Source organism: Neobacillus sedimentimangrovi, from assembly GCF_010614825.1.
Lineage (GTDB): Bacteria > Bacillota > Bacilli > Bacillales > Cytobacillaceae > Neobacillus > Neobacillus thermocopriae.
On the sequence record NZ_JAAFZF010000001.1, the window covers coordinates 115,343 to 230,685 of the forward strand.

A 115,343-nucleotide genomic window follows, 5' to 3' on the forward strand; every position below is an offset into this window, starting at 1 on the left:
ATTAGAAGGCTTGCCAAAATTTGTCGTAAACTTTTTACCATTCGTATTAATGGTTGTTGGTGGCATTGGCTCAGATAGTTTGAAAAATAAATATAAAGATTGACAGTAAAAACCGTCGGGATTTTTATAGTACGAGAAATGATATGTAAGACAGGTAAGGGAAGTGGTATATACCACTCCCTTTTCCACTTTCTAAGAATGAAATGGTTTTATGAGGATCATCCTTTGTTGCCCTGGAAATGATTCACCATGCTCGTGTTTACGTGAGATAATTCTTGGTTGGGGTTCAATCCCAATAGTTAAAAATGATTTGTCCTATTGTTTCGGGTTTCCAGTTGGAGATTTGAACCAATTCTGCACTATTCAACTCTTTGGATGCTACAAAACTTTGGTAAACCGGAGCATTTAGCACATCTGATTTTAATACTTGAAAATAAAGAGAAATTTGCTCATCAATAAAAGGTTGGTCGATAAATGTAATGTTTCCATTTTCAACTACCGATGCAACTGCAAGATAAGGAAAATGTATTTATATAGAATTGATTATCAAAAATTCTCAACTTGTGTAGGCTATTAAATTCAATGACCTTTCAACCGCTACGTAATGCAACATCACAACATAATTGCTTAAATTGTCTCCCGTCTACTTGAGGTGGAGGGGTGTTGACTTTTGGTTCATAAAATCCAGTTATACCATTAGGAAGTTTCACTATTGGTCACCACCTACTAAATTTAGAAAAAAGCAACCTATCAAATTATATCGGTCATTTTATATAAAAAGTGTTATTTACAATAATATAAAGAATTTGATAAGGTTTCAAATTTCAAGATTTAATTTTACAGAGCCATAAATAAAAAGAATTGAGGGGGAAGTAAAACATGATTCGAAAGTTGGACATTCGTGTGAAGGAAACCGCGGAGAAGGTTTTAAACATTCAAATCCCAGCCTATCAAGTAGAGGCTGAGATGATTGGTTCTTTTGAGATCCCCCCATTAAAAGACACAGTGGAAACCTTGCAAACATGTGGAGAAACTTTCTATGGCTATTATTCTGACGAACAACTTTGTGGAGTAATTTCCATTAAAGTGGTCAATGAGGAAGTAGATATACATCGATTAATCGTCCACCCGAATCATTTTCGAAAGGGAATTGCTCAAGCACTATTAGATTTTATAGAAGCCAATTTTAAGATGAATCGAATGATCGTGTCCACCGCTTCCAAAAATGTCCCAGCCGTCCGTTTTTATAAAAAGAATGGATTTCAAGTGATAAAGGAAGTCATGGTTAATGGAAACCTCTCCTTAACCTATTTTGAAAAGAAACGGTAATGAAGATACAATGGGGGTACTACATGACTGGAATAGTTAAAACTCCACAATCACCATATTATGCTTCAGCATTCCGGTTGGAGGGTTAGAGTTTAAAAATCTCACAAACCTATAAATTCTGACTAAATGCCACCGAAAATCCCCTGAAAAAAGTGAATGTTTCATAAAATAATTACTATAAATATCCCGGTTTGACCCAAAATCTTTTGTTTACACCTAAAACTTTTTTCTTTTTTCCAAAGTTTTAATAGTATTTTTCTGAATATTTAAACTTTATAATACATTTATTAATAGGGATTTAGGAGTGAAGGACAGAACAGTCTAGGATGCTATCCATTGATCTAGGTATGACTTCATGACTAGGAAGATTTAGACAGTAGCAGCACTCCGGATATGGTTTCACTGTTATCATCAGGAAGAGGCGGAAAGACCGGAGAATTGGGTAGGCGGTCCGAATCTAGGAATCTTTTACATTATTTTGAAAGCGTTTTTATTTTTAGGGCAATTACATTTTAAAGGGGGAAAGTGTATGACAAATTTTCCAGTGGAACAAGAAAAAACGGTGAAGCCGGAATTGCGGGCAAATAACTTGGGGAATATGGCAAAGTTTTTTGTCTATAGTGCGATTGGCATTTTCGTCTTTTTTATTCCGGTCACTTTGAATGGAAAATCTTCCATCATGCTCGACCATATTGTTTCCTATATTCAAACGGCTGTACCAGGTGTCTTGCCTTATTACGCTCTCCTTGTGATCTTATTAGGAGCCATTTACCCATTTGTAAAGGGAACATGGAAAAAAGATACCGTTTCACTCATTTTTTCAATTTTAAAAGTAATTGGTTTGGTTGCTGGAGTAATGCTTGTCTTCAATTTTGGACCAAAGTGGTTTTTTGATCCTAATATGGGGCCGTTTTTGTTTAACAAACTGGTCGTGTCCGTAGGTTTACTCGTCCCTATCGGCTCGGTGTTTCTTGCTTTATTGGTGGGGTATGGGCTATTGGAGTTTGTCGGGATTTTCATGCAGCCAGTCATGAGGCCGGTATGGAAGACACCTGGACGTTCGGCTATTGATGCGGTGGCCTCCTTTGTTGGAAGTTACTCCATTGGCTTATTAATTACCAACCGGGTGTTTAAGGAAGGAAAATATACGATCAAGGAAGCTGCGATTATTGCCACTGGCTTCTCCACTGTTTCGGCCACCTTTATGATTGTCGTAGCTAAAACCCTGAACTTAATGGAAATTTGGAACACCTATTTCTGGGTCACCTTTGTCGTCACATTTTTGGTAACGGCGATTACGGTTCGGATATGGCCATTGTCCAAAATGAGTGATGCCTATTATCAAGATATGGAAGGCGATGAAGAGGTCATTATAAAAAAAGACCGAGTAAAAACGGCATGGAATGAGGCCATGAAGACCGCCAATCAGTCTCCGAGTCTTGGTAGAAATATTTGGGACAACTTGAAAGACGGATTCGTCATGACCATGGGAATTTTGCCGTCGATCATGTCGGTAGGCTTATTAGGTCTTGTCTTGGCAGAATATACGCCGGTATTTGATTGGCTCGGCTATATTTTCTACCCGTTCGTAAAACTCGTTCAACTGCCGGATGCGATGCTTGCTTCAAAAGCAAGTGCTGTCAGTATAGCCGAGATGTTCTTGCCTGCACTCTTGGTGACAAAAGCTGCCCTTGTGACGAAGTTTGTCATCGCCGTCGTGTCTGTATCATCCATCATCTTCTTCTCGGCCGTAGTTCCATGTATTCTTTCTACAGAAATTCCGCTCACTGTCGGCAAACTGATCGTCATCTGGTTTGAACGGGTGGTATTAACCATCCTTCTTACGGCTCCGATTGCTTATTTACTTTTATAACAGGAAAAAGCATTGAAAAAAACCTCGTCCAAGTGGCGAGGTTTTTTCATGAGTGGATGTAAGCTAATAGACAAAATAAATCAAAATGGAACTGACGATTCCGATCCAAATGGCGAGCAAGATACAATATCCCATGATATGACGTATATGGAGGCCGACAATACTTAAGATGGGTAATGCCCAGAATGGTTGGATGAGATTCGTCCAAGCATCTCCCCAGCCTACGACCATGGCAATCACACCAGGATCGACTCCTAGCTCCATTCCAGCGGGGACGGAGAGAGGCCCTTGTAGTGCCCATTGGCCACCACCAGATGGGGCGAGTAGGTTGACAAGTCCGGCTGTCCAATAAGTAATAACCCCAAATGACTCCGTACTTGAAATGGAGATCATTCCTTTAATAATGATATCGGCAAGCCCTGAGCTCCCTAAAAGTGCAATAATTCCTGCATAAAATGGAAATTGAAGAATAATCGGTGAAATAGAACCTGCTGCTTCCTGAAAGGCTTTACCGTACTGATTCAGTGAACGGTGAAACATTAGACCTAATGATAAAAACAAAATATTAATGAGATTTAAATTAAGGTCCGTTCCTTTTCCCAACTGTAATATCGTATAAATGAGACCCACCAATCCAATTAAAATTCCAAGGATAGGGGTGTTTTCTAACGAAGTGGCAAAAGTTTTTTCTTCTTCTTTTTCCGTTTTAATCGGTTGTTGCTCTTTTTCTTTTGGTGTATAAGGAATGATATTTTTCTTGGGCGCCATGAATAGAATGAAAATCGGCATGGTGATGACGAGAGTGATAAGGATGAGAATGGTACCAGGATGAAAAATCGTTTCTGAGGTAGGAATGACGCCCATGACATCTGCTAGAAAATGGCCTTTCGTTGCAACGGTTAAACCAATGGAGCTTGATAACCCTGCTGAGTAGAGTGCGGTAGGGGCGTAGGCACACGCTACTAATAATGGAAAATGAGCATTTTGATTTCGTTTTCCAACCTCACGTGCGACAATCGCACCAACAATGACAGCCAACCCCCAGTTAATATAATAAGCGGCGGATGTAATGAGAAAGGTATAAAGATAGGCTTTGTTTGCGGTATTGGCCTTTGCTGAAAGGGCCTCTAAACCTTTACGGATAAATGGAACCGAGGCAAGGACCATCCCTGTCATGAGTAAGAGCACCATTTGCATCGTAAAAGCTAAATAAGTCCAAAACCCATCCCCATACGACTGAAATAATTCTAATGGATCTGTAGGAGTCACAAAAATAGCCAACACAAATACAAGCAAGGTCATCAACACTGCAATCACAAACGCATCTGGCAAATATCGTTGTACCACCCGAGAAAAGCGTTCTGAAACTCTGTTTAACATTGTTTCTCCCCCCTTTTTACTACTCAAAGTATGACAAAAGAGATAGTGTTATAACCTAGTTCGTTTTGGTGGGAGGAGAGGACCTTGTTCATTTTTTGTACCAAGAGTCTTGATGAAGATAGATTGAAAAATTGCTAAAATAGTATATAATCATATAGTCAAGTAAATAAAATCCGCATGAAGCGGGAGAGGTTCTAGCTACCCTCTATAAAAAACTAAGGAAAACAGGACTAATTTCTTTAGTAGTCCTGTTTTTCTGTTAAAAGGAGAGATTTTCATGTTGAAGAAAGAGAAAGCTGTTGTCGTTTTTAGCGGAGGGCAGGATAGTACAACCTGTCTGTTCTGGGCAATGGAACGATTTGAAGAAGTCATCGCCGTTACGTTCAATTATAACCAAAGACATAAGCTTGAAATTGAATGTGCTCAGAACATCGCGAAAGAACTTGGAATACAACATCATATTTTAGATATGTCCTTATTAAACCAACTGGCACCTAATGCTTTAACTCGAAATGATATTGAGGTGAAAGAAGGGGAGGATGGAGCACTTCCATCTACCTTTGTACCGGGCAGAAACCTTGTATTTATCTCATTCGCAGGTATATTTGCTAGTCAAATTGGTGCGAAGCATATTGTCACTGGTGTATGTGAAACAGACTTTAGTGGATATCCAGATTGTCGGGATGTTTTTATTAAATCATTAAATGTAACGTTAAATTTATCCATGGACCAGCAATTTGTCATCCACACACCATTAATGTGGTTGAATAAAGCAGAAACTTGGGAATTAGCTGACCAATTAAATGCCTTGGAATTTGTCCGGGAAAAAACATTGACTTGTTATAACGGAATCATGGCTGATGGGTGTGGGGAATGCCCGGCATGTCTATTGCGTATACGGGGATTGGACCAATATTTAAGCACTAGAAAGGAGTTATAAGCATATGTATGGATTTCGCATCGTAGATAAACTCCAAAAAATGGATGAAGATATTCAGCGTAATCAGCTAAAATACCATTCAAAAAGAGTATTGGTAAGTAAAGAATTTACTTTTGATGCCGCCCATCATTTACACTGTTATGAGGGAAAATGTAAAAATCTTCACGGTCATACGTACAAAGTTATTTTTGGTATTAGTGGGTATGTGGATGATCGTGGGTTGATGATGGATTTTGGAGATATAAAAGAGATTTGGAAAAAAGAAATTGAAATCTATCTCGACCACCGCTATTTAAATGAAACCTTGCCTCCGATGAATACGACGGCAGAAAATATGGTGGTTTGGATTTTTGAAAAAATGGCGGAGGCTTTAAAGAAAAACGATCAATTAATCGGTGCAAGAGTAGAATTTGTCCGTTTATATGAAACACCAACCAGCTACGCCGAAGCGAGACGGGAGTGGATGGAAGATGAGTAAAATACCTGTCATGGAGATTTTCGGCCCCACCATTCAGGGAGAAGGGATGGTCATCGGTCAAAAAACGATGTTTGTGAGAACGGCAGGCTGTGATTATTCCTGTAGCTGGTGCGATTCTTCTTTTACTTGGGATGGTTCAGGAAAAAAGGATATTCGAATGATGGAACCTATGGAGATTTGGCAAGAACTAGAGAGAATTGGTGGGAACAATTTCTCCTTTGTCACGATTTCTGGTGGGAATCCAGCCTTATTAACAAATTTAAGTGAATTGATTCAGCTGCTTAAAGAGAAGCAGATAAAAACAGGTTTGGAAACGCAAGGGAGTAAGTGGCAGGATTGGTTTTATGAAATTGATGAACTAACCATTTCCCCCAAACCGCCAAGCTCCAAAATGGATACCAACTTTGAAATATTAGATGAAATCATTTCGAAATTAAAACAAAATGAACAATCAAAATTTAGTTTAAAGGTTGTTGTCTTTGATGAGGAAGATTATCGATATGCCCAAAAAGTGCATTCACGTTATCCAGACATCCCGTTCTTCTTACAAGTGGGTAATGATGATCTAACCACGATGGATAATAAGGAATTACTTCTTCATTTGCTGGATAAATATGAAAGACTAATAGAAAAAGTCATCCAAGATCCAACATTAAATAACGTGAAAGTATTACCGCAAATGCATACATTATTATGGGGAAATAAACGAGGAGTGTAGTTGATAAAAAAAGTCACTCAGCTTGCTCCATTCATGAGGGAGGCGTCTCGGTTCATGTTCCGAGACGCTTTTTATATTGGTTAGTCATGGATGTTTAGTACGGATAGGGGTACGGATATCCCGTTTGGTATGGATAGGCATAATAGGGATAAGGATATGGGTATGGTGCTGGATAAGGGCCAGGTGTTGCTGCTGCGCCTAATGCTAATCCTGTTAGTGCCCCAGCCGTAAATCCTGGATAGAACCCGCCATGAGGATGAAATCCATGTCCTCCATGTCCTCCGTGTCCTCCATGCCCCCAATGACCATGACTGCCTCCATGTCCCCAACCATGGCCTCCACCATGTTGATGTGGTCTTACGTTGTTTGGATGAATATTCATTACATGTCACACCTCCACCTATGAGCTTCTATATCCTATGCCTATTAGGCTACAATTGCTATATGTATTTCAAATTGTTACTCATTTTTTGGTACTTTAGTTAAATTTTTACAACAAATATAAAAACATCTGTTCCTATTTTCTGGTGGACATGGTATACTAAAAATGCAATAGAAAGGAATTTCTCAAGGGTGGTCGGCACACTCCCAACTAGAAAGGGGGTGATGCTGAGTGACAGTTTTCGAATCATTAATGCTGGCAATTTCATTTGCTAGTTTGATCATAACGGTACTGTCATTTCATAACCATAATAAATAATCCACCCTTGAGTTAGCGGCTCCGGGTGGATTATTTTCGCCTATTGGCCGATTCCCTTTGAGGGAACCTTCTATTGCTGACCGGACATGTGCCAGCATGTTCGGTCTTTTTTACTTTTTGTATTATTTACTATTATTATAACGCATTCTCTGAAAAAAGAAACTAGAAACTTTACACAAATCAAGCGGTGATCAAGAAAATTTGAATCAAAATGGAACATAAAATCAGCAACCATTTGTATGGTCCTTGTTAGTCGAAAAAAGGAAAATCATCTTTTATACAAAAAATGGTTGACAATATTGGAAAATGCTGATACATTTAATTCAAAGTTAACCAATCGGAATAGTTAAGGTTCGATCAGACCACTGAAGGCCTTGTAATGAGATATCATAGGATTATGCATTACAGGGCTTTCTTGCATTTAGATGAAATAGAGGAGGGAATCAAATGGGGAACATCCTTAGAAAAGCCGTGGAACAAAAGCGGCAAAAATTAATCGACTTATTGATTGCACATAATGTTTATAAGAAAGTGGATAAACATCTGTTTGAATTATCACTAACCGAATTAGAGCACGAATATAAGCGATTTAAACAGACATGTCATCCCCATCAAAATGTTGGTTCCATTAAATAATAATGAAAATGACCGATCAGACAACTGAAGGTCCTTAACTGTATGGAATATATAGTTAAGGACCTTTTTATTTTTTCATAAAGGAGAGGAATTATGTCTAAAATTTTAATCATATCCGGGAGCCCGTCGAGTGTTTCACGATCTGGAGCCATTTCCACTTACATTCGGAACATCCTGAAAGAAGGTGGAAATCAGGTAGAGAAGCTTGTTTTACGTGAATTGCCAGCGGAAGCAATGGTTCATGCCCAATTTAACCATCCTGAGATTAAGAAAGCCAAAAAATTAGTGGAAGAGTCGGACGCTCTTGTGGTGGTGAGTCCGATTTATAAGGCCAGTTATCCTCTGGGCAGGCGTCGGTCTGGTGCGAGGGGGTGCCGGTACGGCTCTAGTTGGAGATCCAGAAACCGTGGCAAAACGAATGAAAGAATATGAAGAAATCGGAATAGAGACTTTTATTTTATCAGGATATCCTCATTTAGAAGAGGCCTATCGTGTATCTGAGCTTCTATTCCCACATTTGAATTTAACAAATTCAGCGAATAATCCATCTTCTTCGATTGTCAGTCCATTTGGTGAAATTGTCGCTAACAGTTTTTTACCAACCATCGGGGGAGTGAAGTAAATGAAATGGAAGACAAAATTATTACCTTGGGTCATTCCAATCGGATTAATGATTACTTGGCAAGTATCTTCTTCCATTGGAATTATTTCCACAAGGGTTTTACCGAATCCGCTTGATATTGTTTCTGCCGCAACGAATCTAACAAAAAGTGGTCAGTTGCCAGCAGATGTATGGACAAGTACAAAAAGGGCATTTGTAGGATTTCTAATAGGTGGAGGTCTTGGTTTTCTATTAGGGTTGGTGAATGGGATCTCGAAAATCTCGGAAAAATTGCTCGATTCTTCTATACAAATGATTCTGAATATTCCGCATTTGGCCTTATTACCCATCGTCATTCTTTGGTTTGGTATTGGGGAAGAGGCGAAATTGTTTCTGGTTGCTTTAGGGACATTTTTCCCTATTTACCTCAACACCTATCATGGCATCCGTTCGGTGGATCCATCCTTCATTGAAATGACCTATGTCTATGAACTAAAAGGATTCTCCCTTTTTTGGCATGTTATTTTCCCAGCAGCTTTACCTTCGATCCTTGTAGGGGTAAGGTTTGCCCTTGGGATCACTTGGGTAACATTGATTGTTGCTGAAACGATTGCTGCTGATTCGGGAATCGGCTATATGGCGATGAACGCTAGGGAATTTATGCAATTAGATGTTGTCGTTCTCAGTATTCTACTTTATGCACTTTTAGGAAAATTATCTGATGTGATAGCAAAAATAGCGGAAAAAAGATTTATAAAATGGCATCCAAGCCATCAGAAATGAGTAAGGGGTGTAGAGTGATGGCGATAGAACAACCGATCGCGAAACTGTTGAATATCCGAAAAGATTTTGGAGAAAAAGAAGTATTAAGAAAAATAGATTTACAGATTAATCAAGGGGATTTCATTGCTATTGTAGGTAAAAGTGGCTGCGGTAAAAGCACGCTACTACGGATACTAGCAGGTTTGGAAGCTCCAACTTCAGGTAGGCTGCTAGTAAATGGGCAGGAATTGAGAGAAAGAAATCGATTGGCCAAAATCATGTTCCAGGATGGTCGACTCCTTCCGTGGAAAAAAGTTTACGATAACGTGGCACTTGGCTTAAAGGAGGAATCTCAAAAACAACAAATTGAACATATCTTGCAACAGGTTGGGCTAGGGGATCGTTTACATTCATGGCCATCTGAACTTTCAGGGGGGCAAAAGCAACGAGTTGCTCTTGCTAGAGCCCTCATTCATGAGCCGAAGTTATTGCTGCTAGATGAGCCTCTTGGGGCTTTGGATGCCTTAACTCGTATTGAAATGCATGAATTAATAGAAAAGTTATGGAAAGAAAAGCAACTCACAGCCATTCTCGTCACCCATGATGTAGAGGAAGCAGTAGCATTAGCCAACCGGGTGGTCATTATAGAAGAAGGTCGGATTGTATTAGAAGTACCTGTCCGATTACCTTATCCAAGGCACCGTGATCATCCACTATTTATGAAACTAGTGAATCAAATCTTAAATAAAATTTTAGGAAATAAAAGGATGACAGTTGAGTCAAATAGTAATTTGCCTGCCGTAGAATCGCAATGAAATAGATCACCCACGGTAGTGTTTGGTACCACAGGTGGATAACCTAAAAACAATGGGGGCGGCCCTAATTCATACTTCTTATAAAAGAAAGTATGGTAGGGAACCGCCCCCTTCATTTTGGGGTTACCCTCTATAAACACTATCACATGTTCCTGCTTTTGGTTCATAATAACAATGCTGCTTAAATTGTCCAGAATGAGGTTGACCATACCATGTGGGAGGACAAGGACCATATGGATTAAAATACCAAAGAGCAAATTTGGATGGATGTTGTCTCCAATATTCCAAATTCTGTCTGGCTAATCTCTTTTCAGAAGTTCTTGCTCTTTGATAAAAGACGTTTCCCTTTTGAACCGCCTCAAAGGAATAGTTCCCACCTTGCACTTGAAAAATAACCTGGGGAACGGTTCTTACTTGTTTAAAATCTAAACAATCGGCTACCACTCGATTGACAATCACATTTCCGACCATTAGCATTCCCAGTTTTCCTTCACCTTCGGCTTCTGCCCTCATCATCCGAGCCATTAAAGAAACGTCCGAATCTCGGTAGCTTATTCGTGGCATTTTTCCACCCCCACATTTATAGTATGAAAAAATGTTCGAATACATGAAGAAATTTCTGTTAATTTTTAGAAAGGAGGAAGATTAAGTTTAAAACTGAAGGTAAAAGGGGAAAAAGTGTTTCTCGTGCACACGATGATTCCGTTTAAAAAAAAGAAAGGGGACGGATTGGTTGGCCCCATTGGCCTTCCAGCTCCGTCCCTTCTCATATATGTTAAGCAACTTCTTCAAAACATGGGTCATTGTAATAAACGACTTCGGATAGGATATTGCATCCTTTCATGTTTTTAAGTGCTTCTCGCGCTTGTTCTTCTGTTTCGAATTCATATTGTGTAAAAGATGAATTTGAAAAATGAGTGATTACCCACATTTAATAGGACCTCCTAAAATTAACCATATATATATAAATGATTGGTTGCTATGAGTTAATGGTAATGCAATAATGGAAATAAATAAAATTGTTAATTGTTATGGTGAAATATAAAAATTTTTTATATGGAAAATTTAGGGTGATGTTTGTGGATTATCGTGATTGGGAAATATTAAGGGTTCTTTATAGTCAGAAAAACCTGACGAAAGCAGCGCGTATTTTATATATTACCCAGCCTGCATTAACCAATCGTTTAAAGCACATGGAGGAAGAATTGGGAGTCAAAATTGTAACTCGTGAAAGCAGAGGGGTTCATTTTACCGCTGAGGGAGAATATCTTGTTCGATGTGCGGATGAAATCCTTGAACAATTTAATAAAATAAAAGAGCATGTAAGGAATATGAGCAATCATGCCGGCAATGCAGTCGCAGGAACGTTAAAATTGGGAGTATCCAATTTTTTTGCCAATTATGAATTGCCGTCAATGTTAAAATTATTTAAAGAACAGTACCCGCATGTGGATTTTAAAGTGGTGACAGGGTGGAGTAAAGATGTTACGAAACTGATTCATAATAAGGACGTTCATATCGGCTTTGTGAGAGGCGACTATAATTCTCGAGGACTGAAAAAGCATTTATTATTAGAAGAAACGGTTTCGATTGCTTCTAAGGAACCAATCGATATTTCAGATTTGCCACATCTTCCTAGAATTGATTATAGTGGGGATGTTTTATTAAAAACCTTAATAGACAATTGGTGGGCAGAGAACTATATACAGCCACCTTTCATTAGTATTGAAGTGGATCAGGTGGATACATGTATGAAAATGGTGATGAATGGGTTGGGTTACGGCATTTTGCCTAGCCGCATGCTCAAAGATACAGAAAATATTTACAAAGTGGATTTAACGCACCAAAATGGAAAACCAATCCTACGTAGAACTTGGATGTATTATCATAAAGAATCATTAGAATGGAACGTCACGAAAGCATTTATTCAGTTTGTTGAATCATTGGCTGGTCGTTCAAAATGAAAGAAGGATGGATTCGGAAAAGGATAAAAGTTGAGGAATAGCACGCAGAAATTCTTCCATTCGATAACGATCTATTCTACTAAATAATGAAAAAATCATCAAATATAAAGGAATAACAAATTTGTAACTAGAATGTTAACTTACCTTAAAAAAAGAAATACAATGCTTGTGTATACTAAATATTAATCCTATTATATTTGATGTAATTACATAAACTATTTTCTATTATCCTATAAATAGATTCGAATTATATATTTATGAAAGTTGTTGCAGGAAGAGGGATGCGTATGTTTGATTATAATACACCAATCGATCAATTTGCCTCGATTAAAGTGATTGGAGTAGGCGGCGGGGGAAATAATGCTGTGAACAGGATGATCGAGGCAGGTGTAGAAGGAGTAGAATTTATCGCCGTTAATACAGATGCACAAGCACTTCAGCAATCAAGAGCTGAGATTAAGATGCAAATAGGTGCGGCTTTAACAAGAGGATTAGGAGCAGGAGCCAATCCTGATATTGGAAAAAGAGCTGTAGAAGAAAGCAAACAGCAGATTGAAGAAGTATTGGCTGGAGCAGATATGGTTTTCGTTACCGCTGGAATGGGTGGAGGTACGGGTACTGGTGCCGCTCCTGAAATTGCTAAAATTGCTCGAAAAATTGGTGCCTTAACGGTTGGAGTGGTTACACGCCCATTTAAATTTGAAGGCCATAAGCGTGCGGTAAACGCTGAACGTGGCATTAAAGAAATGAGAGAATCGGTAGACACCTTAATCATTATTCCAAATGATCGTTTATTAGAAATCATTGATAAAAAGACGCCTATGTTGGAAGCTTTTCGTGAAGCGGATAATGTGTTGCGTCAAGGTGTTCAAGGGATATCCGATTTAATAGCTGTACCTGGTTTAATCAACCTTGATTTTGCAGATATCAAAACCGTCATGTCTCATAAAGGAACGGCATTAATGGGAATCGGTGTGGCCAAAGGTAGCAACCGAGCGGCCGAAGCTGCTAAAAAAGCATTAAATAGCCCGCTGCTTGAAACATCTATTAATGGGGCACAAGGGGTTATTATGAACATAACCGGTGGCCATAATTTAAGTCTTTATGAGGTTCAGGAGGCCGCGGAAATCGTTTCTTCTGCTTCTCACGATGAATTAAATATGATTTTTGGATCCGTTATTAATGAAAATTTAAAAGATGAAATCATTGTTACGGTTATTGCGACAGGCTTTAACGAGGAGGAGCAACCAAGCGTTAAAAAGCCATCCCCTCGTTCGATTTCCAACTTCTATCGAACAGAACAACCTCGTACCATTTCTGTAGAAGGTACTAGCACGGCAAATGAAACGGATGTTGACTATAATCGAAAGGTTTATATGTCAGAAAATACGAATATGGATGATCATCGAAATCATTATAATCGAGAAGAAACGGATTTTTATTATAACCGAAACGTCTACAAGCAGGAGGATACCTCATTGCAAAATGACCGATATTCTTACAAGTATGTAGAATCGGAGCATGAACAAGACTGCTCTTCAGAAGATGAATTAGAATTACCAGCATTCTTCCGAAGAAGAAGTCGTTTTAGATAAGATGGAATAATCTGTAGACAGTCCCATTTGTCTACAGATTTTTATTTGGTTTACCAATTGAAAATACATTTGTTCTATTAGATAATAAAAAAGTTGAAAATTAGAAGGATGATATAGACACGATTTTTTTCCGAGGTGAACAACATGAGTAGAAATAGCGAAAAAGAAGCGGTTCAACAATTACTCGGATCTTCACAGGATAAGAATGAAATGTCGAGAAAATCTCAGCAAAAACGGGACTTAAAGATGTGGAGTGATATTTCATTACCAATATCCTTAAAGGATAGTCTTGCTAGACTGACGAAAGATGATCTGAGCCAAATTAGGAGACATTATCAAATTACCGGTGTAAGCCAATTAAAAAAGGGAGATTTAATTGAAGTATTACAATCAAAAATTCCCGATTTAGTAGATACCTTGTTTTTGACGATCGATCAGGAACGATACGAAATGATTCAAAAAGCTCTTCGCCATGAAGGCGTTGTTGTTGAACCAAATTTAACGAACAACCAAATGGAGTATTTTCGTAATTGCGGAATTCTCTTTCCTGGAATGAACAATGGCAAAAAAGTTTTGGCCATGCCAGAAGAATGGGTGAAAATACTTGGTTCGCAAACGGATCAATCGAAATGGAAACCAATCATTCGTCGAAACACGGAATGGATCAAACTGACTCACGGACTTCTCTATTATTATGGTTCTCTAACCTTGAGAGAATTATTGGCTATGCTGAAAAAATATACGAAAAAAGAAGTTCCCGTTTCTGATTATCTTTCTGTGATTGATCATGCTCATTTCTATTACGAGCAAATCATGATCAACGACGAGTTTTTTTCAAATATTAGAGTATTGGACCCGAATCGAGTAAAAATTGAACACCAAAAGAGAAAAAGTCTCGATTTTTATCCTTTTTCAAAAGAGCAGCTGATCAAAGCAGGAGAACCAAACTTTGTAGATCGGAATGAAAGTTATCAGCGCTTTGTTCAGTTTTTAAGACAAAACTATGAAATTAGCAGGGAGGATGCAGATTCCATTGCTGAAGAATGTCAGTTTGCGATAAGAATTGGTGAAGGACCAGGAGATATTCTTCGATATCTACATACCATGTTAGAATTTGAAGGTTTCGATACGATCAATGCCTGCATGGAAAAAATTGTCCATCTTATGAACCATACGAGAGAATGGTTCCTAAAAGGATATACACCAAATGAGTTAGTGCAGGTTGAGAAAAGATATTTACAACCATCGCCAATTCAAAAAAATAATGTCGTTGATATCCAATCAAGGAGAAAAATTGGTCGTAATGAACCATGCCCTTGTGGAAGTGGAAAAAAATATAAAAAATGTTGCGGAAAATAACGGTCCAATTCACCTAAATATCCCTCTCAAAAGTAACCATACTAGTTTGTAGCAATGGTAGGAGAAAAGTTATACTCCTATCATTGCTTTTTTCATAATGAGCACGAAAATGGTGACCATCGATACTAAATATATTTCAGTTTTTTATGTCTTTTCCGTTAATAAAATTTTACCATTTATGGATTTGTATATATAATTAGTGTGGAATATCATCCTACAAAAAAGAGTATGAATTATCTATTAACTGGGGGTATAAAAATGAGGAGTTTTGCCTATTTCTTTATGGCTGCATTTGTTTTCCTTCTTGCTTCTTGTTCTTCAAATAGTCAACCTACTTCGAAGCTAACGGTGAAACAAAATGAACAGCCAGTTGAAGTAGAAAAGGGACCAAAGAATGTAGAGATAAAAATCCCTGCATCTATGTTCGAAGGCCAAGATATTGATGCGGTAATTGCAGAAGCAAAAAAACAGGGTGTAAAAGAAGTGATTAAAAACGAAGATGGTTCATTGACTTACAAAATGTCTAAGGAAACATATAATACTATGATGGAAAAAATAAAAGAAGGGATCTTGCAAACAATTGACGATTTGAAAAATAACAAAGAATATGTTTCCATTATCGATATTTCCTATAATGATACCTTTTCAGAGTTTACTTGGATGGTGGATAAAAAGGCCTATCAAAATAGTATGGACAAGTATGCGGCTATGGGACTTGCCATGTCAAGCATGATGTACCAGCAATATAAGGGAATAGCTGATGTTGACCAAAAAGTAACGATTTATGTGAAAGATCAAGCAAATCAAGAGTTAATCGATACGATCACTTATCCGGATAATTTAAAGAAACAAGAATAAAAAGCCGTTAGTAATAGAAAAAAGGCGCATCAAATAGGTTGTTTCTATTTGGCGCGCCAATTTTTTCATCCTTGAATTATTTGGCAAAAACATGGTTTCCGATCGTTTTTACCGTTTGACGGGTACGGATCCAATTATCAGTGGCAATTTCTGGGTTATAGAAATAAATGGAATTATTTAACGTATCTTCTCGTTTTAAAGCTTCTTCGACGGCTTTTATTGCCTCTTCTGAAGCAGGTTTGTTAATTTCACCGTTTTGTACGGGTGTAAAGGCGTAAGCATCTCCCACCTTTTCATGAATGACTTCTGTTACTGTATCCGGAAACTCTGGAGATTCTACCCGATTTAATACAACCGTTGCAACCGCCACTTTTCCTTCATACGGTTCTCCTTTTGCTTCAGCTTCCACCAGTCGGGCAAATAAGTCTTTTTCTTTTTCAGAAAGAGAAATCTTAGGTGCCTCAGCTTTTTCCTCCTCAGCTTTTACTTCCGGTTCGGTTTGAGCCATTGTTTGAACAGGTTTTTCTTCTTGGTTCGAAGGTTCAGATGGAGCCACTTCTGCCTTTGTCACCGTTTCAGATTCAGTTGGTTTCGTCATCTTTTCTTCTACCTTTGAATCATCCTGTTTATTGGATTCTTCTGAATCAGTTAGCAGCTCGGGATCTTTCAAGATTTCATCCATTGATACTTGAACTTCATCTTGATTTTTTTCTTTATTTATATCTATATTCTTAACAGTAGAATCTTTTTCCTGATTGATTTTAGTAAGTAGATCTTCCTTTTTCGCGATATATTCATCAATCGCTCTTGCTGTAGAATTGTGTATCACAAATCCGACTGTAGCTACACAAGCTACAACGAATACTTTCATCGAATTCTTCATGTTGTGTGCTACCTCCAATAAAATTTCATGATACTACCCTAACATGTTCCGTTACCTTTTTAACAGAACAATAGCATTACATTTCTTTATAATTGGATGAACAACTTTACGATTTAAGCAGTAATATGACAAACTTCCTATAAAATTGTCATAAACCAGGAAAAATTACGAAGCGGAGGTAATTATGTTAAAGCTACGGAAAATATTGTCGTTCCAAAATTTAGAAGGTAATAATATCATTTTGGATTCTTTCAAGAAAAGTATGTAAAATATAGTAATTATTGTTTGGAATTCTTTTGTTCGGCCATATTTTTTATTGAAAAATGCAGGCTATATCTTCGTTTTTTTAGTCGTATTTTGCCATTCACATTATTTTTAGGCTCCATTAATATAAGTAGTAAGAATCCATTTCGACAAATTCATGATCGATCAGCAAACATTTGGATGTGAAAAGCATGGTAGGGGGATTTAGGTGAATACTGATCAAGCATTTGAATTATTAAGGAGCGCGGGGGTTCCTGACGAAAAAATTATTCAAATAGTTAGGCGCTGGTTACGAGAACATAAAATTAAATATGCAGGGAATTCATCGAAAGCAAATAGAAAATTTGAAGATACGGATCAAGTAATTGAATTACTAAAAGATGCGGGTGTAGAGGCAAGTACAGGGCTTCAAATTGTTCAACAGTGGTTCCATGAAGGGAAGATTCGAAAGATTGGAAATCGGGAGCACATCAATGATTATCTGTCCGGTAATACAACGGCTCATCTCATTGTGTCCGACCAAGAAAAGACGGTTCGTGAACTAAGGGTTAAATTAAAAGCCCAGGATGAACATATTAAAGGAATGGAAGAGTTTTATAAACATACCATTAAGGAATTAAAACAACAAAGAGAAAAATTACATAAAGAAATTGCCGAATTACAGAATGAAAAAAGTTTATTACAAAAGGAAACAAGAAGAGTTTTAAAAGAAAATATTGAATTACGGAATGAATTGTTGAGGTTAAAAGAAAATTACTCTCGCCAAGGCAAAGAAGAGGACGAAAAGAAGAGTCAAACCGTATCTCCTTCAACAACACCTGATTATCGTCGTAAATTAGGGCTTTCAAAAACAGCAGGGGAGAAAGAAATATTAGCCAAGTTTAAGAAATTATTATTACTCACTCACCCGGATCATGGTGGAAATGCAGCAGCCTTTCATTATGTGAAAACGGACTATGACCAATATAAGAATAGTTTAAAAGGGAAATAGCATTGAGGGATGTTTGATAAAAGTTTGAGTTGTCAGATCGTAAATGGCGAGTAGGAACGATCGCACCTTCAACGATAGATAGTTTTGCAGCATTATGCATCAGCGGTGGGAAGGCATTAACTTTTTCCGATGTTTATGGAACTCCTAACAAGGAAACATTGAAGAATATATATGAAATTTTTTTAGGAGTGAAAAAGTGGACAGAGAACAAAGTCAAATGGTTCATGGAGGACTTTTATTGTTTGTATTGGCCGTTTTTATTTGGTCCATAATCAAGCCCGCCATTTTCTCATTATGGATCTTGGAAGTCCTTCCTGCCGTTGTGTTATTGATCGTCGTAATTGCCGTTTATAATCGTTTTCGATTCACGACACTTTCCTATTTCATCATCGCAATGCTTTCCATTCTGATGTTTATTGGAGGCCATTACACCTATTCAAAAGTCCCGCTCTTTAATTGGATAAAAGATGTATTGGAATTACATCGAAATCATTATGATCGATTTGGGCATTTTCTGAAAGGGTTGCTGGTCATTGTGATCAGAGAATTATTATTGCGAAAAACTCCATTGAAAAAAGGGAAGTGGTTATTTTTTATTTCCGTAAGTATCATTTTAGCCATTAGTGCACTCTATGAGATCATTGAATGGCTTGCATTTGTGATCGGAAAAAAAGGAATAACAACTGAAAACTTTTTAGGTGCTCAAGGGGATCGCTGGGATGCACAATGGGATATGTTGTTAGCCTTTCTTGGCTCCATTCTCGGACTCATGGTCCTATCGAGATGGCAAAACGATCAGTTAAACAAACTGTTGAATAAGAAATAAAGAGCCATCTACCTTACTATGTTGCATTTAACACACTTAAGATTAAGAAAACATACCGTTTACGAAGGGTGTTAACCATCAAAAATAAATGTAAAAACGAATGGGGCTGTCTAAAAAGTCCATTTAAGAGAAAAATGAACCCAAATTAAAAACCCAAGAATGTTGATTTAACAGCATTCTTGGGTTATGCTTTTATAAAGATTTCGGCTGAAATACCACTTTCCGGACAGTCCCATTGAATTTAGAAGCTATAACTTAATGATGTCCTAAACTTTTGTGATATTGTTGAATTCGGATAAGTTTTTTGTCTTTTCGACCATGTAGGACAATGTATAGTGCTAGCGAGAGTATGGTAATGAAGCTCAGGGCAATAAATAACTTACCATAACCAATGGCAGGTTGGATGGCACCTAAAATGGAAGGGCCGAAGCCAAGACCAGCGTCTAATGCGATAAAGAAGGTAGAGGTGGCTAACCCTGATCGCTCAGGTGACGTAAGCTTTATAGCAATTGCTTGAGCACCAGATTGTAAGTTACCATAGCCAACACCAACAATCGCAGCAGCGATTAATAAAAGACCGCCTGAATGGGCTACACTGACCAAAAATAATCCAATAGCGAATAAGATAAAACAAGGTATCATGACAAAGTTTGAACCTTTTGTATCCATGAAACGACCGCTAAATGGTCGTGTTAGTAAAATGGCAATCGCATATACAAGGAAGAAAAAGCTTGCGGCGGTCATTAAATGACGTTCCTCTGCAAAGAAGGTAAGGAATGCTAATAAGGCTGCATATCCAAATGACATAAAGAAAGTTACGATGGCGATCCCCATCGCATTTGGTTCGATATAGTTTTTAATATTAAAAGCTTGTTTTGATTGTTGTTTTGCTTTTGTTATTTTTTTCATGGCTGGTTGTTTTAGTGTAGAGCCGATCATTAGAGCAAATGCTCCTAAAATCAAGCAAAGGAAGAAAATCATATTGTAAGAGGTAAAACGTGTTAAGAAAATACCTAGGAAAGGTCCAATGGCCGTACCAAGTGTTGCACTCATGCTGAAGTAGCCAATTCCTTCTCCTTTACGACTCATTGGAACAATTTGGGCAACCATGGTTCCTGTTGCCGTTGAAGTGATCCCTGCAGTCATCCCGTTAATGAGCCGACTAATGAGCAAAAATATAATTCCCGCATAAATATAATAAAGACCAGTCGTACAGATAAAGGCGACTAACCCTAGAATCAGGATTTTTTTAACCCCAACTGCGCCGATCACTCGTCCTGTAAATAAACGACCGATTAATACCCCGACAATGTAAATCCCTGTTGCTAAACCTGCTTGACTCGCTGTGGCATGATATTCATTAACAGCAAAGGATGATGTGGTCACCATTAATAAGTAGAAAATTAATGTGACAATTAAGTTTATAATGGATACGATGATAAAATCCTTCGTCCATAACTTTTCTTTTGTGTTACTCATGTTTTATTATCCAACTCTCCTATTTAAATTTGTGCGTATTTTCTCAAGAATACGAAGTAAATGGATCCGCTCCTCTTCCGTTACACCCTCTAAAATTTCCATTTCAAAAGCGTCAATTGTAACGCGTGCCTCTAAATATTTTTCTTTTCCTAAAGGTGTAATGCGTAGATGTTTTCTTCGTTTGTCTTCTGCTGATGTTTCGACATTGATATAACCTGCGTTGGTTAAATCTTTAATAATTCTTGTCATATTTGGTTTTTCAAAGGTTAAGCGTTTGGCAAGTTCTGCTGCCGTAATATCAGGTTCATGAAAAATGGTATAAAGCACAGACCATTCCGAACGTTGAATCCCATGATTCCGCAAAATCTCGCTTAACTGTGTATCAAATGGTCGAATCGTAAAGGACAGGTCATGAAAGATTTGTTGATGTTGCTTCACAGGTAACTCCTTTCTAAAAATAGTTATATTTGATAATTATTTTTGATAACTGTTATAGTATAAAATTGTGAATATTGTATGTCAATAGGATTGTACTCATAAAATTCAGGTTGATAATTCTGCCTACAAGCAATCAATGCATCCATTTTAAAACGTATTTTTTTCCAATACCCAAATCTACATCCTAAACCGTCCCTTAAAAAAGACACCTGAAATCAGTTGACCATAAAGTATAAATACAAAAGGCATTTAAATAAGGTTTGGAATCACATTAGAGATGATAGAAATGGTTAACCCTTTACCTCTTTCTAAGTTCACAAATAGTAGTTGATGGAAATTTTATGTAATTATTTTATAATAAATGTAAGTAAAACTAATAGGAGAGATAAAAATGTTTGGAGAGGAACCGAAGTGTACAAAATGTGGGAAGGAAATCAAGGGGGATGAGGTTGCTTATATTAAAATGCGTTATCCAAAGCGTAAAGGTTTTACTGAAATAAAAGCGTTTCTAAAACATGAAGGAAGTTTCATATGTGAAGATTGCTTCCATCAAAAAACAAACTAATTGGAAGGAACGGCTTTGATTGAAAGCTGAATGGGAAACTTGATCAAATTGAGTTTCCCATTTTTATATTGAATGTGAATCTATGTTAAGTTTTTTTCTTGACGAATTTTCTCTAGTAATGCCTTACATCCTTCTGAAACAAGTTGGTAGGTTTCTTGAAAATCTCCTGTGTAATATGGATCAGGAACATCTTTCTTATGTTCCGTCAAATCAAGTAGGCGAATAATTTGTGGACGTTTTGCTTTATTGGTTATCGCAGTAATATTTTTAATATTGCTTTCATCCATCCCAACGATATAATCAAATTTTTCAAAGTCTTCTTTTGTTAATTGGCGACCGATTAATCCATCAGATGAGATGTTGTATTTATTCAAAATCTCAAGTGTTCCCTTATGCGGGGGTGATCCAATGTGCCAAGAACTCGTAGCAGCGGAATCAACAAAGATTTTGTCCGATAAATTTTCTTTTTTCACTAAGTCGCGAAACAATGCTTCCGCCATCGGTGAGCGACAAATATTACCGAGGCAAACAAATAATACATTGATCAAATCCATCACTCCTTTTTGTCCAATCTCACGAATGGTTAAAAGACAGGGAGGACCAATACATGGTCCTCACCATTTCTTTCATGCACTTATACGAACAAATTCTAATTTAAATCCAAATATTTGTCCATGATAAACAAACCTATTTTTGGTGTTAGGCAGCTTTTTGATCAATTGTTTACCGCCATGCGTCCGAGGGGGCCGTTTTCGTTAATGATGTCTTGAATACTGTAAACGGAGATTGGGAACATGGGGAAGCCATAGACATAGGGTGTAATTTCATATAGTTGGAAATAGATAACAATGGTTTTGTCAGCGATGTAAAAGTCTTGATTTGGTTTTATGCTAGTGAAGGTATCAAGAAGTGGAACGTTTCGTTCGTTGATTTGTTGTTGGATCAAGGTGGATAGCCTTTCAACATAATCGCTCCCCTGTTTAAATAGGTCTTTCAATTCGCATTGTTGTCCTTTTTGAAGGTCAAAAGTTAAAGATTTTATATAAGTCATTCCATGTGCGGCGTGATAATGATAAGTGTAATTAGAAAGTGTTAGGCTTAATACTTCACGCTGGTTATTTTTGATTTCATACGAACCTAGCATTTCAACCACACTTGTTGGCATATTTCCCGCTTGTTTGTCGATCATCCATTGTGTTTGTTGAACAATTGCTTGGTTGATCATACTTTCGAATTCTTTGTTTCGGAGGTTGTATACTTGGGGATATAATACCTTTTTATCCGTTCCCAGGCTGATCATTAATGGCCTGATACAGACAGGTAGCGTGATAGACATTGTTATCCATCCTTTTTCACTTAGTCTATTCTTGAAAATTTTAAGGTGTGAATGGGAAAAATCGTTGGTTTGAAGGAAAGCTAGAGATTGTAGCGGGGGAAAGAATTTGTTTACAAAAGATGTCATTATGTGTGAACATACTGTTTTTAGTAGGACGCTCGCCTCCTTAAAGCACTGGGACTTTTAACATGCCCTCGGGTGCTTTAAGGAAGGCTTTTATTTTAGACAGGTATAATAATCTTGGGAATGGTAAGTTCTGAATCCAACTGATTCATAAAGCCTTAGTGCATGGGCATTTTTGGCTTCTACTTCTAAAAAAACAGGCAGTCCTTTTTCGTGTTCCATTGCGACGACTTTTGAAAGGGCTTTTCTTCCAATTCCTTTTCCTTGGAGTTCTGGAAATACAGCAAACCCATAAATCCAAGCTTCACCATTCACCTCGGAAACACGAATTTTTCCTGCTATTTTTCCTTCCACTTCGATGATGAGTTTTTGTTCGGTGCTGTTTTCTGTCAGTTCTTGATTATATTTTCTTGCCTCTTCTTCAGCAAAACCAAAGCACAATACTTCGAGTTGAATTTCTGCTTCACGGTCATTATTTGTTAAAGATGGCCTAATTGTTACGGACGAATCTATGAATAAATCCGTTTTCTGCCATTTCATTTGATATTCCGTAATGGTATAGGAGCAAGGAATGGTTTTTAAAAACTCCTTGGCTGAAACAGACGAGGTAGGCGCATTTAACAAGATTCTTTTAAATCCTCGCTTTTTGGATTCTGCTAATCCCTTTTCTAGTAATGTAGAAAAAATCGCTCTTCTTCGATAATCCGGATGCACCATTCCACAAATCTCAACTTTATTGCCGAATCCATAACAGCCGAGAAAACCGACAAGCTGGCCGTCTTCATAATGGAAGAAATCTTCTTTCACGTTTTCCGTTCGATTTTGTAACATGACATCATTTAATTTTAACTGAAATCCGCCATGTTTCTCACAAAGTAATTGTAATGCTTTAATTTCTTTTAATTCTTTTTCGGTCAGCATGGAATTCCTCCCGCAAGAATAATCCCTTACAATCATTCTATTCTTGCTGAGGTAATTCCTGCTTGTTCTAAAAATATTAATGAACGGAACATACGAAAATCTGGCTCTATCCCTTTTAATTTATTCGAAATCATTACAAAATGGTTATTTCAGATACCCAATATACTGCTTCAACTATTACAGAACTGCCGGTATAATGAATTTTATTAGTAAATGTTAAACATTTTACTATATTTTGGTTATACATAATTTTGATGGTCAAGGAATAGAAAACTTACATACTTTGCAAAAAAAAGGTACACCTATCTTTAACAAATAAGTACGATTTTCGCATTTTTTATGTTTTTATGTCAAAATAGAAACAGTCATCACCATGTTGAGCAAACGAATCCAGTCAATCCATCAATTCACATATAGGGGGAAAAATAGTGACTTATTTTCTTAAACAAGATTTTAAAATGTTTACTTTGAATTCTAATCCAGAACTTGCTAAGGAAATGGCGGACTATTTAGGATGTGAGCTCGGGAAAAGCTCTGTTACACGATTTAGTGACGGAGAAATTCAAATTCATATCGATGATAGTGTGCGGGGCAGTGATGTATTTCTTGTTCAGTCTACCTCTGAACCCATTAATGAGCATATCATGGAGCTCCTCATTATGATTGATGCTTTAAAAAGGGCCTCGGCGAAAAACATCAATGTTGTCATGCCTTATTTTAGCTACGCTCGCCAAGACCGAAAAGCTCGTTCCCGTGAACCGATTACCGCTAAATTAATAGCCAATCTTTTGGAAACGGCTGGGGCTTCTAGAGTAATTACACTGGACTTTCATGCGCCACAAGCTCAAGGATTTTTTGATATTCCAGTGGAACATTTAACAGGCATTCCTATTTTATCTTCCTATTTTAAAGATAAAGAGTTAGAAGATATCGTCATTGTCGCTCCACATAATGGTGGAGTCGTGAGAGCAAGGAAGATGGCTAGTCTATTAAATGCTCCGATTGCCTTAATTGATCGACGCCGGCCGGAACATGATGAGTCTGACATTATGAACATCATTGGTAATATTGAGGGGAAAACCGCGATTATCATTGATGATTTGATCGATACGGCTACTACGATCACATCAGGTGCCAATGCCTTAATGGAGAGAGGGGCAAAAGCCGTGTATGCTTGCTGTACCCATCCTGTTTTTTCAGGGGATGCGATTTCGAAAATTGAATCTTCTGCTATTAAGGAGTTAGTAGTGACGAACACTATTTTGCATCCTAAAGACAAGCTAATAGAAAAAATCACGACCTTATCAGTGGCTCCATTATTAGTGGAAGCAATCGATCGTGTACATAATCAAAAAGCGGTAAGTCCATTGTTCGAGTAATCCATTTTTCCGCCCTTCCTGAATGAACGTCTCATCAGGAGGGCGTTTTTTTATCCAATTAAGATCATCATCCTATTTCTCTTCCTTCACATTTTGTTTCTTCTCAAAGCTTTTTCCGAAAAGGTCATTTCAAGCGTAAAATCTTGTTTTTTTCTATATATCTTAAAAAATAGCGTTTATATTTTGCTCGGTGGAAACATTAAATAGGTAAAATAGTCATTAGGCTTCATCCGAATCATATATTGGTTTTAAGGGTACATGCTTTGTACTACATTTCAAATGAAAAAGGTGAGGTCAAATGTTTGCTGTCCATTTTCTTGAAAACAAAAATGTCTTGCTTTGTCAGTTATTAAGACAAGTCCCGAAAGAAGGGGAAGAATTAAAAATTAAAGGGCGAAAAGCCAAAGTCACTAGTTTAGAACCAATTGATGAAAAAACATTTCATGTACAAGTCACCTTAGAGCCAGTCAAAAAAACAAAAACCGTTGTAGCCGATACGTCCAAAAAGAAAAAGAAATAAAACCAGTTCTTCTCTTTCATGTTTCATCAAGTAGGGACAAGCAATTGATTTACTTGTAGCCGGGGTTTACTATATTGTCTTCCAAGATCCGAGTAAGTAAAGAGGGGATAAATTTTATTTTTAACTTAACATTCCTAATGTCACGTGCTTCTAGCGCCTGACATTTTTTGTTTTCGTGCTTCTACTTTAACATTAAAAACATTCATGAATAGACTAATTAACGAATTTTTCAACTGGGGGGAGTAGGGTGAAAATGGATTACCACCATACCATTCATTTACCGAGGAAAGTGGTATGGAAATGGATAAAAGATGAAAAAGTACTTCAAAACGCCATTAATGGATGTAAAATTTTTACGAAAACGTCAGAAGATGTTTACTATTGTGAATGGGATCTCCAATTTGGTCCTATCAAAGATGTATTTAGATTAGAAATAGAAATTATTCAGGAAAAAATGCCATCTTTTTATCGACTTCAAGTTAATGGAAAAGGCAATCTAGGTGATATTCAGGCGGTCATTGATGTATTTTTGCGGGACCAACAAGGGACAACGAAAATCCATCTTCAAGCAGATCCAGTTTTAACAGGGACGCTTGCTATAGTTGGCCAAAGAGTAGTAAATGGAGGGGCAGACAAAGCGATAACCAATTTTGTTGAAAGGCTAGAAAAGGAAATCAAAAAGGTGATTTTCCAGGCAAGAAGAGGGATCAATAAACGTTCGTAAAAAATTCTCTATCCACATTCATTCATGTTTCAAAAAGGGGCTGTCTAAAAAGTCCATTTAAGAGAAAAATGAACCCAAATTAAAAACCCAAGAATGTTGATTTAACAGCATTCTTGGGTTTTGCTTTTATAAAGATTTCGGCTGAAATACCACTTTCCGGACAGCCCCATATGAGAAATCACAGGTTACTGACCTTGTTGATTTCTTAATGCTTGTTCAGCATAGGCAACAAGACGTTTTGTCATCTCGCCACCAACTGAACCGTTGGCTCGTGCGGTCGTATCTGCACCAAGCTTCACTCCAAACTCATTGGCGATTTCCTCTTTCATTTGGTTCAGAACATTGCCTGCACCAGGAACCAAAAGTTTGTTTCTAGCCATGATACATCACTCCCGACGATTTTTTGAGCAATGAAAAAAATTGCTCGTATATAATGTAACCAATTAGAAAAAACTAATGCATACGCTGGAGTTCTTAGTTGGCATAATAATTTTGTGTATAGTAGGGGTGTGATTCCTCATTAAAGGCGACTCCTACTCCTAAATATTCAAAATCCTTCTGCAAAATATTTTTTCGGTGCCCATAGGAGTTCATTAACCCTTCATGGGCAAAAATGCTGCTAAACTGCCCATATGCCAAGTTTTCACCAGCTAAACGAAAGTTTACATGATCTTCTTTCATTCGGTCGAAAGGCGACTCTTCTTCGAGATTGGTATGATCAAAATACTGCTTTTCCGCCATATCCAAGCTATGTTTTCGTGCTGTTTTACTCACATGATCATCCCATATAAGAATGGGCAATTGATGTTGGACACGAGTAGCATTGGTTAAATCGAACATTTGGTATTCAAAACCGATTGATAACTCTTGGCTGGCTTTGGTGTAAAAATCGCGTTTTTTCTGTTCTACACTCTTACTTATGATTTGCATGGCAGTAACTGTATTTCCCTCATACTTATCATAAAAAACCGTTACATAAGCACCATCTAGCTCAAATACATCATAATTTCTATCTTCTTGAAATTGATAAATCGTCATTCCTTTTTGAATCCCTGTCATGGGATTTCCAAGTACCTCTAATACCATCTCTTTCGAGGTTCCTATGCGAATACCATTTTTCGAAGCAATAAGATCCTGATTGGTATATAAACCAACCACCTTATTGTTACTATCATACATTGCCATAAAGAAGTTATGAAAATCTTTATGATAAGCGTGCCATTTCAATCCATATTCATTTCGTGTTTCTCGTTTTGCAGGACCGGTTTGCTGCTCAACTACGGATTTATCGTAACCAAGTTCCACATTATGAATGGAGAAGGTTTGCTCAGCAGGGACTTGTAATTCCGGCTTTTGTACGAGAGGTGATTCTTTCTGTGAATCTTTTGGCCAGTCAACATGAATGTTTAACTGAGCTAGGAAGGATTGAATCGATTCAATAACTGGATCAATGGCTCTCAAAACAGTTGGGTTTTCGTCCCATTGATCAATTTGCGACTGAATACGATCCATTGTCTTGGCAAATTTATCATTATCAATCTTATTTTCAATAACAGGCCATAATGTAGTTAATAGGAATATGAAAGCAATCAATTTGAGAGTCCGAATCATCTTCTCACCTCCAAAATCTAAAACCATTGTATCCCATTTAAGGCCATTATATAAAATATTTCTACAAACCCTCATACGGATTACCCTAACCAAAATCATATAGAGATTGTATACTGGTGATTCAATTATAAAATAATATTATTATGTAAACTCAAAATCAAGCAATGTAATAAATTGAACTCCATTACACATGCTAAAAAATGGAGGTGAAGCACATGGAACATACGAATAAACAAAAAAATAAAAACGAAGTAAAGCAATCAGACAATGAAGCAGTTATGGATAGGGTAAACCAAAGCTATCATAAAATTACTCAAGATGTGAAGGATATGCTAAATGAAAGCAACAACCAATTGTCATAAAAAAGGCATGTTTCATTTGTTTTAATTTTTAAATGAAAAATGAAGGCTATTAAAAGTACACTGGGAGATCAGTGTGCTTTTTTTGTGAGGTTGAATAATGACTCATTTTTTCATTAATAGAGAGGGAAATGATGAGTGGTAGTGGAATATTATGAAAGGAAGCCAATTTTGAAAGGTGGTTTACAAATGGCAGTGATTCCAAAACCTGCTTCCACAGTCGTTTTAATGGATGATTCCTCAAGAATCTATTTGACGAGAAGACCACAGTCCATGAAATTTATGGGCGGTTATTATGTATTCCCTGGAGGGGGAGTAGAAAAGGAAGATGCGATTTATGATACTGAATTTATTACCGATGAAAATATCGACCGCTCTTTTGATCGAGCCTATTATATCGCAGCGGCAAGAGAGTTATTTGAAGAGGCTGGTGTCCTACTTTGCAAGCGGAAAGACGGGACGACAGTTGTATTAAGTGAAGATTCCATACAGGAGTACCGCCGCCGTCTCCTAAATGGTGAAATTTCTTTTTTACATATCTTAATGAAGGAAGAAATTTATCTTCATCTTGAAAGTTTAACGTATATTGGGCAAATTATTACACCGAGCCTCTATAAAATTCGTTTTGATACACGTTTCTTTTTGGCAAGGCTACCCAAAGGCCAAACCCCAAAACCGGATACCCATGAAATTAGCGACACAATATGGCTCTCACCAGAAGAAGCATTATCCGCCTATGAATCTGACAAAATTTTGTTAGCACCGCCAACTATTCATACATTAAAAACGATGGTTAATTACTTTAAGGGTAGCCCTTTGAAAATGCCAGAATTTGATGTAAGGGATTATAAGATCATTCTGTAAGCGATAACCAGGGATCGTTTAAGTAATCGTCATCTTCTTATGAATAAATTCATCCTTCGTTCGGCCATTTGTTTAATAAGGCATTGATAAAGGTTTTCACATTTCGCTTATCCGTCATCATCGGGGCATAAATATAGGATAGAGTTCTGATAAATGATTGATTTTTTACCTTTATGATAGAAAGATTCCCATGCTGGACATCCCGTTCAATAACACTGTAGGACAAGAGCGACAGTCCCATCCCATTGATCAGCATTTCTTTAATTCCTTGGTTACTACTGATTGTCAGCAGTGACTTTACTTTAAGACCATTTGAACGAATGACATGATTGAGGTACCCTCCAGTACCTGATCCAGCTTCCCTACTTACCCATGACTGATTTTGCAGGTCAGCCATGGTCACTTCCTCTTTTTTAGCAAGTTCATGATGAGGGGATGATACAATAAACAATTCATCTTTCATAAAAGTATGAACGCAGATCTCCTTATCATTTGTTTGTCCCTCAATTAAACCAACATCTACTTGATATAACCGAACAGCTTTGACGATTTCCTCTGTATTCCCAATCATCACTTCGAGTTTCAATTCAGGATAGTGTTGCTGAAGGTCATATAGGAGTGGAGGAAGGATGTATTCACCGATCGTAAAGCTTGCTCCAATCTTTAATTCTCCTTTAATGATGTGGTGGTGTTCCAAAATATCCTGTTTCGTTTGCTCGTAGATAGTCAGCATTTTTTTCGCACGCTCATACAAAAGTTCACCTGTTGGAGTAATCTGGAGAAATTTTGGTGAGCGCAAAAATAATTTTGTTTGAAATTCTGCCTCAAGATTTTTTATATGTAGGCTCACACTTGGCTGTGACATAAGAAGCATTTCCGCTGTTTTTGTAAAATTTTTTACTTCTGCAAGAGTGACAAAAGTCTTTAATTCGTCGTAATTCAATGAATTCACGCCTTTTATTAGTTTTATTAATAGTTCCAATTATTAATATTTATTTTACTAATGAAAGAACTTTCGGTAAAGTTCAATTAGTAATAAATAATTAAGTTTTGCAAGAAATAAAACAAATAAAACCGACTTGACTTATAGGAATAGTAAAACTATGATGATAGTAATCTATTTTTTGTGAAAATTTTTAAAGATAAACAATAACAACTTTGTGAGGTGGATGGATTTGGTGCAGCTTCAAGTGATCAACAGTCCGTTTAGTCAGGAACAAACAGAGCTCCTTAACCGTCTGATGCCAACCTTAACAGAAACTCAAAAAGTTTGGTTAAGTGGTTATTTAGCCGCATCAGCGACTACTCTCGTTCCTGGAACAAACGCAGTACAAAATGCTTCAAATAGCGGATCAATTCAATCAAAAGAAGTGACGATTTTATATGGGTCACAAACTGGTAATTCAAAAGGACTTGCCCAAAAAGCAGCTTCCACTCTAGAAGGAAACGGATTTCAAGTTACTGTTTCTGCCATGAGTGATTTTAAACCAAACAATTTGAAAAAAGTAAAAAACCTACTGATCATTGCAAGTACCCATGGGGAAGGTGAGCCACCAGATAATGCACGCTCTTTCTATGAATTTTTGCACAGTAGACGTGCTCCAAAGCTGGATCACTTACAATTCTCTGTACTGGCTCTTGGTGATAGTTCATACGAATTTTTCTGCCAGACGGGTAAAGACTTTGATAAACGTCTAGAAGACTTAGGAGGCACACGCCTTTATCCACGGTTTGACTGTGATGTTGATTATGATGTACCAGCCGCTGAATGGCTTCAAGGGGTACTAAGCAGTTTAAATGAATCACAAGGGGAAAGTGCTGCTCCTATTCCAATCGCAGCAGCAACCGCAGTTGAATCCACGTACTCGAGAAGCAACCCGTTTCGAGCAGAAGTTCTTGAAAATTTAAATTTAAACGGACGTGGTTCCAATAAAGAAACACGACACTTGGAATTATCGCTTGAAGGCTCTGGCTTACACTATGAACCAGGAGATAGCCTTGGTATATATCCGGAAAATGATCCTGTATTAGTCGAAGAACTGCTCCAAGTTCTTCCGTGGGAGGCAGAAGAAACCGTAACCGTGAAAGATGGAGACTCCCGTACCCTTCAAGGGGCCTTAACGAGTTATTATGAAATTACCGTATTAACGAAAGGCCTTATCGAAAAAATTTCAAAGCTTTCTCACAATGAAGCATTGAAGGATCTCGTATCACCAGGCAATGAGGAAAAATTAAAGGCCTATATGAATGGTCGTGATCTTCTCGACTTGATTCGTGACTTTGGTTCATGGGGAGATTCTGCTCAAGAATTCGTTTCTGTCCTTCGAAAAATCCCACCGCGGCTTTATTCGATAGCAAGCAGTTTGACAGCCAATCCAGATGAGGTTCATTTGACCATTGGTGCCGTTCGATATCATGCGCATGGACGTGAACGCAAAGGAGTTTGCTCCATATTCGCGGCAGAGCGTTTAAAACCTGGGGATACAGTGCCTATATTTATTCAGCATAATGAAAACTTTAAACTTCCAGCAGATCCAGAGGCGCCTATAATTATGATTGGCCCAGGTACTGGTGTTGCACCATTTCGTTCATTTATGCAAGAGCGTGAAGAACAGGGAGCGGAAGGAAAGGCTTGGATGTTCTTTGGTGATCAGCATTTTGTGACAGATTTTCTTTACCAGACCGAATGGCAAAATTGGTTGAAAAACGGTGTGTTGACGAAAATGGATGTTGCTTTTTCTCGAGATCAGGAAGAAAAAGTCTACGTGCAGCATCGCATGCTTGAGCATAGTAAAGAACTATTTACATGGCTTGAAGAAGGCGCATATGTATACATCTGTGGGGATGAGAAACATATGGCTCACGATGTTCATCAAACACTACTTGAGATTATTGAAAATGAAGGGAATTTGAGCCGTGAGCAGGCAGAAGAATATCTTTCCACTATGCAACAGCAAAAACGTTATCAGCGCGATGTATACTGATTTGGATAGAGAGGAGTTTTTTCAACATGACGACAAAGCAAATTCTGAAGGCACCAGATGGCAAGCCAAGTGATGTCGAACGTATAAAAATAGAAAGTGACTACTTGCGTGGTACCCTGAAGGAAGCCATGGAAGACCGTTTAAGTGCTGGGATCCCTGATGATGACAACCGTCTCATGAAGCATCATGGTAGTTATTTGCAAGATGACCGCGATTTGCGGAATGAACGACAAAAGCAAAAATTAGAACCTGCCTACCAGTTTATGTTGCGTGTTCGAGCTCCAGGTGGAGTAGTGACTCCTGAACAATGGCTTGTTTTAGATGAACTTGCAACAAAAAACGCGAATGGCACAATCAAGTTAACAACACGCCAGTCGTTTCAATTTCATGGTATTTTAAAATGGAATATGAAACAAACGATTCAAGAAATCCATAAAACCTTGTTAACGACGCTTGCGGCTTGTGGAGATGTCAACAGAAATGTGATGTGCAACCCGAATCCATATCAATCCTATATACATGGTGAGGTTTATGAATGGGCGAAGTTGTTGAGTGAACATTTATTACCACGCACAAGGGCCTATCATGAAATTTGGCTCGATGAAGAAAGAGTGGCAGGTACTCCAGAGGTAGAAGAAGAGCCATTGTACGGACCAACTTATTTGCCACGAAAATTTAAAATTGGAATTGCTGTACCACCATCGAACGATATAGATGTTTTCTCGCAAGACTTAGGTTTTATCGCAATCGTTGAAAACGATCAATTAATAGGATTTAATGTAGCGATTGGCGGTGGTATGGGAAGCACCCATGGTGATAAAGCGACTTATCCTCAAGTAGCAAAAGTCATTGGTTTTTGTGCACCAGAAAAAATCGTGCAAGTCGCTGAAAAAACCATTGAAATTCAACGCGACTATGGAAATCGCTCAGTGCGTAAAAATGCACGATTCAAGTATACCGTTGACCGGCTGGGACTTGAAAACGTGAAGGAAGAGTTGGAATCTCGTCTTGGATGGAAATTAGAAGAAGCCAAACCATATCATTTTGACCATAATGGCGATCGATATGGCTGGGTGGAAGGAACTGGCGGCAAATGGCATTATACATTGTTTATTGAAAATGGCCGTGTAAAGGATTTTCCAGATTATAAACTTAAAACAGCATTAAGGGAGCTTGCAAAAGTTCATACGGGTGATTTTCGTTTAACACCTAATCAAAACCTAATCATTGCAAATGTTTCAAGCGAGAAAAAGGATCAAATCGATGAACTAATGAAACAATACGGTTTATCCGACGGAGCACACCATACTGCCCTTCGTAGAAATTCAATGGCCTGTGTGGCTCTTCCAACCTGTGGTTTGGCATTTGCAGAAAGTGAACGATATCTCCCTACACTTATTGATAAAATTGAAGAAATAATTAATGAAAATGGCTTGCGTGACCAGGAAATTACGATTCGAATGACAGGATGTCCGAATGGTTGCGCCCGTCCGGCCCTTGCGGAGATTGCCTTAATCGGGAAAGCGGTAGGCAGATACAATTTGTACCTTGGTGGTGCTTTCAACGGCTCCCGTCTGAATAAATTGTACCGAGAAAACATCGGGGAAGGAGAAATCTTAAACGAACTTCGTGTTTTACTAAGCCGTTATGCAAAAGAACGGAACGATGGTGAGCATTTTGGTGACTTTGTCATTCGTGCTGGAATCGTTAAGGCTGTAACGGACGGAACAAATTTTCATGACTAAAGGAAAAAGGCATCGGTATTCTAATTAGAAACCGATGCTTTTTTTTATTTGTTGTTAAAATCCTACTACTGAAATAGTTGTTCCTGGTAGGAAGTTAAAGTGTCTCTTTCCCAAATTTTTTTGGTAGATTTTTGGATTCCTAATAATTATAAGAATTTTAACTTCAAAAATTTCGAAACACTTGAATTCATTTAAATTTAACATGAAAATAGGTACATAGTGAGATGGTATTTAACCATCAAGGAGGGATCTAATTGTGGAAATAGGGATAAGTACATTTGTTGAAACAACGCCAGATGTTCAGACCGGAAAAGTGATTAGTCACGCCCAGCGCTTGCGTGAGGTAGTTGAGGAAATTATATTGGCGGATCAGGTGGGTCTGGATGTTTTTGGTGTCGGTGAGCACCATCGAGAAGATTTCGCTGCATCATCACCTGCTGTTGTTTTAGCGGCTGCTGCACCTCAAACAAAAAAGATACGCTTAACAAGTGCTGTGACCGTCCTGTCATCTGCAGATCCTGTCAGGGTGTTTCAGGATTTTGCTACCCTGGATGGAATTTCAAATGGTAGGGCTGAGATTATGGCAGGACGGGGCTCGTTTATCGAATCATTTCCACTGTTTGGGTTTGATTTAAAGGATTATGATCAACTTTTTGAAGAGAAACTGGATCTGTTGTTACAACTCACTCAGTCGGAAAAAGTGAATTGGAAAGGAAAATTCCGTCCGGCTATTCACAATTTAGGGGTGTATCCACGACCGGTTCAAAATCCTTTACCAGTATGGATTGGAAGTGGTGGTAATGCTCAATCTGTCGTCCGAGCTGGCCTACTTGGACTGCCGCTTGTTCTTGCGATCATTGGAGGAAGCCCTAGACACTTTGCTCCACTTGTTAAACTTTATAAAAAAACGGCCGCAAAAGCCGGTCATGATCCATCCAAGCTTCCTGTAGCTTCTCATTCTCATGGTTTCATAGCAGAGGACACACAAACAGCTGCGGAAAAATTTTTCCCTCCTACTCAGTATGTCATGAACGTCTTGGGTCGAGAACGGGGCTGGGGGTATTATGACCGTTCAACATTTGATCAGGCAAGAAGTTTGGAAGGCGCCCTTTATGTAGGGGATCCTGACACAGTCGCTGAAAAAATCATTCACCTTCGAAAACATGTTGGCATCACACGTTTTATGCTGCATGTACCTGTTGGCACCATGCCTCATGAAGATGTCATGAATGCCATAAGATTATTGGGAACAGAAGTAGCACCAAGGGTTCGCGAAGAAGTATCTAAGTGGGAGACAGAAGAAAATTCATTTATGGAATAGGGAGGAATCTCAACATTTCCTCCTTTCTTTTTTACATCAAATTTTATCCAATTAATAAACTAAAGGTAGAATACATAGTGAAACGGTATTGGAGAAAAATATAATTTATAGGGTTGTAATAGAAAAATCTTTTTATTTCATTTAGAAAATTCCAAAAAAAATATTTTTTGAAAGCGTATGCTATAATGTAATTATTGTTACTATTTCAACAGTAAGGAGCAATCAAGATGCTGAAAGATTTCTTTATGGCTTTATCTCAAAATCAACTTCTTAATAGTGCTGCTAAAAAATATGGGCTAAAATTAGGAGCACAAAGTGTTGTAGCTGGAACCAATATTGATGAGGCAATTAAAAGTATTAAAGAACTTAATGCCCATGGAATTTCATGTACAGTTGATAATTTAGGTGAGTTTGTTTATAAAGAAGAAGAGGCAAATGAGGCCAAAGAGCAAATACTGAAAGTAATCGAGGCGATTCATGCCAATAATGCAGATGCACATATCTCATTAAAACCTACACAATTAGGCCTTGATATCGATTATTCATTTTGCTTGAATAATATCCGAGAAATTGTTCATAAAGCTAGCCAATATAATATGTTTGTCAATATAGACATGGAAGATTTCAAACATTTACAGCCAACGTTTGATCTTCTTGATGAATTATCTATGGAATACGATAATGTTGGTACGGTTATTCAAGCCTATTTCCACAAAGCTCAAGAATGGCTTGAAAAATATCAAAATTATCGCATTCGTCTAGTAAAAGGAGCTTATAAAGAACCAGCTGAAATCGCTTATCAAGACAAAAAAGATATTGATGCCAATTACATTAAGCTTATCGAATGGCATTTACTAAATGGGAAATTTACTTCTATAGCTACACATGATCATCGAATTATTAACCATGTTAAGCAATTCGTGAAAAAGCATAATATACCTAATGATAAGTTTGAATTCCAAATGCTTTACGGTTTTAGAAAAGATATGCAATTACAATTAGCCAAAGAAGGTTATAACTTCTGTACGTATGTACCATTTGGAAATGACTGGTATGGCTATTTCATGCGTCGTCTTGCAGAAAGACCACAAAACTTGAATCTTGTAGTTAAGCAAGTATTTAACAAAAAAACAAATACGATCCTAGGCGTAGCAGCAGGCGCATTTATCCTAGGACGCTTAACAAAAGATCAAAAGAAAAAACGAAAATAATATCATTTAGCGCATAATCCCCCATATAAATATCGGGGATTTTTCTTTTTCCCTTTCCATAAAATTGGTAAAATTTCAATAGATTCATAATTGTTGTAACAATTTCCATTTCAAAACAGTCTTTATTAAAAGAATGAAGAATCATCCTTCATTGTAAGTGATATGGTTATGCTTCCACGAATAAGATAGTTGGTGGAGTTATTCATAACCATTTCAAGAAATACTCATGTATATGAGTTAGAGGAGAAGTTGAGGAATGGGAAAAAGAAAATGTGTATTCGCAATTTTATTAATGGCAAGTTTAGTTGTTATGGCAGGATGTACTGGAATAACGGCAAATGATCCAATAGCTAAAAAGACTGAACCAACCCATCATCAAAAGCAAACAACGGAAGAATCCTCAAAAAAAGAAGATCATAAGCAGATTGAGGTAAAAGTCATTGATCCTAGGACAAAAAGTATTGTTAGAACGATTAATCCTTCAGAAATGGGATTTCATACGGACAAAGAAAAATATAGAAAGGAATTAGAAAGATGGGCGAAGGAACTGGCCAGAGGTACAGAAACTACTCCGGGTATTGACCAGAGAATGGTTCTGGATCGAATTGATGAAAATGGCCAAATTATGAAAGGAAAGCCACAAGTAATTCTAAAGGAATCTGAATTAGTGGAGAAAGTAATGGAGGCATCCGTAAATGGTGGAGAGGTGGAACTTCCTATTTATGTAACGGAAAGTGGATATAAGCCTGAAGACATTCCTAATTTGGATGACGTCGTCCTTTCTTCTTTTTCGACTTATTTTAATAGCGGGGTCGTGGGACGCTCAAAAAATATTGAACTATCTGCTCAGGCAATCAATAACGTTATTGTTGGGGTAAATGATATTTTTTCCTTTAATACAATGGTAGGGCCGGGAACAGCCGAAAATGGATATCAGCCTGCGAAGGAAATTATTAATAAGAAATTGGTTGATGGTATTGGTGGAGGAATTTGTCAAACTTCATCCACATTATTTAATTCCATTGATCAATTAGGGGTGAAATATATTGAATGGCATAATCATTCACTATCAATTGGATATGTCCCAGCAGGACGTGATGCCACTGTAGCATATGGCGTAAAAGATTTCCGTTTCCAAAATACGACAGGTGTTCCACTATTAATAAAAACCATATATGGAAAAGGCAAACTCACCGTAGAAATTAGAACATCAGCAGAATACCAAGCACTTTACGCGCAAGGGCATTGACATAAAGACTATTAACTTCACGATAATAGTCTTTTTTCATTAGTAATTGGTGTAATAGAAGAGTTTTTGAAAAAATATGAAATAAATTGGCTATCTTTTCCGTCTTATAGTTAGGACCAGTTTGAAGGAGGCGGGCCTATGGAGCAAATAAGGAAAACGTTTTTTATTTTAATGATTTTAATGGTAATGGGATCTTGTTTATACCTTAATCACATTGGGCCTGTACTCCATCAACAAGGAAATCCAATTGCTTTCATTGTTTCTGCATTTAAACTGAAATTATCCAGCTCTGAATACGTCCTATTAGCTAAAACTGAAAAACGTAGACGCTATTTATCTCAAATTAAAGGAAACCGTGAATATGAAGTAGTGAAAGACTTCATGATTTCAAAAGGCTGGGAATATAAAGAGCAAATAGGATCAGGGTTAATATTTTCAAATAACGGAGAAGACGCAGTAGTAGAAGTAAGACAATATTCCAACGATTATTTCATATGGGAAATCCAAAAAGCATTTTTTAATTAAGTACATAGAAAAGCGGAAGCACCCTGGTCAGCGGCGTATGGCTTGGAGGTCTCCAACTGAGATAAAGGAAACACGAAGAGCCGAAAGCGATTCGATGTTGACTTATCGTAGGGCGGAGACCGAAAGACACTAGACGCTAGGGTGCTGGAGCTAGACAGTTATCAAAGTCAAAAGATAATTTCTTATGATTTTAGAAAAGCGGAAGCACCCTGGTCAGCGGCGTATGGCTTCCTCCCAAAAGCTAACGCTTTCGGTCGTGCGATGTTGATGCTGCCGAAGCATTCCTTGTGGTGCTCACCAACTGAGATAAAGGAAACACGAAGAGCCGAAAGCGATTCGATGTTGACTTATCGTAGGGCGGAGACCGAAGGATACTAGCCGCTAGGGGGCTGGAGCTAGACAATTCTCGAAAACTATACTATACTTTCTCATCTAAATAAAGAAACCCCATTTAGGGGTTTTAGTCTTTGATCAGCTTAAAATATTCTTCTAATAATTGTTCTAATTGGGAGAGATCCTTCCCCCATTCATCTTCATGTTCGGTTTTTAAAGAAAGAATCGCACTTCCAATTAAAAATTTCCGTGGACTTTTCGTACCAAATAACTCTTCTTCAATAAATTCCAAAAGTTCTTTCGCTTTCATATGGTTTTTATCTGAGCCAATATTATTTTTTAGTAAAAAAATGATGTTGTGTATCTTTTTGTTCAAATCATGGTGTTGTTTTTTACAATTGGGAAACCAGCTTTCTACAAGCTCCGGCTGAAGTAATTGTTCTTTATTTTCTGATAGGTCAGCAACCATATTTACTAACCGATTTACTGAATAACGAACAATTCGACTAATATTGGCACTTGATTCATTGTATAGACGATTAAATTTTATGTTTTCACGAAGAATTCCCATGAACATAATCGCACAGTCTAATAAATAAGGTTTCTTACTCTCACCAAATATATCAATTAAACGATGATAAATCCATTGAATATTTCTTAACTTGCCTTGTTCAAGAAATTTTTTTAGTTCCGTATCTTTTGAAACCATGACTTCTTCAAAGAGGGGAATTAATCTGTTTTTTCGATTCGTCATTAATTGCATTTCAATTTGTTTAATAAAAATTTCGATATCAGACCGATCTTGACCAATAAGAAGTTCATTCCTCTTTTTTTCTAAATCTTTATAAATGGTTTTGAAAATGGCCATTAATAGTTCATTTTTGGAAGAAAAATAATTATAAAAGGTCCCTTTTGAAATACCACTATAATCCAAGATATCTTGAATGGATGTTGCCTGAAATCCTTTATTAATAAATAATTCATGAGCCATCTTGACTACATGCTGCTTGCGATCATTCATTTAATCACCTTGTTTTTCATTTGTACTATCAGTATAAAAATATAGTATCTTAAATTTTCTGGCAAGACAAACCTTTATTTATTGAAGATTTTTCTATTGCAAATATTGAACAGCGGGTATATTATAGGAAAGTATGTAACAGGGGTATAAAAAATTGAACAATAAGTTTAAGGAGGAATTTAAATGGGGAATTCTATAAAAGAAACGAATCGCCCGCCTTATGGAATTATTGCTGTACTAATGGTCGGTGCTTTTATTGCGTTTTTAAATAATACGTTACTAAATATTGCTTTACCTTCAATTATGAAGGACCTGGATATTGATGCTTCCACAGTCCAATGGATGACGACCGGTTTTATGTTGGTAAACGGAATTTTAATCCCTGCGACCGCTTATTTAATTCAAAAATATTCTGTTCGTCATATATTTTTGGCCGCTATGGGTTTATTTACATTTGGTACGATCTTAGCAGGATTTGCTCATGCTTTTCCGCTTCTATTAACAGGCAGGATGATTCAGGCGGCGGGTTCTGCGATCATGATGCCGCTATTAATGAATGTCATGCTTGTTAGTTTCCCTGTTGAACGAAGAGGAGCAGCTATGGGGGTTTTCGGTCTTATCTTAATGGCTGCACCTGCCATTGGTCCTACTTTGTCAGGTTGGATTATTGAACATTACGACTGGAGAATGTTGTTCCATTTCGTTACGCCAATTGCCGCGGCTGTGGTAATCATTGGCTTTTTCTTATTAAAGGATAAAAAAGAAAAGGTAGACATCCGTTTGGATGTATTATCACTACTATTATCAAGTGTCGGTTTTGGTGGCATTCTTTATGGTTTTAGTTCTGCGGGTAATAAAGGATGGGATAGTCCTTATGTTTACGGAACCATTATCATCGGTACTATATCCTTAATCGTATTTATTTTAAGACAGCTAAATCAAGAACAACCATTGCTAAACTTTCGCATTTATAAATACCCTATGTTTGCTTTATCATCAGCCATTGCGATGGTCGTAAATATGGCTATGTTTTCAGGTATGCTTTTGCTCCCAATTTATGTTCAAACGATCCGTGGTATTACCCCTATGGATGCAGGGTTAATGCTATTGCCAGGGGCATTAGTTATGGCCTTTATGTCACCTATTACTGGTAAAATCTTTGATAAAATTGGTGCCCGTCCATTAGCGCTTACTGGCTTAACCATAATGACAGTGACGACGTACTATTTTAGTAAATTATCAATGGATACTAGTTATGCGTACTTGGTTACCCTTCATGCGATCCGCATGTTTGGAATGTCTATGGTCATGATGCCAGTTTCGACTAACGGGTTAAACCAATTACCGGCCCGCTTTTATCCACACGGTACTGCCATGAACAATACTTTAAACCAAGTTGCAGGTGCAATTGGAACAGCGCTATTAGTGACAATTATGTCCAATCGGACAGAATCAGAAGCAAAGGCACTTGGTGAAGAAGCAATGAGACACATGACAGAACAACCGACACCGGAAGTAATTGCTCAAATGAAGCAACAAATTGCCATGAAAGCCATGTTAGAAGGTATTAACTATTCATTCTTAATTTCAACCTTTATCGCTGCTGTTGCCATTGTTTTAGCAATCTTTATTAAACGGGCAAAACAAGCTGAAGACCCTGGTGAAATGAAACCAGCTACGAAAAATGTAACAACAGCAAAGTTAGCAGAAAATTAGAGAAGTAGAGGCGGATTGGAACGCCTCTATTTTTTATGAAAAAATAATGGGGAAGGGGCTTTCAAATCGTAAAGGAAATGGTAGGATTAGGACTAAAGTATTTATAAAGTGAGGTATGACGAATGCATAAAAGGTTAGCTGGAAGAAAAATAGCTTTTTGCGGTTCACGTAAAATAGAGGAAATTAGCCAATTGATAGAAAGACAGGGAGGAATCCCTCTCCACCGTCCTTTGCAAGGTACAGTGTTTTTTGCAGAGAAGGAAGTGGAGCCGGACTTAGTTCAATTTGTTGAACAAGGGGCAGATTGGGTAGTATTCACAACCGGAATGGGCACGGAAGCACTTGTAGAAATAGCAGAGAAACTGGGTCTAAAGGATTCGTTTTTAAAAAGAGTATTCGAAGCGAAGACAGCAGCAAGGGGATATAAAACGTTAGCTATCTTAAAGAAATTAGGGATTGTGCCTGCTGCAGTTTCTGAAGATGGAACGACTAAAGGATTCTCTCAATCACTTGGAAATGTTGATTTTACGAATGGTAAAGTCATGATCCAGCTACATGGGGAAGAAGCTGCTGCACTTACTCAATTTTTCAAAAGTAGAGGAGCAAAGGTTCATAAAATTCTTCCATATCGCCATATTGAACCGAAAGAGGAAATAGTGGAGTCATTGTTGAAAGAGTTATTGCAAAACAACTGTGATGCAGTTTGTTTTACAACAGCGACTCAAGTTCATTCCCTATTTAACTATGCACGAAAAAAAGGGATTCATCAGGAGATTAGTGAAATTTTTAATCGTCAAACGGTAGTGGCAGCGGCTGTAGGAAAAGTAACGGCAGAGGCGTTAAAAGAAGAAGGTGTAGAGAATATCATTGTTCCTGACCTTGAAAGAATGGGAGCGATGATTATTGAACTATCGAAGTATTATCAAAATGAAAACCAAGAATAGTAGTATTCAGATTTACCATTTTATTAGTCAAACTGTCATCAAACAATAAATTTCAAGGAATCTGTCGAAAACTTTTTTTGCTTACTTATCTGCTAAATAAAACAACACTTTCATTCATATAAAGATATTCATAGAATTACAGACTAAGTATAAAAAAATAGTGAGATCATGAAAGATCTCGCTATTTTTTTACAAATTTTTTTAAAAGTTTATGGTAAATTTATAAATAATTCAGAAAATAAAATCCCGAATAGACTATTTTTTTTACTTTTTACATAATGGTTAATTTATTGGTTCGATGATTTTACAGGTTGTCAGGTGTTCAACTACCTATTACACTGTAAAATAGATTTAAATGCAGAATTTTCTGTTAATATTTCCGAAAAAGGGGGTTGTATTTAAGTATTAAATAAATGAAGCGCTTTCAATTATATAAATCTAATTGACTATTACTATAAAAGGAGGGTTTTTATTGGCTAATGAAAAAAACCTACGAATCTCATTAACCGACCTTAAAAGGAACTTTCAAGAGGTCGAGCCTGGTCTAACAAACCGGGAAGCATTAGAAGAAGCGAATCGTTGCCTCTATTGTTATGATGCCCCCTGTATCAAAGCCTGTCCAACAGGCATCGATATTCCTACTTTTATTAAAAAAATTGCCTCAGGAAACTTGCTAGGATCTGCTAAAACCATTCTGTCATCTAACCCCGTCGGTGCAAGCTGTGCAAGAGTTTGTCCGACAGAAGAGCTTTGCGAAGGAGCTTGTGTCCTTAACCATTCTACCAAACCAATCATGATTGGCCATTTGCAAAGATATGCCACAGATTGGGCAATCCAACATGAAAAAACACTTTTTGAACCAGGACCATCTAATGGTAAAACTGTAGCGGTAATCGGCGGTGGGCCGGCAGGGTTATCTGCTGCGAGAGAGCTTGCCAGATTAGGCTATGATGTCACCATTTTCGAAGCAGCCGAAAAGGCTGGAGGATTAAATACTTATGGAATCGTCTCTTTCAGGTTGCCACAACAAATTGCCTTATGGGAAGTGGAACAAGTGAAGAAACTAAATGTAAAAATTCGAACAAATACAGCTGTCGGAAAGGACATACCAGTTCAAGAATTGTTAGATCGTTTTGACCGAATCGTTTTGGCTGCCGGTATGGGGCATGTTCCTAACCTCGGCATTGATGGAGAGGAACTTGAAGGGGTTTATGATGCCATTGATTTTGTAAAGTCCACTAAAGAACGCCCATTATCGTTTGATTTTATCGGCAAGCGAGTGGCTGTGATCGGTGCCGGTAATACCGCGATTGACGGTGCAACGTGTTCGGTTCGATTGGGTGCGGAAAACGTAAAAATTTTATACCGGCGAACTGCCGAAGAAATGACGGCATATGACTTTGAATATGAATTTGCTAAACAAGATGGAGTAGAATTCCGTTGGTTAACGGCACCAAAAAGAATTATCGGTGATGAAAATGGCAAAGTTACCGGAATTGAGTGTTTAAAAATGAAGTTAGGTGATCCTGATGCAGATGGTCGCCGTCGTCCAGTTCCAGTAAAAGGTTCAGAGCATATTATTCCAGTTGATGTGGTGATTAAAGCCATCGGTCAAACAAGACATTTGCCACTAATTGAACAGCTTGGTCTTGAACATGATGGAGGGGTGGTAAAGGTAGATAAGGAAACGATGCAAACTTCCAATCCAAAAGTGTTTGCCTGTGGAGACATTATTTTTGGCAAAGGTAAAGGGGAAGCGATGGTTGTAACAGCAGCACAGCAAGGAAAAGAGGTTGCTTATGCCATTCATAAGCAATATTCAGCTGTTGGAACGGTGAACTAAAATGATGAAACGTAAAGAATTAAAGAGATTGGAAAAGGGGGAAATGGAATGGCTGATTTACGAATTAATCTAGCAGGTATCAAATCACCTAACCCATTTTGGCTTGCATCCGCACCACCGACAAACTCTGGTTACCAGGTACAGCGTGCTTTTGAAGCAGGCTGGGGAGGAGCTGTGTGGAAAACACTAGGGGACCCAATTTTGAATGTAAGTTCCCGTTTTGCAGCCTTAAGTTTTAACGGTCAAAGAGTCGCTGGTTTTAACAACATTGAACTGATTACTGACCGCCCATTGGACGTGAACTTAAAAGAAATTTATGAAACGAAAAAGAAATTTCCTAACCATGCCATCATTGCTTCACTTATGGTCGAACCAAAGCAGGAAAAATGGCATGAAATTGTTAAGCGAGTCGAGGACGTAGGAGTAGACGGACTTGAATTAAACTTTGGTTGCCCACATGGAATGGCTGAACGGGGAATGGGAGCAGCGTCCGGTCAAGTACCTGCATTAGTAGAGAAACAAACATATTGGGTGAAAGAGGTGGCCAAAACCCCTGTTATTGTCAAATTAACCCCCAATATTACCGATATTACAGCAACTGCGGAAGCGGCTTGTAATGGCGGTGCAGATGCGATCAGTTTGATTAATACGATCAACTCGCTGATGGGTGTCGACTTGGACACTTGGAACACGATCCCACATGTGGCTGGAAAAGGGGCTCACGGTGGTTACTGCGGTCCGGCAGTCAAACCGATTGCTCTAAATATGGTGGCCGAATGTGCAAGACATCCGAATGTCAATGTTCCAATATCTGGAATTGGCGGAATTTCCAATTGGAAGGATGCGGTTGAATTCATGCTGATGGGTGCTACGGGTGTTCAAGTGTGCACCGCAGCTATGCATCATGGTTTCCGCATCGTCGAGGATATGATTGAAGGGCTAAGCAATTATTTGGACAGTAAAGGCATTGCTTCCGTTTCAGACATTGTTGGCAAATCCGTTCCAAAATATTCAGATTGGGGCGATTTGGACCTTAATTATAATATTGTCGCTAGGATTAATACAGATGTCTGTATTAACTGTAATAAATGTCATATTGCCTGTGAAGATACCTCCCATCAGTGTATTGACATGCTGACAGACGCAAATGGAAAAAGCTATCTGAAAGTCCGGGAAGAAGATTGTGTTGGATGTAATTTATGTTCGATTGTTTGTCCTGTGGATGGTGCGATTGACATGATTGAAGTGCCGAGGGAACTACCTCCAATGACATGGAATGAGCGGCAAGCTGCCCTAAACGGTTCATTGACATGCAATGTAGACGTAACAAATTAATGGTTAGGAGGGAATAAGGAATGAAAAAAATTATTAAAAATGGAACAATCGTTACCGCAACAGATACATTTGAAGCTGAACTATTAATCGAGGACGGAAAAATCACCCAAATTGGTTCAAACCTGTTAGCTGTCGGCGCTGAAATCATTGATGCAAAAGGATGTCTCGTTTTTCCAGGTGGAATTGACCCCCACACTCATTTAGATATGCCATTTGGTGGTACCGTGACAAAAGATGACTTTGAATCTGGAACCATTGCAGCAGCTTTTGGCGGAACCACAACCGTAATTGATTTTTGTTTAACGAACAAAGGAGAACCGTTAAAAAAAGCTATCCAAACTTGGCATGAGAAGGCGAAGGATAAAGCTGTAATTGATTACGGATTCCACTTAATGATTAGTGAAATCAATGATAATGTCCTTAAAGAGCTTCCACAAGTGATTGAGGAAGAAGGGATTACTTCATTTAAAGTTTTTATGGCGTACAAAAATGTATTCCAAGCGGATGATGAAACATTATTCAAAACCCTAGTAACGGCAAAAGAATTAGGTGCATTAGTTATGGTTCATGCGGAAAATGGCGATGTCATTGATTACTTAACGAAAAAAGCACTGGAAGAAGGGAAAACAGACCCGATCTACCATGCTTTAACAAGACCGCCGGAGTTGGAGGGTGAAGCCACGGGGAGGGCAGCCCATTTTACTGGTTTAGCCAATTCTCAGCTCTATGTTGTTCATGTTTCCTGCGCAGAAGCCGCTGAAAAGATTGCCGAAGCCCGTAAAAAAGGATACGACGTCTGGGGTGAAACGTGTCCACAATATTTGGTGCTTGATCAAAGTTATTTGGAAAAACCAAATTTTGAAGGAGCCAAATATGTTTGGTCACCGCCACTTAGAGAAAAATGGAATCAGGATGTCCTTTGGAATGCCTTAAAAACTGGGCAGTTACAGACTCTTGGCTCTGACCAATGCTCTTTTGATTTTAAAGGACAAAAGGAACTGGGCCGGGGTGACTTCACAAAAATTCCTAATGGCGGCCCAATTATTGAAGACCGTCTAACCATTTTATTCTCAGAGGGTGTGAAAAAGGGAAGAATTAGTCTCAATCAATTTGTCGACATTACTTCAACTCGTATTGCGAAACTGTTTGGTCTTTTCCCTAAAAAAGGAACAATTGCAGTAGGTGCCGATGCAGACCTTGTCATCTTTGATCCAAATATTGAGCGAGTCATTTCTGCTGAAACTCATCATATGGCTGTCGATTACAATGCTTTCGAAGGCATGAAGGTGACTGGAGAGCCGGTATCTGTTCTGGTTCGTGGCGAATTTGTTGTTCGTGACAAACAATTTGTCGGAAAACCAGGTTCCGGACAATATTTAAAGAGAGCGAAATACAATGTGAATTCACAGCTAACTCAAAATCAAACCCTATCTATCTAATTTCATTCAGGCAGCTCCACACTTAATATTGAACCACTCCTAAACTGTCTCAAACGCGAAGGGCACTAAAAGATACATTCTTAAATTCATGTCAAATCAGTCCTTTTTATGAGACAGTCTACACTTATGAAATAAAAGTTATTGTCGGTTGTTTGAATTTTGGATTTTAATCTAAAAAATTTAACCGAAATGGAGTGTTCACATGAAAAAAAACCATTTAAAATCCCCTGATTTACTACCCATTGCTCAAAAAGATAGGAAAATTACAAAACTAGGATATTCCTTTATGTGGGTTGGAATGGTTGTCGTTCTTGCAACCTTTGCCATTGGTGGATCAGGGGTAATGACTTTATCCTTACCTTGGGTGATATTGGCAACAATTATTGGAAGTTTGGCTATCGGGTTTTTCATTTCATTAATTGCTGATATTGGAATTGAACACGGACTATCTTTCCCCGTATACATGAGAGCCCCATTTGGGACGATTGGGACACATATTCCTTCCATCACCCGTGGCGTAACGGCATCCATGTGGTTTGGAATTAACACCTATTTCGGTGCAACCGCAATGAATGGCATTTTAGATTTATTATTTGGATTTAACAATTGGTTCATTTGTTTCCTCATTTTCGCCATCGTCCAGTTAGTTAATACAGCACTTGGGATTAAATCCATTGAACGTTTTGCTGATTTAGCTGCTCCAATCATCTTGCTTATTTCGTTGTGGATGTATGTATCCCTTTCAGATCAAGCGGCTGCTGAAGGAAGACAAGTGTGGAGTTGGGTAGAAAACCCTGTATCAGGGATGGAGGCCTTTACTGCATTTTTGGTTGTTATATTTGCAAATATGGGATTTTGGGCGACTCTAAGTGCCGATATACCATCCATATCCCGATTTATTAAAGCACCGGCAAATGAAAAGAATTGGTTTAAACGGAACAAGAGTTCATTAATTGGAAATTTAGTTGCTATGCCATTAACCCAGACTTTTATGATCATCATCGGGGCAGTTTCTTATATTGCGGTATTAAACTATGACCCAGTTGTTGCATTGCAGGAGTCTGCGGGAGGATTTATTCTAGTAATCTTATTATTAATGGTTGTATTAGCTCAGTGGTCGACCAATACGGCAGCGAATGTTGTGCCGGCTGCCACCATATTTTCCAATGTGGGTGGTCCGAAATTTCCGTTCTGGGCCGGAGTAATCACTGCAGGCATTATTGGAACGGTGGTTCAACCATGGCGATTATTTGATATCATCATTCCATTTCTCCTTTTTGTTGGTGGCATCTTATCAGCCATCGTTGGAATTTTATTTGCTGATTATTATTTAATTCGCAAAAGAAGAGTGAACGTGCCAGAGTTGTATGAGTTACATGGACAGTTTAAATATTTCCATGGAGTGAATGTGGCTGGGTTTACTGCCTGGGCGATCGGGGCAATTGCTTCTTATTTCGTACCAGAATACGGATTCGTTGTTGGTTTTATAGTTGGTGGTGCCGTCTATTACTTCCTTGGGAAGTATTGGTGGTTTAAAAAATACCGGCAAGCAGAACTGGAAGATCCAAGTGACGAGAAATATTTAGGTATTTCTGTAGGACGTGACTGGATGATTGAAGAAAATAACGTCGTAGAAGAAGTGGTCGAAGATATCCCCAATAATCTGGATTTATATTAATGGAGAGGAGGAGTTTGATGTCTGAATATCAACAATACTTAGAAGAAAGGGATAAAATTGATTATTTTATCCAAAAAGGTTATTTAATCTCAAACGTAAAGGAACATTTGAATGGAGCTACGGTAGATTTTGTCCATCCGAATGGGAAAGTGACGGAAACGTTATTGATTGGAAATGCCAATGCTAGAAAATATTTTTCCAGTCTTTTAATCCAACAGAAGCAACGGACATAAAAAGTTGAAAAAGGATTGGTAGAAAGCCAATCCTTTTTCGTAAGGCTGACTAAATTCGATTTATTAGTAGCAAAAAGCCATGATACATAAAGTCAAAAGGGGAAATAGGTGAATGAAAGAACAATTTCAGCTAAAAATTGTTGATATATTAAAGCGAAATCATTTTGAAAATGCTAGTGTGATTGCTGGTCATCATGGAATGGAGCGGATCGTGAAATGGGTCCACGTCGTTGAAGTGACAAGTATTCGAAACTTATTAAAGGGGCAGGAGTTAATTCTCTCTACCGGTGTTGCCTGGAAAGATAATCCGGATTTATTTGTTTCCATGGTGAAAGAGTTTATCGAACACCATGCAGCTGGCCTTTGTATTGAATTAGGAACCTATTTAACGACCATTCCTGATGAGGTAATTCATATAGCCAACGAACATCAATTTCCTATTATTATTTTTCAGCACCAAGTCCCGTTTGTTGAAATTACCCAAGACATACATTCCGTCATTATTAATCAACAGTATCAAAAGATATCAGATTTAGAAAATTATTCCCAACGACTTAATAAAAGGTTGCTGACCATAGAATCGTATGAAGATATTCTTCAATTTATATTTTCAGCATTAGACGTTCAAATCATATTCCGACTTAAAAATCAGGCTTATGAATTCGTTCCGGAATTACCATTGCACGAACAAGCTTCAATCATCGAGCAATTAGAAAGAGCGAAAAAACAACCTAATCATCATTTTGCTATTGCGCCCATTGATCTATTTGGTCAAGATTACGGGGAATTAGCCATCTATTCTAAGGACATTCCCATTAGTGAATATGATTTACTCATTCTAGACCGTACGGCAACGGCATTAGCTCAGCATTTATTAAGAGAATTGTATACCGAAGAAAAAAAGCGAGTTAATGAGTTTGAGTGGCTTCACGGCTGGTTGGCAGGTGAACATACGCTCGAAGAAATTTCCGACTATTTAATAGAACACGGCTGTAAATCCAAATCGAACCAGGCAACAGTCCTCATCACGAAGCTATTTCCTGTCAATGAAAAGTCCTTTCCTGATGTCACCTATTTAAAGTTAGTATTGCGCTCCGTTTTTGAACAAAATGGTTTTATCGTGTTCTTTGTCGAGAAAAGGTATGAATTAACTTTTATTCTACTAAACCAGCGCGGAAAAAAGAATATGAAAGATCGAATAAAAAAAGCAATCGTTTCAATAGAAGATTCTGAGTTCATCCGTAAACAATTTCCGAATAAATTTTTTATCGCTGCTGGAAAATTTACTGATTCACTTAACGATCTGCATAAAAGTTTTCAGACGGCAAAGGAAACATTACGGATTCAGCAAAAAATGACGAATATGCAAACATATTATTTTTATGAAGATCTTCATTTATATCGACTCATTTCACAACTTAGCAAGCAAACCGATCTGCAGGAATTAGCATCTGAATATCTCCAGCCAGTAATCCAATATGATTTAAAGTATAATGCAAAACTTTTAGAAACATTAAAAGCCTATTTAGAATGTAATGGCTCAAAACAAGAAACCGCCAACAAGCTTTATATTGTCAGACAAACCCTCTATCATCGTCTACAAAAACTAGAAAATCTTCTTGGTGCCGATTTTATGGAACGGGAAAAACGGGTAGCTATTGAATTTATGTTGTTGGTCCATGATTATTTAGCTGCTTCGAATCTAGACAGAATGAATCAGGCTCAATAATAAGATATAATTTTTAAATTTCTGAACCTATATTCAGAATGTGTAAGAATTAATGAGAGACTTTTTACATTGTGTCTAATGAATGCGAAAGGTGATTAATAGATAATGGTATTAAACCTATCAATATATGAATGAAAATAGGAGGATGAAACATGAGCGTGACAAAAAGCGAAACGGCAGTATTAAAGAATTTTATTAATGGAGAATGGGTAAGCGCACACAGCAGTCAGACATTAAATGTTCCAAATCCTGCAACTAATGAAGTATTAACCAAGGTTCCTGTTTCATCTAAGGAAGATGTGGATCTCGCCGTAGCCGCTGCAAAAGAAGCTTTTCAAACTTGGAAAAATGTGCCTGTTCCAAAAAGAGCAAGAATCCTTTATAAATTCCATCACCTGTTAACAGAAAATCACGAGGAATTGGCAAGGTTGATCGTTCAGGAGAATGGAAAGGCTTACAAAGAAGCGTATGGCGAAGTGCAACGCGGTATTGAATGTGTGGAATTTGCGTGCGGAGCGCCAACATTAATGATGGGTGAATCATTAAGTGGTATTGCAGAAGGAATTGATTCTGAAATGTTTCGCTATCCATTAGGGGTTGTTGGTGGGATTACACCTTTCAATTTCCCGATGATGGTCCCATTATGGATGTTCCCACTTGCCATTGCGTGTGGAAACACATTTGTGTTAAAGCCATCCGAGCGTACTCCTATTTTAGCCAATCGTCTAGCAGAGTTGTTCACACAATCAGGTGCACCTAAGGGAGTTTTAAATATTGTTCATGGTGCTCATGATGTCGTGAATGGTTTGATTGAGCACAAAGATATTGCCGCGATTTCCTTTGTTGGATCACAACCAGTTGCTAAGTATGTATACGAGCGTGCAGCTAAGGAAGGTAAGCGAGTGCAAGCACTGTCTGGCGCGAAAAATCACCATATCGTTATGCCAGATGCTGATATGGATAAAGCTGTTCAACATATTATTAGTTCTACTTTCGGTAGTGCTGGCCAGCGTTGTATGGCCTGCAGCGCAGTCGTTATTATTGGTGATAATGAACGGTTTGTCCAAGCATTAAAGAAAAAAGCCGATGAATTAATCATTGGTAATGGCATGGAAGAGGAAGTGCTTCTAACACCGGTAATCCGCAAAGAGCATCGAGATAAAGTCCTTGGTTATATTGAGAAAGGAATTGCCGAAGGGGCCGAATTAATTCGGGACGGGCGGAAGGAAATGGATGATCATCCGAAAGGAAACTTCCTTGGCCCAACCATCTTTGATCATGTCACCCCGGATATGACAATTGCGAAAGAAGAGATTTTCGCTCCGGTATTAAGTCTACTAAGGGCGGAAAATTTAGACCAGGGCTTGGAATATATTCGTAAATCCAGATATGGGAATGGAGCTACGATCTATACCAACAATGCAAAAGCCGTCCGAAAATTCCGTGAAGAGGCTGATGCTGGTATGCTAGGCATCAATGTTGGTGTCCCTGCCACTATGGCGTTCTTCCCATTCTCAGGTTGGAAAGACTCCTTCTATGGCGATCTCCACGTCAATGGTAAAGACGGGGTTAATTTCTACACCAAAAAGAAAATGATTACCTCGAGATTTGATGCATAAATATTTGAAACTTCCTTGCATATCAATGGTAATAATGGTGACAGGCACCTGTAACCAATTAAATGGTAAATGGAGGGAGAAAGGATGGTTCAAACGGAACGATTTCAAGATACGCTATTAGAAAAGGATGAGAAATATGTTTGGCATTCGATGAAGCCTTATAATCCAAAGGCTACGATTGTCGCGGAAAGAGCAGAAGGATCCTGGGTAACTGATGTGGATGGCAAACGTTATTTAGATGCGATGGCAGGGCTTTGGTGTGTGAATGTTGGTTATGGAAGAACGGAGCTTGCTGATGCTGCCTACGAGCAGTTGAAGGAAATGGCCTATTTTCCTTTATCTCAAAGCCATATTCCAGCAATTAAGCTGGCAGAAAAACTAAATAAAATGCTTGGTGACGATTATGTCATCTTCTTCTCAAACAGTGGTTCTGAAGCAAATGAGACAGCTTTCAAAATAGCCCGACAATACCATCAGCAAAAAGGCGATTATCAACGTTATAAAATTGTATCACGCTACCGTGCCTATCACGGTAACTCCATGGGGGCATTAGCCGCCACTGGCCAGGCCCAGCGGAAGTATAAATATGAACCACTCGCCCCTGGATTTATTCATGTTTCACCACCAGACTCGTACAGAGATGATACGAATGTTTCAGATCCAATGCAATTATCATCGGTACAAGAAATTGATCGGACAATGACATGGGAACTGAGTGAAACCATTGCAGCCATGATCATGGAACCGATCATTACTGGCGGTGGGATCCTTGTTCCTCCAGATGGATATATGAAAGCTGCAGAAGCAGTATGTAAGAAGCATGGGGCACTCCTCATTGTGGATGAGGTCATTTGCGGATTTGGACGAACAGGAAAACCATTTGGTTTTATGAACTATGGTGTCAAGCCAGATATTATTACAATGGCAAAAGGTATAACCAGTGCCTACCTACCACTTTCTGCAACTGCCGTACGTAAAGAGATTTATGATGCTTTTAAGGGTACAGAGGAATATGACTATTTCCGTCATGTGAATACATTTGGAGGAAACCCAGCCGCCTGTGCATTAGCACTGAAAAACTTAGAAATTATGGAAAAAGAAAACTTGTTTGAGCGTTCGAGAGAGTTGGGCGAGAAGGTATTAAATGAATTGAAAACCCTATTACAGGAGCATCCATATGTCGGTGATGTCCGCGGGAAGGGGCTTTTAATCGGTATTGAATTGGTAAAGGATAAGGGAACGAAAGAACCTCTTGATGTTCGTCTCGTTAATCAGGTAATAGCTATATGTAAAGATAATGGAATCATCATAGGTAAAAATGGTGCCACTGTTGCGGGTTACAATAATGTTCTAACCCTTGCCCCACCATTAAATATCGAGGAAAAGGATTTGAATTTCTTAGTAAAGACACTGACAGAGGCACTCAATCAAATCAAATAATCTTTGCTAGGGCACTTGTAATCGTATTAATACAAGTGCTCTTTCTTTATGATCAGGGTAATCATACCATCATTGCAGCAAAGAGTGTTTTGCAGATTTGTAATAGGGTTATCTTGAATGATTACTTTAAATTTTCTAAAAATTATATTGACAATTCCCTTTTTTCCTAAGATAATCATAAGAAATTATATGTGTGAATGGTAAGGGACTAGTAAATTATTGAAACGTGCAAGAGAGTGAAACCCAAAGGCTGGAAGGTTTCTCACGGGAAGATAATTGAACCTACCCTTAAAAAAGCTGCTTATGCAAACATAAGCCGTCAACCTGCGTTATGGGTTCGAGTGGGTGCTTGGCACCAAATAAGGTGGTACCGCGGAAACGACTTTCCGTCCTTAGTTTAATAGGACGGAAGAGTCGTTTTTTTATATTTTTAGAAATAAGAAGGGTTTAGTATGAAGAAACTAGTGGTTGTAAAAATTGGAAGTAGCTCGCTTACAACTGATATGGGAACTATTTCAGAAGAAAAGATACGAGACCATGTTGAGGCAATCGCTTATTTAAGAGAACAAGGGCATGAGGTAATCCTCATCTCTTCTGGTGCGGTTGCTGCAGGTTTTGGGACACTTGGATATCCAATACGACCCAAAACAACCTCAGGTAAACAGGCTGCCGCTGCCGTGGGACAGGGGCTGTTGATGCAGCATTATAATCAACTTTTTCAAAAATATCATATTGTCCCTGCTCAAATACTGATAACGAGAGAAGATTTTTATAGCAGAACTCGGTTTCAAAATCTTTATTCAACAATGACAGAGCTTATACATCGAGGAGCAATCCCTATTGTCAATGAAAATGACTCTGTTTCAATAGAAGAACTAACATTCGGGGATAATGATATGCTCTCAGCATTAGTAAGCGGGTTTTTGCATGCAAATGCACTCATCATATTGACAGATGTTAATGGTATTTATGATGGGAATCCAAAGGAATCAAAGACAGCTAAGAAATATCAATTTATTCCAGAGATTTCTGATCAACTCCTCGAAGCAGCGGGAGGGAGCGGATCAACGGTTGGTACTGGTGGAATGAAGTCCAAATTGTTGGCTGCCAAGAAAGCTCTTTCCCTCGGTGTCAGTGTATTTGTTGGTACTGGCCATGGGAGAGAAAAATTGGTGGAGATTTTGGCAGGAAAAGGAGATGGAACCTATATTGGAGCTCCTTTTCAGTCACAAATGCAAATGAGAAAACAGTGGATTGCCTATCATTCTCAAATAGGTGGAATTATTGAAATTGATGATGGTGCAGAGAATGCAATTGTGAAAAAAGGAAAAAGCTTGTTGCCAGTTGGTGTAACGAATGTCATTGGAGACTTCGACGCCTTAGATGTAGTAGAGGTTCGCAATCAAAAGGGAAAAACCATCGGAAAAGGACAAATCTATTTTTCTTCAAAAGATTTGGTAAAGGTGAAAGGGCTGCCTAGCGAACAATCAAAATCTTATTCTATTAATAATCGAGCAGAAGTCATTCATAGAGATAATTGGGTCATTTTAAAGGAGGAATAAATGAAATGAGTGAACTTATAGAAAAAGCAAGAAAACTCCAAGCAGCTGCCAAAAGATTATCGATTCTTTCAACAGAGGAAAAAAATGCTGCATTATTGAAAATAGCTGAACAGATTGCCAATGAAAAGGATTGGATTCTTGATGAAAATAGGAAGGATATCGAAGCTGGTAAAAGTAATGGATTATCAGAAGCACTTCTGGATCGATTACTACTTACTGAAACACGCATCGAACAAATCATTGATGGAATTCGTCAAGTTGTTTCCCTTCAAGATCCAATTGGTGAAATCATTGATGAATGGGTAAGGCCAAATGGTTTACAAATTCAAACCATTCGTGTCCCTCTTGGTGTCATTGGTATGGTGTACGAGGCACGTCCAAATGTAACCGTTGATTCAGCTACTCTTTGTTTAAAAGCTGGAAACGCGGTTTTGTTGAGAGGCAGTACTTCTGCTCTTCATTCAAATAAAGCGCTAGTTCAAGTAATGCAAAGTGCCCTTGAGGGAACCTCAATACCCGCAGAAGCTATACAGCTTTTAGAAGATACTAGTCGTGAAACAGCTACGCAAATGTTTAAACTGAATCAATATTTGGATGTCCTTATACCTCGTGGAGGAGCTGGCTTGATCCAGTCAGTTGTGCAAAATGCGACTGTGCCTGTTTTAGAAACAGGAGTGGGGAACTGTCATGTTTTCATTGACGATACTGCCGAACGGGATATGGCGATCAATATTGCGGTCAATGCCAAACTACAACGTCCTTCTGTGTGTAATGCTGCAGAAACCATTCTCATCCATGAGAAATGGCCGTATATAAGAGAGCTACTAGATACGCTTCATGAAAAAGGGGTTGAGTTGCGAGGGGATGATCCATTATCAGCTCAATTTTCTTATATCAAAAAAGCAACAGAGGAAGATTGGTATACAGAATATTTGGCTCCAATCGCCGCAGTCAAACTAGTCAAACATGTGTCTGATGCTATCGACCATATTGATCGTTACGGAACAAGGCATTCTGAAGCGATTATTAGTGAGAATGAACAAAATGTCCGATTGTTTTTCCAAGCAGTAGATGCCGCAGTTTTGTATCATAATGCTTCAACCCGATTTACAGATGGGGAACAGTTTGGATATGGGGCGGAAATCGGAATAAGCACCCAAAAATTACATGCTCGCGGACCAATGGGGCTTAAGGCAATCACGACTGTTAAATCCATTGTGCGAGGAACCGGTCAGGTTAGAAATTAATATAGGCAGATTCACTGAAAAAAGATGTATGAACAGGAAAATATTTGGAATAATGTAAGTAAAAGTAACTTCAAAGGAGAGACAGAATGCCTATAGAAGAAGGTGCGAAGTTTCAGATTTCACAAGAGGTTCAAAGAAATTTTAATTCCGCAGAATTCTTGACGGTCACATCCAATAATGGAATTACCATTCAATTTACTCTAGCAGATGGTAAAGGCTATGGTTCCATGCCCGTTGATCATTTAAATTACCTGCTGAAAAGATCGAACTTGACAAAAATAACAAGCAAAAAAGCGTTATTACAATCGACTCATTCTACTGAGGAAAATATTAGTTAAATTTGGAGTGAATACACTCCCTTTTTTTTTGAATAAATGAACGGAGGCAAAGGGTCCCTCCTTTTATTTAACAAATTTGTCAATCAAAAAAGGGGGATAGATATGGATCTAAAAATTCATCATAATTTCGACAGTGCCAATATCGATGAAATGAGAGAAGTCTATGAGTCGGTTGGGTGGATGAAACATACAAATGAAATAATTAGACAAGTATTTGAAGCAAGTAACGTTATCGCAATAGTGACTGTTAATGGGAGAATAATTGGGTTTGGTAGAGCCATGACAGATGGTGTTTTTAATGCTGCCATTTATGATATTGTTGTTCATCGAGATTTTCAAAGGCAAGGTATAGGTGAAAAATTATGGAGTATTTACTTGATCAACTTAGTCATATTTCTTGTGTACATTTAATATCAACCACTGGTAATGAAGGATTTTATCGGAAATTTGGATTGAAAATGCTTAAGACTGGAATGGCAAGGTATTTAAATCCTATACTTAGTGATGAGTATTTAGAATAATTTTCAATTGGAATCAATCATTGAGTGATTTCCTATTTAAGATTAGTAATCTACGTCCCAAATCTGTTGCTTTATTCATTTGATTATCATAAGAATTATTAATCAATAAAAAATGAAATCTCTGCTATTTCATTAATGCATCAAATGGAGGAATACATATGCTACCATCATTCTTTATTGCACATGGATCACCGTTACTAGCGATTGAAAATAATGAATACACACATTTTTTAAATGACCTAGGGAGAAATTTACCCCGGCCAAAAGCGATTGTCATATTTTCAGCCCATTGGGAATCACAAGTACAACAAGTAAGTGAGGTGGAGCAATATAGCACTATCTATGATTTTGGCGGATTCGATCCCGCATTGTACACCATCCAATATCCAGCAAAAGGCAATCACGATGTTTCAAAGGAAATAAAAGATTTACTTACAGCCAATGGAATTCCGTTTAGTATTGAAAAAAAACGCGGATTAGATCATGGTTCATGGGTTGTTCTACGCTTACTTTATCCTAATGCCGATATCCCTGTCATAGCTATGTCTGTCAATCCAAACCTTACACCTCAAGAACAATATAAAATTGGCAAATCTTTATCCGTACTAAGAGCTAAAGATATACTTATTATCGCAAGCGGAGGAACTTCTCATAATCTAATGGCATTAAATTGGGCAGATAATGGGGAAATAACACCATGGGCTCTTGAATTTGAAGACTGGCTTGCCCATCACCTACACCAATGGGATTTAGATTCTTTATTTAAATATGATTCACTCGCTCCAAATGCACAATATGCTGTACCTCCACATGGCAAAGAGCACTTTATCCCATTATTTTATGCCATGGGTGCTGCGGATGACGTACAAAAAGCTAAGCTATTGCATCGGAGCTTTCGCTATGGCAGCTTAACACACAGTGTGTGGCAATTCGGATAAACAAAAAAGGGGCTGTCCGGAAAGTGGTATTTCAGCCGAAATCTTTATAAAAGCAAAACCCAAGAATGCTGTTAAATCAACATTCTTGGGTTTTTAATTTGGGTTCATTTTTCTCTTAAATGGACTTTTTTGACAGCCCCTTTTTTCTATTAACATTGGTTATTATGATTTGATATTTAATTTTTTCATTCGATATTGCAAACTTTGCCGGCTTAAGCCTAGAACAGTCGCCGTCTTGGAAATATTATAGTTATTTTTTCTCCATACATGCTCAATATAGGTCTTCTCAAAAAGCTCCATTTGCTGCTTAAGTGGTATATCCAAATCTGCTCGATCCTTGATGAATGTATCCGCACTTGATGCTGGAGCAACTCTTTCCTTATTACGCATTTTGCTGCGGTATTGGAATGGCAAGTGAGGATACATAATAATTTCTTCATCATCCATCATTATGTTCATGGCTGCTTCAATAATATGTTCCAATTCGCGTACATTCCCATTCCAATCATATTCCATAAATGATTGGTGCACTTCTTCGGATAACCCTTTCACATTCATTTGGAATCGCTCATTATATTTTTCTATAAAATCTTTTACTAGTAATGGGATATCTTCTTTTCTTTCACGAAGTGGTGGAATAAAGACGGTAACGACGCCTAGACGATAATATAAGTCTTTTCGCAAGCGATTTTCTGTAATCGCATCGATGGGGTCTTCGTTCATATTTGCAATCACTCTTACATCCACAGGTGTATCTTTTGTATCCCCAATTCGGCGAATCGTTTTTTCTTGCAAAACGCGTAAAAGTTTTGCCTGCAAATTTAAATTCAACGAGTTAATTTCATCAAGCAACAATGTGCCTCCATTTGCCTGTTCAAATAATCCTGGTTGATCGACCGCTCCCGTAAAAGCTCCTTTTTTCGTTCCGAATAAAAGACTTTCTATTAAATTATCGGGTAGGGCGGCACAGTTTTGTGAAATAAATGGCCCTGAAAAACGACTGCTAGCATTATGAATGCTTTGAGCAAAAAGTTCTTTACCAGTCCCCGTTTCTCCAACGATTAAGACATAGGAAGAGGTCCGAGCTGCCCGCTTAGCACTTTCGATCACTTCTTTCATTGCCGGGCTTGTCCCTGTAATGCTATCAAATGTATACCTTGTCGTCCCACTGCGGTTCATATTTCCTTTGATTAGGCGTTCTAACTTCGTCACATCACGGGCTATTTCAACGGCACCGCAAATTTTTTCGTCTTCAAAAATGGGGATCGTATCATTGATAGTCGTAATTTCTCGCCGTTTATTATTAAAATAGGTTTGCTTCACATTTCTTGTTTCTTTTCCTTCTTGCAATGCCTTCACTAGTGTACTAGATTGGTCATCCTTAAACATAAATACATCTAAAAGATTTTTATCCATGACATCCTGTAGCTCCATGGACTCCATTTGCATCATTTTTTTATTATAAATAATTGTTTTGCCGGTTTCGTCGACGGCATGAACACCGACATCCACTTCATCCAATATACGTTTATATATTCGGTTTAAGTATTGTAAATATTCGATATTCATTTTATCCACGAATGTTCATTCCTTTATTCTTACTTTTTAAAACTATTAAAACATGAAAATAGTCTAAACGCAAAAATATTTTGCTATGATTGAACGATGAAAAAATTTGCGCAAAAAATATTGGCGCTTATTTTTATGTTTCCCTTTATTTACAGTGATTTTCAACTTGGCACGGAACTTGCATTTATTTATAGCAGAATCAAAATTTAGGGGTGAATCGAGTGAAACCGTATACACATGAACCATTTACTAATTTTAATGATGAAATGAATAAAAAAGCGTTTCAAGATGCGCTTGCATACGTACAATCCCAGTTAGGAAAGGAATATCCGATTATCATAGGTGGACAAGAGATTACCACTGAAGAAAAAATTACTTCCATTAATCCAGCAAATAAAGAAGAAATCATTGGTCGTGTTTCCATGGCAGACCAAGAGTTAGCCGAAAAGGCGATGCAGGCAGCCTTAACGGCATTTGAATCATGGAAAAAATGGCGTCCAGAACATCGTGCGAACATCTTATTCCGAGCTGCTGCCATGCTCCGTCGCCGTAAGCATGAATTTTCTGCTTATCTCGTGAAAGAAGCAGGTAAACCATGGAAAGAAGCAGACGCAGACACAGCAGAAGCCATTGATTTCTTAGAGTTTTATGCTCGTCAAATGCTAAGAATCAAAGATGGTTTCCCAGTTAATAGCCGTGATGGAGAATACAATCAATATCACTATATTCCACTTGGTGTTGGAATCATTATTTCACCATTTAATTTCCCATTGGCGATCATGGCGGGAACAACGGTTGCAGCAATTGTAACGGGTAATACCGTTCTTTTAAAACCTGCAAACTCTACACCAGTGGTTGCAGCCAAATTTGTTGAGCTAATAAAAGAAGCAGGTCTTCCTGATGGTGTTCTTAATTTTGTACCTGGAAGTGGGTCAAAAATTGGCGATTATCTTGTCGATCATCCAAAAACACGTTTTATTTCCTTTACAGGATCGCGTGAGGTTGGATGTCGAATTAATGAACGTGCCGCAAAAATCAATCCAGGACAAATTTGGATTAAGCGCGTGATTGCTGAAATGGGTGGTAAGGATACCGTAGTGGTTGATAAAGATGCGGATCTAGATTTAGCTGCAGCAAGCATTGTTTATTCAGCCTTTGGCTTCTCTGGACAGAAATGCTCTGCTGGTTCACGCGCAGTCGTTCATCAGGACGTGTATGATGAAGTGCTTGAAAAAGCCGTTGCCTTAACAAAAACACTAACAGTTGGTAATCCAGAAGATGCCGATACGTATATGGGACCAGTAATTGATGAAAAAGCATTCAATAAAATCATGAGCTATATTGAAATTGGTAAACAAGAAGGCAGATTAATGACAGGCGGTGAAGGTGATGATTCAAAAGGTTACTTCATTCAGCCAACCATTTTTGCAGATGTAGACGAGAAAGCACGCATTATGCAAGAGGAAATTTTCGGACCAGTTCTTGCTTTCTGTAAAGCTCGTGATTTCGACCATATGATGGAGATTGCCAACAATACTGAATATGGTTTAACGGGTGCCCTTATTTCTAACAACCGAGAACACATTGAACGTGCACGTGAAGAATTCCATGTTGGAAATCTTTATTTCAACCGTGGTTGTACAGGTGCGATTGTCGGCTATCAACCATTTGGTGGATTCAATATGTCAGGAACAGATTCAAAAGCTGGTGGACCTGATTATTTACTACTTCATATGCAAGCAAAAACAACATCTGAAATGCTATAACAAAGGGCCATAAAATGAGCCCTCACATGAGATGAACAAAGGAGGAAACAAAATGACAATGACTCAAACGAAAACGACTCAAATTATTGAACAAACAGAAAAATTCGGTGCTAATAACTATCATCCGCTACCAATTGTAATTTCAAAGGCTGAAGGAGTTTGGGTGGAAGATCCTGAAGGTAATCGTTTTATGGATATGCTTAGTGCGTATTCAGCTGTAAACCAAGGACATCGTCATCCTAAAATCATTCAAGCTTTAAAAGACCAAGCTGACAAAGTGACATTAACTTCTCGTGCTTTCCATAATGACCAACTTGGTCCTTGGTACGAAAAAATTTGTAAACTGACAAATAAAGAAATGGCTCTTCCAATGAACACAGGTGCAGAAGCAGTCGAAACTGCCCTAAAAGCGGCTCGTAGATGGGGCTATGATGTAAAAGGTATTCCAGATAATCAGGCAGAAATTATTGCTTGTACTGGAAACTTCCACGGACGGACGATGGGAGCTGTTTCCTTATCCTCTGATCCAGATTACAAACGTGGATTTGGTCCAATGCTTCCAGGAATTAAATTAGTACCTTTTGGTGATCTTGAAGCATTAAAGGCTGCGATTACACCAAATACGGCTGCATTTATCATTGAGCCAATCCAAGGAGAGGCAGGAATTAACATACCACCTGCTGGATTCATTAAAGCTGCCTATGATGTATGCAAAGATAACAAAGTCTTATTTATCGCTGATGAAATCCAAGCTGGCTTGGGTCGTACCGGAAAATTATTTGCTTATGAGTGGGAAGGCATTAACCCTGACATGTTAATTTTAGGTAAAGCACTTGGTGGTGGAGTGTTCCCGATTTCCTGCGTGGTTGCGAACTCCGATATTTTAGGAGTATTTAACCCAGGTTCACATGGTTCCACTTTCGGAGGAAATCCGCTTGCTTGCGCCGTGTCCATTGCAGCACTTGACGTTATTATAGAAGAAAAGCTAGCTGAACGTTCCCTTGAATTAGGAACCTATTTCATTGAAAAACTTAAAACAATCGAAAATCCTGTCATCAAAGAAGTAAGAGGACGCGGTTTATTTATCGGAGTTGAACTAAATGAAGCAGCAAGACCATATTGTGAACAATTAAAAGAAGAAGGTCTTTTATGTAAAGAGACTCATGATACAGTCATTCGCTTTGCACCACCGTTAATTATTACAAAAGAAGAGATCGATTGGGCATTCGAAAGAATTCAAAAAGTGTTATCTTAATGAAATTTGCCCACTCCTTTGAGGGTGGGCAGTCAATTAACCATGAAATAAAAAATAAAAAAATCATAATGGAAACTACGAGGTGTCTGACATGTCTGCTATGACAGTGTTAAACGAAATGGCAAAAGAACAAAAAAAAGAAAAAGAATCCTTAAATTTATTTTATTCTACACAAACAGTCATTCGAGAAGCTTTAACAAAATTAGGTTATAATGACGAAATGTTTGAATTATTAAAGGAACCCATTCGAATGTTGACTGTTCGCATTCCTGTCAGAATGGATGATGGCTCTGTAAAAGTATTTACCGGCTATCGTTCCCAACATAATGATGCGGTCGGACCAACAAAAGGTGGGGTTCGATTCCATCCGGATGTAGATGAAGAAGAAGTCAAAGCATTATCTATTTGGATGAGCTTAAAATGCGGCATTACGAACCTTCCATATGGAGGAGGTAAAGGCGGCATTATTTGCGATCCTCGTCAAATGTCAATGAGAGAGCTTGAAAGATTAAGCCGTGGCTATGTTCGGGCGATCAGTCAAATAGTTGGTCCAACTAAAGATATTCCCGCACCGGATGTATATACCAACTCACAAATTATGGCGTGGATGATGGATGAATATAGCCGTCTCCGTGAATTCGATTCACCAGGTTTCATCACGGGCAAACCAATTGTACTAGGAGGGTCACAAGGCCGTGAAACAGCAACGGCTAAAGGTGTAACGATTTGCATTAATGAAGCCGTTAAGAAAAAAGGGATTGAACTAAAAGGTGCACGTGTAGTCATCCAAGGCTTTGGTAATGCAGGAAGCTACTTGGCAAAATTCTTGCATGATGCGGGTACGAAAGTCATTGCCGTTTCTGATGTATATGGGGGCGTATATGACCCTAATGGGCTTGATATTGATTATTTACTCGACCGTAGAGACAGTTTCGGTACATTCTCTAAGTTGTTTACAAATACAATTACTAATAAAGAATTACTAGAACTAGACTGTGATATTCTCGTTCCTGCAGCCATTTCAAACCAAATAACCGCTGAAAATGCAGCAAACATTAAGGCATCTATCGTGGTGGAAGCAGCAAATGGACCGACAACTTTAGAAGCAACAAAAATTTTAACAGAGCGTGGTGTTCTCCTTGTACCTGATATCCTTGCTAGCGCGGGTGGTGTAACCGTTTCCTATTTTGAATGGGTTCAAAATAATCAAGGGTACTATTGGAGTGAAGAAGAGGTCCATGAGAAACTGGCGAACGTCATGATTCGCTCTTTTGAAACGATTTATCAAACTGCACAGACTCACCAGGTCGATATGCGTCTAGCCGCTTATATGGTTGGAATCAAAAAGATTGCCGAGGCCTCAAGCTTCAGAGGTTGGGTATAATCCAGTGATATATACTCTTCTCATTAGAGAAGAGTATTTTCATTTAAGAAGTAAATTTCGAATGGAGAAGACGCAAGATCTCCAAGAATAGTGGAAAAGAATTTTGTAAAAAATTTGAAGGTAAAGCTTTTTTCTTCCTTTATATATTTATTTTTTCTATAACCAATAACAAGTATGACATACATGTTGAAAAATACATAAATCTTGCCAATTTTTCTAAAATACGGTCTAATGAAAGGAAGAAAATATTATCTTAGTGAAGAGAGGAATCAATGGTGATTTTCTTCTTAGGGGTACTTATTATCTACACTTTGTTAGTAGTGTACATAGGTTGGAACGGCTGGGTTTGGCTAACATTGTTTATCCGTATTCGGAAACCTCTCAAATTTCTATATTGGTTTATATTGGTTCTCGTATCCTATTCCTTTGTTTTCGGACGGATTTTAGAAGAGAGTCCTATCCTAGCATGGATAGGCGGGATTTGGATTGGCTTTTTTTGTTATATTTTATTGCTCATGCCTTTTGTCAATCTTTTTGTGTTTTTTACAAAATACACCAAAATTCCGAAGGAAAAAGCAAAAAAATGGGCTGGAATCATTACATTAACAACTGTCTCCTGCCTATTTGTATATGGGTTATACAATGCTTTTACACCAGTAGTTAGAAATTATGAGATCACTATTCCGAAAAAGATTGAAGGTAAAAAGAGCCTGAATATTGTCATGGCTTCAGATATGCATTTTGGTGACCTTTCAGGAGCTAATCAAGCTAAAAAACTTGTGAAGAACATCAATGCATTAAATCCGGACCTTGTATTGTTCCCAGGAGATATCATCGATGATAATATTGAACCCTTTCTCAGAAGAGGAATTCCCGATATCTTAAAGGAAATTAAGGCACCAGTGTATGCTTCAATGGGGAATCATGATCGTGAAGACGATAAAGATGTCGACCTCGTTCAAATTTTTAATGAGAGTGGCATGAGAATGTTAGATGACGAGGTGGTCTTTTTAGATAATGGATTAACCCTCATTGGTCCAAAAGATCGGGGGTATCGTGATGTCGTCCGAGCAAAATTAGCGGATTTAATGAAGAATGTGGATGTTTCAAAACCTAATATTCTTCTCGATCATCAGCCATATGATTTAGATATTGCCGAAAAAAATAACATTGATTTACTAGTAGCAGGCCATACTCATCGGGGACAAATCGCCCCAGCCCATTTAATCACTAAAAGAATTTATGAAAATGATTGGGGCTATCTCAAAAAGGGGAACCTTCATACCATTGTTTCTTCAGGATACGGATTTTGGGGTACACCACTTCGTATTGGATCACAAAGTGAAATTGTACAAATAAAAATAACTTTTCAGCCTTAATTAACAAAGTTAATGATAACGTTAACAAATATCATGGGGGTCAATTTAACGATGAACAATCATAAATATTGGAGCAGGTCAAAAACACTGAAGGAACGAAGGAGATCGAAAAAAACAATCCATATGGTTATCCTTACTGCTCTATTTATTGTAGCTGGTGGTGTTTCATTGTTTTTTCATTACATACATTCTCATAAAGCATCTCCTCCGAAAGAAATAAAAACGGAGCTAAATGAGACTAATCCAAAAAAAGTTGAAAACAATAATCAAAAACTTGAACAAAAACCGGAAACAGTAACAGAAAAAACGATAAAAATCAGTGCAGCAGGAGATTTTACACTTGGAACGGATGAGACCTTTAATTACAGTGATTCCTTTGTTAAGGTTGCTGCAGCAAATGGACTCCCATATTTCGTTAAGGGACTAAACAATATTTTTTTGGAAGATGATTTTACGACTGTTAATTTAGAAACTACATTAACAAATGCTACAAAAAAGGCGGCGAAGAAATTTCGCTTTAAAGGTGATCCTAGTTATGCACAAATCTTAACATTAGGTGGCATCGAAGCGGTCAACTTAGCCAATAATCATATTTTTGATTATTTGGAGAAGGGATATCAAGACACGATAACTGCTTTGAAAAATCAAAATATTGGTTATTTTGGCTATGATCATCAATATTTAACAACTGTCAAAGGGGTTAAAATCGGCGCACTAGGTTATGAAGGATGGAATGACACACCGGAAATAAGAAAACAGGTTGAACAAGATCTCAAATCATTGCGGGAACAAGGTGCACAAATTATATTAGTTCATTATCATTGGGGAAATGAACGTGAATATGTTCCGGAAACTTCTCAAAAGACATTGGCTCGCTTCACCATTGATAGTGGGGCGGATTTAGTCCTTGGTCATCACCCACATGTTGTCCAAGGAATTGAAGAATATAAAGGAAAATTTATTGTCTACAGTCTCGGAAACTTTATGTTTGGTGGAAATCGAAATCCGAGTGATAAAGATACATTTGTATTTCAACAAAACTTTTATTTAAAAAACGGAGTTCTAACCGATAAAAAAGAAATTGCTGTTATCCCATTTTCCATCTCGTCTGTTTCAACGAAAAACAATTATCAGCCTACGATGCTTAAAGGAGCAGAGCAGGAGCGGGTGAAAAAGAAAATCATCGAGGCTTCTAATAAAATAAATGGTTCTGATTGGCTCGTATATGAAACGATGGATCAAGTAGTGAATTCAGGGAATTAAAACAATGCCTCCGGCTATAAAAGTACCTATCCTATTTGGATATACTTCATTTTAGCCGGAGACATTGTTTTTCATTGTAAACGGGGGTGCCCTTGACATTTTTATAAAAAAGAGTATAGTTAATAACTTGTGAAGGAAAGAAAATTGTCTAATGGTCATAATTTATTCATATTTTTCGTTTAATATAGAATATAGTTTAATCTTCATTTCTCGTAAAATATGAAAATATGTTATTATGATTTACTAGAGGTAGGTGTTTAAATTGAATAATGCACTTAAAAAGAGTCAAGGTATATTTAATAAATATATTGGCTTTTTCTTTGTAGCAGTGATTATGCTTTGGCTTAAAACCTATATTGCACAACTAACGCAGTTTGATTTAGGAATTGATAATACGTTACAAAAGATTTTATTATTTTTTAATCCATTAGGATCAGCATTATTATTTTTAGGGTTTGCCACGCTTTTCAAAGGAAGAAAAAAGTATATCTTTTTACTAGTATTTGATTTTCTATTATCTTTTCTTTTATATGCTAATATTCTATATTACCGATTTTTTAACGATTTTATCACGCTTCCAACTTTAACCCAGACACAAAACTTTGGGGATGTAAGTGGTAGTATTGTACCGTTATTAGAACCTTATGATTTCTTATTTTTTATTGATGTTCTTGTATTAATTGCCTTACTTGCATTCCGAATGGTTAAAATGGAAGAAAAGAATATGAGCCGACCAAAAGTGGCTGCATTATTTTCATTTGCCCTAGCCATCTCTTTCGCCAATCTTTCATTGGCAGAAACGGATCGTCCTCAATTACTAACACGAGGATTCGACAGAAATTACATTGTTAAATATTTAGGGATGTATAATTACACTATTTATGATGCGGTAAAAAGTACAAAGGCTTCCGCCCAAAGAGTTATGGCAAGTAGCGACGACATTACGGATGTAAAAAACTTTACGAATTCCAACTATGCTGAACCAAATCCAAAATATTTTGGTGCAGCTAAAGGAATGAATGTGATCTATATCCATTTGGAATCCATGCAAAATTTCCTAATCAACTATAAGCTGAACGGGGAAGAAGTAACACCATTTCTAAATTCACTAACGCATGATAAAAATACATTGTATTTTGATAATTTCTTCCACCAAACAGCCCAAGGTAAAACATCCGATGCCGAATTTATTTTGGAAAACTCAATGTATGGCTTGCCTCAAGGATCAGCTTTTGTAACTAAAGGGTTGAACACATATCAGGCAGCGCCTGCCATTTTAGGTCAGCATGGATATACTACAGCAGTATTCCATGGAAATTCAGGAAGCTTCTGGAATCGTAATGAAATATATAAATCATTTGGATATAACAAGTTTTTTGATGAAAACTCATATCAGTTAACACCTGAATCATTAGCGGAATATGGTTTGAAGGATAAACCATTCTTTGAACAATCTATTCCATTGTTGGAATCTCTTCCGCAACCATTTATGGCTAAGTTTATTACCGTATCAAACCATTTTCCTTATACTATGCCACAAGAAGAAGCGACAATTGCACCGCATACCACTGGAGATAAATCTGTAGATAATTATTTCCAAACAGCTCGTTATGCGGATGAAGCATTAAAACAATTCTTTGATTATTTAAAGGCATCTGGTTTATATGATAAATCCATGATTATCATGTATGGTGACCATTACGGTATTTCTGAAAACCATAATAAAGCAATGGCACAAGTACTTGGAAAAGAGATCACTCCATTTGAAAGTGCAGGGTTACAACGAGTTCCATTATTTATTCATGTACCGGGAATCGAAGGCGGTATTAATCATGAATACGCTGGACAAATTGATATCCTGCCTACGATGCTTCATTTATTAGGAATTGATACGAAAGATTATATTCATTTTGGTACAGATTTATTATCTGAAAACCATCATGAATTAATTCCATTCCGTAATGGAGATTTTGTAAGTCCTACCATTACATGTGTTAATGGCAAGTTTTATAATTCCATGACTGGAATGCCTCTAGAGGAAGATCAATTAGAGCAAGCGAAACAAATGCAGGATAGTGTAGAAAATATATTAGCTTTATCCGATAAGGTTGTAAATGGAGATTTATTACGCTTCTATACACCTGAAGGATTTACTCCGGTTGACCGATCAAAATACAATTATAATGTGTCAGAATCACCGACAAAGAAATGATAGGATGAAAAAGACTGCCAAAGGCAGTCTTTTTCAAATTATATTTTAATAAGGAAACTGGCTGGAATAGTTACTAAATTGTTGGTAAGCTTGATTGATTTTTTGTTGATCTTCAGCCTCAAGTTTATACCAGCCATTTCGGAACATCACCTCAAATAGTTGCCTGCTGCTTTGATGAGTTTCATTTAGCATTTGTAATAAATCATCATGAAGCTGTTGATAACTTGCTTCGCGAACAGCAATATTTAAACTATCGGTGATATATTTACACGTACTTAGGCCATCATTAATAAAATCACGATCATTCATTTCTGGGCCTTTTACTTTTGGTAATTGACCTGTTTGTGGGTTGGCAATTTGATTTTGATTCTGTTGATTTTGATTAGGTTGGTTTTGCATAAGCCGTACCTCCAATTATTAATGCATTTGCTGCTGTGTATTAGGCAAGTTAGCTAATACTGCTTGATTATTGGTTTGCAAATGGGAAAGTAATTTTTGATAATGGGTCTGATGCATCCTACCAGCATTTTCAAGCGCTTGTTTAATTTCAGGGGTTTGTGCTTGTTCAGCAAGGAAATGAAATTTTTTAAATGCTAATAACTCCCATGACATTGCATCTTTTAGGTACATAAGATCTTTCGTTGTAATGGCACGAGGTGGTTCTGGAATGGGTGTTTGATTATATTGCATCAAAAAGCTCCTTTCTTAGTCATTTTCCATCATGTATAGAATGAGCAAATGACACCAATTTTATGTAATTGTTCCTATCGTGGTTTTTCCTGTAAAATCGGTCTAATGGAGTATTTTTTAAAAAAAGAATCGATATATGCAAAAATTACATGTATAATAGAAACTTGTGAGATTAATGGATTCATTTTTAAAGGAGGCGATTAGTATGGTAAAAGCATTAGCTATTTTATTTGGATTATCTATATTACTACTAATTATATCTTTAGTAAGAACGAAAAAAACGGCAGAAAAAACGCAAGAAGCTATTGACATGTTTCATATTAATTTGATGAAAGAAATAAATGATGTTAAAGAATCACTAAATAATATCGAACTTGATATGGAAATTATCTCAAAAGAGGCAGGAGTTCAACTTTCTGCAGATGAGAAAAAATTAAGAAGAGAAGTATTGGATTTGTACAAACGCCAATATTCACTAGAAAACATAGCAGAGCAAAAACAAATGAGTGTGCAAGAAATTAATCAAATTATTTCAACATACCTAACTCCGCAGGATGAAAGGGGAAAAGCTGCCCATGAAGGTTAACATATTAAGCAGCTTTGCAGCTGGAATCCTAACGGCAACAAGTATTTGTGCGATCGTTTATTTTTCTGAGGATCGTAATATTTCAAAGCCGGCAGATAAAGTGAACAATGAACAAGCTCAATTGTCTGAAAAAGAAATGAAAAAGGAATTAACTTCAAAAGGTTATATCGTTCAAACAAAAGATGAATATGAAAAACATTTAAATGAAGCAAAAGGAACTCCACAAGCCAACGGTGAACAAAAACAAGAAGAAAAAACTGTAGCAAAGGCTGTTATTGTGGTTTCAGAAGGGATGACGAGCATTGATGTGGGAAAAATGCTTGTTAATGCTACGTTGATCCAAGATGCCTTCCAATTTTCTAAAGATGTGGAAAGCAGGGGACTTCAAAACAAATTACGTCCAGGTACATATACTGTAGATAGCACTATGTCCTATGATCAGATCATTACAACGATTTTTCATTAAAACAAAAAAAGAGACTTTCCAAAATAATAAATGGAAAGTTTCTTTTTTTGTTTATAGTGAATTGACATACTCCTGAACCATTTCAATGGTGACATTTTTTCTTAATGGGACAATTCGTAAGTTAATTTTATTCATCTTATTCGTCACTTCATTGATTTTATCGGTGGAAAACGGCTTTCCTTGTTTGCATAATTCAACCGCTTCTGCAATATACTTTTCACGCAATTCATCTAAAGCCAAGAATTCCTGATACAGCTTATGTTGATTTTCAGCATGTTTAATTAAATCTTTATGTACACTCATGACTTCAACTCCTATAAACATCGGGAATAATAATATGATAACATCCTTTGATCATAATAACTAGATCTTAAAGTAAGTAAAAACAAAGCTGTTTTCGCATTGATTGTTGGATTTTACTAATCCTTTTGGAACTTTGATATAATTGGGTACTAGAAAGCAAAGAGTAAGTCAATTCACTATGCCATATTAAAATTTGAGGGGAGAAGATGGATGAAGCACGCGTTAATTGTTGGTGGTACTGGTATGTTATCAAAAGTTTCGCTTTGGTTAATAGAAAACGGTTATCATGTATCTATTATTGCGAGAAATGCTGAACGTATGAGGAAACTTATACAATTAGCCGGTTCAGATCGTACCGTAACTCCGTTATTCGTTGATTATAGAAATAATGACGATTTAAAAGAGAAAATAAACCAAACCATGAAACATAATGGAAATATTGATATTGTAGTAGCGTGGATTCATTCGATCGCAGAAAATGCCCTTCAAATTATCATGAATGAGGTATCAAAAGGTAATACTGGTTGGGAATTATTTCATATAATAGGGAGTAGTGCGAATTTAGATGAAATCAAGAAAAAGGCTGTTGTACCTATAAATTGTAAATATTATCAAGTTCAATTAGGTTTTAAAATGGAAGGTACCAGGTCAAGATGGTTAACTAATGAGGAAATTTCTGAAGGTGTCATCGAAGCAATAAAGAAGAAAAAGAAAATGTTCATGATTGGTCAAATTGAACCTTGGGAAAAACGACCAAATTTATAATGGAGCATAACAAAAACTCGCCATTTGAAATGTGAGATTTTGTTATGCTATAGGACAATATTTACGAAAACAACCAAAACTAAACGGGAGAACATTTAAATATTAGGGTAGTTGACATAATATTTTTATTTAAATCTTTACACTATCATGAATTTATATGTTCATTTATTTTCTTATCTTCCTGAAGATATTGAAGGTAGTAAGAAAATTTAAACCCTATAATTAAAATCCAATTGCTAATTAATTTGGTGAAACTGATTTATTGTGGTTCCCCATTTTGGGTATAATAAGTAAAATATGGATTTACAAGAATAAGGAATATACACGATTTATTCAAGATAGATATATGGTTATGAGATAGACATTGGTGTCAGCAATTTTAGATGTTACAGAAAATATTCAACCAACTACAAGATGATGCATATATACCGAGACTACATGAGGTGTTATCGTATAATTTTGGTGATTTCTAGGAATAAAGTTAGGCAGCCAACAAATGGATTTATAATCGAGTTTTAAGTCATTTGTTAATAAGTAATTTTCTAGACAAGCAATTATGGACAGGACTAAATATAAAAGTGTTCCTTACAAATTAAATAATTTCAAAAAACATGTATCAATGTTTGTGTTATTTGAAGACAAAATTCATAAAAGAGGGTACCAAATATACATTTAGATTATTACGTAAAATATAAATTTGACGAAATAATTATTAAGAAGTAATATAGTAATGAGGTGTCGTTATGGTTAATCTATCCAAACAGCAAAATTTTCAAAAACTGCAAGCTTTGCTTAATGAATTGCCATGGTATGTTGAAGAATATATCAATCACAAATTAAGAAAACTTTCTACCGCATCCTTACTAAATTATTGTCACGATTATAAAATTTTCTTTAACTGGATGATCCATGAGCAGCTTTGGACTGGCAGCATGAAAGATATTCCTTTAGAACGGTTAGAGAAATTGACGGTCCTTGAAGTCGAAGGTTTCTTAAACTTTCTTCATTATCAGCTTCAAAATAAAGAATTAACCGTGAATCGTAAGCTATCCGCACTTAAATCCTTGTTTAATTACCTGCAAAACATTGCCGAGACAAAAGATTTGAAACCATATATTCAACGAAATGTGATGGCGAAAATTGAATTTAATGATATAAAAGAATCGATGGAAACGAAAGCAAATAAAATGGAAGGTAAAATACTGCTTGGAGATGAATATGAGCGATTTCGCTTATTCGTTGCCCAGGAATATGGTGAAATGCATAAAAATAATAAAAAAGTTTATAACTTTTATCAATTAAATAAAGAACGAGATACCGCAATTATTTCATTAATTCTAGGATCTGGTCTCCGGTTATCTGAATTAGTTGGATTGAATCTTGAAGATATTGATTTTAGCAAGTATACCGCACGCGTGATTCGTAAAGGAAATAAGGAACAGTACGTCTTTTTCAGCCAAACGGCGATGGATGATTTAAAGGAATATTTAGCAGTTAGAGAATCAAAGTATCAGATTGATAAAAGTATAAAGGCTTTATTTGTTGCAGCACCAATGGGCCCTAAAGGAAAAACAAGACGGTTAACAGCGCGATCTGTTGAAAAATTAGTAGAAAAATATGCGAAGGCATTTGGAAAACCATCATTATCTGTACATAAACTTAGACACTCATTTGCTACAAGGTATCACGCTGAAATTAATGATGTTCCTAAATTAAGACGTCAATTAGGTCATTCATCCATACAAACAACGATGATATACACGCATATTAAAAATGATGATTTAAAGATTGCTGTCGATAAAATGGATATGCCAAAAGAAATCACAGATTAACAAAAACAGCTGCCACTTTGTACAGGCAGCTTCCCCCACTCCTCTTTTTTTGAATTTATCAGTTTACATAATATTATTATTTTGTTGATCTTCTGATTTGTCTCATTTCAAAAGTATACTTAAGATAGTGAGACAAAAGAAATAAACACAGGTATTCCTGTGTTTATCCTATATTATGTCTCGTTATATAAAAATTGTCTTGGTGTTCCATAATAAAGTACATGATTAAACTGTGCAAAATTGGATTCAAATTTTATATGGATTGGTGCATCTAACAACCATGGGAAATTCGTGAAAAAGTCTTTATCTCCATATACAATTGCCTTTAAGGCTACATTTACTTCTTTTTGAAAAATCAAGAATCGAACTCTTGCATAATTTTCATCGAAATTCCCATCACTCACTATCACTCTTCCATTTAGTGAAAATTCCCCCATCCGAGGAACCCATTCTGCTAATACTTCATCTCGAAACCCTTGATTAATCGCATGATAATTGTATTCCGTTCCTATCGTCAGGAAGAGTTCTCCGGTTACTTCCGATCGAGTAAGTGTATACTTCCTCCCTTCCACTGGACGAAACTTCGTAACCGGTGGCTGATAAGTTGTCGTTAACTTTGTTGGAATGAGGATACTCATAGCAAGCATTCTCCTTTCGAACTGCCTGCTACATTATATGGGTAATTCGTCTATTCCGTGACATTGTACTGGCTCCGCAATGTTTAATATTCTTCCCCCTTCACCTCAACATCCTTTAGCACCCATTTCCCATTTTCAAACATCCAAGTAGACTCCACATAGGCGATTGTATCCGCATCAGCAATTCCAGACACTCGTTGAATACCCTTTAATCCTTTTCTCTTATTTTGATCAGTAAATGGTTTTAAGCTGTTAAACGAATCGACCATTAATTCTGTCGGCTCTTGAAGTCTTCCATTCGTGTAAAGTCCCATTTTTTTATAATATTTCTTCCGATCCTTCAAATCAAAACGATAGGAATTACCAGTATCTTTAATTTTTATTTCAGCCTTAAAGCCGTTTAATAATCGACTTTCCATCAAGAGAGGTTCAGGAATAGGAAGATCTTCTTTTTTAAAATCCTTTAAACTAAATAATGAATAATTCGTATTTCCATTGACCTCACCATCTAAAACAGTGACGAATACATCTTTTACCCCATCATGATTAAGATCTGCTAGCTGGAAGGCCGCTTTTGTTCCGTTTTGTAATGGAAAGGTATACCTTGGGCCATTGGGGGCAAAAACTTCAAGATATATTTCTTTAAAGTATTCATTTTTCTCCTCATAAGGAACTGCTTTTAGCTTGATGAACTCTTTTTGACCATCCCCTGTAATATCTACTTCTTTTTTCGAAATAGTTACGATCTCATCATTTCCAATGGCATAAACACCAGTAATTGCTGTTAAAGACATGAAAAATAATACAGCAATGACTAGTCCAACTTCTTTTTTCATACTGTTTCCCTCCCATGTATCGTATTAGTTAGTATGTCCATTTTTGGTAATAAAATGAAAAAGACTCCCTGTTTTCTAGAGAGTCTTTATTCCTATTTTTTATTCAGTTTTATCTTCTGCTTCAACCTTCCAAACGGAGATTACCCTACCATTTTCCTCTTCATCCAAAACAAAGGAGCCGTTGGAATATCGGTCGCTAAAGCGAATATCTCCTACTTTGATGGTTTCTATGAAGCTCTTTTCAGTTTGAAGATAGATTGTATCTGAATCTTGTGCAACAACGAATCCAGAGATCCGATGTGGATTTGCTTTTAATTCTCTTAAAATCACGACACCGCGCTTGGCTCGGGTAGCTTTTTCAAACTCGGTCAATTTCATTTTTTTCACAGCACCGCGCTGGGTAGCCACAACGATTGACTCATCTTTGGAAGTGATCAATTGTCCGCTTACAATATAGTCACCTTCTTTGAGGTTCATACCTTTTACACCAGCAGCCCGGACACCGACAATGCTTACTTCAGATTCATCAAACCATAAAGCATAGCCATTATGAGTGACTAAGAAAAGTTCGTTCATTCCATCGGTTAAATGGACATCCACCACTTGGTCATCATTTTTTAAATTAATACCTGTCAATGGTTTTGAATATCGCTGCGCCTTATAATGTTTAAGTTCCGTTTTCTTGACCATTCCATTTCTCGTCACAAAGAGGAAGTAGCCATTTAATTCAAAATCATTTATTGGAATAGCTTTTATGATTTCCTCATCACGATCAATAGGGATAATATTTGCAATATGCTGACCAAGATCCTTCCAACGGATGTCCGGTAGTTCATGAACTGGACAATACAAGTAATTCCCCTTATTTGTGAACAGAAGCAGGACATCCTTTGTATTCATTTCGAGCATTGCAAGCAATCTATCTGTATCCTTCATGGCAAAATCTTGACCATTAGAAGCGGCATAAGAACGAAGGCTCGTCCTTTTTACATATCCATCCTTTGTAACAGTAACAATTACATCCTCACTGGCAACCATGACTTCTAAATTGATCTTTAATTCTTCAATTTCCGCCTCAATTTTGGAGCGACGTTCATCTGCAAAACGCTTTTTCACGTCTTTTAATTCTTTTTTAATAACGGAGATGAGTTTTTTCTCACTTTCTAAAATACTTAATAGTTCAGCAATTCGTTTGGCCAATTCTTCCGCCTCACTTCTCAATGCAGTAATATCAGTATTTGTTAAACGATATAACTGCAAGGAAACAATGGCTTCAGCTTGTGCTTCTGTAAACATGTATTTCGCAATTAAGTTGTCCTTAGCATTTCGTTTATCCTTTGAGGCTCGGATTGTTGAAATGACTTCATCAAGAATCGATATAGCCTTAATTAATCCTTCAACAATATGCTGTCGTTCATTCGCTTTTTTCAATTCAAACTTAGTCCTTCGAGTGACAACATCTTTTTGGTGTTCTATATAGGCGTCGAGTAATTCACGCAAACCCATTAGTTTCGGGCGTTTATTGTAAATAGCAACCATATTAAAATTATAAGGAACTTGAAGATCACTATTTTTATATAAATAGTTTAGAACACCCTCAGCATCGGCATCTTTCTTTAATTCGATGACGATCCGAAGACCCGAACGGTCCGTTTCATCTCGAACCTCAGAGATTCCTTCTACTTTTCGGTCTATCCGGAATTCATCTATTTTTTTCACGAGATTTGCTTTATTTACTTCAAAAGGAATCTCTGTGATGATAATTTGTTGTTTTCCTCCACGAATGCTTTCAATTTCTGCTTTCCCGCGAATAATGATTTTGCCCTTACCCGTTTCATAGGCTTTTTTAATTCCGTCAACCCCTTGAATAATCCCTCCAGTAGGGAAATCCGGTCCTTTGATGACAGTCATCAATTCATCTACAGAAACATCCGGTTTGTCCAGTTTTAGGATGGCCCCATCAATAATTTCACCTAAATGATGGGGCGGTATATCGGTTGCATACCCCGCAGAAATCCCTGTTGAGCCATTTACAAGCAGATTCGGGAACATCGCTGGTAAAACGGTCGGTTCTTTTGAAGTGTCATCAAAGTTCGGAACAAAATCAACGGTTTCTTTTTCAATATCATGCAATAGTTCGGCAGCTATTGCCGACAGACGGGCTTCTGTATAACGCATCGCAGCAGGAGGATCCCCATCAATACTACCGTTATTTCCGTGCATTTCAACTAAGACATTACGTACCTTCCAGTCCTGACTCATGCGAACCATGGCATCATATACAGAGGAATCCCCATGTGGATGATAGTTACCGATAACATTACCAACCGTTTTTGCTGCCTTACGGAAACCTTTTTCATGTGTATTCCCTTCCACATGCATCGCATACAAAATTCTCCGTTGTACTGGTTTCAATCCATCTCTGGCATCAGGAAGGGCACGTTCTTGGATAATATATTTACTATACCTACCGAAACGGTCGCCAAGCACGTCCTCCAAAGGTAAGTCACGAAACTTTTCAGCAGTCCTCATCCTTCATTCCCTCCTTCAGCAAATGTAATATTTTCATTTTCTAAGATAGTCCCATCTTCCTCCAAGCCGAATGCCACATTATTTTCGATCCATTTCCGGCGTGGTTCAACCTTATCACCCATAAGAGTTGTTACTCGACGTTCTGCACGGGCAGCATCATCAATTTTCACTCGAATCAAGGTGCGAGTTTCTGGATTCATTGTTGTTTCCCAAAGCTGGTCTGCATTCATTTCTCCTAGACCCTTATATCGCTGAATGATATAGCCACGGCCTATTTTTTTAGTTGCCGCTTGCAATTCCTCTTCATCCCATGCGTATTCAATTTTTTCATTTTTTCCGGTCCCTTTGCTTACTTTATACAAAGGAGGCAGAGCAATAAATACTTTACCAGCTTCCACAAGCGGTTTCATATATCGATAAAAGAATGTTAATAGCAGAACCTGAATATGAGCTCCATCTGTGTCAGCATCGGTCATGATGATAATTTTGTCATAGTTAACATCCTCAAGATTAAAATCCGCTCCAACTCCAGCCCCGATCGCATGGATAATAGTATTGATTTCTTCATTTTTAAAAATATCGGATAGCTTCGCTTTTTCCGTATTGATGACTTTACCTCGTAATGGCAGGACTGCTTGGAATCGTCGATCTCGTCCTTGCTTGGCGGATCCTCCTGCTGAGTCACCTTCCACTAAATAAAGTTCATTTTTTTGCGGATTTCTTGATTGGGCTGGTGTCAATTTACCGGATAGAGAAGTTTCTGAACGCTTTCGCTTTTTCCCACTTCTCGCATCCTCTCTCGCTTTTCTTGCCGCTTCACGGGCTTGATAGGCTTTAATCGCCTTTTTAATAAGCAGGGTGCTTATGTCCGGATTTTCCTCCAAATAATAGGAAAGATGCTCGGAAACTACAGCATCGACAGCAGAACGTGCTTCACTTGTTCCTAACTTTCCTTTTGTTTGTCCCTCGAATTGCAACAGCTCTTCAGGAATACGTACGGAAATAATGGCGGATAAACCTTCGCGGATGTCTGCCCCTTCTAAATTTTTGTCTTTTTCTTTCAACAAACCTACTTTACGGGCATAATCATTCATAACCCTCGTCATGGCTGTTTTGGCCCCAACCTCATGGGTTCCACCATCTTTTGTACGAACATTATTAACGAAGGATAAAACATTTTCCGAATACCCATCATTAAATTGGAAGGCAAATTCTACTTCGATACCATTTTGCGAACCCTCAAAACTAACGACTGGATGGATGACATCCTTTTCCTCATTTAAATAAGCAACGAACGCTTCAATTCCATTCTCATAATGGAATACTTCATGCAAATCATGACGTTCATCAATGATTTCAATTTTTAGTCCTTTTAATAGAAAAGCCGATTCTCTCAACCTTTCCCCTAATGTTTCAAAATTAAAGGTGGTAGTTGAAAAAATACTAGCGTCTGGTTTGAAATGAATGGTTGTTCCGGTTTGATTGGTTTTACCGATTTTTTCAAGCGTCGTTACCGGCTTTCCTCCATTTTCGAAACGTTGTTCATAGACAAAACCGTCTCTTTTAATGGTTACGACTAGCCATTCCGATAAGGCATTGACAACAGAGGCACCTACACCATGCAACCCGCCACTTGTCTTGTAACCACCTTGTCCAAACTTTCCACCAGCATGAAGGACAGTAAGAATCACTTCAGGTGTAGGTTTTCCTAATTTATGCATACCAGTTGGCATTCCACGTCCTTTGTCAGCCACACTGATGGAATTATCTTTATGAATTTTTACGATGATATGATCCCCGAATCCTGCAAGCGCCTCGTCCACAGAGTTATCGACAATCTCATAGACGAGATGGTGAAGACCTCTAGAATCCGTGCTACCTATGTACATTCCAGGGCGTTTCCTTACTGCTTCAAGGCCCTCAAGCACCTGTATGGCATCATCGTTGTATTCAATAAAATCAAATGTTTGTTGTTTTTGTGCCACTCAAATACCCCTTTCATCCTTGCAAAAAGAAACACACTTCTACTTAATCATACTCAATATTATTTCATTCATTATAAAAGTGGATTTTCCTTTTATTTATATGTATTAGAACAAATGTTCGAAGTTTATATGTTCGAAGTTTATTTTATCATATGTACTTTCAGTGTCTATGCTTTATTTTATAGATTTATTTTGATTTGGCAAATATGGACTTGGAATAGATAACAAAAATCCCATTGCACAATTGCCTAAAAAACAAAAAAGCTGCTATTTTTCAGCAGCTCTATTAACCATTATTTCGTTAAGGCATGCATGACTTTAATACAACGATCCATAATTACCGTATACCCTTTTTCTTTAAGAAAATGATAAGCCTCTTCATTAACAAGCCCTTGTTGAGCCCAAAAAACATTGCAATCAATCTCATCAAATTCTTTTGCCACATCATACAGCTGCTCAGAACGACGAAAAACATTGACGATATCAACGGGTCCTTCGATATCCTTTAATGAAGCAACAGCCTTTACTCCAAGCGATTCTTCGATGGTCGGGTTTACAGGAATAATTTCATAGCCGGCTTTTTGCATTACTTCTGAAACCTGATAAGAGGTACGTGCAGGGTTATCGCTTAAACCTACAACAGCAATTCGTTTTGCCTTTTTTAAAATTTCTCCGATTTCTTCTAGACTTGGATTTTCAATTGCCATAATTATCACTCCTATAACAAATGATTTTCTTATATTGTACCAATTACCAATAAAAAATATATAATAAAACGCTTACGATCGAACTGTAGTCATAAATCTAAACTCCTATGAAATCAGATATTTTCTCTTTCCATCCAAACGGATATAATAGAAGAATAACTTTATTATTTGAAGGAGTAATTTTTCATGATTGAAATGATTGTCGTATTAGTTCTAGCCTATTTACTAGGTTCGATTCCATCTGGACTCATTATCGGAAAAGTTTTTTATAAAACGGATATTAGGCAGCATGGTAGTGGTAATTTAGGAGGAACAAATACGTTTCGTACACTTGGGGTAAAAGCGGGTTTAACTGTTACATTGGCAGATATTTTGAAAGGGACGCTAGCAGCCGCCTTGCCTAACCTTTTCGCCATTGATTTACATCCATTAATCCCTGGTGTGCTCGCTGTATTAGGACATACCTACCCGATATTTGCCGGGTTTCGTGGTGGGAAAGCAGTGGCTACTTCTGGGGGAGTCTTATTATTTTATGCACCATTTTTGTTTATTACATTGTTAGCCTCCTTCTTTGTTAGCCTTTATATTACAAAATATGTTTCCTTATCTTCAATGATCGCAGGTGGAGTCGCTGTTCTCTATGTTTTAACAACTGGATTTTTCCAAGGATGGGATATCCCATTATTAATTGTTGTATCTTTATTAGCCAGCTTTGTCATTTACCGCCACCGTGCCAATATTAACCGAATCATTAATAAAACCGAACCAAAAATTAAATGGCTATAAAAAGAATCTCTATGGTTCTTTTTATAGCCATTTTTTATCATTTATAGAAAGTCATCATCAATTGTTCTATTTCTTTCATCCTTTGATATTTGCTATAATGATGGTAAGAAAGATGGAGAGTAATTGGTAATGAAACAAAAAAATTTTCTTGGGATTTTCATTTGTTTACTTTTTACCGTTATGACTTTTCTTTTTACAAGAGGTTTATATTCACTGTTTTTTATCTTGCTCATTTCTTCTTTCCTATCGATCCCATTTTTCAATGAAGAAAAAAGAGTCGTTATATGGATGATGATTTCATTTTTTCTCGGGAATTTAGCAGTGGGTTATATTTCCAGTTTCCTCGAAGGCTTTCGCATTTCCCCGATGATGTTAGTCATTGCTGACCAATTACTTTTGTTCTTACCGCTATTAATGGTTATATATGTTTTAAAACAATTTCATTATAAAATGAATTCCTATAGCTATAAACGAAGATTAAAGAAAAGAGAACAGCCTTCCTCCCTTATCAATCGACTCATTCTAGCTTGTTTATTTTTTATTACCTTGTTATTCATTTTGTATATTCCACATATAACTACAAAAATATCGACGGTATGGAGTACATTTTTCATCACAATTCTTGTCTCCATTCTTTATGCGTTTGTGCATGAAGTTTTATGGAGGGGCATCTTTCTTCCGATTTTTATACAAATATCCAATAAACTTACTGGTGTGATAGTAGCAAGTATTGCTTTTGCGATCAACACAACTATGTTTGGCACTTCAATGAAAATGACTTTCTTATTTGTGTTTTTAGGATTTCTTTTTAGTATTATAACCATGAAAACAAGAAACATTTTCCCTTCCATGATTCTACATTCATTGATTGTTTGTCTTTTATTTATTCATGCAAATATGATTCTTCCTCTATAAAATCAAAGGCACACTTGAAAAGGATCAAGTGTGCCTTATTTCATCTTCACTTCCTCATACTTCCTAAACCATTCTGGAAAAGCCTTTTTGAAGGAAGTCGGCTTGAACGATTCTTTTTTTACTATAATGTGAGTGGATGTCCCTTCCGCACATACTTCCTCATTCGCATTTATTATCTTATAACCGTAAATTGTCTTAATACCATCGTTATATTGAACCCAAGTCTTTACAAACGCTTGATCGCCATATCGTAAAGGTTTTTTATACGTAATTTGAATGTCGTAAACTGGTGCATAGTATCCCGCTTCTTCCATTGCTACATAGCTATATCCTAAATCTTCGATAAGTCCTGTCCGTCCCAGCTCGAAAAATTTTAAGTAATTTGCATGATAAATAACACCCATCATATCGGTATCTGCATAATAAAGATGTATTTCCCGTGTTGATACAAAAAAGTTTTCCACTTGTAATGCCTCTCCTTCTCTATTATTTCTCTTTATTTTCTATAACTGCTTTTACATCTCCTGCTTCAAGCCATAACGATTTTTCGTAAAGAGAATTGATCCCTTCGTCATTCATTAATCTTGCTGATTGGGCTTGAATGATCTCATCGACCAGATTAACAGCCAATCGGCCATTTCCTTTAAATTGTTCCCTACTTAACGTTTGAAGCAGATATTCCTTTGACTCATCTGTAAATTGATATTGATACTTATTTGCATATAATAACATAATTTCCAATATTTGTTCAGGTGTGTAATCAGGGAAATAATAGAACTTTTTAAACCTTGAACGAAGACCTGGATTACTCTCAAGCAACTCATTCATTTCCCCTGGATATCCAGCAAGAATAACGACTAGATTTTCATTATGCTTAGTCATTTCGTCTACGAGAGTGTCAATAACTTCTTTCCCAAAATCACCCGCTGAATGACTGAGTAATGAATAGGCTTCATCAATAAATAAAACGCCGCCCAATGCTTCTCTAATCTTTTTCTTCGTTTTTCCTGCAGTTTGACCGACATAGCCAGCAACGAAATCCGCTCTACTTGTAACAACTAAATGTCCTCTTTTCAATAATCCGCATTCCTTTAATAATTCAGCGTAAATTTTGGCTACGGTCGTTTTTCCTGTTCCGGGATTTCCAGTAAAGACGGAATGCAGTTGTATAGGAACGGTAGGAAGACCATTGTTTCTCCTAAACTGCTGCATTTTTACAAACGAGATTAAAGTTTGTATTTCCTTTTTCAATTGATCAAGACCGATTAATTGGTTGAGCTTTTCAGAAGGTGAACCATCTTTTTGCGTTACATCCACAGAGAAATCCTCTTTTTTTAAGAACATAAACTCAATGAGATTTTTTTCATTTTCTTGACGGGATCCTTTTTTAAAAATGGCTTCAAGTACAATATTTCGGACAGTTCTCGCATTCCCAAATGTATCATCTACTTGTTCTTGCTCCAGTCGGTGGCTAATTTCGGTTTTGGCTTCTTCAGTTAAAAAATAATCATTTTCTGCAGCTGTTTTTTCAGCGATCTGAATTAATTCCTCATTTGAATAATTGGGTAAATGAATCATATTCGAAACGGGAAATCTGCTACGTAGCCCCGGGTTGGCATCTAAAAAATTACGCATTTCCTCAGGATAGCCCGCTAAAATCACAGCAAACTTCCCACCAAACTCATCAGAAGTCATTAATGATACAAGTGTATCAATCGCTACTTGACCATAATCATTACCGGACTGGCCTTCCCGTTTTAAACTATATGCTTCATCAATAAAAAGCACCCCGCCAATGGATCGTTCGACAATGGACCGAACATTTTCTTCTGTCTGTCCGACGTAAGAACCGACCAGTTGTGTACGGTTTGTCTCAATTACTTCTTCACGCGGAAGTACTCCTAATTCATGGTATATTTTTGCTAGAAGTCGGGCGATCGTCGTTTTTCCTGTTCCAGGATTTCCGGTAATCACCATATTGAGACTTAATTCATCTTTAATTGTAAACCCAAGTTCTTTCCGTTGTTTTTGATATTTTAAAAATCGATAAAAATCATTAACACGTTTTTTTACTGTTTCCATCCCAATTAATTCATTTAATTGATCGAGGGCATGTTCTTCCACGTGTGTTTCATCATCATATTGCGTAAATAATTCCTGCCAATTCCTTTTTAGATTCTCTACTTTCGCAAGATGCTGTTTTAAATCCTCGTAATAGGTGGAAGTATGAAAAACACCAATAATGGATTGTTCATATTCTTTCGCTGCCTTTAAAAGATAGGAAACTTCTTGAACGGCTTCTGTAAGCGTTTCTAGAAGCTGCTTGTAAATATGGGATAGTTCTTTATTTAACTGGGAAGATGAAAGGTTATACTTAGATTGAAATTCATCAAGTTTCTCTTCTGCCTCTAATAAAAAGCTTTCACATACCTCTATATATTGTTCAGCTATTTTCTTTTTGGCGGTCCGGTTGTCCGTTTCCCTAATCGCTGGGAAAGTTAACACAGAAAACAGATCCTTCAATTTTATCCAATCGAATTGCATCAAAAATTCCTTTGCTGTTTGATTATTAGGATACAGCTGAAGTGCTTTATTCAATAAAGTATAGGCTAACTGATCTTGCTTTTTCTTTTGCATTCTTGATTGAGCTATGATCGTTAACATTTTTGATAAAAAAATCGGATTTGTTTCCTTACTTAAAGCCGTGATTAATTCACCTTGATTGAAAATTTCTCCTTTTTCCTTAACTTCTTTCTCCCATTGTTGAATTTGCCTTAGAAATAATTCTCTATTCATATAATCACATCTTTATCAAAATTTCCTTCCTATTCTACCATAATAATGAGTCATTCAAGAAATAGGAGGCATTTTATTAATACAAGGCGATAAAAAAGGACCCGTCCATGATGAACGGATCCTTAAATAATTTATTCTTCTATTCGGTGTGCTTCATCCTTAATTTCAGCACGGAAAGATTCGATGCTTTCACGTCTACGTTGATTTTTTGCTTTGATTTGTTGACGCTGTTCTTCACTATCTGTAAAGGCTAAAGACTCTTCAGCCGCTTCCATATTTTGAATGGTATTAGTTATCATTGATTGTAATTTTTCAACATTATCACTACGGTCATCTGGATTAGGTTTGTTGTTGTAAGCCAAAACAACTTCCTCCTTGTAATATGTTTTTGGTACAGATATAGTTTGTATTGATTTTAAAAAAATATCACAAGGAATGAGGTAATTTTTCTTTAGAAATGTACCAGTATTTTGTTAGATATGATGCAAATGATTTACAAACATTATTGGGTAACAAGGCTTACTTATAAAATGAAAAAGCCCCGGAAAATCCTAGTCCCCGAGGCTTTGTATATGATTATTCTCCTTTTGTTTGCATTACTTGAGCATGTTCTCCAGAATTATCTTGCATTTTCTTTCCTTTATTTCCACCAAAGCCTTTTGGTTGTGTGCCAATATGATTTGGTTGAAATCGTTTTGTTTGATATCCTTTTCCCATTATGTTCCCCCCTTACAAAACATTTTGTCCAATATAGCGAGGAAACATAAATGGTAAACTTTTGTCCTATTCTGCTTTTCCTAATCGTCTTTCTTCAAGACGTTGTTCTATTTTTTCCATTGCAGCTTGATCCTTTAATAATTGTAATTTATTTTCGGATACAAGTTCTGCGAATGAACGTTTTCTAGGTCTTCTCATGTAAATCACCTTCCTTATATACTATTGTAACAGTTATTATGTCCGGCATCGCTTTTAATTATTACAACTTTTCGAAAATTTAAAAGAAAAATACAGAAGTGTTTTGGTGAAAATAAAAAAACGCTGGTTGATCCAACGTTTTTTTATTGCTTATTTTAACTTTTTGGTTAATTCTTTCATTTCATCATATTCCATTGAACCTAAAGAAACATGCTGAATAATCCCTTTGCTGTCAATAAAATAAGTTGTTGGGATGGATAAAATTTGATACTTTTCATTTACTGTATCATCGGTATCCAATAAAATCGGAAACGTAAGTTTATTTTCATTGACAAACCCTTGGACATCCAAATGAGGGTCAATGTTCACAGCTAGAATCAACAAATCTTCTCCAGCTTCTTTATGCAATTTTTCCATGGCAGGCATTTCTTCTTTACAAGGTGGGCACCATGTTGCCCAAAAGTTTAACATGACCTTTTTCCCTTTTAAATCGGAAAGCTTTACGGAATCTCCTGTTAAAGTTTTTAATTCGAAATCAGGTGCTTTGGCTCCAACAGACAACCCTTCCTTAGCAGCGGATGTCGTATTGGCGGATTCAGGAACATCTGAATTTTTGTTTACCGCTTGTACAATAGCTACAGTTAATAATGAAATGAGTACAACTGCGGCCAGTACTTTTTTTATCAACTTATATCCCTCCCTTACTTTAGGGCTGATAATATGATTTTATACTAAAAACGATGGTGAAACAAAACATGTATGTGCCAAATTTGTGTCAATTAAGTCTGATGATACCTTGATACAACTACTTTAGTAATTCTTTTAATTCATTTAAAATATTTTTCGTTACTTTTTCAGCAATTCTATTCACATCATGTTCCGATAATTCACCAATAGGGGATGGGGTTACTTTCATCGCATGAATTCCATCAGAAGTTTGGACTCCTAATGGAGAGTTCCCTTTTATACCTATTTTGGTTTTCATTTCAATAAGTTTTTGAACATGCCTATTCGATAACTCCCTGTCTCCATTCAATTGTTTGGCAATCCAATTAATCTTTGCGGTAAATTCTAAAGATTCCATTAAGTAATAAGCATGGTCTAAATCCTTCCCCCATGTTAACGCACCATGGTTTTCCAAAAGCACTCCTTGATGGTTATGAACAAATTTACTAATGGCGTCAGGAATCTCATTTGTAGAAGGAGTTCCATATTCCGCAACAGGGATCGTGCCAAGGTAAACGACTGATTCCGGCATAATAGCTTGATCTAAAGGCATACCAGCAATAGCAAAAGCAGTTGCATAAGGGGGATGGACATGAACAATTCCCTGAATATCCGGTCGCTCCTTGTAAACACGAAGATGCATTTTCATTTCTGATGTAGGTCGTAGTTCTCCATCAAGAACATTTCCCTGTCCATCTACTTTTACAATCATCTCCGGTGTCAATGAACCTTTGCTAACACCTGTAGGAGTAATAAGAAATTCATCAATGCCAAGCCGTATCGAAAGGTTCCCATCATTTGCTGCAACAAAGCCTTTTTCATATACTTTTTTGCCAATTTCACAAATATGTTGTCTATATTTTAGATCTGAAATCATCACGACTCCTGCTTTCCGTTTTATCCTTGAAAAAGTTTTGGTAGCTCCTCTTGATAATTCCCTTTAATGATCCCTTTCTCTGTAATAATGGCAGTTACGAGTTCGTGTGGGGTGACATCAAACGCCGGATTAAATACCTTCACCCCTTCAGGAGCCGTCCGTTTTCCAAATCCTTCAGTAATTTCTGAAGCATCTCTTTCCTCTATCGGAATGTCGTCACCTGATTTTGTATCCAAATCAATCGTTGAAAGCGGGGCTGCAACATAAAAAGGAATATTATGATCCTTAGCTAAAAGAGCCACTCCATATGTACCAATTTTATTTGCAACATCCCCATTTGCTGCTACCCGATCACAGCCAACAATCACTGCTTGTACCCAACCTTTTTTCATGACCATGGCTGCCATACTGTCCGTAATAAGTGTCACGTCTATACCTGCCTGCATCAGCTCCCAAGTAGTTAACCTGGCACCCTGTAATAATGGACGAGTTTCATCTGCAAAAACTTTGATATTCCAGCCTTTTTCTTTTGCCAAATAAAGCGGCGCAAGGGCTGTGCCATATCTCGCAGTAGCAATTCCTCCTGCATTACAATGGGTTAGAATTCCCATACCGTCCTTTAGGAGAGAAAGGGCGTGTTTGCCAATGGAACGACAAACCTCTTCATCCTCCTGTCGAATAAGGTGGGCTTCTTCTTCAAGTGCTTCTTTAATTTTTGCTACCGGCTGATGTTTTTCCATTTTTGCCCGTTCGTCCATTCTTTTTAATGCCCAAAACAAATTGACTGCAGTGGGACGTGATGTAGCCAAATAATCAGCTTGTTTTTTAAATTCTATGTAAAAATCATCAAACGAATTCTCAGGAGCATTTTTTATGCCTAATAGCAACCCATATGCCGCTGCAATCCCAATGGCTGGAGCACCACGTACCTTTAATTGTTTAATCGCATCCCAGGCATCTTCAATTGTAGTAATTTCAAGAAATTCTGTAACATTAGGAATTTTCGTTTGGTCAAGTATTTTCAAAATACCGTTTTGAAAAAAAACAGATTGTAAAAATGCAGTTTCCACCTATCTCATCCTCTCTCGTATCTGCTATCTCCAACTTGCTTTTTATACACTGCCATAGTAATTGTAACAATATTCATTACATATGCAATACATTTTCACATAAAAAGAGCAGGCATAACCTGCTCTTTTTAGTGACTAACGAATGAGGTTTCTTTTTTGTTTGATTAATTCGTTAAACTGTTGATCTAATGTTTTGTATTTAGGGTCGTTTTGATCAAGGATAGATAACTCACCCAAAATAGCAGCTATTTGATTTTCTAATATCATTAATGTTTCTTGTTTACTGTCTTGCTCATGATGATCCTTATTTAAATATTCATCAGGCTTCATTTCTATCCTCTTTACCTGCTGTCCTTCAAACACAATCAGCTTATCACAAAGTTTATTTAAAAAGTAATAATCATGGGATACTAAAATGATCGTCCCAGTATACTCATTGAGTGTTTTTTCAAGCTACTCTCTACTTGGCAGATCCAAATGATTCGTTGGTTCATCTAAGATTAAAACATTATAGTCCTTCATCAAAATATCAACAAGTTTAATCCGCGTTCGTTCACCCAAACTTAATGTCCCAATCGGTTTTGTAATATACTGTTCCTTTAAGCCAAGATTAGCTAGAATTGTTCTGGCTTTAAAAATTTGTTCCTTTTCATAAAACCCTAAAGCTTCTATTGGTGTTATGTCTTCTGGCAAATCAGCAACATCTTGGCTTAAATAAGCCATTTTTAGTGATTGACTCTTCCATAACTCACCATATGTGGCTGGCTCCTCATCAAGAATCATTTTTATCAAGGTAGTTTTGCCACAGCCATTTTCCCCAAGTATCCCGATACGTTCGCCGTGATTGATGTAAAATTGAGAGTTTTGAAACAAAAGCCTTCCAGGATAAGACTTGGATAAATTTTTTGCCTCTATGATTCGTTTTCCTCTTTTCCCGTTTGAATCAAACTCAAATTTTACTTTTGGCTCTTCTAATGGCTTTTCAACCTTCTTTTTGGAAAGCTCTTGTTGAAGTCGCTTCATTTTTGATTTTATTTGTTTGTCACGTTTTTTAGCCTTTACTCGATGATATTCTTTAAAGCTTTCCTCTTTTGTTGATTGGCTATGGGCTTTTTCGGACCATGTTTTCAGTTGTTCTAATTGTTCTTCAATTCTTTCAATTTGACGCTGCTGAACTTCATAATGGGTTTCCATTTTTTTTTTGTTTTTCCTTGCGATAGTCGGTATAATTGCCGGTGTAAGAATGAAGTTTTCCGTTTTCAATTTCAACAATTCTAGTTACAATCTGATCTAAAAAATGGCGGTCATGTGAAATAATTAATACAGCCCCATCAAATTTTTTAATTTCTGAAGTTAGCCATTTGATTCCTTTATAATCTAAGTGATTCGTAGGCTCATCCAGAATTAACAGGTCGGGCTTAGATGCCCATACATTTGAAAGAGCGACCTTTAACTTTTCTCCCCCGCTTATATTAGACAGTCTTGATTGTTCCCATTCATAAATCTTTTTTAAACCAAGCTCGCTAGCAATATGAAAAAAATCTTGATTATTACTGGTGGAAAACGACTCATGTATCACGTTTAGTTTATAATCAATGGATTGCAATAGATATCCAACTTTTAAATCTTTCGCTAATTCTATTGTTCCTTTGTCAGGCTGAAGTTTACCGAAAATCAAGTTGGCTAATGTAGTTTTTCCGGCGCCATTATAACCAACAAGCCCGATTCTCTCACCGTTTTTCATTTCAAATTGAATGTGATCTAAAACTTTTCTTGACTGAAAGCTTTTTTCTAAACCTGTTATCCTTAGAATCACACGATTATTTTTCATAAAAAAACTCCCTTCATATGAACCTGAAGAGAGTATCATGCCTTAAAAAAATAAAATTGCCTAAATGTATGAATAGACAAATAAGCCTATATGAAATATAAAGGCTAACTAAATAGCTAGATAGAAAAAAGGGCAGACTAATCCTATTCTTCAGGTTCATCATTTTTTCGTTATTCGAAAAATGTACTGAAAAATAAGATTAAAACTTCATCGGCCCTTGTTTCATTCCTTTCATTATTGATATTCCCATTCTATTTTAATAAATAAAATCTGTCAATTATATCCTGCCAAAATAAACACCATGCAAGTGTGCATGGTGTTTATTTTCATAGATTAGCCTTTTAATTTTTCACGTAATACCATTTGAAGGATACCGCCATGACGATAGTAGTCAATTTCAACTTCAGAATCAAAACGGACAACTACTTCAAATTCTTTTTTATTGCCGTTTTCATCGGTAGCAATAACTTTTACAAGATCACGTGGTTTTACGTTCTCATCTACTTGTACTTCAAATGTTTCTTTACCAGTTAATCCAAGAGTTTCGGCATTTTCTCCATTCTTGAATTGAAGTGGAAGAACACCCATTAATACAAGATTTGAACGGTGAATACGCTCAAAACTTTCAGCAAGAACAGTTTTAATGCCAAGGAGATTTGTACCTTTAGCTGCCCAGTCACGAGATGAACCCATTCCGTAATCCTTGCCAGCAATCACCATGAGGCCTGTGCCGTTTTCTTTATACTTCATGCACGCATCATAAATGGACATAACTTCGCCAGTTGGCCAGTAAGTTGTGAATCCACCTTCTGTACCAGGTGCAATTTGGTTACGAATACGAATGTTGGCAAATGTTCCACGCATCATTACTTCATGGTTACCACGGCGGGAACCGTATGAATTGAAGTCACGAGGCTGTACACCTTTTTCTAATAGGTATTTTCCAGCCGGTGTATTTTTTCCGATCGCTCCTGCAGGTGAAATGTGGTCTGTTGTCACAGAATCACCAAACTTACCTACAACGCGAAGCCCAGTTAACGGCTTAACTTCATCTGGATCTGGTGATAAGCCTTCAAAGAACGGAGGATTTTGGATGTAAGTAGAGTTTTCATCCCAAGAATATAACGGCTCATTGCTCGTTTTAATTTCGTTCCAACGCTCATTGTCACCAAACACATTTTCATATTCTTTACGGAACAACTCTGGAGTAACAGTACGTTTTACGACATCATTTACTTCAGCAGAAGTTGGCCAAATATCTCTAAAGTAAACATCGTTGCCATTCTTATCTTTTCCAATTGGTTCTTTTTCGAAATCAATGTTTACTGTTCCAGCTAAAGCATATGCCACGACTAATGGTGGTGATGCAAGGTAGTTAGCTTTAACAAGCGGATGGATACGACCTTCAAAGTTACGGTTACCTGAAAGAACAGATGTAACTAATAGATCGTTTTCTGCAATTGTCTTTTCAATTTCTTCTTTTAATGGTCCTGAGTTACCGATACATGTAGTACATCCGTAACCTACAAGGTTAAATCCAATTTTCTCTAGGTATGGAAGCAATCCGGAATCACGAAGGTACCCAGTTACCACCTTTGATCCAGGAGCCAAGGATGTTTTTACATACTTCGGCACTTCCAAACCAAGTTCTACAGCTTTTTTCGCAACTAGACCAGCACCTACTAGAACATAAGGGTTTGAAGTATTGGTACAGCTTGTAATGGATGCGATGGCAACCGCACCTGTTTTGATCTCCACTTCTTCTCCATTGTTAAATTTAATAAGTGCTGATTTCTCTAATTCGTCAGCTTGTAGCCCAAAACCTTGGTTGCCTTGGGGAGCTGAAATTGCTTTTACGAATTCTTCTTTCATTTTTGATAATGGAATCAAATCCTGAGGACGTTTTGGTCCAGAAAGATTGGCTTCAATTTCAGACAAATCAATTTCAATAACATCTGTATAAACAGGCTCAACAGTTGGATCAAAGAATAAGCCATTTGCTTTGCAATATGCTTCTACGACTTTAACATGTTCTTCATCACGGCCTGTTAAACGCAAGTATTCAAGAGATTCATCATCAATGGCGAAGAATCCGCAAGTAGCACCGTATTCAGGAGCCATGTTGGCAACGGTTGCACGGTCAGCAAGCGGAAGTGAAGATACACCAGATCCGAAGAATTCTACGAATTTGCCAACTACCCCATGTTTGCGAAGAACTTGTGTTACTTTTAAGGCAAGGTCAGTGGCTGTAGCACCGTTTGGTAGTTCTCCAATTAATTTTACCCCTACTACTTCTGGTACAGGGAAATATGAAGGCTGGCCAAGCATACCTGCTTCTGCCTCGATTCCACCGACTCCCCAACCAAGAACACCTAGACCATTGATCATAGTTGTATGGGAATCCGTACCAACAAGTGTATCTGGGTAAGCTTCTAATTCACCGTCTACTTCGGCAACATGAACGACATCTGCCAAATATTCTAGGTTAACCTGGTGAACGATACCTGTTGCTGGCGGCACAGCACGATAGTTGTTAAACGCTTTTTGTGCCCAGCTTAAAAACTGATAACGTTCTGCATTTCGTTCAAATTCTAAATCCATGTTCACTTTTAATGCGTTTTCGTTTCCATACGCATCAACTTGTACGGAGTGGTCGATTACAAGATCTACGGTTTTCTCTGGATTGATTTTATCCGGATCACCGCCAAGGTCAGCCATTGCTTTTCTTAAAGAAGCAAGGTCAACCACAGCTGGAACTCCAGTAAAGTCTTGAAGAATTACACGTGATGGCTTAAATGGAACATCTACCTCTTTAAGCTCGTCTGTTCCCCATTTTGCTAAATTTTCTACATGTTCTTTTGTTATAACACGCCCATCATATTGGCGAAGGACAGATTCAAGTAAAACTTTTACGGAATATGGCAATTTGGATACTTTGCCTAAACCAGCTTCTTCCAAAGCATTTAATCGGTAGTAGTGATACGTTTTGCCGTTTACTTCAAAGGAAGAACGCGCATTAAAAACATCATTCTTTACCATTAAAAAACCCCCCAAGTTCGTCATCAATACACAATTATCTTCAAAAATCGAAAAGTTTGAAAATTCCTTTCAGGACTAACTTTTCTCACAATTCAATCATAATATAAGCAGCCGTGTAAGTAAATAACAATAAAGTTATTGTGTTTGATAAGTTTTACTTATACTTTTTTCTTAAAATTGTTGAGAAAATTTAGAAAACGCGATAATCTCTTATTTTATATAAATCAATGAGGACGATAAAATTTGTCCTTTATTATGTCAATAAAACGTTAATTCGTCATTTATTTCGTGCAAATGGAAATAGTAATTTTAAGGAGGTGATTCATTATGGCAAAACGTAAGGCGAATCATGTCATTCCTGGAATGAATGCTGCCAAATCCCAAGGCGGGGGTGCGGGTTATAACGAAGAGATGGCTCAAGAACATTTAACAGAACTTGAAAAAAGCAACAATAAAAAAAGAAAGAAAAATCAGTAATAGATAAAAGCAAAAAAATAGCGGGTGGTTCACCCGCACTTTTCATACATACTATTCCATATTTACTTCTGATACAATTTGTTTTAAATCTCGTTGAAAACGTTCTAATTGAGCTCTTTGTTTTTCAGATGCGACTTCCAATGCATTTTCGATCTGCTGATAGGCTTCGTTTACTTCATTTTTTAAATGTTTTAATTGATGGCCATAGCTAGCACTGTCACTGACAATTGTTTCATATAAACTTTGAGCGTTTTCATAACCTTGCTGGGCAGCTTGAAACGCCTGTTGTTTATTTTTATTATAAGGATATTTTTGCATCGGAACTTCCTCCTTCATGATTTATACCCTTTAAATTGCACAGATTAAAAAAAAATATACAGCATAAAAAGGCCTTATGACTGCATGCTAACAAATGAGGAGGGATATTGATGACGAACAAAAATGACAGTAAAGATATGCAGAAAAATGCCCCCAAACTATCAGGTCAACCTGAACCTTTAAGTGGGTCTAAAAAGGTAAAAAACCGTAACCATACACGTCAAAAACATAATTCAAGTCACGATATGTAAAAAGCAAAAAAAGCATCGCTCCAAATTGAATTTGGAGCGATGAATCATCAAATGCTTATTAAAGCCTCAATTATCATTTCTTCTTCTTCTGGTGTAACGGTTCGCAAATCAATCATAAATTCATTCTTATGAATCCTACCTACAATGGCAGGATTTGTCTGAGTACGTAATATTCTTGCTAACTCCTCAGGGGAATATCTAGCATGTTTTAATGAAATTACCACTGATGGTAGTTCCACATCAGGCATGGTCCCCCCACCCACTTGACTGGAGGATTGAGAAATATTTGCTTCATAATCCATTGAACTTTGTAATAATTTTGTAACAAACCTTCTTGATCTAGCGTCTAATTCATTAACAGTAACTAATAAATCGCGAATCGTTGGTATATTTGTTATCCCTTTTTGACCACGGACATAATCGATAAGAGTACCTTCTAAGGCAGCCAATGTCATTTTATCAACTCTTACTACTCGGGCTAACTGATGTTTTTTTAATTGGTCAATAATTATCTTTTTTCCAGCAATGATCCCTGCTTGCGGACCACCTAATAGCTTGTCTCCGCTAAAAGTAACAACATCTGCCCCCATCTCAATAACCTCTTTTACAAGGGGTTCATTACCAATGCCATAATTTCTAAAGTCAAATAACGCACCACTTCCAAGATCTTCGTAATAAATAACATCATTATGTTTATTTGCTAGATTTATTAGTTCTTCCGTTGGCACTGATTTTGTAAATCCAATCACTTTAAAATTGCTCGTATGTACCTTTAAGATCATCGCTGTATCGGGGCTAAGTGCATTCTCATAATCATAAAGATGTGTTTTATTTGTTGTGCCCACTTCAACCAATCTAGCACCACTTTCCTCCATAATAGACGAAATTCGAAAGGATCCACCAATTTCAACTAGTTGTCCCCTTGATACAATGACTTCTCTATCCTTTGCAAGTGCTCTTAATACCAAATAAACGGCTGCAGCATTGTTATTCACGATCATTGTAGCTTCTGCACCAGTTATTTTCTTAATCAATCCTTCTACATGACTATGACGCGAACCACGTTCTCCTTCTTCTAACTTGTATTCAAGGTTTGAATAATTTTGTGCTGTTTCCACTACGTGTTGAACAGCTGATTTACTTAATCGAGCCCTTCCTAAGTTTGTATGTAAAATCGTTCCTGTCGCATTAATAACTCTTTTTAAAGTATAAGAATATTGCTTCGATATATTATTTGTTAGGATTGTAAACACATCATCAATAAAATCATCTGTTCCTGGTAATGAGCCATGCCAATCCCCATTAATCAGTTTTTTCCTAACAAGATCCATCACATGTTTTAGTTGTTTAGTTAATTGACTTCTATCCATTTGATACTCTTCAAGAAGGGATATAAATTTGTAGTGGTTTTGTAATTCATGGACAGGAGGAATCAAGCGCAACGCTTCTTTCATGATAAATACTCCTTTACAAATCCTTCTATTGGTCATTATAACATGTTTCACATTTTTTACCTTTGTGAATAAAATGAAACGAGCAAGGGGGAAAAGAATTTGAAAAAGAAGAAATTACTTCATTCTCATTCCATTGATTTTGATCTAATCGACCAATGGCTAAAAAATTATTTTCTTGACCCAAAAACATTACATGAAGATCATACACAATTTAAAATTGATATATATGAAACAAATACGGATTGGATTATTGCTGCGTTTCTTGAGGAATTTGCAAGTTCGGAAATAACTGTAAAAGTAGAAGATACTTCGTTGAAGATTACTGCGCAAAAACATTCCTATAAACTCCCGTCTCCATTTCCTAAACATTTTCGCTCAATTGATTTTCCTTTTTCAATTATTAATCATGATGTAAAAGCTTTTTTTGAAAACGGTACCCTAGAAATATTTATATCGAAATCAAATATTGGACATGGTAAAAATCGGTTTATTACCTTACCTTAATCTATGCATTCAGTTAACATAATATGATTATTTTAGGTAGAAATACCCTCATAGGCCAACCGGCTATGAGGGTATTTGTTATTTTTCAGAAATGATTTGAATCATTTCTTCCGTATCTGGAAATACACCTGTTTCCTTCTTTGAGTAAATCTTTTCACCATTAACAGTTACTTCAAAGACCCCTCCTGATGAAGGAATTAATTCTAATTTTTCAATATCCTGTCTAAAATGATTAAATAATTCTTCCGCGAAACTCGCGGCTTTTGGAGCATAATTTCATAACATACAAAATTCTACAACAATATGGTATTTTTGCATTTAAAAACCTCCAACTGTTTCTATTCATTAGGATAGTATTAAATATTATCCTATTCCTAATTATTCCATAAATCAATTGTTTCTACTAGTGCGACATAGTGAAGAGAGTTATACTAATTTTATTGGAGGTGGACAAAATGAGTGAACAAGAAAAAATCCGCTTGACTTCATTTTCTACCAAAGCCGGTTGAGGGTGTAAAATTGGTCCCGAAGACCTGGCGCAAGTTTTGCGCTTTTTACCGAAACAAGATCCAATACCAGAACTGCTTGTTGGTCATGAAACAAATGATGACGCTGGTGTTTATCGACTAACTGATTCCATTGCACTTATTCAAACCGTTGACTTTTTTACTCCGATTGTCGATGATCCATACATGTTTGGCCAAATCGCAGCTGCTAATTCGTTAAGCGATGTTTATGCAATGGGCGGTGTGCCGAAAACTGTATTAAATATAGTAGGGTATCCGATAAAAAAACTAGGTACAGATGTACTTGCTGAAATTTTGCGTGGAGCAGCAGATAAAGTGAAAGAAGCAGGTGCTGTCACAATGGGTGGCCATTCTATTGATGATCAAGAACCAAAATTCGGCTTATCCGTTACAGGAATTGTCCATCCAGATAAAGTATGGAAAAATGTTGGAGCTCAACCAGGAGATGTCTTAGTACTAACAAAGCCAATTGGTGTCGGTATTCTAACTACTGGGATAAAAAGAAGTGTTGTCACCATCGAACAAGAAGCAACAGTTACAGAAACCATGGCCATGCTAAATAAAACCGCAGCTGAGACATTACGTTCACTTACCCCTCATGCTGTAACAGATGTAACTGGTTTTGGTTTACTGGGGCACGGAAATGAAATGGCACGTGGCAGTAACGTTAGCTTCGAGATTTCTCTATCACAAGTACCGATTTTAGAGGGCGCTATAGAGTTAGCAAATCATGGAGTTGTTCCTGGAGGATCCAAGGCCAATCATAAATGGCTTAGCTCTGATGTTGAATATGATCAGCTTTCAGTTGCAGAGCAGCTTGTTTTATGTGATGCCATTACCTCTGGAGGTCTACTTGTTTCGATCAATGAAGCGGAAGGTAAACAATTTGTACATGAACTGCATGTGAAAGGTTTGACCAATGCCTCTATAATTGGTCGAGTTGTGAAGAAGAAGGATAAATCCATTTATGTAACAAAATAAGCATAAAAAATCCCAAGCAATTAGCTTGGGATTTTTTATTAGCTTGGGATTTTTAATTCTAATTTTTGACGGAGCTTTTCAATCATATCTTTTGTCATCTTGTCTAAATCATAATCATAGCTGAATCCCCACTCTTCTTTAGCTGCAGTCGAATCAATAGAATTTGGCCAGCTTTCAGCAATTTGTTGACGAACTGGATCCACATTATAAGAAATTTTAAATCCAGGGATATATTTAGCAATGCTTGCCGCAATTTCCTCCGGATCAAAACTCATCGCACTAACATTGAAAGAATTGCGGTGAACTAATTTTGCTGGATCTGCTTCCATTAAATCAATAATGGCTTTTAACGCATCAGGCATATACATCATATCCATGTATGTGCCTTTATCGATATAACTAGTGTATCGACCGTTTTTAACTGCTTCATAATAAATTTCAACTGCATAATCTGTCGTACCACCGCCAGGAGGTGCAACATAAGAAATTAAGCCTGGGAAACGTAATCCACGAGTATCTACATCAAATTTATGGAAATAATAATCAGCCAATAATTCCCCTGCTACTTTGTTTACCCCATACATTGTAGTAGGGCGCATAATCGTATCTTGTGGTGTATTATCTTTTGGAGTCGAAGGTCCGAATGCTCCAATAGAGCTTGGTGTAAAGAATTGCGCATTGACCTCTCTAGCTGTCTCCAATGCATTCATAAGTCCGCCCATATTTAAGTTCCATGCAAATACAGGCTTAGCTTCAGCAGTTGCTGATAAAAGCGCTGCCAAATGCATAATGGTATCGACTTTGTATTTTTTGGCAGTCTCAACCATTGTTTTTAGATCTGTTACATCTACTATTTCAAATGGACCTCCTTGAGCGGCCTCACTGTCATTCTTTTTTATATCGGTAGCAATAACATTATCAGTACCATAAATTTCTCTAAGTTTTAAGGTCAATTCAGAACCAATTTGACCTAAAGCACCTGTAATCATTATTCTTTTCATGTTGTTTCTCCATCCTTATTGTTTATTTCATTATATGATTCCCATTTCTTTTCCGACTTTTTCATAAATCGAAATGGCTTTATCTAACATTTCCTTAGTATGAGCAGCTGTTGGCATATTTCTTACACGTCCAGTCCCGCGTGGAACAGTTGGGAATACGATCGCCTTAGCATAAACGCCTTCTTCATTGAGTCGTTTACTGAATTCTTGTGTAAGTGTTTCATCACCAATAATACATGGTGTGATTGGAGTTTCACTGTTGCCAATATCAAATCCTAAATCTTTAAGACCTTTTTTCAGATAATCTCCATTTTCCCAAAGCTTTTTATTTAGATCAGTGCTTTCTGATAAAATTTCAATCGCACGGATGCTTGCTGCTACATCAGCTGGTGTTAACGCTGTTGAGAATAAAAATGGTCTGCTTCGAACTTTTAACCAGTCAATTAGATTGCGTTTTCCGGCAACATAACCACCAACAACTCCGATTGCTTTTGACAATGTACCAATTTGAAAATCAATTTTATCTGATAAGCCAAAATGTTTAACAGTACCTGCGCCGTCACCTAATACACCTGAACCATGAGCATCATCTACATATGTAATTAGGTCATATTCTTCGGCAATTTGTACGATTTCTGGCAATAAAGCAATATCTCCATCCATAGAGAAGACGCCATCAGTAATAACCATGATTTTCTTATATAATCCACTCTCTTTAGCTTCTTTTGCCTTAGCACGTAAATCATCCATATCAGAGTGGTTATAACGAATAATTTTAGCCTTTGAAAGACGGCATCCATCAATGATCGATGCATGGTTTAACTCATCGGATAAAATCGCATCGTTCTTATCCATAACAGCAGAGATTGCCGCCATATTACAATTAAACCCAGACTGATAAGCAATTGCTGCTTCCGTGTGTTTAAATTCAGCCAGCTTTTTCTCAAGTTCAACATGAAGTTTTAAAGTACCATTGATGGTACGTACCGCTCCAGCTCCAACCCCATATTTTTCAATAGCCTCTTTTGCAGCTTCTTTTAAGCGGTTATCTGTTGCCAATCCTAAATAGTTATTAGAAGAAAGGTTTACAAGTTCTTTTCCATTAATTGTAATCATCGGACCATTCGGGCTATCTAATGGATCGATGACATTATATAAACCTCTACCTTTTAAATCTTCCAGGTTTTCATTTAAAAACTGTTCTAAAATGTTACTGGACATTATAAATCCTCCTTATTTAAAATCATGGTTATTGTCATTTAGAAAAATACATTTGTCCGTCTGTAGAGGACATTTGAAATCCTTATAAACCGCATCGCTAAAGGATTTCCCTCTTATACTTTACCACAAAAATTCAAAAATGTTCATCCCCTGAGGACAATTTTTTTAAAAAATTTTTTTCTTTTTTTAAATTGCCCAAAATAGAGAGATCTTCTTCATAAGAATTAATTGACAAAGTTTTAAAGAAATCCGAACAAATGTTAATAATAAAAATTAAACATTCGTCTTTTTCATAAAAAAAGATTGAATTGATATTTTTCCGTGGTATAATGTGAATAAAATTAATACGTTTCACTCATATAATCGCGGGAATATGGCTCGCAAGTTTCTACCAGATTGCCGATAACAATCTGACTATGAGTGGGTAATGAAAAGTCCTCAATTTTTTAATTGTGGATGTATTCCTTATTATCTTTTGGATATTAGCCCAAGGGACATTGCCACACTCATGTAGTAGTGAGCAATACTCCTTGGGTTTTTTATTTTTCCTAAAATGGAGGTACATCATGAAGTTATTAGAACAAAGGATCAAAAAGGATGGAAAAGTCTTATCGAATCAAGTATTAAAGGTCGATTCCTTTTTAAATCATCAAGTGGATCCACAATTAATGATGGAAATAGGCAAAGAATTTTCAAAACGTTTTGCTGATGAAGGTATTACAAAAATTGTCACCATTGAATCATCCGGTATTGCACCAGCTGTAATGACTGGATTATATATGAATGTTCCCGTTGTCTTCGCTAGGAAAAGAAAGTCTCTCACCTTATCTGAAGGATTATTAACAGCGTCCGTGCATTCTTTTACGAAAAATGTAACGAATGAAATATCCGTTTCTCAAAATTATTTAAATAAAGAGGATAAAGTTCTTATTATAGATGATTTCTTAGCTAATGGGCAGGCCGCACTTGGTTTAATTCATATCGTTCAACAAAGTGGTGCTCAAGTAGCAGGGATCGGTATTGTCATTGAAAAGTCATTTCAAGATGGCGCTGAAATGTTAGAGAAACTTGGTTATAGAGTAGAATCCCTAGCAAGGATTTCTTCCTTAGAAAACGGAAAAGTAACATTTAAAGGTCAAAAAGCGGAGGAACTTGTATCATGAAAAATAACCCATTAAAAACAGCATCTTTAGGAATTCAACATGTTTTGGCAATGTATGCTGGAGCTGTCATCGTTCCATTAATAATTGGTGGTGCACTCGGCCTAACTAATGAACAACTAGCTTATCTTGTTTCACTTGATATTTTAACAAGTGGAATTGCCACGATATTACAAGTATGGCAAAATCGCTTTTTTGGTATCGGCTTACCTGTTGTACTAGGCTGTACCTTTACAGCTGTTGGTCCAATCATCTCCATTGGCGATCAATATGGACTATCGGCTATTTATGGATCGATTTTGGTTTCAGGTATTATTATTATATTAATTGCAAGATATTTTGGTAAATTAATTCGATTCTTTCCACCTGTAGTAACGGGTTCAGTTGTTACTATCATTGGACTTACACTTATTCCAGTTGCCATGAATAATGTTGCCGGCGGACAAGGAAGCCCAGATTTCGGTTCCTTATCCAATATCGCACTTGCTTTTGGAACATTAACGTTTATTATCATCCTTTACCGTTTCTTTAAAGGATTCATTCGTGCGATTTCTATTTTATTGGGTTTACTGGCTGGTACGATTGCAGCTGTATTTATGGGAAAAGTGGACTTTACAGCTGTAGAAGAAGCGTCCTGGTTCCATTTGATGACTCCGCTTCATTTTGCTACACCTTCTTTTGAAATTGCACCAATCATCACTATGACACTTGTTGGAATTGTCAGCTTAGTGGAATCTTCTGGTGTCTATTTTGCTCTAAGTGATATTACTGGAAGAAAACTCACAGAAGACGATCTTGTAAAAGGTTATCGCGCAGAAGGTCTTGCAAGCGTAATTGGAGCTTTATTTAACTCTTTTCCGTATACAACCTATTCGCAAAATGTAGGGCTTGTCCAATTTTCAGGCGTTAAAGGAAAAAATGTTATTTATACAATGGCAGGTATTTTAATCTTTTTAAGTTTAGTTCCAAAAATTGCTGCATTAACCACCGTTATCCCAACTGCTGTACTTGGTGGAGCGATGATAGCTATGTTTGGAATGGTTATTGCATCGGGAATAAAAATGCTAAGCAAAGTAGATTTTTCTTCTCAAGAAAACTTATTGATCATTGCCTGCTCTGTAGGTATGGGATTAGGAGTAACAACCGTTCCTGATCTTTTCAACCAACTCCCAGAAAGCATTAAAATATTCACAAATAGTGGGATTGTTGCAGGAAGCCTAACTGCGATTGTATTAAATATTATTTTTAATGTAGTGAAACCTATACGAAAAAGCCGTGTGGCAAATACATTGAAGGCATCTTAAAATAATCACGTATCCAAATTCTCTAATTATACAGATACTACCGCTCAGAGTATGAAACTCTGAGCCTATTTTTTATATAAACTTTTGTAATACAGTAGCTTGCCCATTCCTTGTTTCAATTTCTGCAAATGCGCCATTGATAAAAGTAATTTGTGGTGGAACGTGCCCACAATCAATGTTATAGATGATTGGGATTTGCAGTTCTTCAAACAATTCCTTATAAACCTCTTCTACTATATATCCATTGACAGGTGTATTAGCTGGACTTCTACCGAACATAATTCCTGAACAATGACTAAACCAACCGGCTAATTTCATTTGAATAAGAGATCGACGCAGATCGGTAGTTGACAGCTCACAATTTTCAAGAAACCAAATAATCGGTTCATCTTGTATATACTTTTTCCTAAAGTTTGATACATCTCCATAGGGTGTCCCAATAATATGCCTGATAATATCAATACACCCTCCAAGTAGACGGCCCTGTATCTTCACTTCATTGTTTGATATGGTTTTCCAATAGGTTTGTTCGGTTAAATGGAATACACACGGTGAAGGATTATCAAACTGCCATTCTTTTTGAAATTTTTTTGATGAGTATTGTTTGATTGACTCGCCTTTTTTAGTAGATAAAACAGACTTCCACATTGCTGTCGTTTCATCTGTATATTCTCCTCTTATATCCACGAAATTAGGACCGTGTGCAGTTGCCATTCCAGTTTTTAACGTAATAGCTAATAATAATAAACTCGTATCAGAATAACCTAATATCCACTTCTGTTTAATATTTTCGAAGTCTATATATTCAAGCACCTCAATAAGTAACTCTCCACCCCATGGAGGAAAAATCAGCTGGATATTTTCATCCTGCATCATTTTATTAAATTCATCAGCGCGAATTTTAGCTGAAGAAGACCTTACTTTGTCTTGAGTCCAAACCGTATCACCAAATAATACATCAAAACCTCTAGATTTCATACGGTTTCCAGCCTCTATCAATATTCCATGTAATTCTTTTGGCACTCCTGACGATGGAGCAGTTACCCCTATTGTTACCCTTTCTTTTAGAAACGGATATTTTATCATTAAACAATCCCCCCTTTACCTTTGCATTATTTTAACATCATTTAATAAAATTAGAAAATTTTATATATTTATTAAATAGTTTTTGGTAAAAAATAGAATTCAACTTACACTTTTACAAATACAAAGGTTCAAATCATATGCGATTTGAACCTTAAAATTTAATTTTATTTTTACTTCTATACCAAAAACGTACATTCAAGCATCACCGTCTACATTATTATTAAATTTATGTGCATCTAACCGATCATCTGAACTCAACCATGGCTCTGTATTGGTATCTCTTATTCTTTCGTCAGAGCTAGTTGAATTTGCATTAGATAGACCGTCATTAAAGTCAATGTTGTCGGATGGCCCATCAGGAGTCGAAGAGAATAAATTATTCATTGCCTCAGTGTTTTCATTACTCCCCTCAAAATCAGGTTTAATTGCTGAAAATGTATCTAATAATGAATCACTTGCTCCATCTTGATTATCATCATTTGATCCAGATCCCTTTGTAATTGTTATCGGTGATATATAGACAGCTCCTCCGAAATTGACGATTCCCCCAGATATTGTATTGATCGAGATGCAGCTTTTTTTATCATCCAATTTCATACATCCCTCCATTTCGTTAAAATATTTTATTTATAAGTAAAAAAATCGTTCTTATAGAGTAAAAATTTCCTTTTTTAAATTAACAATTTATATAGAACCGAATAATCTTTTAACTATTATTAAAATCTAGCAGAATCCGTAAAAATCTAGTAATATGAAGGAATATATTTCAATTCTTGAACAAAGCGAGGATTTATTAAAAATATGAGCTTACTAACTGTCGAAAATTTATCACATACATTTGGAGACCGTTTATTATTTAAGAACGTGTCCTTTCGATTATTAGAAGAAGATCATGTCGGTCTTGTTGGTGCCAATGGAGTCGGAAAATCAACCTTAATGAATATTATTACTGGACAATTAATCCATGATGCTGGGCGAGTCGAATGGACTCCAAGCGTTCATTATGGATATTTAGACCAGCATACAGTGCTAACCCCAGGTAAAACGATACGTGATGTACTACGTGATGCCTTTCTTCCACTTTTTGAAAAAGAAAGAGAATTAAATGAAATTACGGCGAAAATGGCAGACGCTTCCCCGGAAGAACTTGAAATTCTATTAGAAAAAATGGGAGAAATTCAGGATGTCTTGGATGCAGGTGGTTTCTACACGTTGGAAATAAAAATTGAAGAAACAGCCCGTGGTTTGGGTCTAGATGCCATCGGTTTAGATCGAGACGTTGTCACACTAAGCGGTGGACAGCGAACAAAAGTTCTCTTGGCAAAACTACTTTTAGAACAGCCAAAAGTTTTGTTACTCGATGAGCCGACAAACTACTTGGATGCTGAACATATTCAATGGCTTCAATCCTATCTTAAAGATTACCCGTATGCATTTATCTTGATATCCCATGATACAGAATTTATGAATCAAGTAACAAATGTTATTTTTCACTTAGAATTTTCAAAGTTAACTCGCTATACAGCAAGCTACGAAAAATTCCTTGAGCTGGCTGAAATCAATAAAAATCAGCATATCCAAGCGTATGAAAAGCAACAAGAGTTTATAAAAAAACAAGAGGAATTTATTGCTCGCAATAAAGCCCGCTATTCCACTACTGGCCGTGCAAAGAGCCGCCAAAAAATGCTGGACCGGATGGAGCGGATTGATCGTCCTGAAACCTATGTCAAGCCAACTTTTGAATTTAAGGAATCTAGAAGTAGCAGTCGCTTTGTCTTTGAAGCAATAGATTTGGAAATTGGGTATGCTCACCCTCTGCTTCCGAAAATGAATTTGACACTGGAGCGTGGCGAAAAAGTAGCGATTATTGGCTGCAATGGTGTTGGAAAATCAACATTACTTAAAACAATGTTAGGAATCATTAATCCTTTAAAAGGGAAAATTGAACACGGTGATTTCCTTTTCCCTTCCTATTTTGAACAAGAGGTGAAAGCTGGAAATATCACCCCAATTGAAGATGTTTGGAATGAGTTTCCACATATGGATCAACACCAAGTCCGAGCTGCTCTTGCTCGCTGTGGCTTAAAAAATGAGCATATTTCTAGGCCATTGAATCAATTAAGTGGTGGTGAACAAGCAAAGGTTCGCCTCTGTAAGCTTATGATGAAAGAAAGCAACTGGATTCTGTTCGATGAACCAACCAATCATCTTGATGTAGATGCTAAGGCTGAATTAAAGCGAGCTCTAAAAGCTTATAAAGGAACTGTTGTACTTGTCTGCCACGAACCAGATTTTTATTCAGATTGGGTAACAAAAGTTTGGAATATTGAAGAATGGTCACAACAAACAACATAAAAAATCCCCCTGTCATAAGGCAGGGGTTTTAAAATTTATTCATCCAATTGATCATTAAATTGGTATAAGTAGATTTTTTGGACATTTTCATAAATAACACTAACATTGGACCTAAAAGTACAAGGAATGCGTTGGAGGAAGCAAACTTGTTTTGTAGTTTGCTGTTAATTGCCCTACCCGATTCTGATCGTTTTATTAAATTGTCTAAACAGGGCTTATCAATTGCTTGTATTGTGCTGATACTTTCTATTATCCTATAGTAAGAGTTATGAGAAACATGATAATTGAACCATTTAGGGAGTGGAATTCCTTTGCAAACAAAAAAAGCTTTACCAATCTTATTTGCAATAATGTTTTTAGTGATGGTTGGTTTTGGAATTATTATTCCAGTTCTTCCTTTTTACGCTGAAGAAATTGGTGCCAATCCAACTGAATTAGGTCTATTAATGGCTGTTTATTCCCTCATGCAGTTAATTTTTGCACCTTACTGGGGAAGATTATCGGACCGTATTGGCAGAAAACCAGTAATGATGATAGGTATAGGAGGATTAGCCCTCTCCTTTTTTATCCAAGCCATATCGACGGAACTTTGGATGCTATTTGCAGCGAGAATATTAGGAGGACTTCTCTCTTCTGCCAATATGCCGACTGCCATGGCTTATGTTGCTGATATAACAACAGAAGAAAATCGGGGTAAAGGAATGGGAATAGTTGGTGCCGCAGTAGGGCTTGGCTTTGTCTTCGGACCTGCTATCGGTGGAATTTTTTCAAAAATTAGCCTTAGTATGCCTTTTTATATAGCAAGCGCTTCTTCTTTGGTAACATTAATCCTTGTTTCTATCGTATTAAAAGAATCCAGACAGAAACAAAGTGACACTTCCCATAAAAAAGAATCCATCTGGAAATCATTTAATAAAAATGTAAGTGTATTATTTTTTGTCCAACTATTAATCTCCTTATCACTTTCTGGTCTGGAAGCAACATTTGCTTATTTTGCAGCCCAAAAAGCAGGCTTAAACACAGTACAGCTTGGTTACATATTTATGATTATGGGCTTTGCCGGTGCGATGGTACAAGGCGGATTAGTCGGCCGATGGACAAAGAAATATGGGGAAAGTGCTGTTATTCAAGGTGGAATGATCGTTTCTGCTATTGGCTTTGCTCTCATTTTGGCGGTCAACAATTTTTTAACAGCAGCCATCTTTTTATCAATCTTTGGAATTGGTAATGGGGTTATTCGCCCAAGCGTCTCATCCCTTTTAACCAAATTGTCAACGACTGGGCATGGAAGCTCAACTGGGCTTTTATCATCATTTGATTCATTAGGTCGAATTGTTGGACCTCCACTTGGCGGATGGCTATTTTCCATATCAATCGGACTCCCTTATATTTCAGGGGCAGTAATTACGATTGCTGCATTAGCTCTTTTTCTAGTTTTCCGTCAAAAACAAATGAAGCCATCAAACATGTCATAATTAAAGGTATATGTTGAAAGGACAGGCATATAATGGGTTACGAGGATTCAGTGAAAAAGGAGCTCGGTTCCCTTGAAAAATAAAACCTATTTATATGCATTTTTCCTTATCATTACTTTAGGTTTTGTCGCTTATCTTGACTCACCGATTTCAATCATCAATAGAAGCATCTCCTATTCAGCTGAACAGCCTATTTTATCCGAACCAGTGAGTGTCCAACCAAGTGATAAAACTGAAATTATCAAAAAACTCGAAAGTGCAGAGAAAGACAATGGCTACATTATTGAAACGTACAGAGAATATGAAATTAAACGGGATAAAAACGGGAAAATTACGGAAGAAATTCCAACATCAATAACTGAGACATTAAAATATTATGATTACAAGCTAAATTAATAAATGGCCCCTAAGTTCTCGTCTAACCATTAGGGGCCGTGTCTCATTAAGAAAAGCAATTTCCTGTGAGACATACCTTTAATGAACATTAATACTCTTTATAAACACATAAAGCTACGTAAGCTAAACGCATTACTAAAGAACATGCCGTTTATTAGTAAAAAAAATAAGGATATGAAAGAAAAAAGACCATTGAATGGTCTTTTTTCTTAAATGCGATACTCCTTTTCAAAAAACCAACCATTCAAAAATCTTTGGTTTAATTTTTTGGATATCTCCTATTCTTTCCCAATAAAGCCGTTGCAATTGCGCTGAAAAAACTCCCTAATGCTTCAAACATATACCGTCTACCTCCACAAAGGAAAAAATATACATTATCTCCAATAATACCATATTATTGGAATTTATAATAAAAAACCAGACGATCTATGATTTGTTTTTTGTATATTTCCATATTTTATTATATAAGCTCATATTTAAAAAGTATGAGCCAAATCTTTTGCTCTTGCAATCGCATTAGCTTTTATTTCCTCTGCTTGGTCCGGCTTCGCATTATGACCTTCCACAAATAAACCTTCAAAAGAAGGAACTCCGAAGAATTTCATGATGATATCTAAATATCGATGGCCCATTTCCATTTGCGCTGCAGGCCCTTCTGAGTAAAACCCTCCCCTAGCTTGAATATGAAGAGCTTTCTTATCTGTCAAAAGACCAATTGGCCCGTTTTCTGTATATTTAAAGGTTTTACCAGCAACAGCTACTGCATCAATATAAGCTTTCATAACTGGAGGAAATGAAAAATTCCATAATGGTGTAACAAAGATATATTTATCCGCATTAACAAATTGATCACAAATTTCAGAAAGTCTCCCTACTTTGGCTTTCTCATCAGTGGATAGCTCCTCTAACGCCTTCCCTTCTCTTAGCTTCCCCCAACCATTAAATACATCTGTATCGATCTGAGGGATATATTCCTTATAGAGATCTATATGGGTAATATCATGAGAAGGATGAACTTCTTTATAAGTATCAATAAACGCTTTTCCTACAGCCATACTATATGACTTCGTTTCATCATGTGGATGTGCAGTTATATATAATACTTTTGTCAATTTTCATCAACCTTTCTTTCATTTCATTTTTCATTTAGTTTGTGAAAAATGAAAAATATTATCTAATGACAAATACCTCATTTACATCCAATACTGTTTATTTTTACATGAATTAATTCAATCCTGGACATCATCGAAATTTCAATCAATGGAGTAAAATTTGCTTAAATACTTAGAGGAATTTTGGATCACTCCTAATCATAAAAGATATACTAGAGTAAAAAATACATCCGTCGGAATTTAATGAGTTCTTGTTCAACGATTAATTTTTCGGGAGGTATCGTTTAATATAAATAAGGTAAAAAAAGAACCTTTGAGCATATGTCAAAGGTTAAAGGAAGAGCTTCACGTATGGACGTAAACTCTCTTAAAAGTAGGAGGTCTAAACACAGAAGAATTTTTACAAATGTATTTTACCATTTTCTAAATATTCAATCCATCATTTAAAGCTGTAAAGTGTAAAAGTGAATCAAAAGTCGGAATTATTCTAATTCGATTGTTACAATTCCTTCCATTCCCCATCCTTCTTTATGCCTATTTATTTTTAAAAAAGTTGTTATAATCAGATTGACAAACATGTATATACAAGTTAAAATGAAAACGTAATCACAACTTGTATATACAGGTTAACGATTAATGCTTATGAAACCGCAATCATTCACCTGTAAAACATACAAGACATCTATAAAAAAGAGGAGAATCTTGGGAGTATTCCCATTTTGACGGGGGGAAAATTAATGACAAAGTTCACTGAACCTGCAAAAGAATTGGTTCAACACATTGGCGGTAAAGAAAATATCGCAGCGGTCACACATTGTGCTACAAGAATGAGGTTCGTATTAAATGACCCGAGTAAAGCGGACGTAAAAAAAATTGAATCCATTAAACTTGTAAAAGGTACTTTTACACAAGCAGGTCAATTCCAGGTTATTATCGGTAATGAAGTTGCTTCATTTTATCAAGAATTTATTAAAATTGCTGGTGTAAGCGAAACTTCTAAAGAGGAAGCGAAAGTCGCAGCTAAACAAAACATGAACTGGCTACAGCGAATGATTGCTCATCTTGCTGATATTTTTACACCATTAATTCCAGCTCTTGTAGTTGGCGGTCTCATTCTCGGTTTCCGAAACGTCATTGGTGATATCAAATTATTAGAAGAGGGAACAAAATCAATTATCGAAGTATCCCAATTTTGGGCAGGAGTCCACTCCTTCCTATGGCTGATTGGAGAAGCAGTCTTTCACTTCCTTCCTGTCGGCATCACTTGGTCCATTGCTAGAAAAATGGGAGCCTCACCGATTCTTGGAATCGTATTAGGGATTACTCTCGTTTCACCACAATTATTAAATGCATATGGCGTAGCAAGTGCTGAAGAAATTCCTGTTTGGGATTTTGGCTTTGCCAAAGTTGAGATGATTGGATACCAAGCACAAGTCATTCCTGCGATTTTAGCCGGATTTTTATTGGCTTACTTAGAAACGAGATTACGTAAAATTGTTCCAAACTCCATATCAATGATTGTTGTTCCATTTTTTGCATTAATTCCAACTGTATTAATTGCCCATACAGTTTTAGGCCCTATCGGATGGACAGTTGGATCTTGGATCTCTGATATTGTTTACTCTAGCTTAACTTCTGCATTTGGCTGGTTGTTTGCAGCAATCTTTGGTTTTGCTTATGCTCCACTTGTTATTACTGGTCTGCATCATATGACAAATGCAATTGATCTACAGTTAATGAGTGAATTTGGCGGTACAAATCTATGGCCAATGATCGCATTATCAAATATTGCTCAAGGATCAGCGGTTGTAGCAATGATTTATCTAAATCGTAAAAATGAAGAAGAAAAACAAGTATCCATACCAGCTGCTATATCTTGTTACTTAGGAGTTACAGAGCCAGCTATGTTTGGGATTAATTTAAAATATGGATTCCCATTCCTCGCTGCAATGATTGGTTCAATGACAGCGGCAGTTGTATCAGTTGGTTCCAATGTAATGGCGAACTCCATCGGTGTTGGTGGTCTTCCAGGTATATTATCTATCCAAGCACAGCACATGATTATGTTTGCTGTTGCAATGGTTGTCGCAATTGTTGTGCCATTCCTATTAACTATTGTTTTTGCAAAAACCGGTATGAACAAATTTTCATTAAAAAAATAAAACTCCATGTAGGAGGGAGTACATCTCCCTCCTTTTCACATTAAAATAATAGGCAGGTGTTTAAAGTGTCAGCAACATGGTGGAAAAATGCTGTCGTTTATCAAATCTATCCAAAAAGTTTTAAAGATACAACAGGAAACGGGACTGGTGATCTCCGTGGTATCATCGAAAAACTCGATTATTTAAAGAAGTTGGGTGTAGACGTACTTTGGCTCACGCCTATATATAAATCACCACAACGAGATAACGGATATGATATTAGTGATTACTATTCCATTCATGAAGATTATGGAACAATGGAAGACTTTGATGCCCTACTCGACGCTGCCCATCAACGAGGGCTAAAAATCATGATGGATATCGTTGTCAATCACACATCTACCGAACATGAATGGTTTAAGCAATCAAGGTCGTCTAAAGATAATCCTTATCGTGATTTTTATATTTGGAGAGATGGAAAAAATGGACAACCTCCTACGAACTGGCAATCTAAATTTGGAGGATCAGCTTGGGAATTTGATGAACACACAGGTCAGTATTACCTACACTTGTTTGATGTTACACAAGCAGACCTCAATTGGGAAAATGAAAAGGTTCGTGAAGCCATATATGAAATGATGCATTTTTGGCTGAAAAAAGGGGTTGATGGGTTCCGCCTTGATGTTATTAATTTAATCTCAAAAGATCAACAATTCCCTGAAGATGACACTGATGGGCGAAAATTTTATACAGATGGTCCTAGAATTCATGAATTCCTTCATGAAATGAACGAGAAAGTTTTTTCAAAATACGATATGATTACGGTCGGTGAAATGTCTTCCACCTCCATTGATAATTGTATCAAGTATACTAACCCAGATCGTGAAGAACTTAACATGACTTTTAGTTTCCATCACCTTAAAGTCGATTACCCTAATGGAGAAAAATGGACCAAGGCTGATTTTGACTTCTTAGCATTGAAAAAGATTTTGTCAGATTGGCAGATCGAGATGAATCGGGGCGGTGGCTGGAATGCCCTTTTCTGGTGTAATCATGACCAGCCTCGTGTTGTTTCACGTTTTGGGGATGATAGTAAATATCACACTGAATCGGCGAAAATGCTAGCAACCGCCATTCATATGATGCAAGGCACCCCATATATTTATCAAGGTGAAGAATTGGGTATGACGAATCCAAATTTTGATTCTATTGAAAAATATCGTGATGTCGAATCATTAAATATGTTTCATATCCTGAAACAAAAAGGTCTTGAGGAAAATGAGATTATTGAAATTTTAAAACAAAAATCACGGGATAATTCGCGTACACCTGTACAGTGGAACTCCAGCAAAAATGCCGGATTTACGACTGGAACTCCATGGATTGATATAGCAGATAATTATAAGGAAATTAATGCAGAGAAAGCATTGCAAGATCCTGATTCTATCTTTTATCATTACCAAAAATTAATTCAATTACGTAAAGAGTATGATGTTATAACCGAAGGTAATTATGAACTATTATTAGAGAACAGCAATGATATTTTTGCCTATGTCAGGACGTATGGTACAGAAAAACTGTTAGTCATAAACAATTTTTATGGTAAAGAAACAAAAGCGGTTCTCCCTTCTTCTTTAAATCTTGATGAATGGAAGAGTGAAATGTTAATCTCTAATTACAAGGATTCTTCGGAGCTTAGAAAAGAAATTCCTCTTCGACCGTATGAATCCATTGTGTATTATTTAAAAAAGTGATTGGAGATCCTGTATGACGAACAAGTATCTAACCATATATAACCAATTAATTGAGCAAATCAAAAGTGGTAAAATTCCACCTCAAACACTACTTCCCTCTGAAAACGAACTTAGTGATCAATATCAAACTTCAAGGGAAACAATTAGAAAAGCCTTAAATTTGCTCTCACAAAATGGGTATATCCAAAAGGTTAGAGGGAAAGGTTCGATTGTCATTGATGTTTCAAAATTTGATTTTCCTGTGTCCGGATTAGTAAGTTTTAAAGAACTTTCAGGAAAAATGGCAAATAAGCCAAATACCATTGTCAACCAGCTTGAATTAATTAAACCGGACAGCTTTATTCGTCAACAACTTCAGCTTTCGGGAAAGGATCAAGTATGGAAGATTGTTAGGACAAGGGAAATTGGCGGAGAAAAAATTATTTTAGATAAAGATTATTTAAACTATAAATATGTTCCTTCTTTGACAGAAGAAATCTGTTCTGATTCTATTTATCAATATCTTGAAAATGAATTAAATTTGGCCATTAGCTTTGCCAAAAAAGAAATTGTGGTTCAGGAACCTTCCACGGAGGATCGCGAACTATTAGATCTTGAAGGGTTTCATAATGTCGTGGTGATTAAAAGCCATGTATACCTCGACGATGCTAGCCTTTTTCAGTATACGGAATCACGACATCGGCCAGACAAATTTCGCTTTGTCGACTTTGCACGTAGACCACAAAGGTAAAATCTTTTAGACCTCCTTCCACTGGATGGAGGTCTTTTATTAATGAAAAGCATGTTTATTTTCGCCATTAAGAATAATCAGTAGGAAAACTTCTGTGCTCTCCTCCCTACTATTCAAACAACATTGTATCGCTTTCGCTCTTCGTGTTTCCTTTATCTCAGTCGGAGACCACCACAAGGAAGGCTACGGCAGCATTTGCATCGCACGACCGAAAGCGGTAGCTTTTGGGAGGACGTCATACGCCGCTGACCAGGGCGCTTACGCTTTTCTAGCAAGATAAGAAAACATGTTCTCAACTTCGAGAATTGTCTAGCTCCAGCGCCCTAGCGGCTAGTGCCCTTCGGTCTCCTCCCTACGATAAGTCAACATCGAATCGCTTTCGCTCTTCGTGTTTCCTTTATCTCAGTCGGAGAACCTCCACGTCATACGCCGCTGACCAGGGCGCTTACGCTTTTCTATATATTTAATCCAAAATATTTCTTTGCCAACAATTTAAATTTATCAGGAGTGATTTCCTCTTTTAATTCATTTCCAGCAATCCGTTGTGTAAAAGACGTGTCTGTTAACACCATTATCCCATTATCTATTAACTTGGTTACTAGGAACTTTTTATTAAAAGGTGAAAATGGATGCTCGACAATGATTTTTTGAATTTCATTTAATTCATGTTCATTTTCGATTCGTATGGATGGATCAAAGGCATAACCTAGAACCCAATCAGAATGGCGATGCTTTAATTTCATCTCCATTACATAATTACCATGGTCTGTAACCATCTTTCTTACTCGAAAATCTCCATTTCTCGATGAAACTACTTGACCATTCATTGGAACAGGTGTTAAAGGTAAATTTCCCCCGAATCCTGTATCAATGATATATTGTTCTCCATTAAAAGTTAATAAAATAGCAACATGCGTTCTACCGGTAGGACTAAAAGTCTGCAATGACTGTTCAAAAACAACAGCACTAATTAGTTCCACATCAAACCCATTTTCCAATAAAAAATAATATAGAATCGAATTTAATTCGTAACAAAGCCCTCCTTCTTTCTTTTTTAAGATTTTGTCCACGACATTCACTTTAGAGATATCTTTCATATTCTTGTTTATAATACAAATATTTTCGAATGGGATTGTATTTGCGGTTTTTTCTAAAACATCAGATAGTTTATCAAAAGTAATTTCATCGTTTTCGGAAAAACCTATTCTTGCCCGAAACAGTTTATTTAAATCCCTCATTTTCATACTCCTCCAACCCTTTTTACTCTAATTCTCTATCTGTGTTAAAATGACAGTAATTTATGGATGAGGTGATGCTTGGATGTGCGGCCGTTATACCTTAACTGCTACGATGGAACAAATTATGGATCGTTTTGATATACAAGCTTTTCTAGATGAAGAAAATTTTGTTCCTAATTATAATATTGCACCATCACAGAATGTCCTGGCAATTATTAACGATGGGAATTCAAACCGAATGGGGTTTTTAAAATGGGGCCTGATTCCCCCATGGGCAAAGGATCCGTCCATTGGCAATAAACTGATTAATGCCCGTGCTGAAACGATATCTGAAAAACCAAGTTTTCGCCATGCTTTTAAGAATAAACGATGTTTAATTATTGCAGACGGATTTTACGAATGGAAGCGGAATAGTGACCATTCAAAAACACCAATGAGAATCAAATTGAAGTCAGATTCTTTATTCGGAATGG

Annotated in this window: 110 protein-coding genes, 3 pseudogenes and 2 riboswitches (2 of these 115 running past the window's edge); of the genes and pseudogenes, 69 read left to right on the forward strand and 44 right to left on the reverse strand. The window is 37.0% G+C overall.

Annotated features, from left to right (window positions below):
• The 3 genes and pseudogenes from GZA11_RS00620 to GZA11_RS00630 form a co-directional block, all read left to right on the forward strand.
• Nucleotides 1-103: pseudogene (locus tag GZA11_RS00620) on the forward strand (helix-turn-helix domain-containing protein) (it extends 353 nt beyond the left edge of the window).
• 776 nt (nt 104-879) lie between these two features.
• Nucleotides 880-1,329, forward strand: coding sequence for a GNAT family N-acetyltransferase (locus GZA11_RS00625; protein WP_163182530.1), 450 nt, complete (start codon nt 880-882; stop codon nt 1,327-1,329).
• 598 nt (nt 1,330-1,927) lie between these two features.
• Nucleotides 1,928-3,202, forward strand: coding sequence for a YjiH family protein (locus tag GZA11_RS00630; protein WP_235924777.1), 1,275 nt, complete (start codon nt 1,928-1,930; stop codon nt 3,200-3,202).
• A gap of 63 nt (nt 3,203-3,265) precedes the next feature.
• Here the strand turns inward: GZA11_RS00630 and GZA11_RS00635 are convergent, their stop codons facing one another.
• On the reverse strand, nt 3,266-4,582 hold the full coding sequence (locus tag GZA11_RS00635; protein ID WP_163182532.1) for a short-chain fatty acid transporter: 1,317 nt from the start codon (nt 4,580-4,582) through the stop codon (nt 3,266-3,268).
• A 182-nt stretch (nt 4,583-4,764) separates the two neighbouring features.
• A riboswitch (PreQ1 riboswitch) is annotated at nt 4,765-4,807 on the forward strand.
• 46 nt (nt 4,808-4,853) lie between these two features.
• Between GZA11_RS00635 and queC the strand changes: the two genes are divergently transcribed.
• The 3 genes from queC to queE are packed head-to-tail and all read left to right on the forward strand — an operon-like array spanning nt 4,854 to nt 6,718.
• Nucleotides 4,854-5,522 (forward strand): 7-cyano-7-deazaguanine synthase QueC, encoded by a 669-nt coding sequence (queC, locus tag GZA11_RS00640; RefSeq protein WP_268926743.1) that lies wholly within the window; start codon nt 4,854-4,856, stop codon nt 5,520-5,522.
• 4 nt (nt 5,523-5,526) lie between these two features.
• Nucleotides 5,527-6,000: a 6-carboxytetrahydropterin synthase QueD gene (gene queD / locus GZA11_RS00645; RefSeq protein ID WP_163182534.1), complete on the forward strand. Its 474-nt coding sequence runs from the start codon at nt 5,527-5,529 to the stop codon at nt 5,998-6,000.
• A complete protein-coding gene (queE, locus tag GZA11_RS00650) occupies nt 5,993-6,718 on the forward strand; it encodes a 7-carboxy-7-deazaguanine synthase QueE (RefSeq protein WP_038535288.1) in 726 nt (241 codons plus the stop codon). The genes queD and queE overlap by 8 nt, the downstream gene beginning before the upstream one ends.
• 94 nt (nt 6,719-6,812) lie before the next feature.
• On the opposite strand, the gene GZA11_RS00655 is transcribed toward queE, so the two are convergent.
• A complete protein-coding gene (locus tag GZA11_RS00655) occupies nt 6,813-7,100 on the reverse strand; it encodes a hypothetical protein (protein WP_038535286.1) in 288 nt (95 codons plus the stop codon).
• A 231-nt stretch (nt 7,101-7,331) separates the two neighbouring features.
• On the opposite strand from GZA11_RS00655, the gene GZA11_RS17000 reads away from it, so the two are divergent.
• The 6 genes and pseudogenes from GZA11_RS17000 (at nt 7,332) to GZA11_RS00680 (ending at nt 10,232) form a co-directional block, all read left to right on the forward strand.
• Nucleotides 7,332-7,418: a putative holin-like toxin gene (locus tag GZA11_RS17000; protein ID WP_374718355.1), complete on the forward strand. Its 87-nt coding sequence runs from the start codon at nt 7,332-7,334 to the stop codon at nt 7,416-7,418.
• A gap of 447 nt (nt 7,419-7,865) precedes the next feature.
• Nucleotides 7,866-8,054, forward strand: coding sequence for a Fur-regulated basic protein FbpA (locus GZA11_RS00660; protein WP_038535285.1), 189 nt, complete (start codon nt 7,866-7,868; stop codon nt 8,052-8,054).
• 93 nt (nt 8,055-8,147) lie between these two features.
• The gene (locus GZA11_RS00665) at nt 8,148-8,486 is read left to right on the forward strand and encodes an NADPH-dependent FMN reductase (RefSeq protein WP_163182535.1); all 339 of its coding nucleotides are present in this window, start codon (nt 8,148-8,150) and stop codon (nt 8,484-8,486) included.
• A pseudogene (locus GZA11_RS00670) lies at nt 8,395-8,676 on the forward strand (alkanesulfonate monooxygenase); the annotation flags it as partial. The gene GZA11_RS00665 and the pseudogene GZA11_RS00670, both read left to right, overlap by 92 nt.
• Nucleotides 8,677-9,438 carry an aliphatic sulfonate ABC transporter permease SsuC gene (gene ssuC / locus GZA11_RS00675; RefSeq protein WP_163182536.1) on the forward strand — a complete coding sequence of 254 codons (762 nt, stop codon included), beginning with the start codon at nt 8,677-8,679 and terminating at the stop codon, nt 9,436-9,438.
• A gap of 17 nt (nt 9,439-9,455) precedes the next feature.
• Complete coding sequence (locus GZA11_RS00680) at nt 9,456-10,232, forward strand: ABC transporter ATP-binding protein (RefSeq protein WP_051968160.1); 777 nt, start codon at nt 9,456-9,458, stop codon at nt 10,230-10,232.
• A 123-nt stretch (nt 10,233-10,355) separates the two neighbouring features.
• Here GZA11_RS00680 and GZA11_RS00685 read toward each other — a convergent pair whose 3' ends face one another.
• Together GZA11_RS00685 and GZA11_RS16415 are read right to left on the reverse strand one after the other, a co-directional pair.
• Entirely contained in the window at nt 10,356-10,796 is a 441-nt protein-coding gene (locus GZA11_RS00685; RefSeq protein WP_038535278.1) for a cell wall hydrolase, read from the reverse strand.
• Nucleotides 10,797-11,007: 211 nt separating this feature from the next.
• Entirely contained in the window at nt 11,008-11,163 is a 156-nt protein-coding gene (locus GZA11_RS16415; protein WP_163252332.1) for a hypothetical protein, read from the reverse strand.
• Nucleotides 11,164-11,311: 148 nt separating this feature from the next.
• Here GZA11_RS16415 and GZA11_RS00690 point away from each other — a divergent pair, with 148 nt between their 5' ends.
• The 4 genes from GZA11_RS00690 to GZA11_RS00705 all read left to right on the forward strand — a co-directional run bounded on the left by GZA11_RS00690 (nt 11,312) and on the right by GZA11_RS00705 (nt 16,008).
• Nucleotides 11,312-12,196, forward strand: coding sequence for a LysR family transcriptional regulator (locus tag GZA11_RS00690; RefSeq protein ID WP_163182537.1), 885 nt, complete (start codon nt 11,312-11,314; stop codon nt 12,194-12,196).
• Nucleotides 12,197-12,483: 287 nt separating this feature from the next.
• Nucleotides 12,484-13,791, forward strand: coding sequence for a cell division protein FtsZ (gene ftsZ / locus GZA11_RS00695; RefSeq protein WP_163182538.1), 1,308 nt, complete (start codon nt 12,484-12,486; stop codon nt 13,789-13,791).
• Nucleotides 13,792-13,935: 144 nt separating this feature from the next.
• Nucleotides 13,936-15,150, forward strand: coding sequence for a YecA family protein (locus tag GZA11_RS00700; protein ID WP_163182539.1), 1,215 nt, complete (start codon nt 13,936-13,938; stop codon nt 15,148-15,150).
• A gap of 258 nt (nt 15,151-15,408) precedes the next feature.
• Nucleotides 15,409-16,008 (forward strand): hypothetical protein, encoded by a 600-nt coding sequence (locus GZA11_RS00705; RefSeq protein WP_163182540.1) that lies wholly within the window; start codon nt 15,409-15,411, stop codon nt 16,006-16,008.
• Between the two features lie 76 nt (nt 16,009-16,084).
• Here GZA11_RS00705 and GZA11_RS00710 read toward each other — a convergent pair whose 3' ends face one another.
• Nucleotides 16,085-16,891, reverse strand: a complete 807-nt coding sequence (locus GZA11_RS00710; protein ID WP_163182541.1) for a cell wall hydrolase — start codon at nt 16,889-16,891, stop codon at nt 16,085-16,087.
• Between the two features lie 472 nt (nt 16,892-17,363).
• Here GZA11_RS00710 and GZA11_RS00715 point away from each other — a divergent pair, with 472 nt between their 5' ends.
• Both GZA11_RS00715 and GZA11_RS00720 read left to right on the forward strand, forming a co-directional pair.
• Nucleotides 17,364-18,146, forward strand: a complete 783-nt coding sequence (locus GZA11_RS00715) for a hypothetical protein (protein ID WP_163182542.1) — start codon at nt 17,364-17,366, stop codon at nt 18,144-18,146.
• A 217-nt stretch (nt 18,147-18,363) separates the two neighbouring features.
• Nucleotides 18,364-18,972 carry a DUF2238 domain-containing protein gene (locus GZA11_RS00720; RefSeq protein WP_407938519.1) on the forward strand — a complete coding sequence of 203 codons (609 nt, stop codon included), beginning with the start codon at nt 18,364-18,366 and terminating at the stop codon, nt 18,970-18,972.
• A 255-nt stretch (nt 18,973-19,227) separates the two neighbouring features.
• On the opposite strand, the gene GZA11_RS00725 is transcribed toward GZA11_RS00720, so the two are convergent.
• From GZA11_RS00725 to GZA11_RS00745, 5 genes are all read right to left on the reverse strand, one after another.
• Nucleotides 19,228-20,451 (reverse strand): MFS transporter, encoded by a 1,224-nt coding sequence (locus GZA11_RS00725; RefSeq protein WP_163182544.1) that lies wholly within the window; start codon nt 20,449-20,451, stop codon nt 19,228-19,230.
• A gap of 6 nt (nt 20,452-20,457) precedes the next feature.
• Nucleotides 20,458-20,889, reverse strand: coding sequence for a MarR family winged helix-turn-helix transcriptional regulator (locus tag GZA11_RS00730; protein ID WP_163182545.1), 432 nt, complete (start codon nt 20,887-20,889; stop codon nt 20,458-20,460).
• Nucleotides 20,890-21,534: 645 nt separating this feature from the next.
• Nucleotides 21,535-22,002 (reverse strand): low molecular weight protein-tyrosine-phosphatase, encoded by a 468-nt coding sequence (locus GZA11_RS00735; RefSeq protein WP_163182546.1) that lies wholly within the window; start codon nt 22,000-22,002, stop codon nt 21,535-21,537.
• Between the two features lie 167 nt (nt 22,003-22,169).
• Complete coding sequence (locus GZA11_RS00740) at nt 22,170-22,790, reverse strand: DUF3298 and DUF4163 domain-containing protein (protein ID WP_163182547.1); 621 nt, start codon at nt 22,788-22,790, stop codon at nt 22,170-22,172.
• A 216-nt stretch (nt 22,791-23,006) separates the two neighbouring features.
• Entirely contained in the window at nt 23,007-23,834 is an 828-nt protein-coding gene (locus tag GZA11_RS00745) for a GNAT family N-acetyltransferase (protein WP_163182548.1), read from the reverse strand.
• A gap of 428 nt (nt 23,835-24,262) precedes the next feature.
• On the opposite strand from GZA11_RS00745, the gene GZA11_RS00750 reads away from it, so the two are divergent.
• The 3 genes from GZA11_RS00750 to GZA11_RS00760 all read left to right on the forward strand — a co-directional run bounded on the left by GZA11_RS00750 (nt 24,263) and on the right by GZA11_RS00760 (nt 26,457).
• On the forward strand, nt 24,263-25,213 hold the full coding sequence (locus GZA11_RS00750; protein ID WP_268926741.1) for a ribose-phosphate diphosphokinase: 951 nt from the start codon (nt 24,263-24,265) through the stop codon (nt 25,211-25,213).
• A 298-nt stretch (nt 25,214-25,511) separates the two neighbouring features.
• Complete coding sequence (locus GZA11_RS00755) at nt 25,512-25,733, forward strand: hypothetical protein (protein ID WP_038535257.1); 222 nt, start codon at nt 25,512-25,514, stop codon at nt 25,731-25,733.
• 253 nt (nt 25,734-25,986) lie between these two features.
• Nucleotides 25,987-26,457: a CoxG family protein gene (locus GZA11_RS00760; RefSeq protein WP_231314126.1), complete on the forward strand. Its 471-nt coding sequence runs from the start codon at nt 25,987-25,989 to the stop codon at nt 26,455-26,457.
• 185 nt (nt 26,458-26,642) lie between these two features.
• Here the strand turns inward: GZA11_RS00760 and GZA11_RS00765 are convergent, their stop codons facing one another.
• Together GZA11_RS00765 and GZA11_RS00770 are read right to left on the reverse strand one after the other, a co-directional pair.
• Nucleotides 26,643-26,837: an alpha/beta-type small acid-soluble spore protein gene (locus GZA11_RS00765; RefSeq protein ID WP_038535255.1), complete on the reverse strand. Its 195-nt coding sequence runs from the start codon at nt 26,835-26,837 to the stop codon at nt 26,643-26,645.
• Nucleotides 26,838-26,931: 94 nt separating this feature from the next.
• Nucleotides 26,932-28,068, reverse strand: coding sequence for a CAP domain-containing protein (locus GZA11_RS00770; RefSeq protein ID WP_163182550.1), 1,137 nt, complete (start codon nt 28,066-28,068; stop codon nt 26,932-26,934).
• Between the two features lie 215 nt (nt 28,069-28,283).
• On the opposite strand from GZA11_RS00770, the gene GZA11_RS00775 reads away from it, so the two are divergent.
• Both GZA11_RS00775 and GZA11_RS00780 read left to right on the forward strand, forming a co-directional pair.
• On the forward strand, nt 28,284-28,430 hold the full coding sequence (locus GZA11_RS00775) for a hypothetical protein (RefSeq protein ID WP_158332790.1): 147 nt from the start codon (nt 28,284-28,286) through the stop codon (nt 28,428-28,430).
• Nucleotides 28,431-28,616: 186 nt separating this feature from the next.
• On the forward strand, nt 28,617-29,291 hold the full coding sequence (locus GZA11_RS00780) for an NUDIX hydrolase (protein WP_144242945.1): 675 nt from the start codon (nt 28,617-28,619) through the stop codon (nt 29,289-29,291).
• 49 nt (nt 29,292-29,340) lie between these two features.
• Here the strand turns inward: GZA11_RS00780 and GZA11_RS00785 are convergent, their stop codons facing one another.
• Nucleotides 29,341-30,234 carry a LysR family transcriptional regulator gene (locus tag GZA11_RS00785; protein WP_038535250.1) on the reverse strand — a complete coding sequence of 298 codons (894 nt, stop codon included), beginning with the start codon at nt 30,232-30,234 and terminating at the stop codon, nt 29,341-29,343.
• A gap of 235 nt (nt 30,235-30,469) precedes the next feature.
• On the opposite strand from GZA11_RS00785, the gene GZA11_RS00790 reads away from it, so the two are divergent.
• The 6 genes from GZA11_RS00790 (at nt 30,470) to GZA11_RS00815 (ending at nt 38,326) form a co-directional block, all read left to right on the forward strand.
• A complete protein-coding gene (locus GZA11_RS00790) occupies nt 30,470-32,275 on the forward strand; it encodes an assimilatory sulfite reductase (NADPH) flavoprotein subunit (RefSeq protein ID WP_163182551.1) in 1,806 nt (601 codons plus the stop codon).
• 26 nt (nt 32,276-32,301) lie between these two features.
• The gene (gene cysI / locus GZA11_RS00795) at nt 32,302-34,020 is read left to right on the forward strand and encodes an assimilatory sulfite reductase (NADPH) hemoprotein subunit (RefSeq protein WP_163182552.1); all 1,719 of its coding nucleotides are present in this window, start codon (nt 32,302-32,304) and stop codon (nt 34,018-34,020) included.
• Nucleotides 34,021-34,276: 256 nt separating this feature from the next.
• Nucleotides 34,277-35,341, forward strand: a complete 1,065-nt coding sequence (locus tag GZA11_RS00800; protein ID WP_163182553.1) for an LLM class flavin-dependent oxidoreductase — start codon at nt 34,277-34,279, stop codon at nt 35,339-35,341.
• Nucleotides 35,342-35,568: 227 nt separating this feature from the next.
• On the forward strand, nt 35,569-36,552 hold the full coding sequence (locus GZA11_RS00805) for a proline dehydrogenase family protein (RefSeq protein WP_038535240.1): 984 nt from the start codon (nt 35,569-35,571) through the stop codon (nt 36,550-36,552).
• Nucleotides 36,553-36,808: 256 nt separating this feature from the next.
• Nucleotides 36,809-37,801: a VanW family protein gene (locus GZA11_RS00810; RefSeq protein ID WP_163182554.1), complete on the forward strand. Its 993-nt coding sequence runs from the start codon at nt 36,809-36,811 to the stop codon at nt 37,799-37,801.
• A gap of 138 nt (nt 37,802-37,939) precedes the next feature.
• Nucleotides 37,940-38,326 (forward strand): hypothetical protein, encoded by a 387-nt coding sequence (locus GZA11_RS00815; RefSeq protein WP_163182555.1) that lies wholly within the window; start codon nt 37,940-37,942, stop codon nt 38,324-38,326.
• Between the two features lie 460 nt (nt 38,327-38,786).
• Here the strand turns inward: GZA11_RS00815 and GZA11_RS00820 are convergent, their stop codons facing one another.
• Entirely contained in the window at nt 38,787-39,680 is an 894-nt protein-coding gene (locus tag GZA11_RS00820; protein ID WP_038535236.1) for a TetR/AcrR family transcriptional regulator, read from the reverse strand.
• Between the two features lie 183 nt (nt 39,681-39,863).
• Between GZA11_RS00820 and GZA11_RS00825 the strand changes: the two genes are divergently transcribed.
• From GZA11_RS00825 to GZA11_RS00895, 15 genes and pseudogenes are all read left to right on the forward strand, one after another.
• Nucleotides 39,864-41,396, forward strand: a complete 1,533-nt coding sequence (locus GZA11_RS00825) for a DHA2 family efflux MFS transporter permease subunit (RefSeq protein WP_163182556.1) — start codon at nt 39,864-39,866, stop codon at nt 41,394-41,396.
• A gap of 122 nt (nt 41,397-41,518) precedes the next feature.
• Nucleotides 41,519-42,340: a uroporphyrinogen-III synthase gene (locus GZA11_RS00830; RefSeq protein WP_163182557.1), complete on the forward strand. Its 822-nt coding sequence runs from the start codon at nt 41,519-41,521 to the stop codon at nt 42,338-42,340.
• Nucleotides 42,341-42,812: 472 nt separating this feature from the next.
• Nucleotides 42,813-44,183, forward strand: a complete 1,371-nt coding sequence (locus GZA11_RS00835; RefSeq protein WP_163182558.1) for an NAD(P)-dependent oxidoreductase — start codon at nt 42,813-42,815, stop codon at nt 44,181-44,183.
• Nucleotides 44,184-44,231: 48 nt separating this feature from the next.
• Nucleotides 44,232-45,518 (forward strand): NAD-dependent dihydropyrimidine dehydrogenase subunit PreA, encoded by a 1,287-nt coding sequence (gene preA / locus GZA11_RS00840; RefSeq protein ID WP_038535229.1) that lies wholly within the window; start codon nt 44,232-44,234, stop codon nt 45,516-45,518.
• A 20-nt stretch (nt 45,519-45,538) separates the two neighbouring features.
• The gene (gene hydA, locus GZA11_RS00845) at nt 45,539-46,957 is read left to right on the forward strand and encodes a dihydropyrimidinase (RefSeq protein WP_038535227.1); all 1,419 of its coding nucleotides are present in this window, start codon (nt 45,539-45,541) and stop codon (nt 46,955-46,957) included.
• A gap of 202 nt (nt 46,958-47,159) precedes the next feature.
• Nucleotides 47,160-48,635, forward strand: a complete 1,476-nt coding sequence (locus tag GZA11_RS00850) for an NCS1 family transporter (protein ID WP_163182559.1) — start codon at nt 47,160-47,162, stop codon at nt 48,633-48,635.
• 17 nt (nt 48,636-48,652) lie between these two features.
• A complete protein-coding gene (locus GZA11_RS00855) occupies nt 48,653-48,868 on the forward strand; it encodes a hypothetical protein (RefSeq protein WP_038535223.1) in 216 nt (71 codons plus the stop codon).
• Nucleotides 48,869-48,980: 112 nt separating this feature from the next.
• The gene (locus GZA11_RS00860; RefSeq protein WP_038535222.1) at nt 48,981-50,597 is read left to right on the forward strand and encodes a PucR family transcriptional regulator; all 1,617 of its coding nucleotides are present in this window, start codon (nt 48,981-48,983) and stop codon (nt 50,595-50,597) included.
• A gap of 152 nt (nt 50,598-50,749) precedes the next feature.
• Entirely contained in the window at nt 50,750-52,216 is a 1,467-nt protein-coding gene (locus tag GZA11_RS00865; protein ID WP_163182560.1) for a CoA-acylating methylmalonate-semialdehyde dehydrogenase, read from the forward strand.
• Nucleotides 52,217-52,300: 84 nt separating this feature from the next.
• Complete coding sequence (locus tag GZA11_RS00870) at nt 52,301-53,656, forward strand: aspartate aminotransferase family protein (protein WP_163182561.1); 1,356 nt, start codon at nt 52,301-52,303, stop codon at nt 53,654-53,656.
• A gap of 452 nt (nt 53,657-54,108) precedes the next feature.
• Nucleotides 54,109-55,218, forward strand: a complete 1,110-nt coding sequence (proB, locus tag GZA11_RS00875; RefSeq protein WP_163182562.1) for a glutamate 5-kinase — start codon at nt 54,109-54,111, stop codon at nt 55,216-55,218.
• A gap of 5 nt (nt 55,219-55,223) precedes the next feature.
• Nucleotides 55,224-56,465: a glutamate-5-semialdehyde dehydrogenase gene (locus GZA11_RS00880; RefSeq protein ID WP_163182563.1), complete on the forward strand. Its 1,242-nt coding sequence runs from the start codon at nt 55,224-55,226 to the stop codon at nt 56,463-56,465.
• Between the two features lie 86 nt (nt 56,466-56,551).
• Nucleotides 56,552-56,803, forward strand: a complete 252-nt coding sequence (locus GZA11_RS00885; RefSeq protein ID WP_038535212.1) for a hypothetical protein — start codon at nt 56,552-56,554, stop codon at nt 56,801-56,803.
• A gap of 102 nt (nt 56,804-56,905) precedes the next feature.
• Nucleotides 56,906-57,324: pseudogene (locus tag GZA11_RS00890) on the forward strand (GNAT family N-acetyltransferase).
• 158 nt (nt 57,325-57,482) lie between these two features.
• Nucleotides 57,483-58,262: a DODA-type extradiol aromatic ring-opening family dioxygenase gene (locus tag GZA11_RS00895; RefSeq protein ID WP_038535207.1), complete on the forward strand. Its 780-nt coding sequence runs from the start codon at nt 57,483-57,485 to the stop codon at nt 58,260-58,262.
• A 162-nt stretch (nt 58,263-58,424) separates the two neighbouring features.
• Here the strand turns inward: GZA11_RS00895 and GZA11_RS00900 are convergent, their stop codons facing one another.
• On the reverse strand, nt 58,425-59,831 hold the full coding sequence (locus tag GZA11_RS00900; RefSeq protein ID WP_163182617.1) for a sigma-54 interaction domain-containing protein: 1,407 nt from the start codon (nt 59,829-59,831) through the stop codon (nt 58,425-58,427).
• Between the two features lie 221 nt (nt 59,832-60,052).
• On the opposite strand from GZA11_RS00900, the gene pruA reads away from it, so the two are divergent.
• The 6 genes from pruA to GZA11_RS00930 all read left to right on the forward strand — a co-directional run bounded on the left by pruA (nt 60,053) and on the right by GZA11_RS00930 (nt 69,090).
• Entirely contained in the window at nt 60,053-61,597 is a 1,545-nt protein-coding gene (pruA, locus tag GZA11_RS00905; RefSeq protein WP_163182564.1) for an L-glutamate gamma-semialdehyde dehydrogenase, read from the forward strand.
• A 58-nt stretch (nt 61,598-61,655) separates the two neighbouring features.
• Nucleotides 61,656-62,852, forward strand: a complete 1,197-nt coding sequence (locus GZA11_RS00910) for an ornithine--oxo-acid transaminase (protein ID WP_163182618.1) — start codon at nt 61,656-61,658, stop codon at nt 62,850-62,852.
• A gap of 118 nt (nt 62,853-62,970) precedes the next feature.
• The gene (locus GZA11_RS00915) at nt 62,971-64,236 is read left to right on the forward strand and encodes a Glu/Leu/Phe/Val family dehydrogenase (RefSeq protein WP_163182619.1); all 1,266 of its coding nucleotides are present in this window, start codon (nt 62,971-62,973) and stop codon (nt 64,234-64,236) included.
• A 272-nt stretch (nt 64,237-64,508) separates the two neighbouring features.
• Complete coding sequence (locus GZA11_RS00920) at nt 64,509-65,615, forward strand: metallophosphoesterase (RefSeq protein ID WP_235924750.1); 1,107 nt, start codon at nt 64,509-64,511, stop codon at nt 65,613-65,615.
• Between the two features lie 51 nt (nt 65,616-65,666).
• The gene (locus GZA11_RS00925) at nt 65,667-66,878 is read left to right on the forward strand and encodes a CapA family protein (RefSeq protein WP_235924754.1); all 1,212 of its coding nucleotides are present in this window, start codon (nt 65,667-65,669) and stop codon (nt 66,876-66,878) included.
• A 262-nt stretch (nt 66,879-67,140) separates the two neighbouring features.
• Nucleotides 67,141-69,090, forward strand: a complete 1,950-nt coding sequence (locus tag GZA11_RS00930) for an LTA synthase family protein (protein ID WP_163182565.1) — start codon at nt 67,141-67,143, stop codon at nt 69,088-69,090.
• A gap of 45 nt (nt 69,091-69,135) precedes the next feature.
• On the opposite strand, the gene GZA11_RS00935 is transcribed toward GZA11_RS00930, so the two are convergent.
• Nucleotides 69,136-69,489, reverse strand: a complete 354-nt coding sequence (locus tag GZA11_RS00935) for a spore coat protein (protein WP_163182566.1) — start codon at nt 69,487-69,489, stop codon at nt 69,136-69,138.
• An 18-nt stretch (nt 69,490-69,507) separates the two neighbouring features.
• Nucleotides 69,508-69,780: a ferritin-like domain-containing protein gene (locus GZA11_RS00940; RefSeq protein WP_163182567.1), complete on the reverse strand. Its 273-nt coding sequence runs from the start codon at nt 69,778-69,780 to the stop codon at nt 69,508-69,510.
• 205 nt (nt 69,781-69,985) lie between these two features.
• Between GZA11_RS00940 and GZA11_RS00945 the strand changes: the two genes are divergently transcribed.
• Both GZA11_RS00945 and GZA11_RS00950 read left to right on the forward strand, forming a co-directional pair.
• Nucleotides 69,986-70,366: a hypothetical protein gene (locus GZA11_RS00945; RefSeq protein WP_163182568.1), complete on the forward strand. Its 381-nt coding sequence runs from the start codon at nt 69,986-69,988 to the stop codon at nt 70,364-70,366.
• On the forward strand, nt 70,356-70,832 hold the full coding sequence (locus GZA11_RS00950; RefSeq protein ID WP_038535197.1) for an aminodeoxychorismate lyase: 477 nt from the start codon (nt 70,356-70,358) through the stop codon (nt 70,830-70,832). The genes GZA11_RS00945 and GZA11_RS00950 overlap by 11 nt, the downstream gene beginning before the upstream one ends.
• A 51-nt stretch (nt 70,833-70,883) precedes the next feature.
• Here GZA11_RS00950 and GZA11_RS00955 read toward each other — a convergent pair whose 3' ends face one another.
• The gene (locus GZA11_RS00955; RefSeq protein ID WP_163182569.1) at nt 70,884-71,135 is read right to left on the reverse strand and encodes a DUF2533 family protein; all 252 of its coding nucleotides are present in this window, start codon (nt 71,133-71,135) and stop codon (nt 70,884-70,886) included.
• Between the two features lie 210 nt (nt 71,136-71,345).
• Here GZA11_RS00955 and GZA11_RS00960 point away from each other — a divergent pair, with 210 nt between their 5' ends.
• Nucleotides 71,346-71,900 (forward strand): short-chain dehydrogenase, encoded by a 555-nt coding sequence (locus GZA11_RS00960; RefSeq protein ID WP_163182570.1) that lies wholly within the window; start codon nt 71,346-71,348, stop codon nt 71,898-71,900.
• A 743-nt stretch (nt 71,901-72,643) separates the two neighbouring features.
• Nucleotides 72,644-73,732 (forward strand): tyrosine recombinase XerS, encoded by a 1,089-nt coding sequence (gene xerS / locus GZA11_RS00965; RefSeq protein WP_163182571.1) that lies wholly within the window; start codon nt 72,644-72,646, stop codon nt 73,730-73,732.
• A gap of 173 nt (nt 73,733-73,905) precedes the next feature.
• Here xerS and GZA11_RS00970 read toward each other — a convergent pair whose 3' ends face one another.
• From GZA11_RS00970 to GZA11_RS00990, 5 genes are all read right to left on the reverse strand, one after another.
• The gene (locus GZA11_RS00970; protein WP_038535190.1) at nt 73,906-74,370 is read right to left on the reverse strand and encodes a staygreen family protein; all 465 of its coding nucleotides are present in this window, start codon (nt 74,368-74,370) and stop codon (nt 73,906-73,908) included.
• An 83-nt stretch (nt 74,371-74,453) separates the two neighbouring features.
• Nucleotides 74,454-75,206: a hypothetical protein gene (locus GZA11_RS00975; protein WP_163182572.1), complete on the reverse strand. Its 753-nt coding sequence runs from the start codon at nt 75,204-75,206 to the stop codon at nt 74,454-74,456.
• Nucleotides 75,207-75,305: 99 nt separating this feature from the next.
• Nucleotides 75,306-77,738: a DNA topoisomerase IV subunit A gene (parC, locus tag GZA11_RS00980; protein WP_163182573.1), complete on the reverse strand. Its 2,433-nt coding sequence runs from the start codon at nt 77,736-77,738 to the stop codon at nt 75,306-75,308.
• Nucleotides 77,735-79,723: a DNA topoisomerase IV subunit B gene (parE, locus tag GZA11_RS00985; protein ID WP_038535183.1), complete on the reverse strand. Its 1,989-nt coding sequence runs from the start codon at nt 79,721-79,723 to the stop codon at nt 77,735-77,737. Before parE ends, parC begins: the two co-directional genes overlap by 4 nt.
• 293 nt (nt 79,724-80,016) lie before the next feature.
• Nucleotides 80,017-80,430, reverse strand: a complete 414-nt coding sequence (locus GZA11_RS00990) for a CoA-binding protein (protein ID WP_200878209.1) — start codon at nt 80,428-80,430, stop codon at nt 80,017-80,019.
• Nucleotides 80,431-80,616: 186 nt separating this feature from the next.
• Here GZA11_RS00990 and plsY point away from each other — a divergent pair, with 186 nt between their 5' ends.
• Complete coding sequence (gene plsY / locus GZA11_RS00995; RefSeq protein WP_235212155.1) at nt 80,617-81,216, forward strand: glycerol-3-phosphate 1-O-acyltransferase PlsY; 600 nt, start codon at nt 80,617-80,619, stop codon at nt 81,214-81,216.
• A 129-nt stretch (nt 81,217-81,345) separates the two neighbouring features.
• Entirely contained in the window at nt 81,346-82,131 is a 786-nt protein-coding gene (locus GZA11_RS01000; RefSeq protein WP_163182574.1) for a CPBP family intramembrane glutamic endopeptidase, read from the forward strand.
• A 35-nt stretch (nt 82,132-82,166) separates the two neighbouring features.
• Here the strand turns inward: GZA11_RS01000 and GZA11_RS01005 are convergent, their stop codons facing one another.
• From GZA11_RS01005 to acnA, 12 genes are all read right to left on the reverse strand, one after another.
• A complete protein-coding gene (locus GZA11_RS01005; RefSeq protein ID WP_163182575.1) occupies nt 82,167-82,595 on the reverse strand; it encodes an acyl-CoA thioesterase in 429 nt (142 codons plus the stop codon).
• Nucleotides 82,596-82,617: 22 nt separating this feature from the next.
• Nucleotides 82,618-84,927 (reverse strand): AAA family ATPase, encoded by a 2,310-nt coding sequence (locus GZA11_RS01010; RefSeq protein WP_038535176.1) that lies wholly within the window; start codon nt 84,925-84,927, stop codon nt 82,618-82,620.
• Between the two features lie 131 nt (nt 84,928-85,058).
• Nucleotides 85,059-85,289: a small acid-soluble spore protein Tlp gene (gene tlp / locus GZA11_RS01015; protein ID WP_038535174.1), complete on the reverse strand. Its 231-nt coding sequence runs from the start codon at nt 85,287-85,289 to the stop codon at nt 85,059-85,061.
• A gap of 214 nt (nt 85,290-85,503) precedes the next feature.
• Entirely contained in the window at nt 85,504-85,644 is a 141-nt protein-coding gene (locus GZA11_RS01020; protein WP_038535173.1) for an acid-soluble spore protein N, read from the reverse strand.
• Nucleotides 85,645-85,710: 66 nt separating this feature from the next.
• On the reverse strand, nt 85,711-85,842 hold the full coding sequence (locus GZA11_RS01025) for an FbpB family small basic protein (protein WP_038535170.1): 132 nt from the start codon (nt 85,840-85,842) through the stop codon (nt 85,711-85,713).
• Nucleotides 85,843-85,992: 150 nt separating this feature from the next.
• Nucleotides 85,993-86,529: a peroxiredoxin family protein gene (locus tag GZA11_RS01030; protein WP_038535168.1), complete on the reverse strand. Its 537-nt coding sequence runs from the start codon at nt 86,527-86,529 to the stop codon at nt 85,993-85,995.
• Nucleotides 86,530-86,647: 118 nt separating this feature from the next.
• Nucleotides 86,648-87,445, reverse strand: a complete 798-nt coding sequence (locus GZA11_RS01035) for a class II aldolase/adducin family protein (protein ID WP_038535166.1) — start codon at nt 87,443-87,445, stop codon at nt 86,648-86,650.
• Nucleotides 87,446-87,465: 20 nt separating this feature from the next.
• Nucleotides 87,466-88,515 (reverse strand): S-methyl-5-thioribose-1-phosphate isomerase, encoded by a 1,050-nt coding sequence (gene mtnA, locus GZA11_RS01040; RefSeq protein WP_163182576.1) that lies wholly within the window; start codon nt 88,513-88,515, stop codon nt 87,466-87,468.
• 135 nt (nt 88,516-88,650) lie between these two features.
• A complete protein-coding gene (locus GZA11_RS16550) occupies nt 88,651-88,845 on the reverse strand; it encodes a hypothetical protein (protein WP_235924755.1) in 195 nt (64 codons plus the stop codon).
• Nucleotides 88,846-88,968: 123 nt separating this feature from the next.
• On the reverse strand, nt 88,969-89,709 hold the full coding sequence (locus GZA11_RS16555; protein ID WP_235924757.1) for an ATP-binding cassette domain-containing protein: 741 nt from the start codon (nt 89,707-89,709) through the stop codon (nt 88,969-88,971).
• Nucleotides 89,693-90,346, reverse strand: a complete 654-nt coding sequence (locus GZA11_RS16560; RefSeq protein ID WP_235924759.1) for an ATP-binding cassette domain-containing protein — start codon at nt 90,344-90,346, stop codon at nt 89,693-89,695. The genes GZA11_RS16555 and GZA11_RS16560 overlap by 17 nt, the downstream gene beginning before the upstream one ends.
• Nucleotides 90,347-90,679: 333 nt before the next feature.
• Nucleotides 90,680-93,385 carry an aconitate hydratase AcnA gene (gene acnA / locus GZA11_RS01050; protein WP_163182577.1) on the reverse strand — a complete coding sequence of 902 codons (2,706 nt, stop codon included), beginning with the start codon at nt 93,383-93,385 and terminating at the stop codon, nt 90,680-90,682.
• Nucleotides 93,386-93,712: 327 nt separating this feature from the next.
• Between acnA and sspO the strand changes: the two genes are divergently transcribed.
• Nucleotides 93,713-93,862 carry a small acid-soluble spore protein O gene (sspO, locus tag GZA11_RS01055; protein WP_163182578.1) on the forward strand — a complete coding sequence of 50 codons (150 nt, stop codon included), beginning with the start codon at nt 93,713-93,715 and terminating at the stop codon, nt 93,860-93,862.
• Between the two features lie 51 nt (nt 93,863-93,913).
• On the opposite strand, the gene GZA11_RS01060 is transcribed toward sspO, so the two are convergent.
• Nucleotides 93,914-94,180 (reverse strand): hypothetical protein, encoded by a 267-nt coding sequence (locus GZA11_RS01060; RefSeq protein WP_163182579.1) that lies wholly within the window; start codon nt 94,178-94,180, stop codon nt 93,914-93,916.
• A gap of 110 nt (nt 94,181-94,290) precedes the next feature.
• Between GZA11_RS01060 and GZA11_RS01065 the strand changes: the two genes are divergently transcribed.
• Nucleotides 94,291-94,431: a small acid-soluble spore protein P gene (locus GZA11_RS01065; protein WP_081905021.1), complete on the forward strand. Its 141-nt coding sequence runs from the start codon at nt 94,291-94,293 to the stop codon at nt 94,429-94,431.
• A 47-nt stretch (nt 94,432-94,478) separates the two neighbouring features.
• Here GZA11_RS01065 and selA read toward each other — a convergent pair whose 3' ends face one another.
• A complete protein-coding gene (gene selA / locus GZA11_RS01070; protein ID WP_163182580.1) occupies nt 94,479-95,885 on the reverse strand; it encodes an L-seryl-tRNA(Sec) selenium transferase in 1,407 nt (468 codons plus the stop codon).
• A 99-nt stretch (nt 95,886-95,984) separates the two neighbouring features.
• On the opposite strand from selA, the gene GZA11_RS01075 reads away from it, so the two are divergent.
• On the forward strand, nt 95,985-96,389 hold the full coding sequence (locus GZA11_RS01075; protein ID WP_163182581.1) for an Hsp20/alpha crystallin family protein: 405 nt from the start codon (nt 95,985-95,987) through the stop codon (nt 96,387-96,389).
• A gap of 78 nt (nt 96,390-96,467) precedes the next feature.
• On the opposite strand, the gene GZA11_RS16950 is transcribed toward GZA11_RS01075, so the two are convergent.
• A complete protein-coding gene (locus tag GZA11_RS16950) occupies nt 96,468-96,707 on the reverse strand; it encodes an Rdx family protein (RefSeq protein WP_374718181.1) in 240 nt (79 codons plus the stop codon).
• A 137-nt stretch (nt 96,708-96,844) separates the two neighbouring features.
• Here GZA11_RS16950 and selD point away from each other — a divergent pair, with 137 nt between their 5' ends.
• Nucleotides 96,845-97,897: a selenide, water dikinase SelD gene (gene selD / locus GZA11_RS01085; RefSeq protein ID WP_163182582.1), complete on the forward strand. Its 1,053-nt coding sequence runs from the start codon at nt 96,845-96,847 to the stop codon at nt 97,895-97,897.
• Nucleotides 97,898-97,935: 38 nt separating this feature from the next.
• Here selD and GZA11_RS01090 read toward each other — a convergent pair whose 3' ends face one another.
• Both GZA11_RS01090 and GZA11_RS01095 read right to left on the reverse strand, forming a co-directional pair.
• On the reverse strand, nt 97,936-98,898 hold the full coding sequence (locus tag GZA11_RS01090) for an L-threonine 3-dehydrogenase (RefSeq protein WP_163182583.1): 963 nt from the start codon (nt 98,896-98,898) through the stop codon (nt 97,936-97,938).
• A gap of 30 nt (nt 98,899-98,928) precedes the next feature.
• Entirely contained in the window at nt 98,929-100,119 is a 1,191-nt protein-coding gene (locus GZA11_RS01095) for a glycine C-acetyltransferase (RefSeq protein WP_038535146.1), read from the reverse strand.
• A gap of 335 nt (nt 100,120-100,454) precedes the next feature.
• Nucleotides 100,455-100,556, forward strand: a riboswitch (purine riboswitch).
• Nucleotides 100,557-100,685: 129 nt separating this feature from the next.
• Here GZA11_RS01095 and GZA11_RS01100 point away from each other — a divergent pair.
• On the forward strand, nt 100,686-101,282 hold the full coding sequence (locus GZA11_RS01100) for a xanthine phosphoribosyltransferase (RefSeq protein WP_038535142.1): 597 nt from the start codon (nt 100,686-100,688) through the stop codon (nt 101,280-101,282).
• Nucleotides 101,279-102,583: a nucleobase:cation symporter-2 family protein gene (locus tag GZA11_RS01105; RefSeq protein WP_038535140.1), complete on the forward strand. Its 1,305-nt coding sequence runs from the start codon at nt 101,279-101,281 to the stop codon at nt 102,581-102,583. The genes GZA11_RS01100 and GZA11_RS01105 overlap by 4 nt, the downstream gene beginning before the upstream one ends.
• Nucleotides 102,584-102,655: 72 nt before the next feature.
• Here the strand turns inward: GZA11_RS01105 and GZA11_RS01110 are convergent, their stop codons facing one another.
• Together GZA11_RS01110 and GZA11_RS01115 are read right to left on the reverse strand one after the other, a co-directional pair.
• The gene (locus GZA11_RS01110; protein WP_038535138.1) at nt 102,656-103,669 is read right to left on the reverse strand and encodes a S66 family peptidase; all 1,014 of its coding nucleotides are present in this window, start codon (nt 103,667-103,669) and stop codon (nt 102,656-102,658) included.
• Nucleotides 103,670-103,864: 195 nt separating this feature from the next.
• Nucleotides 103,865-104,266 (reverse strand): hypothetical protein, encoded by a 402-nt coding sequence (locus tag GZA11_RS01115; protein WP_038535135.1) that lies wholly within the window; start codon nt 104,264-104,266, stop codon nt 103,865-103,867.
• A gap of 204 nt (nt 104,267-104,470) precedes the next feature.
• On the opposite strand from GZA11_RS01115, the gene GZA11_RS01120 reads away from it, so the two are divergent.
• The 3 genes from GZA11_RS01120 to GZA11_RS01130 all read left to right on the forward strand — a co-directional run bounded on the left by GZA11_RS01120 (nt 104,471) and on the right by GZA11_RS01130 (nt 107,895).
• Nucleotides 104,471-106,024 carry an ABC-F family ATP-binding cassette domain-containing protein gene (locus GZA11_RS01120; RefSeq protein ID WP_038535134.1) on the forward strand — a complete coding sequence of 518 codons (1,554 nt, stop codon included), beginning with the start codon at nt 104,471-104,473 and terminating at the stop codon, nt 106,022-106,024.
• Between the two features lie 311 nt (nt 106,025-106,335).
• Complete coding sequence (locus tag GZA11_RS01125) at nt 106,336-107,499, forward strand: MFS transporter (RefSeq protein ID WP_038535132.1); 1,164 nt, start codon at nt 106,336-106,338, stop codon at nt 107,497-107,499.
• Between the two features lie 72 nt (nt 107,500-107,571).
• Entirely contained in the window at nt 107,572-107,895 is a 324-nt protein-coding gene (locus GZA11_RS01130) for a hypothetical protein (RefSeq protein ID WP_038535131.1), read from the forward strand.
• A gap of 476 nt (nt 107,896-108,371) precedes the next feature.
• Here GZA11_RS01130 and GZA11_RS01135 read toward each other — a convergent pair whose 3' ends face one another.
• The gene (locus GZA11_RS01135) at nt 108,372-109,007 is read right to left on the reverse strand and encodes an FMN-dependent NADH-azoreductase (protein WP_038535129.1); all 636 of its coding nucleotides are present in this window, start codon (nt 109,005-109,007) and stop codon (nt 108,372-108,374) included.
• Between the two features lie 737 nt (nt 109,008-109,744).
• Between GZA11_RS01135 and treP the strand changes: the two genes are divergently transcribed.
• The 3 genes from treP (at nt 109,745) to treR (ending at nt 113,632) form a co-directional block, all read left to right on the forward strand.
• Nucleotides 109,745-111,169, forward strand: coding sequence for a PTS system trehalose-specific EIIBC component (gene treP / locus GZA11_RS01140; RefSeq protein WP_163182584.1), 1,425 nt, complete (start codon nt 109,745-109,747; stop codon nt 111,167-111,169).
• A 65-nt stretch (nt 111,170-111,234) separates the two neighbouring features.
• Nucleotides 111,235-112,902: an alpha,alpha-phosphotrehalase gene (gene treC / locus GZA11_RS01145; RefSeq protein WP_163182585.1), complete on the forward strand. Its 1,668-nt coding sequence runs from the start codon at nt 111,235-111,237 to the stop codon at nt 112,900-112,902.
• 13 nt (nt 112,903-112,915) lie between these two features.
• Nucleotides 112,916-113,632, forward strand: coding sequence for a trehalose operon repressor (treR, locus tag GZA11_RS01150; protein WP_038535122.1), 717 nt, complete (start codon nt 112,916-112,918; stop codon nt 113,630-113,632).
• Nucleotides 113,633-114,087: 455 nt separating this feature from the next.
• On the opposite strand, the gene GZA11_RS01155 is transcribed toward treR, so the two are convergent.
• Complete coding sequence (locus GZA11_RS01155) at nt 114,088-114,870, reverse strand: arylamine N-acetyltransferase family protein (RefSeq protein ID WP_163182586.1); 783 nt, start codon at nt 114,868-114,870, stop codon at nt 114,088-114,090.
• Nucleotides 114,871-114,952: 82 nt separating this feature from the next.
• Here GZA11_RS01155 and GZA11_RS01160 point away from each other — a divergent pair, with 82 nt between their 5' ends.
• Nucleotides 114,953-115,343: the 5' portion of an SOS response-associated peptidase gene (locus GZA11_RS01160; protein WP_038535119.1), read on the forward strand. Its footprint extends 287 nt past the window's final position; 391 of the gene's 678 nt are visible here — the first part of the coding sequence; the start codon lies at nt 114,953-114,955; its stop codon lies off the right edge, out of view.

What these genes read in the sequence shown, in the direction of transcription:
- GZA11_RS00625 (WP_163182530.1), top strand. Translation starts at nt 880, where the DNA reads ATGATTCGAAAGTTGGACATTCGTGTGAAGGAAACCGCGGAGAAGGTT.
- GZA11_RS00630 (WP_235924777.1), top strand. Translation starts at nt 1,928, where the DNA reads ATGGCAAAGTTTTTTGTCTATAGTGCGATTGGCATTTTCGTCTTTTTT.
- GZA11_RS00635 (WP_163182532.1), bottom strand. Translation starts at nt 4,582, where the DNA reads ATGTTAAACAGAGTTTCAGAACGCTTTTCTCGGGTGGTACAACGATAT.
- queD (WP_163182534.1), top strand. Translation starts at nt 5,527, where the DNA reads ATGTATGGATTTCGCATCGTAGATAAACTCCAAAAAATGGATGAAGAT.
- queE (WP_038535288.1), top strand. Translation starts at nt 5,993, where the DNA reads ATGAGTAAAATACCTGTCATGGAGATTTTCGGCCCCACCATTCAGGGA.
- GZA11_RS00655 (WP_038535286.1), bottom strand. Translation starts at nt 7,100, where the DNA reads ATGAATATTCATCCAAACAACGTAAGACCACATCAACATGGTGGAGGC.
- GZA11_RS00660 (WP_038535285.1), top strand. Translation starts at nt 7,866, where the DNA reads ATGGGGAACATCCTTAGAAAAGCCGTGGAACAAAAGCGGCAAAAATTA.
- GZA11_RS00665 (WP_163182535.1), top strand. Translation starts at nt 8,148, where the DNA reads ATGTCTAAAATTTTAATCATATCCGGGAGCCCGTCGAGTGTTTCACGA.
- ssuC (WP_163182536.1), top strand. Translation starts at nt 8,677, where the DNA reads ATGAAATGGAAGACAAAATTATTACCTTGGGTCATTCCAATCGGATTA.
- GZA11_RS00680 (WP_051968160.1), top strand. Translation starts at nt 9,456, where the DNA reads ATGGCGATAGAACAACCGATCGCGAAACTGTTGAATATCCGAAAAGAT.
- GZA11_RS00685 (WP_038535278.1), bottom strand. Translation starts at nt 10,796, where the DNA reads ATGCCACGAATAAGCTACCGAGATTCGGACGTTTCTTTAATGGCTCGG.
- GZA11_RS16415 (WP_163252332.1), bottom strand. Translation starts at nt 11,163, where the DNA reads ATGTGGGTAATCACTCATTTTTCAAATTCATCTTTTACACAATATGAA.
- ftsZ (WP_163182538.1), top strand. Translation starts at nt 12,484, where the DNA reads ATGTTTGATTATAATACACCAATCGATCAATTTGCCTCGATTAAAGTG.
- GZA11_RS00700 (WP_163182539.1), top strand. Translation starts at nt 13,936, where the DNA reads ATGAGTAGAAATAGCGAAAAAGAAGCGGTTCAACAATTACTCGGATCT.
- GZA11_RS00705 (WP_163182540.1), top strand. Translation starts at nt 15,409, where the DNA reads ATGAGGAGTTTTGCCTATTTCTTTATGGCTGCATTTGTTTTCCTTCTT.
- GZA11_RS00710 (WP_163182541.1), bottom strand. Translation starts at nt 16,891, where the DNA reads ATGAAGAATTCGATGAAAGTATTCGTTGTAGCTTGTGTAGCTACAGTC.
- GZA11_RS00720 (WP_407938519.1), top strand. Translation starts at nt 18,364, where the DNA reads ATGGTTCATGGAGGACTTTTATTGTTTGTATTGGCCGTTTTTATTTGG.
- GZA11_RS00725 (WP_163182544.1), bottom strand. Translation starts at nt 20,451, where the DNA reads ATGAGTAACACAAAAGAAAAGTTATGGACGAAGGATTTTATCATCGTA.
- GZA11_RS00740 (WP_163182547.1), bottom strand. Translation starts at nt 22,790, where the DNA reads ATGTCTATCACGCTACCTGTCTGTATCAGGCCATTAATGATCAGCCTG.
- GZA11_RS00745 (WP_163182548.1), bottom strand. Translation starts at nt 23,834, where the DNA reads ATGCTGACCGAAAAAGAATTAAAAGAAATTAAAGCATTACAATTACTT.
- GZA11_RS00755 (WP_038535257.1), top strand. Translation starts at nt 25,512, where the DNA reads ATGTTTGCTGTCCATTTTCTTGAAAACAAAAATGTCTTGCTTTGTCAG.
- GZA11_RS00760 (WP_231314126.1), top strand. Translation starts at nt 25,987, where the DNA reads ATGGATTACCACCATACCATTCATTTACCGAGGAAAGTGGTATGGAAA.
- GZA11_RS00765 (WP_038535255.1), bottom strand. Translation starts at nt 26,837, where the DNA reads ATGGCTAGAAACAAACTTTTGGTTCCTGGTGCAGGCAATGTTCTGAAC.
- GZA11_RS00770 (WP_163182550.1), bottom strand. Translation starts at nt 28,068, where the DNA reads ATGATTCGGACTCTCAAATTGATTGCTTTCATATTCCTATTAACTACA.
- GZA11_RS00775 (WP_158332790.1), top strand. Translation starts at nt 28,284, where the DNA reads ATGGAACATACGAATAAACAAAAAAATAAAAACGAAGTAAAGCAATCA.
- GZA11_RS00780 (WP_144242945.1), top strand. Translation starts at nt 28,617, where the DNA reads ATGGCAGTGATTCCAAAACCTGCTTCCACAGTCGTTTTAATGGATGAT.
- cysI (WP_163182552.1), top strand. Translation starts at nt 32,302, where the DNA reads ATGACGACAAAGCAAATTCTGAAGGCACCAGATGGCAAGCCAAGTGAT.
- GZA11_RS00805 (WP_038535240.1), top strand. Translation starts at nt 35,569, where the DNA reads ATGCTGAAAGATTTCTTTATGGCTTTATCTCAAAATCAACTTCTTAAT.
- GZA11_RS00810 (WP_163182554.1), top strand. Translation starts at nt 36,809, where the DNA reads ATGGGAAAAAGAAAATGTGTATTCGCAATTTTATTAATGGCAAGTTTA.
- GZA11_RS00815 (WP_163182555.1), top strand. Translation starts at nt 37,940, where the DNA reads ATGGAGCAAATAAGGAAAACGTTTTTTATTTTAATGATTTTAATGGTA.
- GZA11_RS00820 (WP_038535236.1), bottom strand. Translation starts at nt 39,680, where the DNA reads ATGAATGATCGCAAGCAGCATGTAGTCAAGATGGCTCATGAATTATTT.
- GZA11_RS00825 (WP_163182556.1), top strand. Translation starts at nt 39,864, where the DNA reads ATGGGGAATTCTATAAAAGAAACGAATCGCCCGCCTTATGGAATTATT.
- GZA11_RS00830 (WP_163182557.1), top strand. Translation starts at nt 41,519, where the DNA reads ATGCATAAAAGGTTAGCTGGAAGAAAAATAGCTTTTTGCGGTTCACGT.
- preA (WP_038535229.1), top strand. Translation starts at nt 44,232, where the DNA reads ATGGCTGATTTACGAATTAATCTAGCAGGTATCAAATCACCTAACCCA.
- hydA (WP_038535227.1), top strand. Translation starts at nt 45,539, where the DNA reads ATGAAAAAAATTATTAAAAATGGAACAATCGTTACCGCAACAGATACA.
- GZA11_RS00850 (WP_163182559.1), top strand. Translation starts at nt 47,160, where the DNA reads ATGAAAAAAAACCATTTAAAATCCCCTGATTTACTACCCATTGCTCAA.
- GZA11_RS00855 (WP_038535223.1), top strand. Translation starts at nt 48,653, where the DNA reads ATGTCTGAATATCAACAATACTTAGAAGAAAGGGATAAAATTGATTAT.
- GZA11_RS00860 (WP_038535222.1), top strand. Translation starts at nt 48,981, where the DNA reads ATGAAAGAACAATTTCAGCTAAAAATTGTTGATATATTAAAGCGAAAT.
- GZA11_RS00865 (WP_163182560.1), top strand. Translation starts at nt 50,750, where the DNA reads ATGAGCGTGACAAAAAGCGAAACGGCAGTATTAAAGAATTTTATTAAT.
- GZA11_RS00870 (WP_163182561.1), top strand. Translation starts at nt 52,301, where the DNA reads ATGGTTCAAACGGAACGATTTCAAGATACGCTATTAGAAAAGGATGAG.
- proB (WP_163182562.1), top strand. Translation starts at nt 54,109, where the DNA reads ATGAAGAAACTAGTGGTTGTAAAAATTGGAAGTAGCTCGCTTACAACT.
- GZA11_RS00880 (WP_163182563.1), top strand. Translation starts at nt 55,224, where the DNA reads ATGAGTGAACTTATAGAAAAAGCAAGAAAACTCCAAGCAGCTGCCAAA.
- GZA11_RS00885 (WP_038535212.1), top strand. Translation starts at nt 56,552, where the DNA reads ATGCCTATAGAAGAAGGTGCGAAGTTTCAGATTTCACAAGAGGTTCAA.
- GZA11_RS00895 (WP_038535207.1), top strand. Translation starts at nt 57,483, where the DNA reads ATGCTACCATCATTCTTTATTGCACATGGATCACCGTTACTAGCGATT.
- GZA11_RS00900 (WP_163182617.1), bottom strand. Translation starts at nt 59,831, where the DNA reads ATGAATATCGAATATTTACAATACTTAAACCGAATATATAAACGTATA.
- GZA11_RS00910 (WP_163182618.1), top strand. Translation starts at nt 61,656, where the DNA reads ATGACTCAAACGAAAACGACTCAAATTATTGAACAAACAGAAAAATTC.
- GZA11_RS00915 (WP_163182619.1), top strand. Translation starts at nt 62,971, where the DNA reads ATGGCAAAAGAACAAAAAAAAGAAAAAGAATCCTTAAATTTATTTTAT.
- GZA11_RS00920 (WP_235924750.1), top strand. Translation starts at nt 64,509, where the DNA reads ATGGTGATTTTCTTCTTAGGGGTACTTATTATCTACACTTTGTTAGTA.
- GZA11_RS00925 (WP_235924754.1), top strand. Translation starts at nt 65,667, where the DNA reads ATGAACAATCATAAATATTGGAGCAGGTCAAAAACACTGAAGGAACGA.
- GZA11_RS00935 (WP_163182566.1), bottom strand. Translation starts at nt 69,489, where the DNA reads ATGCAAAACCAACCTAATCAAAATCAACAGAATCAAAATCAAATTGCC.
- GZA11_RS00940 (WP_163182567.1), bottom strand. Translation starts at nt 69,780, where the DNA reads ATGCAATATAATCAAACACCCATTCCAGAACCACCTCGTGCCATTACA.
- GZA11_RS00945 (WP_163182568.1), top strand. Translation starts at nt 69,986, where the DNA reads ATGGTAAAAGCATTAGCTATTTTATTTGGATTATCTATATTACTACTA.
- GZA11_RS00950 (WP_038535197.1), top strand. Translation starts at nt 70,356, where the DNA reads ATGAAGGTTAACATATTAAGCAGCTTTGCAGCTGGAATCCTAACGGCA.
- GZA11_RS00955 (WP_163182569.1), bottom strand. Translation starts at nt 71,135, where the DNA reads ATGAGTGTACATAAAGATTTAATTAAACATGCTGAAAATCAACATAAG.
- GZA11_RS00960 (WP_163182570.1), top strand. Translation starts at nt 71,346, where the DNA reads ATGAAGCACGCGTTAATTGTTGGTGGTACTGGTATGTTATCAAAAGTT.
- xerS (WP_163182571.1), top strand. Translation starts at nt 72,644, where the DNA reads ATGGTTAATCTATCCAAACAGCAAAATTTTCAAAAACTGCAAGCTTTG.
- GZA11_RS00970 (WP_038535190.1), bottom strand. Translation starts at nt 74,370, where the DNA reads ATGAGTATCCTCATTCCAACAAAGTTAACGACAACTTATCAGCCACCG.
- GZA11_RS00975 (WP_163182572.1), bottom strand. Translation starts at nt 75,206, where the DNA reads ATGAAAAAAGAAGTTGGACTAGTCATTGCTGTATTATTTTTCATGTCT.
- parC (WP_163182573.1), bottom strand. Translation starts at nt 77,738, where the DNA reads ATGAGGACTGCTGAAAAGTTTCGTGACTTACCTTTGGAGGACGTGCTT.
- GZA11_RS00990 (WP_200878209.1), bottom strand. Translation starts at nt 80,430, where the DNA reads ATGGCAATTGAAAATCCAAGTCTAGAAGAAATCGGAGAAATTTTAAAA.
- plsY (WP_235212155.1), top strand. Translation starts at nt 80,617, where the DNA reads ATGATTGAAATGATTGTCGTATTAGTTCTAGCCTATTTACTAGGTTCG.
- GZA11_RS01000 (WP_163182574.1), top strand. Translation starts at nt 81,346, where the DNA reads ATGAAACAAAAAAATTTTCTTGGGATTTTCATTTGTTTACTTTTTACC.
- GZA11_RS01010 (WP_038535176.1), bottom strand. Translation starts at nt 84,927, where the DNA reads ATGAATAGAGAATTATTTCTAAGGCAAATTCAACAATGGGAGAAAGAA.
- GZA11_RS01020 (WP_038535173.1), bottom strand. Translation starts at nt 85,644, where the DNA reads ATGGGAAAAGGATATCAAACAAAACGATTTCAACCAAATCATATTGGC.
- GZA11_RS01025 (WP_038535170.1), bottom strand. Translation starts at nt 85,842, where the DNA reads ATGAGAAGACCTAGAAAACGTTCATTCGCAGAACTTGTATCCGAAAAT.
- GZA11_RS01035 (WP_038535166.1), bottom strand. Translation starts at nt 87,445, where the DNA reads ATGATTTCAGATCTAAAATATAGACAACATATTTGTGAAATTGGCAAA.
- GZA11_RS16550 (WP_235924755.1), bottom strand. Translation starts at nt 88,845, where the DNA reads ATGAAGCCTGATGAATATTTAAATAAGGATCATCATGAGCAAGACAGT.
- GZA11_RS16555 (WP_235924757.1), bottom strand. Translation starts at nt 89,709, where the DNA reads ATGGAAACCCATTATGAAGTTCAGCAGCGTCAAATTGAAAGAATTGAA.
- GZA11_RS16560 (WP_235924759.1), bottom strand. Translation starts at nt 90,346, where the DNA reads ATGAAAAATAATCGTGTGATTCTAAGGATAACAGGTTTAGAAAAAAGC.
- acnA (WP_163182577.1), bottom strand. Translation starts at nt 93,385, where the DNA reads ATGGTAAAGAATGATGTTTTTAATGCGCGTTCTTCCTTTGAAGTAAAC.
- sspO (WP_163182578.1), top strand. Translation starts at nt 93,713, where the DNA reads ATGGCAAAACGTAAGGCGAATCATGTCATTCCTGGAATGAATGCTGCC.
- GZA11_RS01060 (WP_163182579.1), bottom strand. Translation starts at nt 94,180, where the DNA reads ATGCAAAAATATCCTTATAATAAAAATAAACAACAGGCGTTTCAAGCT.
- GZA11_RS01065 (WP_081905021.1), top strand. Translation starts at nt 94,291, where the DNA reads ATGACGAACAAAAATGACAGTAAAGATATGCAGAAAAATGCCCCCAAA.
- selA (WP_163182580.1), bottom strand. Translation starts at nt 95,885, where the DNA reads ATGAAAGAAGCGTTGCGCTTGATTCCTCCTGTCCATGAATTACAAAAC.
- GZA11_RS01090 (WP_163182583.1), bottom strand. Translation starts at nt 98,898, where the DNA reads ATGAAAAGAATAATGATTACAGGTGCTTTAGGTCAAATTGGTTCTGAA.
- GZA11_RS01095 (WP_038535146.1), bottom strand. Translation starts at nt 100,119, where the DNA reads ATGTCCAGTAACATTTTAGAACAGTTTTTAAATGAAAACCTGGAAGAT.
- GZA11_RS01100 (WP_038535142.1), top strand. Translation starts at nt 100,686, where the DNA reads ATGAAGTTATTAGAACAAAGGATCAAAAAGGATGGAAAAGTCTTATCG.
- GZA11_RS01105 (WP_038535140.1), top strand. Translation starts at nt 101,279, where the DNA reads ATGAAAAATAACCCATTAAAAACAGCATCTTTAGGAATTCAACATGTT.
- GZA11_RS01110 (WP_038535138.1), bottom strand. Translation starts at nt 103,669, where the DNA reads ATGATAAAATATCCGTTTCTAAAAGAAAGGGTAACAATAGGGGTAACT.
- GZA11_RS01115 (WP_038535135.1), bottom strand. Translation starts at nt 104,266, where the DNA reads ATGAAATTGGATGATAAAAAAAGCTGCATCTCGATCAATACAATATCT.
- GZA11_RS01120 (WP_038535134.1), top strand. Translation starts at nt 104,471, where the DNA reads ATGAGCTTACTAACTGTCGAAAATTTATCACATACATTTGGAGACCGT.
- treP (WP_163182584.1), top strand. Translation starts at nt 109,745, where the DNA reads ATGACAAAGTTCACTGAACCTGCAAAAGAATTGGTTCAACACATTGGC.
- treR (WP_038535122.1), top strand. Translation starts at nt 112,916, where the DNA reads ATGACGAACAAGTATCTAACCATATATAACCAATTAATTGAGCAAATC.
- GZA11_RS01155 (WP_163182586.1), bottom strand. Translation starts at nt 114,870, where the DNA reads ATGAGGGATTTAAATAAACTGTTTCGGGCAAGAATAGGTTTTTCCGAA.